This window comes from Streptomyces sp. NPDC020379 (genome assembly GCF_044387105.1).
Taxonomy (GTDB): Bacteria; Actinomycetota; Actinomycetes; order Streptomycetales; family Streptomycetaceae; genus Streptomyces.
This window is the reverse complement of the sequence record NZ_JBIRVR010000017.1, coordinates 57672-161833: the sequence shown is the minus strand read 5'-3', so window position 1 is coordinate 161833 and position 104162 is coordinate 57672. Positions and strand designations below refer to the sequence as shown.

The 104162-nt window shown below is 69.7% G+C and carries 87 protein-coding genes, 3 tRNA genes and 3 pseudogenes (1 of these 93 only partly in view); 57 read left to right on the top strand and 36 right to left on the bottom strand.

Annotated features, from left to right (window positions below; genetic code table 11):
- The first annotated feature begins 504 nt into the window (after positions 1–504).
- Positions 505–1044 (top strand): hypothetical protein, encoded by a 540-nt coding sequence (locus ACH427_RS22505; protein WP_398871765.1) that lies wholly within the window; start codon positions 505–507, stop codon positions 1042–1044.
- A gap of 73 nt (positions 1045–1117) precedes the next feature.
- Here ACH427_RS22505 and ACH427_RS22500 read toward each other — a convergent pair whose 3' ends face one another.
- The gene (locus tag ACH427_RS22500; RefSeq protein WP_398871763.1) at positions 1118–1840 is read right to left on the bottom strand and encodes a DUF4232 domain-containing protein; all 723 of its coding nucleotides are present in this window, start codon (positions 1838–1840) and stop codon (positions 1118–1120) included.
- A 369-nt stretch (positions 1841–2209) separates the two neighbouring features.
- On the opposite strand from ACH427_RS22500, the gene ACH427_RS22495 reads away from it, so the two are divergent.
- Genes ACH427_RS22495 through ACH427_RS22480 form a run of 4 tightly spaced genes read left to right on the top strand, consistent with a single transcriptional unit; the run spans position 2210 to position 7558 of the window.
- On the top strand, positions 2210–2581 hold the full coding sequence (locus ACH427_RS22495; RefSeq protein ID WP_398871761.1) for a hypothetical protein: 372 nt from the start codon (positions 2210–2212) through the stop codon (positions 2579–2581).
- Positions 2578–6846, top strand: a complete 4269-nt coding sequence (locus tag ACH427_RS22490) for a DUF6531 domain-containing protein (RefSeq protein WP_398871759.1) — start codon at positions 2578–2580, stop codon at positions 6844–6846. The genes ACH427_RS22495 and ACH427_RS22490 overlap by 4 nt, the downstream gene beginning before the upstream one ends.
- Complete coding sequence (locus tag ACH427_RS22485) at positions 6843–7109, top strand: hypothetical protein (RefSeq protein WP_398871757.1); 267 nt, start codon at positions 6843–6845, stop codon at positions 7107–7109. Before ACH427_RS22490 ends, ACH427_RS22485 begins: the two co-directional genes overlap by 4 nt.
- A complete protein-coding gene (locus ACH427_RS22480; RefSeq protein WP_398871755.1) occupies positions 7076–7558 on the top strand; it encodes a macro domain-containing protein in 483 nt (160 codons plus the stop codon). The genes ACH427_RS22485 and ACH427_RS22480 overlap by 34 nt, the downstream gene beginning before the upstream one ends.
- Before the next feature lie 99 nt (positions 7559–7657).
- Here ACH427_RS22480 and ACH427_RS22475 read toward each other — a convergent pair whose 3' ends face one another.
- Positions 7658–8056 (bottom strand): hypothetical protein, encoded by a 399-nt coding sequence (locus ACH427_RS22475; protein WP_398871754.1) that lies wholly within the window; start codon positions 8054–8056, stop codon positions 7658–7660.
- A 128-nt stretch (positions 8057–8184) separates the two neighbouring features.
- On the opposite strand from ACH427_RS22475, the gene ACH427_RS22470 reads away from it, so the two are divergent.
- On the top strand, positions 8185–8607 hold the full coding sequence (locus ACH427_RS22470) for a hypothetical protein (protein WP_398871752.1): 423 nt from the start codon (positions 8185–8187) through the stop codon (positions 8605–8607).
- 61 nt (positions 8608–8668) lie between these two features.
- Here ACH427_RS22470 and ACH427_RS22465 read toward each other — a convergent pair whose 3' ends face one another.
- Both ACH427_RS22465 and ACH427_RS22460 read right to left on the bottom strand, forming a co-directional pair.
- Complete coding sequence (locus tag ACH427_RS22465; protein WP_398871750.1) at positions 8669–9094, bottom strand: nuclear transport factor 2 family protein; 426 nt, start codon at positions 9092–9094, stop codon at positions 8669–8671.
- A gap of 407 nt (positions 9095–9501) precedes the next feature.
- On the bottom strand, positions 9502–10632 hold the full coding sequence (locus tag ACH427_RS22460) for a site-2 protease family protein (RefSeq protein WP_398871748.1): 1131 nt from the start codon (positions 10630–10632) through the stop codon (positions 9502–9504).
- A 250-nt stretch (positions 10633–10882) separates the two neighbouring features.
- On the opposite strand from ACH427_RS22460, the gene ACH427_RS22455 reads away from it, so the two are divergent.
- Positions 10883–11215 (top strand): hypothetical protein, encoded by a 333-nt coding sequence (locus tag ACH427_RS22455; protein ID WP_398871746.1) that lies wholly within the window; start codon positions 10883–10885, stop codon positions 11213–11215.
- A 9-nt stretch (positions 11216–11224) separates the two neighbouring features.
- On the opposite strand, the gene ACH427_RS22450 is transcribed toward ACH427_RS22455, so the two are convergent.
- From ACH427_RS22450 to ACH427_RS22440, 3 genes are read right to left on the bottom strand one after another with little or no spacing between them, the layout of a single operon-like run.
- Entirely contained in the window at positions 11225–11500 is a 276-nt protein-coding gene (locus ACH427_RS22450; protein WP_398871744.1) for a hypothetical protein, read from the bottom strand.
- A gap of 26 nt (positions 11501–11526) precedes the next feature.
- Entirely contained in the window at positions 11527–11718 is a 192-nt protein-coding gene (locus ACH427_RS22445) for a DUF397 domain-containing protein (RefSeq protein ID WP_398871742.1), read from the bottom strand.
- 11 nt (positions 11719–11729) lie between these two features.
- Positions 11730–12584: a helix-turn-helix domain-containing protein gene (locus ACH427_RS22440; RefSeq protein WP_398871740.1), complete on the bottom strand. Its 855-nt coding sequence runs from the start codon at positions 12582–12584 to the stop codon at positions 11730–11732.
- Positions 12585–12763: 179 nt separating this feature from the next.
- Between ACH427_RS22440 and ACH427_RS22435 the strand changes: the two genes are divergently transcribed.
- The 3 genes from ACH427_RS22435 to ACH427_RS22425 all read left to right on the top strand — a co-directional run bounded on the left by ACH427_RS22435 (position 12764) and on the right by ACH427_RS22425 (position 14447).
- Positions 12764–13360: an ATP-binding protein gene (locus ACH427_RS22435; RefSeq protein ID WP_398871738.1), complete on the top strand. Its 597-nt coding sequence runs from the start codon at positions 12764–12766 to the stop codon at positions 13358–13360.
- Positions 13354–13584: a DUF6255 family natural product biosynthesis protein gene (locus ACH427_RS22430; RefSeq protein WP_398871736.1), complete on the top strand. Its 231-nt coding sequence runs from the start codon at positions 13354–13356 to the stop codon at positions 13582–13584. The genes ACH427_RS22435 and ACH427_RS22430 overlap by 7 nt, the downstream gene beginning before the upstream one ends.
- A 95-nt stretch (positions 13585–13679) precedes the next feature.
- Complete coding sequence (locus tag ACH427_RS22425) at positions 13680–14447, top strand: response regulator transcription factor (RefSeq protein WP_398871734.1); 768 nt, start codon at positions 13680–13682, stop codon at positions 14445–14447.
- A gap of 129 nt (positions 14448–14576) precedes the next feature.
- Here ACH427_RS22425 and ACH427_RS22420 read toward each other — a convergent pair whose 3' ends face one another.
- Together ACH427_RS22420 and ACH427_RS22415 are read right to left on the bottom strand one after the other, a co-directional pair.
- Positions 14577–16220, bottom strand: coding sequence for an ArnT family glycosyltransferase (locus tag ACH427_RS22420; RefSeq protein WP_398871732.1), 1644 nt, complete (start codon positions 16218–16220; stop codon positions 14577–14579).
- Positions 16217–17473, bottom strand: a complete 1257-nt coding sequence (locus ACH427_RS22415) for a glycosyltransferase (RefSeq protein ID WP_398871730.1) — start codon at positions 17471–17473, stop codon at positions 16217–16219. Before ACH427_RS22415 ends, ACH427_RS22420 begins: the two co-directional genes overlap by 4 nt.
- 1095 nt (positions 17474–18568) lie before the next feature.
- On the opposite strand from ACH427_RS22415, the gene ACH427_RS22410 reads away from it, so the two are divergent.
- The 4 genes from ACH427_RS22410 to ACH427_RS22395 are packed head-to-tail and all read left to right on the top strand — an operon-like array spanning position 18569 to position 22221.
- The gene (locus ACH427_RS22410; protein ID WP_398871728.1) at positions 18569–19807 is read left to right on the top strand and encodes an ATP-binding protein; all 1239 of its coding nucleotides are present in this window, start codon (positions 18569–18571) and stop codon (positions 19805–19807) included.
- Positions 19804–20895 carry a hypothetical protein gene (locus ACH427_RS22405; RefSeq protein WP_398871726.1) on the top strand — a complete coding sequence of 364 codons (1092 nt, stop codon included), beginning with the start codon at positions 19804–19806 and terminating at the stop codon, positions 20893–20895. Before ACH427_RS22410 ends, ACH427_RS22405 begins: the two co-directional genes overlap by 4 nt.
- Positions 20896–20937: 42 nt before the next feature.
- The gene (locus tag ACH427_RS22400) at positions 20938–21297 is read left to right on the top strand and encodes a histidine triad nucleotide-binding protein (protein ID WP_398871724.1); all 360 of its coding nucleotides are present in this window, start codon (positions 20938–20940) and stop codon (positions 21295–21297) included.
- Between the two features lie 15 nt (positions 21298–21312).
- A complete protein-coding gene (locus ACH427_RS22395; protein WP_398871722.1) occupies positions 21313–22221 on the top strand; it encodes a ribonuclease Z in 909 nt (302 codons plus the stop codon).
- A gap of 202 nt (positions 22222–22423) precedes the next feature.
- Here the strand turns inward: ACH427_RS22395 and ACH427_RS22390 are convergent, their stop codons facing one another.
- Positions 22424–23224, bottom strand: coding sequence for an HAD family acid phosphatase (locus ACH427_RS22390; RefSeq protein ID WP_398871720.1), 801 nt, complete (start codon positions 23222–23224; stop codon positions 22424–22426).
- A 146-nt stretch (positions 23225–23370) separates the two neighbouring features.
- Entirely contained in the window at positions 23371–24750 is a 1380-nt protein-coding gene (locus tag ACH427_RS22385; protein WP_398871718.1) for a 6-phospho-beta-glucosidase, read from the bottom strand.
- A gap of 70 nt (positions 24751–24820) precedes the next feature.
- Here ACH427_RS22385 and ACH427_RS22380 point away from each other — a divergent pair, with 70 nt between their 5' ends.
- From ACH427_RS22380 to ACH427_RS22365, 4 genes are all read left to right on the top strand, one after another.
- Positions 24821–25993, top strand: coding sequence for a PfkB family carbohydrate kinase (locus ACH427_RS22380; protein WP_398871716.1), 1173 nt, complete (start codon positions 24821–24823; stop codon positions 25991–25993).
- 100 nt (positions 25994–26093) lie between these two features.
- Positions 26094–27095: a PhoH family protein gene (locus tag ACH427_RS22375; RefSeq protein WP_398871714.1), complete on the top strand. Its 1002-nt coding sequence runs from the start codon at positions 26094–26096 to the stop codon at positions 27093–27095.
- 13 nt (positions 27096–27108) lie between these two features.
- Positions 27109–27606 carry an rRNA maturation RNase YbeY gene (gene ybeY / locus ACH427_RS22370; protein ID WP_398871712.1) on the top strand — a complete coding sequence of 166 codons (498 nt, stop codon included), beginning with the start codon at positions 27109–27111 and terminating at the stop codon, positions 27604–27606.
- Positions 27603–28898 carry a hemolysin family protein gene (locus ACH427_RS22365; RefSeq protein WP_398871710.1) on the top strand — a complete coding sequence of 432 codons (1296 nt, stop codon included), beginning with the start codon at positions 27603–27605 and terminating at the stop codon, positions 28896–28898. The genes ybeY and ACH427_RS22365 overlap by 4 nt, the downstream gene beginning before the upstream one ends.
- A 208-nt stretch (positions 28899–29106) precedes the next feature.
- Here ACH427_RS22365 and ACH427_RS22360 read toward each other — a convergent pair whose 3' ends face one another.
- On the bottom strand, positions 29107–30555 hold the full coding sequence (locus tag ACH427_RS22360) for an MFS transporter (RefSeq protein ID WP_398871708.1): 1449 nt from the start codon (positions 30553–30555) through the stop codon (positions 29107–29109).
- Between the two features lie 119 nt (positions 30556–30674).
- Here ACH427_RS22360 and ACH427_RS22355 point away from each other — a divergent pair, with 119 nt between their 5' ends.
- The 3 genes from ACH427_RS22355 to era all read left to right on the top strand — a co-directional run bounded on the left by ACH427_RS22355 (position 30675) and on the right by era (position 33022).
- Positions 30675–31547, top strand: coding sequence for a helix-turn-helix transcriptional regulator (locus ACH427_RS22355; protein WP_398871706.1), 873 nt, complete (start codon positions 30675–30677; stop codon positions 31545–31547).
- An 81-nt stretch (positions 31548–31628) separates the two neighbouring features.
- Positions 31629–31988, top strand: coding sequence for a cytidine deaminase (locus ACH427_RS22350; RefSeq protein ID WP_398871704.1), 360 nt, complete (start codon positions 31629–31631; stop codon positions 31986–31988).
- A gap of 92 nt (positions 31989–32080) precedes the next feature.
- A complete protein-coding gene (era, locus tag ACH427_RS22345; protein ID WP_361527312.1) occupies positions 32081–33022 on the top strand; it encodes a GTPase Era in 942 nt (313 codons plus the stop codon).
- Positions 33023–33163: 141 nt separating this feature from the next.
- Here the strand turns inward: era and ACH427_RS22340 are convergent, their stop codons facing one another.
- Both ACH427_RS22340 and ACH427_RS22335 read right to left on the bottom strand, forming a co-directional pair.
- Positions 33164–33430 carry a protealysin inhibitor emfourin gene (locus tag ACH427_RS22340; protein WP_398871702.1) on the bottom strand — a complete coding sequence of 89 codons (267 nt, stop codon included), beginning with the start codon at positions 33428–33430 and terminating at the stop codon, positions 33164–33166.
- Positions 33431–33459: 29 nt separating this feature from the next.
- Positions 33460–34503, bottom strand: a complete 1044-nt coding sequence (locus ACH427_RS22335) for a M4 family metallopeptidase (RefSeq protein ID WP_398871700.1) — start codon at positions 34501–34503, stop codon at positions 33460–33462.
- A gap of 370 nt (positions 34504–34873) precedes the next feature.
- Here ACH427_RS22335 and leuA point away from each other — a divergent pair, with 370 nt between their 5' ends.
- Positions 34874–36655: a 2-isopropylmalate synthase gene (leuA, locus tag ACH427_RS22330; protein WP_398871698.1), complete on the top strand. Its 1782-nt coding sequence runs from the start codon at positions 34874–34876 to the stop codon at positions 36653–36655.
- A gap of 356 nt (positions 36656–37011) precedes the next feature.
- Entirely contained in the window at positions 37012–37749 is a 738-nt protein-coding gene (locus tag ACH427_RS22325; RefSeq protein ID WP_398871779.1) for a TerB family tellurite resistance protein, read from the top strand.
- Between the two features lie 7 nt (positions 37750–37756).
- Here the strand turns inward: ACH427_RS22325 and ACH427_RS22320 are convergent, their stop codons facing one another.
- Positions 37757–38509 (bottom strand): hypothetical protein, encoded by a 753-nt coding sequence (locus ACH427_RS22320; protein WP_398871696.1) that lies wholly within the window; start codon positions 38507–38509, stop codon positions 37757–37759.
- A gap of 81 nt (positions 38510–38590) precedes the next feature.
- Here ACH427_RS22320 and recO point away from each other — a divergent pair, with 81 nt between their 5' ends.
- Positions 38591–39337, top strand: a complete 747-nt coding sequence (gene recO / locus ACH427_RS22315) for a DNA repair protein RecO (RefSeq protein ID WP_398871694.1) — start codon at positions 38591–38593, stop codon at positions 39335–39337.
- Between the two features lie 40 nt (positions 39338–39377).
- Entirely contained in the window at positions 39378–40199 is an 822-nt protein-coding gene (locus tag ACH427_RS22310) for an isoprenyl transferase (protein ID WP_398871692.1), read from the top strand.
- A 21-nt stretch (positions 40200–40220) separates the two neighbouring features.
- On the opposite strand, the gene ACH427_RS22305 is transcribed toward ACH427_RS22310, so the two are convergent.
- The 4 genes from ACH427_RS22305 to ACH427_RS22290 form a co-directional block, all read right to left on the bottom strand.
- Positions 40221–40631 (bottom strand): Fur family transcriptional regulator, encoded by a 411-nt coding sequence (locus tag ACH427_RS22305; RefSeq protein WP_398871690.1) that lies wholly within the window; start codon positions 40629–40631, stop codon positions 40221–40223.
- Positions 40632–40833: 202 nt separating this feature from the next.
- Positions 40834–41730, bottom strand: a complete 897-nt coding sequence (locus tag ACH427_RS22300; protein ID WP_398871688.1) for a metal ABC transporter permease — start codon at positions 41728–41730, stop codon at positions 40834–40836.
- A complete protein-coding gene (locus ACH427_RS22295; RefSeq protein ID WP_398871777.1) occupies positions 41730–42500 on the bottom strand; it encodes a metal ABC transporter ATP-binding protein in 771 nt (256 codons plus the stop codon). The genes ACH427_RS22300 and ACH427_RS22295 overlap by 1 nt, the downstream gene beginning before the upstream one ends.
- Positions 42501–42514: 14 nt before the next feature.
- Positions 42515–43492, bottom strand: coding sequence for a metal ABC transporter substrate-binding protein (locus ACH427_RS22290; RefSeq protein WP_398871686.1), 978 nt, complete (start codon positions 43490–43492; stop codon positions 42515–42517).
- A gap of 176 nt (positions 43493–43668) precedes the next feature.
- Between ACH427_RS22290 and ACH427_RS22285 the strand changes: the two genes are divergently transcribed.
- Positions 43669–45051: a glycine--tRNA ligase gene (locus tag ACH427_RS22285; protein WP_398871684.1), complete on the top strand. Its 1383-nt coding sequence runs from the start codon at positions 43669–43671 to the stop codon at positions 45049–45051.
- A gap of 73 nt (positions 45052–45124) precedes the next feature.
- On the opposite strand, the gene ACH427_RS22280 is transcribed toward ACH427_RS22285, so the two are convergent.
- A complete protein-coding gene (locus tag ACH427_RS22280; RefSeq protein ID WP_398871682.1) occupies positions 45125–45727 on the bottom strand; it encodes a Uma2 family endonuclease in 603 nt (200 codons plus the stop codon).
- Between the two features lie 305 nt (positions 45728–46032).
- Here ACH427_RS22280 and ACH427_RS22275 point away from each other — a divergent pair, with 305 nt between their 5' ends.
- The 4 genes from ACH427_RS22275 (at position 46033) to ACH427_RS22260 (ending at position 50069) form a co-directional block, all read left to right on the top strand.
- Positions 46033–47355 carry a M14 family zinc carboxypeptidase gene (locus ACH427_RS22275; protein WP_398871680.1) on the top strand — a complete coding sequence of 441 codons (1323 nt, stop codon included), beginning with the start codon at positions 46033–46035 and terminating at the stop codon, positions 47353–47355.
- 128 nt (positions 47356–47483) lie between these two features.
- Complete coding sequence (locus tag ACH427_RS22270) at positions 47484–48743, top strand: histidine kinase (RefSeq protein ID WP_398871678.1); 1260 nt, start codon at positions 47484–47486, stop codon at positions 48741–48743.
- Positions 48731–49375, top strand: coding sequence for a response regulator (locus ACH427_RS22265; RefSeq protein WP_398871676.1), 645 nt, complete (start codon positions 48731–48733; stop codon positions 49373–49375). Before ACH427_RS22270 ends, ACH427_RS22265 begins: the two co-directional genes overlap by 13 nt.
- Positions 49376–49406: 31 nt before the next feature.
- Entirely contained in the window at positions 49407–50069 is a 663-nt protein-coding gene (locus ACH427_RS22260; RefSeq protein ID WP_398871674.1) for an HAD family hydrolase, read from the top strand.
- Here ACH427_RS22260 and ACH427_RS22255 read toward each other — a convergent pair.
- Positions 50050–51327 (bottom strand): transcriptional regulator, encoded by a 1278-nt coding sequence (locus ACH427_RS22255; RefSeq protein WP_398871672.1) that lies wholly within the window; start codon positions 51325–51327, stop codon positions 50050–50052. The two genes, ACH427_RS22260 and ACH427_RS22255, sit on opposite strands and share 20 nt — an antisense overlap.
- Positions 51328–51514: 187 nt before the next feature.
- Here ACH427_RS22255 and ACH427_RS22250 point away from each other — a divergent pair, with 187 nt between their 5' ends.
- On the top strand, positions 51515–51832 hold the full coding sequence (locus ACH427_RS22250) for a DUF6415 family natural product biosynthesis protein (protein WP_398871670.1): 318 nt from the start codon (positions 51515–51517) through the stop codon (positions 51830–51832).
- 11 nt (positions 51833–51843) lie between these two features.
- Positions 51844–52191, top strand: coding sequence for a hypothetical protein (locus tag ACH427_RS22245; protein WP_398871668.1), 348 nt, complete (start codon positions 51844–51846; stop codon positions 52189–52191).
- A gap of 34 nt (positions 52192–52225) precedes the next feature.
- Here ACH427_RS22245 and ACH427_RS22240 read toward each other — a convergent pair whose 3' ends face one another.
- The 3 genes from ACH427_RS22240 to ACH427_RS22230 all read right to left on the bottom strand — a co-directional run bounded on the left by ACH427_RS22240 (position 52226) and on the right by ACH427_RS22230 (position 55381).
- A complete protein-coding gene (locus ACH427_RS22240; RefSeq protein WP_398871666.1) occupies positions 52226–52810 on the bottom strand; it encodes a TetR family transcriptional regulator in 585 nt (194 codons plus the stop codon).
- A gap of 64 nt (positions 52811–52874) precedes the next feature.
- Positions 52875–53879 (bottom strand): aldo/keto reductase, encoded by a 1005-nt coding sequence (locus ACH427_RS22235; protein WP_398871664.1) that lies wholly within the window; start codon positions 53877–53879, stop codon positions 52875–52877.
- Positions 53880–54055: 176 nt separating this feature from the next.
- Positions 54056–55381, bottom strand: a complete 1326-nt coding sequence (locus ACH427_RS22230; protein WP_398871775.1) for an MFS transporter — start codon at positions 55379–55381, stop codon at positions 54056–54058.
- Positions 55382–55599: 218 nt separating this feature from the next.
- On the opposite strand from ACH427_RS22230, the gene ACH427_RS22225 reads away from it, so the two are divergent.
- Entirely contained in the window at positions 55600–56514 is a 915-nt protein-coding gene (locus tag ACH427_RS22225; protein ID WP_398871662.1) for a helix-turn-helix transcriptional regulator, read from the top strand.
- 579 nt (positions 56515–57093) lie between these two features.
- On the opposite strand, the gene ACH427_RS22220 is transcribed toward ACH427_RS22225, so the two are convergent.
- Both ACH427_RS22220 and ACH427_RS22215 read right to left on the bottom strand, forming a co-directional pair.
- Entirely contained in the window at positions 57094–57525 is a 432-nt protein-coding gene (locus ACH427_RS22220) for a MarR family winged helix-turn-helix transcriptional regulator (protein ID WP_398871660.1), read from the bottom strand.
- Between the two features lie 7 nt (positions 57526–57532).
- On the bottom strand, positions 57533–58966 hold the full coding sequence (locus ACH427_RS22215) for an MFS transporter (RefSeq protein ID WP_398871658.1): 1434 nt from the start codon (positions 58964–58966) through the stop codon (positions 57533–57535).
- Positions 58967–59051: 85 nt separating this feature from the next.
- Here ACH427_RS22215 and dusB point away from each other — a divergent pair, with 85 nt between their 5' ends.
- The 3 genes from dusB (at position 59052) to ACH427_RS22200 (ending at position 65021) form a co-directional block, all read left to right on the top strand.
- On the top strand, positions 59052–60194 hold the full coding sequence (gene dusB / locus ACH427_RS22210) for a tRNA dihydrouridine synthase DusB (protein WP_398871656.1): 1143 nt from the start codon (positions 59052–59054) through the stop codon (positions 60192–60194).
- Between the two features lie 432 nt (positions 60195–60626).
- Positions 60627–63341, top strand: a complete 2715-nt coding sequence (gene ppdK / locus ACH427_RS22205; RefSeq protein ID WP_398871654.1) for a pyruvate, phosphate dikinase — start codon at positions 60627–60629, stop codon at positions 63339–63341.
- A gap of 630 nt (positions 63342–63971) precedes the next feature.
- Positions 63972–65021 carry an ArsR/SmtB family transcription factor gene (locus ACH427_RS22200; protein ID WP_398871652.1) on the top strand — a complete coding sequence of 350 codons (1050 nt, stop codon included), beginning with the start codon at positions 63972–63974 and terminating at the stop codon, positions 65019–65021.
- Between the two features lie 131 nt (positions 65022–65152).
- On the opposite strand, the gene ACH427_RS22195 is transcribed toward ACH427_RS22200, so the two are convergent.
- The 4 genes from ACH427_RS22195 to ACH427_RS22180 form a co-directional block, all read right to left on the bottom strand.
- Positions 65153–65998, bottom strand: coding sequence for a carbohydrate ABC transporter permease (locus tag ACH427_RS22195; protein ID WP_398871650.1), 846 nt, complete (start codon positions 65996–65998; stop codon positions 65153–65155).
- Complete coding sequence (locus tag ACH427_RS22190) at positions 65995–66936, bottom strand: carbohydrate ABC transporter permease (protein WP_398871648.1); 942 nt, start codon at positions 66934–66936, stop codon at positions 65995–65997. The genes ACH427_RS22195 and ACH427_RS22190 overlap by 4 nt, the downstream gene beginning before the upstream one ends.
- Complete coding sequence (locus tag ACH427_RS22185; RefSeq protein ID WP_398871646.1) at positions 66937–68184, bottom strand: ABC transporter substrate-binding protein; 1248 nt, start codon at positions 68182–68184, stop codon at positions 66937–66939.
- A gap of 269 nt (positions 68185–68453) precedes the next feature.
- Positions 68454–70298 (bottom strand): APC family permease, encoded by a 1845-nt coding sequence (locus tag ACH427_RS22180; RefSeq protein ID WP_398871773.1) that lies wholly within the window; start codon positions 70296–70298, stop codon positions 68454–68456.
- A 228-nt stretch (positions 70299–70526) separates the two neighbouring features.
- Here ACH427_RS22180 and ACH427_RS22175 point away from each other — a divergent pair, with 228 nt between their 5' ends.
- Positions 70527–71135 carry a hypothetical protein gene (locus tag ACH427_RS22175; RefSeq protein ID WP_398871644.1) on the top strand — a complete coding sequence of 203 codons (609 nt, stop codon included), beginning with the start codon at positions 70527–70529 and terminating at the stop codon, positions 71133–71135.
- An 11-nt stretch (positions 71136–71146) separates the two neighbouring features.
- Here the strand turns inward: ACH427_RS22175 and ACH427_RS22170 are convergent, their stop codons facing one another.
- Positions 71147–72052 carry an oxidoreductase gene (locus ACH427_RS22170; RefSeq protein WP_398871642.1) on the bottom strand — a complete coding sequence of 302 codons (906 nt, stop codon included), beginning with the start codon at positions 72050–72052 and terminating at the stop codon, positions 71147–71149.
- 228 nt (positions 72053–72280) lie between these two features.
- Here ACH427_RS22170 and ACH427_RS22165 point away from each other — a divergent pair, with 228 nt between their 5' ends.
- Positions 72281–73057 (top strand): TSUP family transporter, encoded by a 777-nt coding sequence (locus tag ACH427_RS22165; protein WP_398871771.1) that lies wholly within the window; start codon positions 72281–72283, stop codon positions 73055–73057.
- A 180-nt stretch (positions 73058–73237) separates the two neighbouring features.
- Positions 73238–74170, top strand: coding sequence for a trypsin-like serine peptidase (locus ACH427_RS22160; RefSeq protein ID WP_398871640.1), 933 nt, complete (start codon positions 73238–73240; stop codon positions 74168–74170).
- A gap of 38 nt (positions 74171–74208) precedes the next feature.
- Here the strand turns inward: ACH427_RS22160 and ACH427_RS22155 are convergent, their stop codons facing one another.
- The gene (locus ACH427_RS22155) at positions 74209–74880 is read right to left on the bottom strand and encodes a vancomycin high temperature exclusion protein (protein ID WP_398871769.1); all 672 of its coding nucleotides are present in this window, start codon (positions 74878–74880) and stop codon (positions 74209–74211) included.
- A gap of 138 nt (positions 74881–75018) precedes the next feature.
- Between ACH427_RS22155 and ACH427_RS22150 the strand changes: the two genes are divergently transcribed.
- From ACH427_RS22150 to ACH427_RS22135, 4 genes are all read left to right on the top strand, one after another.
- Positions 75019–76344, top strand: a complete 1326-nt coding sequence (locus ACH427_RS22150; RefSeq protein WP_398871638.1) for a deoxyguanosinetriphosphate triphosphohydrolase — start codon at positions 75019–75021, stop codon at positions 76342–76344.
- Positions 76345–76507: 163 nt separating this feature from the next.
- Positions 76508–77773 (top strand): NAD(P)/FAD-dependent oxidoreductase, encoded by a 1266-nt coding sequence (locus ACH427_RS22145; protein WP_398871636.1) that lies wholly within the window; start codon positions 76508–76510, stop codon positions 77771–77773.
- A gap of 51 nt (positions 77774–77824) precedes the next feature.
- On the top strand, positions 77825–79723 hold the full coding sequence (dnaG, locus tag ACH427_RS22140) for a DNA primase (RefSeq protein WP_398871634.1): 1899 nt from the start codon (positions 77825–77827) through the stop codon (positions 79721–79723).
- Positions 79724–80074: 351 nt separating this feature from the next.
- Entirely contained in the window at positions 80075–81268 is a 1194-nt protein-coding gene (locus ACH427_RS22135; RefSeq protein ID WP_398871632.1) for an RNA polymerase sigma factor, read from the top strand.
- 32 nt (positions 81269–81300) lie between these two features.
- On the opposite strand, the gene ACH427_RS22130 is transcribed toward ACH427_RS22135, so the two are convergent.
- Positions 81301–82725 carry an FGGY family carbohydrate kinase gene (locus ACH427_RS22130; RefSeq protein WP_398871630.1) on the bottom strand — a complete coding sequence of 475 codons (1425 nt, stop codon included), beginning with the start codon at positions 82723–82725 and terminating at the stop codon, positions 81301–81303.
- Positions 82726–82767: 42 nt separating this feature from the next.
- A complete protein-coding gene (locus ACH427_RS22125) occupies positions 82768–83067 on the bottom strand; it encodes a YtxH domain-containing protein (protein WP_398871628.1) in 300 nt (99 codons plus the stop codon).
- Between the two features lie 209 nt (positions 83068–83276).
- Here ACH427_RS22125 and ACH427_RS22120 point away from each other — a divergent pair.
- The 3 genes from ACH427_RS22120 (at position 83277) to ACH427_RS22110 (ending at position 83680) form a co-directional block, all read left to right on the top strand.
- Positions 83277–83349, top strand: a tRNA-Asn gene (locus ACH427_RS22120).
- Between the two features lie 5 nt (positions 83350–83354).
- A tRNA-Asn gene (locus tag ACH427_RS22115) sits at positions 83355–83430 on the top strand.
- Positions 83431–83606: 176 nt separating this feature from the next.
- Positions 83607–83680: transfer RNA gene (locus ACH427_RS22110), tRNA-Ile, on the top strand.
- Positions 83681–83799: 119 nt separating this feature from the next.
- Here ACH427_RS22110 and ACH427_RS22105 read toward each other — a convergent pair.
- Positions 83800–84078 (bottom strand): annotated as a pseudogene (locus tag ACH427_RS22105) (site-specific integrase); the annotation flags it as partial.
- A gap of 565 nt (positions 84079–84643) precedes the next feature.
- Here ACH427_RS22105 and ACH427_RS22100 point away from each other — a divergent pair.
- The 10 genes and pseudogenes from ACH427_RS22100 to ACH427_RS22055 all read left to right on the top strand — a co-directional run bounded on the left by ACH427_RS22100 (position 84644) and on the right by ACH427_RS22055 (position 103072).
- A complete protein-coding gene (locus tag ACH427_RS22100) occupies positions 84644–85123 on the top strand; it encodes an NUDIX domain-containing protein (RefSeq protein ID WP_398871626.1) in 480 nt (159 codons plus the stop codon).
- Between the two features lie 673 nt (positions 85124–85796).
- A complete protein-coding gene (locus ACH427_RS22095; RefSeq protein ID WP_398871624.1) occupies positions 85797–87665 on the top strand; it encodes a Druantia anti-phage system protein DruA in 1869 nt (622 codons plus the stop codon).
- Between the two features lie 722 nt (positions 87666–88387).
- Positions 88388–89371, top strand: a complete 984-nt coding sequence (locus ACH427_RS22090; protein ID WP_398871622.1) for a hypothetical protein — start codon at positions 88388–88390, stop codon at positions 89369–89371.
- The gene (locus ACH427_RS22085) at positions 89368–90852 is read left to right on the top strand and encodes a hypothetical protein (RefSeq protein ID WP_398871620.1); all 1485 of its coding nucleotides are present in this window, start codon (positions 89368–89370) and stop codon (positions 90850–90852) included. Before ACH427_RS22090 ends, ACH427_RS22085 begins: the two co-directional genes overlap by 4 nt.
- Before the next feature lie 25 nt (positions 90853–90877).
- Entirely contained in the window at positions 90878–95389 is a 4512-nt protein-coding gene (locus tag ACH427_RS22080) for a DNA translocase FtsK (protein ID WP_398871618.1), read from the top strand.
- 426 nt (positions 95390–95815) lie between these two features.
- Positions 95816–96094: pseudogene (locus ACH427_RS22075) on the top strand (transposase); the annotation flags it as partial.
- A 1091-nt stretch (positions 96095–97185) separates the two neighbouring features.
- Positions 97186–99012, top strand: a complete 1827-nt coding sequence (locus tag ACH427_RS22070; RefSeq protein ID WP_398871616.1) for a reverse transcriptase domain-containing protein — start codon at positions 97186–97188, stop codon at positions 99010–99012.
- A 130-nt stretch (positions 99013–99142) separates the two neighbouring features.
- Positions 99143–100573: a group II intron reverse transcriptase/maturase gene (gene ltrA / locus ACH427_RS22065; protein ID WP_398871767.1), complete on the top strand. Its 1431-nt coding sequence runs from the start codon at positions 99143–99145 to the stop codon at positions 100571–100573.
- A 132-nt stretch (positions 100574–100705) separates the two neighbouring features.
- Positions 100706–102093: pseudogene (locus tag ACH427_RS22060) on the top strand (transposase); the annotation flags it as partial.
- Positions 102094–102340: 247 nt separating this feature from the next.
- Positions 102341–103072 (top strand): HNH endonuclease family protein, encoded by a 732-nt coding sequence (locus ACH427_RS22055; RefSeq protein ID WP_398871614.1) that lies wholly within the window; start codon positions 102341–102343, stop codon positions 103070–103072.
- A 19-nt stretch (positions 103073–103091) separates the two neighbouring features.
- Here ACH427_RS22055 and ACH427_RS22050 read toward each other — a convergent pair whose 3' ends face one another.
- Positions 103092–103715, bottom strand: coding sequence for a hypothetical protein (locus ACH427_RS22050; protein ID WP_398871612.1), 624 nt, complete (start codon positions 103713–103715; stop codon positions 103092–103094).
- 216 nt (positions 103716–103931) lie between these two features.
- Here ACH427_RS22050 and ACH427_RS22045 point away from each other — a divergent pair, with 216 nt between their 5' ends.
- Positions 103932–104162, top strand: partial view of a hypothetical protein gene (locus ACH427_RS22045; protein ID WP_398871610.1) — the 5' portion only. Its footprint extends 132 nt past the window's final position; 231 of the gene's 363 nt are visible here — the first part of the coding sequence; it begins with the start codon at positions 103932–103934; its stop codon lies off the right edge, out of view.

The following is a 104162-nucleotide window of genomic DNA, read 5'->3' as shown; positions in this document are numbered from 1 at the left end:
GATGCGGCTGGCCTTGGCGTCGGTGTCGTACGCGCGCATCCACGTTATGCAGACCTGCCGCCCGTGAACTGTCCGGCTTTGCACCGGACCGGACGGTGGCCGGACCTCTCATCAGCGTCTCCGACGGCACCCCTCGGGCCCGGTGACACCACCCCCCAGGTCATACCTTCGACAGGGGGGAACAGTCATGCCGGGCCCGGAGGCCAGCGGCCCTCTTGCAGGACCGCGAAAAACATAACGGGGGGGGGCGGGGGTGACCGGCCGCGCGGCCGTGGAGGACTTCATCGAGTTCGGTGAGGCGTAGGGCACCCCACCCGGCGGACAGGCCGGAATTCGGCTGTCCGCCAAGGGATTTCCACCGCCAGGGCAAGCGGCTCCCATGAGCGGGTAAGAAAAGCCGCTGGTCACCACATGTTCACCTCGCGGCTCTACCCGCATAGATCTCTTGAGTGGTGTCATGCGCACAACAGCCCGGATCGGCCGGGCCTCATTGTGGAGCCCCCCATGCGCTCTTCGTACGGACTCGCCGCCGCCTCGGCCTCCCTGGCGCTCGCCGCCTCCGGCCTGCTCGTCGGCGCCGCCCACGCCACCCCGCACGCCGCGGGCCTCGCCTCCTCGTGCAGCCAGTCGCGGTTGCCGCTGCCCGATCCGACCTGTCAGCCCGGCGCGTACAACCCGGACGTCACGCAGGACACGATCGGCTCGACGATATGCGTGCCGGGCTGGACGAAGACCGTGCGCCCGCCCGTCTCGTACACCACGCCGCTGAAGATCAAGCAGATCGGCGAGTACGGCTACAGCGACACCAGCACCGCGGACTACGAGGAGGACCACCTCGTCCCCCTCGAACTCGGCGGCGCCCCGAGGGACCCCAAGAACCTCTGGCCCGAGCCGCGTTACGGCGATGAGCCCGCCCAGAGCAAGGACACTGTCGAGAACCGGCTCAAGACCGCCGTCTGCGGTGGCGAGGTCACCCTCGACGCGGCGCGTAGCGCGATCGCCCAGGACTGGACCACCGCTCTGTCGAACCTCGGCCTCAACTGACAGCTGTGAGGGCGGGCGGCTGTGGAGGCGGCCGGCGGCGAAGGCAGGGCGGCGCCAGTGGCTGTCCACGCCGTCACCGGGGAACGGCGGCCTGCCGCGAGGTGTGCCAGTTGGTGACGACCGGCCTGTCGACGGTGATGCTGCCGGTCGTCAGGCCGACCGGTCCGGTCGGGTCGCCCTCGCCCACCGAGACCGTGATGTCGGCCAGTTCCTTGCGGCCGCCGGAGTTGGTGGTCTTGGGGTTCATCCCGGCATACGCGGTGATGCCGCCGCTCAGCCTCACCTCTTCGGTGGCGGCCTGTTCGGCCGGCCCCGCCTCGGTGCCGTCGGAGCCCAAGGCCACCACCGGGTGCGCGCCCGGGAGCGTGCAGGTGATGCCCGGCTTGGCCTTCACCGAGATGAGGATGTAGCCGCCGGCCTGTGTCTCGGACCTGGCGCTCCAGGTCAGGTCGTTGGTGCCGCAAGCCTGACCGTAGCCGCTCTTGCCGCCCTTGCCGCCGTCCCCGTCGGCGGACGCCTTGCCGCCCTTGCCGCCGGTCGAACTCCCGCTGTGCGCGCCCGCCGAGTGGCCGGGGGACGCGGAGACCTTGGCGCTGCCTCCCGCGCCTCCGTCCGCCTCCCGTCCGCCCTGGTCCGCGGAGCGCGACGCGCTGGGCGAGGACGGTGCGGCGGCACCGGCCGAGGGGGAAGCGGCGGCATCGGCCTTGCCCCCGCCCCCGCCGCAGGCGCTCAGCGACAGGACGCCGGCCAGCGCCGTGGCGGCCAGGGCGGTCGTGCGGAGGGGGTTCTTGCGCATGGGTGTTCCCGTCGTGGTGATGTGAGTGGTTCGGCCGGACACACGGTGCGAAGCGCACGTCGCTGTCGCCGGGAACGAGCTTCGCGGCCGGGCGGCCGGACCCGCAACGAACTGCGGGAAAGACGGGACGCCGGAATGGTCAAACAGCCTTTGACCTGCGGAAATACCGTCCCCATGGAACGGTCGCCTGGATCGCGCGGACAGGTCGGGAGCGTACGGCGCCACCGATCGGCCCCGTGGCCGTGTCCTCCGCCGGCGGTACGGGCCCGGCCGCGCCCACCGGATCAATACGAATCAACGTGCGATTATGTGACGCTGAGCGAGCGTCATCCCTCGGCCGATGGCGCGTACCGGTGGGGGAGGCAAGCGATGGGTGCGAGCCCGAGCGGCGACGACAAGGTCCTGGACATCAAGACGGCGGACCTGAAGTCGGCGGCACCGGTCTTCCACGAGCAGAGCAAGCACCTGAGCGAGGCGCTCACCACGCTCGTCAAGACGCTCGACGGGCTCGGCAAGCCGTGGGGCGAGGACGACGCGGGCAAGCAGTTCGAGGACTTCTACAGCCCCCAGCAGAAGCTGATCGAGAGCGCCACCGGCACCCTCGTCCTCGGCCTGGTCAGCATCCACGAAGCGCTCACCGACATGTCGGACGGACACGTCGACAACGACGAGCTGATCGCCGGGATGTTCACCAAGAAGGGCGTCGCCGCCGGTGGCGAGCACGGCAAGGGGAGCAAGTGAGCGTCGCCGACGAGGCCAGGCACGTCCTCGAGAAGCTGGGCCTGAAGTGGCCCGATGGCGACCCGGGCAAGCTGCGCGAGGCCGCCGGCGCCTGGCGGGCCTTCGCCGACAGCGTCGACGCGGTCCGTAAGCCCGTCGACAACGCGGCCCGGACGCTCATCCACAACAACAAGGGCGAGTCGATCGACGCCTTCGAGATCTTCTGGTCCCGCTACGCGGGCAAGGGGGACAAGGGCTGGCTGAACGACATCCCCAAGGCCGCCCGCGAGCTGGCCGGGAATCTGGACAAGCTGGCCCACGCCATCGACGACGCCGTCGACAAGCTGTGGACCAAGATCGGCATCGAGGCCGGTGTCATCCTGGCGGGCGTCGGCCTGGCCTGGCTCACCGTTGGCCTCTCGACGGCCGCGTCGGCGGCCGCGGCCACGGCGGTCATCGAGCTCGGCACCGCCGTCGGCGTCACCATCTCCACCGTGGTCGCCGAGGCCGCCGCGACCACCCTCGTCATGGCCGCCTTCGCGGGCGTCGAGTCCGTCACCGTCGACCTGGCCGTCGCCCAGCCCATGAAGATCAGCGCCGGGCTGCAGCAGGGCCTGAGCCTGGACGAGGTCAACGCCGCCGCCAAGGACGGCATGCTCTACGGCGGCCTGTTCGGCGGTTACGGCAGCCTGGCACGCAACAGCGTCGAGGTCGGCGGCATGCGGAACCTGCTGCTCCGGGGTGCCCGCCCCGACCTGGTCGAGCTGCCCGCCGCCGCCCGTCCCACGGAAAACCTCAAGTGCGTCCGGGACCCGATCGACGTCGCGACCGGCGCGATGCTGCTGCCGCAGACGGACGTCACCTTGCCCGGCGCGCTCCCGCTGGTCGTCGAGCGCACCCATCTGTCGACGTACCGCGCGGGCGGCTGGTTCGGCCCGACCTGGGCCTCCACGCTCGACGAGCGGGTCCAGCTCGACGCCGAGGGCGTGGTCTACGCCGCCGCCGACGGCATGCGCCTGGTCTACCCCGTCCCCGTGCCGGGCGAGCCGGTCCTGCCCGTCAAGGGCCCGCGCTGGCCGCTGACCTGGGACGGCATACCCGACGGCGTCATGACCGTCACGGACCCGGCCACCGGTGTCGTACGGACCTTCGGCGGGCTCACCCCCACCGACGTGCCCGGCGCCGTCCAGCTGCCGCTGACCGAGGTGTCCGACCGCAACGGCGCGCGGATCGGCATCGAGCGCACCGCGACCGGCGTCCCGACCGCCCTCCGGCACTCCGGCGGCTACTACCTCGCCGTCGACACCGAGGGCGCGCGCGTCACCGCCCTGCGCCTGCTGGACGAGGCCCCCTCGCCGTACGACCCGGCGGGCGCGCCCGGCCGGGGCACGGATCTGGTCCGCTACGGCTACGACGACGCGGGAAACCTCACAGAGGTCATCAACTCCAGTGGCAAACCGCTGCGGTTCACCTACGACGCCGAGGGCAGGCTCACCTCCTGGACCGACCGCAACGGCATGTCGTACGGCTATCACTACGACGCGCGCAGCCGGGTCGTGCGCACCGAGGGCACCGACGGCTTCCTCTCCGGCAGCCTCGTCTACGACGACGAGCACCGCGTCACGACCGTCACCGACTCGCTCGGCCGGCGGAGCACCTACCGCCACAACGCCGACGCCCGTGTGATCGAGGAGACCGACCCGCTCGGCCACACGACCCGCACGGAGTGGGAGCCGAGGGGCGAGCAGCCCCTCGCCGTCACCGACCCGCTGGGCCGTACGACGCGCTACGCCTACGACGAGGCCGGGAACCTCACCCGTGTCACCCTCCCCGACGGCACCACGGGCACGGCGGCCCACAATGACCGTTGCCTGCCGACCGAGGTCACCGAGCCCGGCGGCGGGGTCTGGCGCCACGCGTACGACGAGCGCGGCAACCTCCTCGCCACGACGGATCCGGGCGGCGCGGAAACCCGTTACGGCTACGACGAGTTGGGCCACCTGGCGTCGGTCACCGACGCCCTCGGCCACACCCGCCGCGTCACCTGCGACGCGGCCGGGCTGCCGGTCGCCGTCACCGACCCCCTCGGCCACACCACCTCCGTCACGCGCGACCGCTTCGGCCGCGTCACCGAGGCGACGGATCCGCTGGGGCACACGACCCGCACGGTCTGGACGCCGGAGGGCAAGCCGAGCCGGCGCGAATACGCGGACGGCACGCACGAGACGTGGGCGTGGGACGGCGAGGGCAACCTCCTCAGCCACACCGACCGGGCGGGCAGCACGACCCGTCACACGGTCGGCCACTTCGACCTCCCGGCCTCCCGCACGGACCCCGACGGCACGGCGTACGCCTTCGCCTACGACACCGAGCTGCGGCTCACGGGCGTGACGAATCCACAGGGCCTGACCTGGTCGTACGCCTACGACGAGGCGGGCCGCCTCACGTCGGAGACGGACTTCAACGGCCGGACGCTGACGTATGAACACGACGCGGCGGGTGGGTTGACGGCCCGCACGAACGGCGCGGGCGAGACGCTCCACTTCGTGCGGGACGCGCTGGGGCGAGTGCTGGAGCAGGGCGCGGCGACGTTCTCCTACGACGCGGCGGGCGGCCTGGTGCGGGCGGTCAACCCCGACGCGGAGGTCGTCCTCGAACGCGACGCGCTCGGCCGCGTGCTGTCCGAGACGGTCAACGGCCGGACGACTTCGTACGCGTACGACGCCGTGGGCCGCCGCATCCGGCGCGTCACCCCGTCCGGCGTCACGTCGACGTGGACGTACGACCCGGCGGGCCGGCCCGTGGAGCTGCGCGGCGACGGTGGCACGCTCACCTTCGCCTACGACGCGGCCGGCCGGGAGACGGAACGGCGCCTGGGCGACGCGGCCGTGCTCACGCAGGAGTGGGACAGGGCCGACCGCCTGACGTCCCAGGTCATCACGGGTCCGGCCGCCCGCATCCTCCAGCACCGCACGTACGCGTACCGCGAGGACGGCTACCTCACGGAGATCCGCGAACTCACCTCGGGCACGCGCCGTTTCGACCTGGACCGCACGGGCCGCGTCACCGCCGTGAACGCCCACGGCTGGAAGGAGACGTACGCCTACGACGCCGCGGGCAATCTCACCTACGCCAAGGCCCCGGCCCACGAGGCGCCGGGCGCCCGCGACGTCGAGGGCACGATCGTCCGCCGCGCGGGCCGCACGACGTACGAACACGACGCGCAGGGCCGCCTGGTCCGCCGTTGCCGCAAGCTTCTCAGTGGCCGGACGCGCACGTGGACCTTCGAGTGGGACGCGGAAGATCGCCTCACGGCGGCGACGACGCCGGAGGGGGAGCGGTGGGAGTACGCGTACGACGCGCTGGGCCGCCGAATATCGAAGCGGTGCGGGGCGGACGAGACGCTGTTCTCGTGGGACGGCACGAGACTGGCGGAGCAGACCGCTCCTGACGATGCGATCACGACGTGGGACCACGCCCCGGGCACGCACCGCCCTCTGACCCAGACGACGGGCGTTCGCCACGCCCCGTCCGGGTCATCGATCGCGCACTTCGCGGAGCCGGCCCCGACGTTCCACGCGATCGTCACGGACGCGGTGGGGACGCCGACGGAACTGGTGACGCCGTCGGGGGAGTTGGCGTGGCAGCGGCGGACGTCTCTTTGGGGGACGGGTTTGCCGGAGCCGCGGGGGGACGGGCCGGAGTGCCCTCTGCGGTTTCCGGGGCAGTACGGGGATGCGGAAACGGGGCTGCATTACAACTACTTCCGGTATTACGACCCGGAGGGGGCGCGGTATGTTACGCCCGATCCCCTTGGGCTTGACCCAGCCCCGAACCATCACACCTACGTCGTCAACCCTCTGGCATGGGCCGACCGACTGGGGCTGGCGCCGTGCAGGGTTCTCTTTCACTACACCACCGAGGAGGGCCGGACGGGGATACTGAACTCCAAGGAGATTTATCATGCATCCGGGCCTGTGCATGCCCGCTTTGGTGACGGTCAGTACTTCACAGATATCGCTCCCGACAGCATAAAGGGGATTAAGAAATCCGACCTGACCCCGCAAGATGTTGAGGCAGGTGGGATATCTGGATATCAGCTGGTGACTCGCCTCTTCGGGCGCCCGACCAGGTGGGGTCTCAATAGAACGACGGACTATGTGGGGGTCGACGTCACGGGCCTCGATATATCCCAAGGCAGGCCCTGGGTGTTCCTTCATCCGAACGACGGACCACTGGATATCACCGACCGGATCGTAACCCACGGAAAGACCTACCAGCCATGACAGACTATTTCACTCTTGCGATCGAAACGGCCGATGGTCGCGACGCTGTCGCATATTACGAATTTGTTGAAACGGTCCCCACGAGGCAAGTTACCAATGTAGGTGATGAGTGGCACACGTCGCGTAGGGATTTCCACCCTGTCATCGGGCCGCTGATCACGGATCAGTTTCTCCAGCCCGGTGAGTTCGATGAGGAGGATAGAATCTCTGCGGAAGAGTTTGAAGCGGTATGGGAGCGAGCCGTAGCTCAGGAGGGAGCATAGTGGCTACCGTCGAACATCGGATCGGAGACTTGTTCGCGGCCTCTGATGTCGATGCCTTGGCTCACGGGTGTAACTGTGCGGGAGCTATGGGGCGTGGTATCGCGCTCGAGTTCAAGCGCCGTTGGCCGTCCATGTACGAGGAATATCGACAGCGTTGCCGAAGTGACCGGTTCAAGGTAGGCGATGTTTTCCCGTGGCGGAGTCCTGAGGGTGTGACGATCTACAATCTCGGTACGCAAAAGCACTGGCGTGCCGGGGCGGAATTGCCTGCGGTCGTGACCGCCGTAGATGCCATGTTGAATCATGCGGCTGCGCATGGTGTGCGAAGGATTGCCATGCCGCGCATCGCTGCGGGCCTTGGCGGATTGGATTGGGTGGATGTCGAAAAAAGCATCACTCCCGTCATTGAGTCCGCCCGGCCCGAAGTGATCATCTACGAATTGGGGTGAACGAGGGGTCGCGCCGGGCAACTCCAGCCACTTGATGGGTGGGGGATTCGGGATGTTGACGGTTGATGCCGGGTCCGGAACCGGAGGTAAGGCGGACTCCTACCGGCACACCCCATGCGCCGTGCCCAGGATCTTCACCGTCTCCTTCGGGGTGATGCCGAGTTCCTTCGTCGTCTTCTTGGCCTGGTCCGCGAGTGCCTGGCCGTGCGCCGCGCAGAACGCGTTGCCGTGCTCGACGAGCAGGTCGTCGCTGATGCCGTCCAGATCCGAGTAATTCGTTCGGATCGTCCGGAGGTAGCTCGCGCGCAGCAAGCCCGTCAGTTGGCGCGCTTCCGCCGGGGTGGCCGCCGGGGCGGCCGCGGAGCTCTGCGCGGGGCTGGGTGACGCGCTCGCGGAAGCCGACGGAGCGGCGGCGGTCGAGCCGGACGCGCCGCACGCCGACGTGCCGAGGGCCGTCGCCGCGACGAAGAGGGCGAGCATGGGCAGGCGCTTGTACATGAATCTCCTGGTGCATAGGGAAGCAAGGGATAGTTTCCCCTATGTCCGAACAGCGTCGTTTCCGGGGGCGAACCGGCTCGTTGAACCGGCGAGTCGTCCCGAATGAGAGGAAACGTTCTGTGCGCCGGATGAGTATCGCCCTCGCCGCGGCCCTTGTGATCGGTGGAGCGGGCGCCGCCCACGCCCAGCCCCGAGCGCGTGCCGATCAGCCGCCCTTCCCGTACGCGGATTGCATCAACGCCGCCAAGCAGAACAAGGAGAGCGCGGCCCACGCCAAGTGGCACTGCGACGAGTTGGTGAAGAAGGGCTGGATCAAGAAGCCCATGGGCAATGAGGGGCAGCTCCAGAAGGCGCAGCCTCAGAAGCCGCAAGCCAAGAAGCCGCAACAGCCACAGAAGCCGCAGCCGCAGGTCAAGAAGGCGCCGCCCAAGAAGGCCGCCGTCCACAGCCCGCACGCCAAGCGCGCGCACCTCAAGAGACTGCACGCCAAGAAGACGCACGCCCAGCACCCGCACACCCAGCACTCTCACATCAGGCATCCCCACACCTGATCCCGGCAGCGGCCCGCTAAGCCCGGCCCCCCGTCCCGGGCTTCGCGGGCCGCGCGCATGCTCAGGCCGGGTCGGCCGCGACCAGCGCGCGCTCCCAGTGCTGGGTGTCGGCGTATTCGCGCATGGTCACGATCTTCCCGTCACGTACGACGAAGACGCCGCTGTTCTTCTGGTCGTACGCCCTGCCGGTCCTGCCCGTCGCCCATGAATCCCACTCGACGAATACCTGCTCGCCCTCACCGAAGACATTGGTGACGCGCACACCGATCTCCCGGTTGGGGTCGAGGTGGGCGAACGCGGTCGCGAGGAATCCGCCGATCACCTGGTCCCGCCCCTGCCAGGTCCCCGAGATCGGCAGATCTCCGGCGTACCAGCAACTCCCGTCCTCTGCCCAGGAATTCAGAATGGTTTCCTGATCGCCGGTTGCCAGCGCCTCGAAGTAGCGCCGGACCACGTCCTTGGGTTCGCTGGTCATGAGGCTGGTCATGAGCTGGTTCCATTCCTTCCATAGAAGCCGGGCGGTCCTTCTGCCCGGCACCAAGTCAATCCGCGCCCGCGGTACCGGCCAAGGCGCAACCCGCGCACGCACTGATCACGAGCGGCGATCAACGCGGGGCAATGGGCCGATGGCGCGATCCGCGAACCCCGACCGGTTCCTTGAGGAACGCGAACGCGAACGCGACCGCGACCGCCAGCCGACTCCGGGGCGGGCGCGACGCGCCTTGTCGCGACGGCGCACGCGCTGCGGCGCCGGCCGATCGGCTCGCTGAGCGTCGAGGAGTTGCGCGTACTCGTCCGGCAGGACATCGGACGCGAAGGCGGCCGAGCTCTCTCCCGCGCTGCGGCCGGAGGCCGGCCGGTTCCTCGGCTGACCACGGGGAGCCGGGGAAGCCCTCAGGTCACCGAGCCGCGTGCCTGTTCACGGCGGCGCGCCGTGCGGGCGATGTCCTCGCCCGTGACGGTTCCGACCAGACGGCCGTCGACCACCACGAGGATCGCCAGCCGTGCCGCCGGGGTCGCCCGCTCCAGCACCCCGACCAGGTCGTCCGGCGGGGCGGCGACCGTGCACTGGCCGAGCGGAACGGCCACGTCCCGGACGCGGACCTCGCCTCGTTGCGACGCCGGCACCATCGAGAGCCGCAGCCGCTCGGCCAGGCCGCTCGCCTGGCCCGCGAAGTCGAACAGCGGGACCGCGCGGCGGTCCGTCCGCGCCATGACCTCCGTGAGGAACCGGTCCACCGTGTGCCAGTCGGGCCCGGCGAGCGGCTCCGGCGTCATCACGTCCGCGACCCGTACGCCCTCCAGCGCGGACACGAGCACGGCCTGCCGGATCTCGGCGACGGCCGAGACGCTCACGAAGCCGCCGATGAGCATCAGCCACAGCCCCTGACCCGTCCCGCGCACGACCTCGAACCAGCCGGCGACGACCAGCAGGAACCCGGCCGCCTGGCCGCAGCGCCCGGCGACGCGCTGTGCCCGCGCCCGGTCGCCGCCCCGCCACCACAGCGCCGCCTGCAGGATCCGCCCGCCGTCCAGGGGCGTGGCCGGGATCAGGTTGAACGCGCCCAGCAGCAGATTGGCCCACCCCGCCCAGACCAGCACGGCCGACACCAGCGGCCAGTGCAGCGCATGCCCGGCGCCGAAGCCGGCGGCCAGGACGATGCCGCCCAGGATCAGGCTGGTCAGCGGGCCGGCCGCGGACACGAGGAACTGGACGCGCGGTGTGGCGGCGCGCCCCAGCCGGGTGACCCCGCCCAGGCCCCAGACGGTGATGTCCTCGACCTTGATCCCGGCCCTGCGGGCGGTCACCGCGTGCGCCGATTCGTGCAGCAGCAAGCTCGCCGTCAGCAGCACGGCACCGGCCAGCCCGGCCGCGTCGTACACGCCGGAGGAGCGCCCCGGGACCCAGGCGGGCAGCGTTCCGCCGGCCAGTCCCGCGCCGAGGAGAACGATCAGTACGGGCGCGCTCCAGTGAATCCGCAGCGGAACGCCGAAGATCTTGCCGAGGGGTAGAGAGCCGCCCATCCGCCTGTCCCGTCACCCGGGCCGGGCCGCCACCGCTGGGGCCCGGCGCTCCCCATTATCCGCCCGCCCCCGGAATGGCGACCTGGCAAGGGGCTCCGCCGGGCGCACGGCGCACGGGAGAGGGCACGCATGTTTCCGGGCTGCCACCGCGGTCGCCCGCCGCTCCCCGTCTTCCGCCCGGCGGCAGGCGACGTTACAGTTGATCTTGGCTCGCCACCGATGGGGTGGGTGCGCGGAAGGGGCTTGCCGCATGCTCGGTTGGACGATATCCGTGTACGGTCTGACGCCGGAGCAAGGGGAACGCGGCACGGGCGGTGACCGCGTGGACGCGGAACTGGCTTACTGGGAAGTCGGTTGCTTCGGGCTGGACTGGCTTACGGAGCTCGTGGCCGCCGGCAAGGCCGAGCAGGTGTCACACGGCGGCTGTCCCAACCGCCACGTCGCCCGCGCGGGCGACGTGCTGCCGCTGCTCGCCGACGGTGTCCCCGATGACAACGCCCGCGAGGTGAAGCTGCACACCGACCGCATGGCCGCGTGCCCCGCGGACCAGGTGCTGACGATCGTCACGTGGGACCAGTCCTGAGGGTTCACCTCAGGGACGGAACAGCAGCATGCTGCCCGCGAGAGCCATGACGGCTCCCACGGGGATCAGGACGGCGCCCAGAAACCGGAGGTAGCCCGCAGTCCCGAAGAAGGGGACGAAGACGGGGTCGAGGCGGCCGCTCGCCTGGTGAATGAGTTCCAGCTTCTTGCGGTTTCGCGCTACTCGGCGGGTCACCGTGCCGCGCACGTTGAAAGCCTGGATGACACCGAAGACCACCGCGCACAGGCCGACGGCTATGAAGATGACGGGGAGAAGAGCGGGCATCCCGCGATCGTAACCCGAGTTCGCGATCAGGGCATGCGCCCAAGGCCCTCCTTTATGCGGGTTATGAGGGGGCGGAGTCTGTCAGGGGTGGTCGTGAGGACGGTGCCGGGGAAGCCGCTCTCGCAGAGTTGGATGTTGCCGATGGGAGTGGTGGCCAGGTGCAGGCAGGTGGAGCCCGACTCGCAGAACGAGGATTTCTGCCAGTGCAGCGGAATCACGGTTCTTCCTTTCAGGATTCTTTCGCGATGCGGTGCATGAGGTCGCGTGACTTGGTGGGATTGAGCGCGACCTCCTCCATACGGTCGAGCATGGCGCGGAACCTCTCCAAGCTGGCGGCAAGGTCGATGAGTTGTCCGCCGTGGGCGGCGTCGATGGTGACCGTGTCGAGTTGGGGAACCGCGCCGTAGAAGTAGTCGACCCCGTGTCCGGAAACGGGGAAGGACTCTGCTGTGAAAGGGATGGCGACGACGGTCACGTTGGGCCGCTCGCTCATGGAAATGAGATGCGCGAGCTGAGCGGTAGCCGTCTCCGGGCCTCCGAACCGCATCCTCAGTGCGGCCTCGTGGATGATGGCCGTGTACTGGGGAGGCTCGTCGCGGAAGAGGATCATTTGCCGCTTGATGCGGTGCGATACGCGGTACTCCACGGCATGCGGTGGCAGTGAGGGCACGAACTCGCGGAAGATCGTGCGGGCGTGTTCCGGAGTCTGCAACAGGCCTGGGACCGTGATGGCCTGGGTGACGCGCAGTGCGGTGGCGTGGTGTTCGATCTCGGACAGCTCCAGCAAATTCTGCGGGAGCTGCTCCCGATACTCCTCCCACCAGCCGCGCTTGCGCTCGCCCGTCATCGCGGCAAGGGCTTCGACCAATGACCGGTCCGAGCAGTCATACGTACGCGCCAGCGCCCGCACCCTGTCCGCGCTCACTCCGTACCGACCGGCTTCGATATTGCTGATGCGCGATTGGGTGACGCCGAATCGAGCCGCCGCTTCCGTCGCGGACAGATCCGCCCGCTCCCGCAGTCTTCGCAGCTCGGCTCCAAGTCGGCGCTTTCGTACGGTCGGTAGAGGTGTGCTCGGCGGCATCGTGCTCCTCTTGGTGCTCGCACACAGTGCGCTGTTGTCACTCGATCGGGTCTCATGGGCTACTGCTCATGGATTACGGGGAATGTAGTCCATGGAGCGCGCTACCGTGTGAGCCACGCCACTCGGCACCGCGAGGCGCGCCGAAGTGATCCAACTCCACCTCCCGCCAGGAGACTTCCATGGCAACCGTAGCCAAACCGCAGCCCTGGACGTACACCCTCGAACTGCCGCGCGACCCCCGCGCCCCGGGAATCGCCCGTGCCACCCTCCGGTCCGTCCTTCACGGGCACGACATGCCAGAACTCGCCGAAACCGCCGAGCTGTTGGCATCCGAGCTGGTCACGAACGCGTACGTCCACACCGAAGGCCCCTCCTCCATGCGCGTGGACGGCGAGGAAGGGGATCACCTGCGGGTGAGCGTGTGGGACACCTGTCCGAGGATTCCTGCGCTCTTCGGAGGGGCCGCCTCCGGTGCGCGCGGCGGGCCGGAGGGCGACGGCGGGCGGGGGCTGTGGCTCGTGCGGGTGTGCGCGAACGCGTGGGGAGGCGACTGGGGCGACGAGGGCGGCAAAGTGCTGTGGTTCGAGCTGCACCCCGAGGGGCGGCGGGTGCGGAAGAGCGCGTCGCCCGTCGGCTGCGGCGAGTGCGCCGGGCTGGAAGCCGTACGGCGCAAGGTGGTCGCGTCCGGCGCCGCGCAGCGGGCCGTCGAGGAAGCGACGATCGCCGTCCGCAGGCACTTCCGGAACGCCCACCTCCTGAACGGGGACACGTGGTGAGGCATTGCGCGCACCGGTCGGGATGGACGCGCGACGGAAGCGCGTCGAGCTGCGACACCTGTGACACCCGCCGCTTCACCGACTACGCGTCCCTGCGCCCGCCGGGCCTCCCGCAATGGATCACCCCGAAACCCCGGCACCGCCACGAAGCGGACCGCGCGGCGGCCTCGCGCTTTTCGAGGAGCTCTCGGACGCGGTCCGCGAGACGGTCCCGTACGGGATGATCTGAGAGCGCCAGTGCCGGTATCGGCCCCGGCCGGATGGCCGAAAAGTACCCCCCGCCTCACCCCCTCCCCGCCATGAACGACATGCTCGGAGGATGTCGCAGCTCCACACTCAGGATTACGAGCGCATGCTCGACCTCGTCGCCGCCGTGCTCGAAAGCGACGACCCCGCGGCGTCAGGGCGGCTGATATCCGAGCATCTCCGCACCGCTTTCGACTGCGGAACGGTGATCTTCGCCGAGGTCCGTACCGCACAGCGCAGCGGGCGGGCGTTGGGGTGGGCGCCGGGGTCGATCGGGGCCGAGGCCGAGCACGTCATCCGGCGGCGGGTGGCGCAGCGGCACCCGATGATCTCGTACCTGGCCGCCGGGCGGCAGAGCCCGGCGATCGTCAGTGACATCTGTGACAAGTGGCGCCACTCGCAGTGGTACTCCGAGGCCCGCCGGGACTACGGCACGACTCAGCAGCTCGGGCTTCCGCTGCCGGGGGAGCCCGGGATCCTGCGCGTCGTCTCGCTCGGCCGCATGGGGGATTTCGGCCGGCGCGAGCTCGAATTCGCCCAGCGGATCCAGCCACTGCTCGTCAGCGCGCACCGCAACATGCGGGAGCAGCAGCGGCTGCGCGACGCGCTGGCCGCGGCCACCGGGGCCGTACGGCAGGTCGAGAGCCACGAGCTGACGCCCCGCGAACTCACCGTCCTCGGGCTGCTCGCCGAGGGCCTCACCGCCGAGGGCATCGGCCGGCGCCTCACCATCTCCCCGCACACGGTCAACCGGCACCTGGAGAAGATCTACCGGAAGCTCGGCACCAACAACCGCGTCTCCACCGTATCGCTGGCCCGCCGCTTCGGTCTCGTCATGTGACTAGGAAGACCTTCCTATGGCGGGGCCAGGCCGTCTTCGTCACGCTCGACAGCAGAGGTGGAGCTGCCGACGCCGACCGCGGGGGATTCGGCGTCGGCGGACTCCCACTCGATCAGCTCTCCCGTCCGGTCAGCGGGACCGCTCCGTCACCCGGTCCACCCGGCGGATCTCGACCCGGGACGGGCCCTTGCCGAAGGCGGCGACGGGGGCGGAGTGCCGGAGGGCGGCGTCGACCGTGGGCAGTGACGGGGCGTCGCGGCGGACCGCCGGCGTCGTGACGACATAGTCGACATCCCGCCAGCCGTGCGGCAGCGACTTCGCCACGGCCGGATCGAGATCCGCCTTGTAGAACCAGATCGCGCCGGTACGGGGCGCGTAGCCGGCGTGCACCAGGTCGAGCCAGACCGCGTCGTCGGTGAGCACGCGCGTACGGCCCGGATCGGGCACCTTGTCCGGATCCCGCAGCCAGGAAACGGCCGCGCGGTAAGGGCGGTTGACGTCGGCGGTGAGCTCCGTGCGCGTGCCCGCGTACCAGCGCGGCCCGGCGTACGCGCCCGCCGCCGCGGCCAGCAGCACGACCGCCGTCCAGCGCGCCGGATACCACCGGCGGCAGAAGCCGGGCCGCGTGCGCAGCAGCGCGCAGGCGACCGCCGCGGCCACCCCGGCGAGGGTCAGCGAGAGGAAAGGCAGCGCCTGGATGACATACATCGCCGGGAGATAGCCGGACGGCCGCAGGGCCACGGCCGCGAGCAGCAGCACGGCCACCGCGGGCCCCGCGAGCGCCCGGCCGGTGACCGAGCGGCGCACGCACACCAGCAGCAGGACCGCGGCGAGCAGCCCGCCCAGCGGCAGGGCCCGGTCGTAGTACAGCCAGGAGTCCAGCACGCGGTGCGCAGCCGAACCGGGGGAGAGCAGGAAGCCCGAACCCGCCCGGCTCATCTGATAGGTGATGCCCTCCATGAGCGACACATGGCCCGGCCCGGGCAGCAGCTCGTGGTTGAGCAGCGCGAACAGCGGATACGACAGCCCGGTCAGCACGCAGGCCAGCACCGCCCCCGTGACCGCGAACTTACGGGTCGCCCGGTGACTGTGGCGCCACAGCGTCAGCAGCAGCGCGGGCAGCACGATCAGGATCGTCTCCTTCGACAGCACGCCGACCGCCGCCGCCAGGCCCGCCCCGAAGTGGTGCCACAGATGCCGCCGCGGCGAGGCCGCCAGGCAGAAGGCCAGCAGCATCCACATCACGGCGATGTTGTCGAGGAAGATCTCCCGCTGGAAGACGACGGACAGCGGCGAAAGGCCGTAGAGCGCCATGGCCAGCCCCGCCGCCCAGTGCTGCAGCCCGAGCCGCCGCCCCAGCGCATAGACCAGCACCGCGCTCGCCGCCGACACCAGCAGCATCGCGCAGCGCATCGGCGCGACCGACATCAGCTCCGGCGCGACGACCGAGGGCACCGCCGTCAGGAACGCGAGCTGAAGCCAGCCCAGGGGCGGATGGTCGTACCAATACGTGTACGGCGTGAGCCCCTTGCCGTGCTGGACGGCCCACGCCTGCGCGAGATACGTCCCCTCGTCGTCGCTCAGTGAGGGATAGCCCATGATGTTCCGGCCCTGCACCAGAGCGATCACGACGAGCAGCAGCCCGCACAGCGCCAGGTCCGGCACGGACCGGCGCAGCCGCAGCACCGGTCTGACGACCACGTGCGGCCGCCGGAGGACGGGTGGCGGCCGGAAGGGGGTGACGGGCGGGGCGGAGGCGGCAAGCGGGGTCAAGAAGTGACGTCCTCTCGGATCAGATGCGCGCCTACGTGCTGGGTCAGCTCCCACTCGTTGCGGCCCCGCTGCTCCCGCCAGACCGCGCGGAGGGCGGCCCCGGCGAGCAGCAACTGGTAACAGGGCCCGCCCGCGATCAGCTTGAAGTAGTGCCGCAGGCGCACGCGCAGCCCGTACTGCACACCGAAGTCGTGCAGTCCGACGACCTCGAAGACGAAGGTGACGAAGGCGGTGACGGCCGGCAGGAACGTCAGCACGGCGATCTGCACGGGGACGTGCAGGAGGAACGTCACCACGACGTTGAGCGGGATGATGACGCCGGTGAACGCCTGCATGAACGGCGTCATCAGGGTGTAGCGGGCCAGCATCCGCTGCCCGAACGTGGGCAGCCGCTGCCAGTCCCGCTTGCGGTAGACCTGGAGGAAGCCCTGGTTCCATCGGGTGCGCTGCTTGAGCAGGCTCAGCAGGGTGTCCGGCGTCTCCTCGCGGGTGACCATCTCGGAGTCGTACGCCACGACCACGCGCCGGCCCCTGCTGGAGAGCCGTACGCCCAGGTCGCAGTCCTCGGCAAGGCAGTTGGGGTCCCAGCCGCCGGCCTCGCGCAGCACGTCGGTGCGGACGAAGACGGTGTTGCCGCCCAGCGGGATGAACCCCTTCTGGGCGTGCAGGTGCAGGCGGCTTCGGAACCAGAAGAAATACTCCAGGCAGTTGCGCAGGCTGTACCAGCTGGAGTGGAAGTTGATCAGCTGCACGCCGCCCTGCACCACGTCCGCCCCCGTCGCGCGGAAGGCGTGGTCGACGTGCGCGAGCAGCGCCGGGTGCACCTGGTCCTCGGCGTCGAAGACCCCGACGACATGGCCGAGGCAGTGGGGGAGCGCCGTGTTCAGCGCCTTGGGCTTGTTCTTCTTCGCGTGGGTGTCGACGATCACGCGTACGTGCCCGGGCGCCGCGGCCGCCACGCGCTCGGCGACCGCCGCGGTCTCCGGGTCGTCGTGCCCGACGATCACCAGGATCTCGAACCGGGTGTGCGTGGACTCCAGCAGCCGTCTGACGGTGGGTTCCAGCACGGCCTGTTCGTGCCGGGCGGGCAGCAGCAACGAGAAGCTGAGGGCGGTGTCACCGCTCGGCTGCTCGAAGCTGGTCGCCGCGAGCGTCTCCGGTGTGCGCCACGCGTGCATCTGCCACCACAGCGTGAACGCGGCCATCCAGAACAACGTCAGGGACACGGCACCGACGACAACGGACGTGAGCAACGAAGTCCCCCCGCGTATGGCTCCCCATTCGCACGAGAGGGTACGGGCGGTGGACGCGGGCGCGACGGTGAACGGATGAAAGCGGACCCCCCGAACTGATGGGCGGTGAAAGGAAATTGACGGTTCGCCAACGTCTGGACGGACGCACTTCCGCCCGGCGGCCGGGAGTGGGAAGCTGCCCTCTATGGGTGCATTGAGGCGCATTCGGGACCGGCGGTTGCTGAGCGCGGCGGGAGCCGTGGCGCTCATGGGCCCGGCACTGCTGGCCCTCACCGGCTGCGAGCCGGCCGGCGACGGCGGCCTCGACGCGATCACCGTCGCCGTCACCACGGGCAAACGGGCCACGGACGAGCTGAAGGCCGAAGGCTATAACGTGCGCTGGCTCTCATGTGCCGGAAAGGCGGAGGACGCCGGCGTCACGGACAAGGGGTCGCCGCGGCCGGTCCCGGCCGTCGGGGTCGACTGCGAGGGGCGGACGGGGGGTGGGGGGAAGATCATCGTTTTCGGGCGGGTCACGGGGATTTCCGGTGATGCGTGCGTCAAGGGGCGGTTGACCGCGAAGGTGGACGGGCGGACGGTTTTTGTGGTTTCGGTGCTGGGGGACTGCTCTCGGGCGTCTTCCGGTGGGTCCGATGGGTCCGGCGGGCCGTCTTCCGGTGGGTCCGGGGGGCCGCCTGCTCCGCCTGCGGATCGCTCGGGGTCGCCGAGTTGTTCGCCTTCGCATGCGCCCTCCGGACGGGGGGTGTCTCCGTCGGGGCCGCCTGTGCCGTCGGTTGTGCCGGGGAAGTAAGGGGTGGGTGCGGGGCCGTTGCGCCTGCGGCGGGCTTTTCCCCTACCCACCCTTTCCCGGCCGCGTCTGATCTGCGGCTCCGCCGCGTGGGGGGCAAGCCCCCGGACCCCCGAGAACGTTGCGCGCCCCGGAACCGGGGCTGCGCCCCCGGCCCCCAGCAACACGCTTCGCGCGTTGTCCTCAAACGCCGGACGGGCTGAGTTCGCACCCGGATCCGGGCTCCGTCTCCAACCCCCAACAGGCTGAAACACATTCCCCCACGGCCTGAAATGAAGCGTGTCACCGCCCCGGCATACCCTGTTGCCATGTCCGAGTCACCGCTCATCATGAGTCTGCGTACGGCTGTCGAAGCCGCCCCCGACGACGTGCCCCTGCGTCTGCATCTCGCCCAGCTTCTGCTCGACGCGGGACTCGGTCAGGACGCCATCGCCCATGTCGCCGCCGCGTTGCAGCGCGATCCCGGCAACACCGAGGCGCAGACGCTGATGGCCCGCGCCGTCGCGCCCCCGGCCGTCGTGTCCGCGCCCGCGCCTGCCCCCACCTCGTACGACTGGAAGCGCGCCGAGAACGAGCTCTCCGACGTCGTACCGCCCGCCTTCGTGCAGCCAGAGGAGCCGCACCCGCCGCTCGCCGCCGACGGCGACGACGCGGACGACGGGTCCCTGTGGGAGGTCGAGACCGGCAGTGTCAAGCTCGCGGACGTCGGCGGGATGCACGAGGTCAAGGACCGCCTGGAGGCGGCGTTCCTCGCGCCCATGCGCAACCCCGAGCTGCGCAAGCTGTACGGCAAGAGCCTGCGCGGCGGCCTGCTGATGTACGGGCCGCCCGGCTGCGGCAAGACGTACATCGCGCGCGCCGTGGCGGGAGAGCTCGGCGCCCGCTTCATGTCGGTGAGCATCAGCGACGTCCTCGACATGTGGATCGGCAACTCCGAGCGCAACCTGCGCCAGCTCTTCGAGACGGCCCGGCGCAACGCCCCGTGCGTGCTCTTCCTCGACGAGATCGACGCCCTGGGCGCCAAGCGCAGCCAGATCCGGCACACGGGCATGCGCAACACCGTCAACCAGCTCCTCACCGAGCTCGACGGCGTCAACGGCAGCGCCAACGAGGGCGTCTTCGTGCTCGCCGCCACCAACCACCCGTGGGACGTCGACACCGCGCTGCGCCGGCCGGGCCGCCTCGACCGGATGCTGCTCGTCCTGCCGCCCGACCAGCCCGCCCGCGAGGGCATCCTCCACCACCACCTCAAGGACCGGCCCGTCGCGGGCATCGACCTGGCCAAGCTGGCCAAGCGGACCGACGGGTTCTCGGGCGCGGACCTCCAGCACCTGTGCGAGTCCGCCGCGGAGCGCGCGCTGCTGGACTCCGTACGGACCGGCCGGGCCCGCATGATCGAGATGTCCGACCTGCTCGGCGCGCTCGACCATGTGCGCCCCTCGACGGGCCCGTGGTTCGCCTCGGCGCGCAACGTCGCGCAGTTCGCGAACGAGGGCGGTGCCTACGACGAGCTGCTCGCGTACCTGAAGCGGAAGAAGATGCTTTGAGCACGACCACCCCCGGCCTGGTGACCCGCGCCATGGCCCTCATGGACATAGGCCGCACCGACCAGGCCCAGGAGCTGCTCGTACAGCACCTGGCGCAGGAGCCCGAGGACTCGCGTGCCTGGGAGCGCTTCGCCGCCTGCCGGATCCGGGCGGAGGACTACCGGGGCGCCATCCAGGCCGCCGACCGGGCCCTGGCCGCGAACCCCGAGGAGGCGGACGCCCATCTGCGCCGCAGCGAGGCCCTCCGCTTCGTCGGCCTGTCGTACGAAGCCGTGGACTCCGCCCGCGAGGGCGTGCGGCTGCTCCCGGAGGAACCGGTCCCGAGGGTCGTGCTGTCGAAGGCGCTGCGGCTGATGCCCGGCGGCGAGGGGCGCGCCGAGGCGTACGACGCGGCGCTGGACGCGATCCGGCTGCGGCCCGAGCTGATCGACGCGCACTTCGCGCTCTATCTCGTGGCGCACGACATGGGGCGCAAGGACATCTGCGAGCAGGCGATGCGCCACGTGCTCACCATCGACCCCGGGAACGGCGACGCCCGCAACAACCTCGCGGCCCTCGTCATCGAGCAGCCCCAGGGCGATCTCTACGACGCCCTGGGCTATCTCTCCGAGGCGCTCGCCGCCGACCCGAACTCCTGGCACGCCCACCACAACCTCCAGCTCATCACCGGCAAGCTGATGCGCCGCGCGTGCTGGCCGGCCCTCGCGTGCTTCGTCATCGCCATCTTCACGATGATCGTCACCGACACCTCCGAGCCCGGCCGCGGGCTGCCCCCGGCCATCCCGCTCGCCGCCCGGCTCGCCGGGATCGCCGCGATGGCCGCGGTCTGGACGGGCAGCCTCCTGTGGGTCCGGCACAAGGTGCCGGCGCGCCTCCGCGGCTTTGTGACGCAACTGCCGCGCCGCAGCGTCTCCCTCCGCGCGATCGCCCTGGGCGCGGCGTGGTGCACCCTGATCTCGACCCTGCTCCTGACGGTCCGCCTGGACCCCCAGTGGCTGTTCGGCGTCTTCAACATCAGCGCCCTGGGCGGCCTGGGGGCGTGCATGGCCTTCGCGGCCAGGACGAAGCACCGGCAGGCGCCCCGGTAATATCCGCTGGGTATCAGCCGTCGAGATCCCAAGGAGCCACCGGTGGCGGGAGAACCGCAGGCCGACTGCCTGTTCTGCAAGATTGCCTCGGGGAAGGTACCGGCGACCGTCGTCCGGGAGACGGACACGACGGTCGCGTTCCAGGACATCAACCCTCAGGCGCCCACCCACGTCCTGGTCATCCCCAAGGTGCACTACCCCGACGCCGCCTCCCTGGCCGCCGCGGAGCCGCGGGTCGCCGCCGACATACTGTGCGCGGCGGAGGAAGTGGCCGCCAAGACCGGCATCAAGGAGACGGGCTTCCGGATCGTCTTCAACACCGGCGCGGGCGCGGGGCAGACCGTCTTCCACGCCCACGCCCATGTGCTCGGCGGCCGTTCCCTCAACTGGCCTCCCGGCTAGAGCGGAGCGACTCCCTTGTCCGTACGCGAACTCGTCGTCCTGGGCACCGCCAGCCAGGTGCCCACGCGGCACCGGAACCACAACGGCTACGTCCTGCGCTGGGACGGCGAGGGACTGCTCTTCGACCCCGGCGAGGGGACGCAGCGGCAGATGCTGCGGGCGGGAGTGGCCGCGCACGACCTCGACCGGATCTGTGTCACCCACTTCCACGGTGATCACTCGCTCGGGCTCGCCGGCGTCGTCCAGCGCATCAACCTCGACCGCGTGCCGCACCCGGTCACGGCGCACTATCCGCGCAGCGGGCAGCGCTTCTTCGACCGGCTGCGGTATGCCACGGCCTACCGCGAGACGGTGAAGCTGCGCGAGGAGCCGGTGTCCGGCGAGGGCGCGGTGCTGGCCGAGACCCCGTCGTACGTCCTTGAGGCGCGCCGCCTCTCGCACCCCGTCGAGTCCTACGGCTATCGCCTCACCGAGCCCGACGGCCGGCGCATGCTGCCCCACCTGCTCGCGGCGCACGGCATCACCGGCCCCGACGTGGGCCGCCTCCAGCGCGACGGCGCGCTCGGCGGCGTCACCCTGGACGAGGTCAGCGAGGTGCGGCGCGGGCAGCGGTTCGCCTTCGTGATGGACACGCGGCTGTGCGACGGGGTGTACGCGCTGGCCGAGGGGTGCGACATGCTCGTCATCGAGTCGACGTTCCTGAACGAGGACGCCTCGCTGGCGGTCGACCACGGGCATCTGACGGCGGGGCAGGCGGGGGCGGTCGCCGCGGCTGCTGGGGTGCGGCATCTTGTGCTGACGCATTTTTCGCAGCGGTATGACGATGCGTCGGCGTTCGAGCGGGAGGCTCGGGGGACGGGGTTCGCGGGGGAGATCACGGTTGCGCGGGATCTGATGCGGGTGCCGGTGCCGCGGCGGGCGTGATTGCCTCAGTCCCGCCCCTTTGCTGCACTGGGGCACGCCCCGGGCGGCGCCTGCGGCGGGCTTTGTTCCCCTGCCCCGCCCCTTCCCGAAGCTGGGGGCAAGCCCCCAGACCCCCGCAACACGCGGCAACGGACCGGCAGCCGGGGGCCTGGGGCACGCGCCCCAGTCGGGAAGGGGCGGGGCTGGGGAACGAGAACCCCCGCTACGGCAGGAAGTACATCGGGTTCGGCAGCTTGTACGTACGCTTCGCGTAACCACCCGACAGATCGCTGTACTGGTCACCGAAGTTGGCCACGATCTCGTAGCCCTCGGACTCGATGTGCTTGCGGGTGCCCGACTTGTACTGCACCGTCGTGCAGGAGGCACCGCACGGCAGGTACGCCGGCGGCGTCTTCTTGTTCTTCAGGAAGAAGTGCGCGGGGTCGGCGGCCGGCTTGTAGCCCGCGTTCTTGAGGTTGCGGACGCTCCAGTCGCGCTGGTGCTCGTCGCGGCCGGTGACGTAGAAGACCGTGATGCCCTTGGACTGCGCCCAGTTGACGAGCTGCGGCATGCCGAAGACGGGGGCCATGTCCGTGGACTTCAGGTAGGCGTCCTGCGAGGCGGGCGTGAAGTTGAAGCCCTGCTGGAGCTCGTAGTTGTAGGTCAGCAGGGTGGTGTCGTCGACGTCCAGCACGATGGCGGGCTTGGCGCCCTTCTTGCCGGACTTGTTCTTGACGACGTGCTCCAGCTGGGCCTTGGCCTTCTTCTGGATGTCCGCGAGCTGCTTGGCGTAGTTGCTGTCGGGCGAGGCGTAGTGCTGGCCCTTCTTGTCCACGGTGTCGCCGTAGTACGCCTTGATCTTGTCGGTGACCTTGGTGAGGTTCGGGATCTCCTTGTCCGTGCGCGGAGCGGAGTGGTCGGCGGTGGCCGCGCCCGCGGCGTAGAGGCCGGTGCCGACGGCGACGGCCGCGGTGACCGCGGCGATGCGGACGCGCTTGCGCTTGGACGTGAGGGAGGGCTGCACGAAGACTCCAGGTGAGCAGGGTGGGTGCAGCGCGAAACTAGAGGTTTGGCGGTCCTCGGTCAAGGGAATGCGACGTGACATTTCTACGCGCGGAGATACCCCACACTCGGACGGCGGGCCCCGGGCGAGGCCCGGCACCCGCCGTCTCAGACCGCAGTGGTCTCCTGCCGCAGGGCCGCCGAGCCCCAGCCGTTCGCCCTCGCGCTCTCCGCCGCGCGGTCCAGGATGCGCGCCGCGGCCGCCGGGGAGTCGACCAGCGGGTGCAGCACCAGAGCGCGGAGAGCGGCCGTACGGTCCTGCCGTACGGCCGCCTGGATGGCCGCCCGTTCGACGGCCTTGAGCTGGAGCATCAGCCCGAGTTGGTCCTCGCTCAGCGGGGCGCACGGCAGCGGTCTCGCGCCGTCGGCGCCCACCTCGCAGACCGTCTCGATGATCGCGTCCGGGTCCAGCGCCGGAACGGTCGTCCCGTTGGGCACGTTGAGGATCAGGCGCGTGCGCTCGTCCCGGGAGACCGCCCGCATCAGGGCGAGCGCCACCTGGTCGTAGCCGCCGCCCTCCAGGTCGCACGAGTCGCGCTGCCAGCCGCCGCTCGCGGCCCGGCTCTCGGCCATGTAGGTCTCCTCGCGGCGCAGCCGGGTGCGCTCCCACAGGCGGTACGCCTGGTCGGGTGACGCGGCCGCCTCGTGGAAGAAACCGCCCTGCTGCTGGTCGAGGAACTCGCCGCGGGTCTCGACCGCCTCCAGGACCGAACGCAAGGTCTCACGACGGTAGTAGTAATAGTGCAGATATTCGTTGGGCAACGCGCCCAGGGCCTGGAGCAGCGGCGCGCCGAAGAGCTTGCCCTCCTCGAAGGAGCCGAGCGCCGTCTCGTTCGCCAGGAGTCCAGGAAGGAGATCCTTGCCGTCCACCTTCAACGAGCGCAGCCAGCCGAGGTGGTTGAGCCCCACGTAGTCGCAGGTCACCAGATCGGGGTCGACCCCCGCGGCGTGCGCCGCGCGGCGCACCAGCCCCACGGGTGAATCGCAGATCCCGATGACCCGTTCGCCCAGGACCTGTGCCATCGCCTGGGTGACCATGCCCGCCGGATTGGTGAAGTTGATGACCCACGCGTCGGGGGCGACCGCCGCCACCCGCTCGGCGATGTGCAGGGCCACGGGGATCGTGCGCAGTCCGTAGAGCACACCGCCCGCGCCCACCGTCTCCTGGCCCAGCACGCCCTCGCCGAGGGCGATCCGCTCGTCCCGTACGCGTCCCGCGGTGCCGCCCACCCGGATCGCGGAGAAGACGAAGTCCGCGCCGCGCAGCGCCTCGTCCAGGCCGCGGGCGATGCGCACGGCCGGGGCGTCCGGCACGTCCTTCGCCTGTGCCGCCAGCACGGACGCGATCACCCGCAGTCTCATGGAGTCGGTGTCGTAGAGCACGAGTTCTGTGCAGCGTCCGGGAGTGCCGCGCCGCGCGTCGTCCAACAGGGCCCGGTGCACCAGGGGCACCCGGAAACCGCCACCGCCGAGAATCGTCAGCCTCATGGAACGGAACGTATCGCAGCATCGGGCAGACTGTCCGGACCCGCACCCGTGAGAGGAGCAGCGAGCAAGCATGACGATCATTTCGCCTCATGCGGCACCGCAGTCGGCTTTCCCCGGCGAGCGCTTGCAGGGGGGTGGGTGCGCGCACGAGTTCGCCGGAACGGCCGTGCCCGTCCTCGACCCGCTCGCGGAGGTGCGGGCCGCGGGCGATCCGGAGACCGACGTCTATCTGACCGGCACGGTCTTCCTCGACATCATCTTCACCGGCCTGGACTCCGCCCCCGTGCGCGGCACCGAGTCCTGGGCGCGCGGGATGGGATCGAGCCCCGGCGGCATCGCCAACATGGCCACCGCCCTCGCCCGGCTGGGCCTGCGCACCTCGCTCGCCGCCGCCTTCGGCGACGACATGTACGGCGAATACTGCTGGGAAGCCCTCTCCCGCGGTGAGGGCATCGACCTCGGCCTCTCCCGCAAGGTCCCCGGCTGGCACTCCCCGGTCACCGTCTCCATGGCCTACGAGGGCGAGCGGACGATGGTCTCCCACGGGCACGAGGCGCCGCCGCCCGAGGAGCCCGCCCCCGAGTGCCCGCCCCCGGCCCGCGCCGCCGTCGCCCTCCTGGTGCCCGGCCGGCAGGAGGAGTGGATCGCGAGCGCCGCCCGCCGGGGCAGCCGGGTCTTCGCCGACGTCGGCTGGGACGAGACCGGCCGCTGGGACCCCGCCGACCTCGCCGACCTGGAGCACTGCGAGGCGTTCCTGCCCAACGCCGAGGAGGCCATGCGCTACACCCGCACGGACTGCCCGCGCGCCGCCGCCCGCGCGCTGGCCGAGAAGGTGCCGGTCGCCGTCGTCACCATGGGGGAGAGGGGCGCGTACGCCGTGGACAGCGCCACGGGCGAGAGCGCCGAGGTGCCCGCCATCGCGGTCGAGGCGCTCGACCCCACCGGCGCGGGCGACGTCTTCGTCGCGGGCTTCGTCACCGGCACCCTCGCGGGCTGGCCACTCGCCGACCGCCTCGCCTTCGCGGGCCTGACCGCCGCCCTGTCCGTACAGGAATTCGGAGGGTCACTGTCCGCGCCCGGCTGGGTGGAGATCGCCGCCTGGTGGAAGCACGCGCGGTCCTTCGACGACCAGCCCCCGGCCGCCCTGCGCCGCTACGCCTTCCTCGACGGTGTCCTGCCCGCGGCGGCCCGGCCCTGGCCGCTGCGCCGGGCGGTGCCCACGCTGGGCTTCCGCCAGCCGTAAATCCCCTCTGACCTGTCGGTCCCCCGACGTACCCTGAAGACACAGCAGTCAGACCCAGACGGACACGGAAAGAGGGATGAGCAGGCCCCAGAGCCGGCCCATGACTCAGACACCCACACAGCCGCAGGCGACCGCCCGGTTCACCGTCCCCGCCAAGCACCCCATGGTGACGGTCCTGGGCTCCGGGGACTCGCTCCTGCGCGTGATCGAGAAGGCGTTCCCCGGCACGGACATACACGTGCGGGGCAACGAGGTAAGCGCCACCGGGGAGCCGCGGGAAGTTGCCCTCGTGCAGCGCTTGTTCGACGAGATGATGCTGGTGCTCCGCACCGGACAGCCGATGACGGAGGACGCGGTGGAACGCTCGATCGCCATGCTGCGCGACGAAGCCGGGGGGACGGGCGCGGAGGAGACCCCCGCCGAGGTCCTCACGCAGAACATCCTCTCCAGCCGGGGCCGCACCATCCGTCCCAAGACGCTCAACCAGAAGCGCTACGTCGACGCCATCGACAAGCACACGGTCGTCTTCGGCATCGGCCCCGCGGGCACCGGAAAGACCTATCTGGCCATGGCCAAGGCGGTCCAGGCCCTGCAGTCCAAGCAGGTCAACCGGATCATCCTGACCCGACCGGCCGTCGAGGCCGGCGAGCGCCTCGGCTTCCTGCCCGGCACGCTCTACGAGAAGATCGACCCGTATCTGCGCCCGCTCTACGACGCGCTGCACGACATGCTCGACCCCGACTCGATCCCCCGTCTGATGGCGGCGGGCACGATCGAGGTGGCGCCGCTCGCATATATGCGTGGAAGGACGTTGAACGACGCCTTCATCATCCTGGACGAGGCCCAGAACACCAGCCCCGAGCAGATGAAGATGTTCCTCACCCGCCTCGGCTTCGACTCGAAGATCGTCATCACCGGTGACATCACCCAGGTCGACCTCCCGGGCGGCACCAAGAGCGGTCTGCGGCAGGTGCAGGAGATCCTCGAAGGCGTGGAGGACGTCCACTTCTCGCGGCTCACCAGCAACGACGTGGTCCGGCACAAGCTGGTCGGCCGTATTGTCGACGCGTACGAGCAGTACGACAGCCGCAACGGAAAGTAAGTCGCGTAGACCCATGGCAATCGACGTCAACAACGAATCCGGCACGGACATCGACGAGCAGGCCGTCCTCGATGTGGCCCGCTACGCCCTCGCCCGGATGCGTATCCACCCGCTCTCCGAACTCTCGGTCATCGTCGTCGACGCCGAAGCCATGGAGCAGCTCCACATCCAGTGGATGGACCTCCCCGGCCCGACCGATGTGATGTCCTTCCCGATGGACGAGCTGCGCCCGCCCGCCAAGGACGACGACGAGCCCCCGCAGGGCCTGCTCGGCGACATCGTGCTCTGCCCGGAGGTGGCGCGGAAGCAGGGGCAGGAGGCGCCGACCGGCCACTCCATGGACGAGGAGCTCCAGCTCCTCACCGTCCATGGTGTGCTCCACCTCCTCGGCTACGACCACGAGGAGCCCGACGAGAAGGCCGAGATGTTCGGCCTCCAGGCCGCCATCATCGACGGCTGGCGCGCCGAGCGCGGGATCGAGGGGCCCTCCCCGGCTCCGACGTTCACGTGACCGGCCGGCTGATCGCGGTCGCGGTCCTGCTGCTCGTCGTCGCCTGGCTCGCCGCCTGTGCCGAGGCCGGCCTCGCCCGGACCACCCGGTTCCGGGCCGAGGAGGCCGTGCGGTCGGGGCGGCGCGGCAGCGCCCGGCTGATGGCCGTCGCCGCCGACCCCACCCGCTATCTCAACGTGGCGCTGCTGGTGCGCGTCGCCTGCGAGATGGCGGCGGGCGTCGTCGTCACCTACGCCTGCCTGCGGGAGTTCGAGGCCACCTGGCAGGCGCTGACCGTCGCCATCGCGGTGATGGTCCTCGTCAGCTATGTGGCCGTCGGCGTCTCCCCGCGCACGATCGGTGCCCAGCACCCGCTGGGCACCGCGACCGCCGCCGCGTACGTCCTGCTGCCGCTCGCCCGGATCATGGGCCCGGTGCCGCAGCTGCTGATCCTCCTCGGCAATGCCTTCACCCCGGGCAAGGGCTTCCGCAAGGGTCCCTTCGCCTCCGAGGCGGAGCTGCGGGCGATGGTCGACCTCGCGGAGAAGGAGTCGCTCATCGAGGACGACGAGCGCCGCATGGTGCACTCCGTCTTCGAGCTCGGCGACACCCTCGTCCGCGAGGTGATGGTGCCCCGCACCGACCTGGTCGTCATCGAGCGCGGCAAGACGATCCGTCAGGCACTCACGCTGGCGCTGCGCTCCGGCTTCTCCCGGATACCGGTGACCGGCGAGAGCGAGGACGACATCGTCGGTGTCGTCTATCTCAAGGACCTCGCCCGCAAGACGCACATCAGCCGTGACGCGGAGTCCGAGCTGGTCTCGACCGCGATGCGGCCCGCGGTCTTCGTCCCCGACACCAAGAACGCGGGCGACCTGCTGCGCGAGATGCAGCAGCAGCGCAACCACTGCGCGGTCGTCATCGACGAGTACGGCGGCACGGCCGGCATCGTCACCATCGAGGACATCCTCGAGGAGATCGTCGGTGAGATCACCGACGAGTACGACCGCGAACTGCCGCCCGTCGAGGAACTCGGCGACGGCCGCTACCGCGTCACCGCCCGCCTCGACATCGGCGACCTCGGCGAGCTCTACGGCTTGGCGCTGGACGACGAGGACGTGGAGACGGTGGGCGGGCTGCTGGCCAAGGCGCTGGGGCGCGTGCCCATCGCCGGTGCGGTGGCGGAGGTGGGGCTGGCGGATTACGGCCTCGCCGATGTGGGGGGGATGCGGGCCCTGCGGCTTACGGCTGAGGCGGCGGCGGGGAGGCGGAACCGGATTGTGACGGTGCTGGTGGAGCCGGTGCGGTCGTAGGGGGGGCCTGGGCTGGGCGCCGTTGCCGGGTGCGGGTTGCTTGCGCTTGCGGCGGGAGCGGCCCTGGGGGTCCCCAACGGGCTGGATATCCAGCCCGTACGGCGTTCGAGGACAACGCGGCGAAGCCGTGTTGCTGGGGGTCCGGGGGCTTGCCCCCGGTTTCGGGAAGGGGCGGGCAGGGGAAAAAGCCGCGCCGCGGGCGCAGCGGTCAGACCGCCGCGCGGCGTCGCAAGCCCACCGCCACCACCACGGCGAGCACCGCGACCACCACCGCATCCGCCCCCAGCCCCAGCCGGATACCCCCCAGCGTCGAGGACGCGAAGGACGAGCCCCCGTCCCGCAGCGAAGCGATGCGCGCCGAGGACAGAGCGCTGAGCAGCGGGATGCCGAGGGTCAGGCCCACCTGCTGGGAGCTGGTGACCAGGCCCGTCGCCAGGCCCTGTTCGGCGTCCGGCAGGCCCGACGTCGCGGTGACGCCGTAGGACACGATCGCCCACAGATGGCCGACGCAGGCGATCGTCACCCCGGCCAGCGCCAGCCACGCGCCGGACCGGCCGAGGCCCAGGCCGAGCAGGGTGGCGGTGAAGACGGCCTGGATGACCAGGCCCGTCACCAGCGTCTTGTGGGCCCCGAGGCGGGCGATGACCTTCGGAGCGGTCACCCCGGCGAGGGCCGCGAAGGCGCCCTGCACGCCGAAGACCAGACCCGTGCGGAAGGGCGAGAGCTCCAGGACCTCCTGGAGGTAGAGGGTGAGCAGGAAGATGACCGCGCTCATCATCGAGAAGGTGGTCAGCCCGGCGAGGTTCCCCCAGGCGACCGTCCGCCGCCGCAGCATCGGCAGCGAGACCAGCGGCTCCGCGGCCCGCGACTCCACGGCCACGAAGAGGGCGAGCAGGGCGATCCCGGCGACCAGGGCGACGATCACGTCGGCGCCGCCGAAGCCGCGCTGGGCGGCGGTCGACAGGGCGTAGATCAGGGCCAGCAGGCCGCCGGTCACGGTCACCGCGCCCGGGACGTCGACGCGCGGCCGCCGCGGGTGCCGGGACTCGGTCAGCAGACCGGGGGCGACGGCCAGGATGCCGATGCCGGCCACGGCCAGCAGGCCCATCGTGGAGCGCCAGCCCAGGGCGTCCGTCATCACGCCGCCGAGCACCATGCCGACGGTGTAGCCGAGGGAGAGCAGGGTGCCGCTGATGCCGAGCGCCTTCTCGCGCTGCGGGCCCTCGGCGAAGGTGGTGGTCAGCAGGGACATGCCGGTCGGCACGATGACCGCCGAGCCCAGACCCTGGAAGGCGCGGCCGAGGAGGAAGACCGCCGGGTTCCAGGCGAGCGTGGCGAGCACGGAGGCCAGGGTGAAGAGGGCGAGGCCGGTCAGGAAGAGCTTGCGCCGCCCGTAGCGGTCGGCGATCCGGCCGAAGAGCAGCAGGAAGCCGCCCGCGGGGAGCGCGCACGCGGTGACCGCCCACTGGAGATCGGCTTGTCCCATGCCCAGGTCGTCACCGAGGACGGGCAGCGCCACGTTCAGGATGGAGAAGTCGAGCGCGATGATGAACTGCGCGGCGCAGAGCACCAGCAGGATCATCTTCGCGCGGGTGGTCATGCCGTCGGCCGCCGCCGGCGGGGAGGTGGTCAGGGGAGGGGAACTGTCGATCGCCATGGGCAGCACCCTCCGGCGTACGGAATAGCCGTGGGGAGACAGTGCTTATGGTGGTGCCCGTACCACCAGGCGAGGGGGAGCCGTTGTCAGCCAGTTCGATCGAAGCGCGGACCACACCAATGGGGGCACAGGGCCCCAAATCGCGTCGGCGTCAGGAGCTGCGTGAGTTCCTGATGAGCCGTCGGGCCCGGGTGAGCCCGGCGGAGGCCGGCCTGCCGGACGGCGGCGCCCGGCGCCGCACCCCCGGGCTGCGCCGCGAGGAGGTGGCCGTGCTCGCCGGGGTCGGCGCTTCCTGGTACCAGTGGCTGGAGCAGGGGCGGGAGATCACCGTCTCGCCGCAGGTGCTCGACGCCGTCGCGCGCGTGCTGAAGCTGGCGGGAGCGGAGCGGCGCCACCTCTACGCCCTGGCCGGGCTGAACCCGCCGCTGCCGGAGTCGGAGTACGACGCGGAGTATCTGTGCGCGGGGCTGCACCGGCTCATCGACGCCTGGATGCCCTACCCGGCGCACATGATGGACCCGTACTGGAACATCGTCGCCTACAACGAGGCGGCCGGGGCGGTCATGGGCTTCCGCCAGGAGACCGTGCAGAACTGCCTGATGACGTTCTTCACCGACCCCGTCTACCGCGCGCGGGCCGCGAACTGGGACGACAACGCCCACCGCGTCGTCGCGCAGTTCCGTTCCACCTGGTCGGAGCGCCCCGACGACGAGGGCTTCCAGGTGATCGTCGATGAACTCTCCGAGCAGAGCGAGGAGTTCGCCGAGCTGTGGGCGCGCGGTGACGTGCACGAGGGCGGCCAGCTGGTCAAGGAGCTGGAGCACCCGCTGGTCGGCGCGCTGTATTTCGAGAGCACCCAGCTGCGCGTCCCGGCCCGCCCGGACCTGACGATCGTGCTGCACAACCCGGTGCCGGAGTCGGGCACGGCGGCCAAGGTCGAGTGGCTCACCTCGCCGGAGGGCCGCCGCGGGATGTACTCGGTCGCGGGCTGAGCCCTTCGACGGGCTGAGCCCTTCATGCGTACGGTCCGGCCTGTGCACGGTCCGGCTGCCGCTCCCCGCGGGGCGCTGCATATGCTCGCGCGTATGACGGAGACGCTGGACCCCGAAGACCGCAAGATCATCACGCTGGCCCGCTCCGCGCGCGCCCGCAACGCCGTCCCCGAGGGGGCCGCCGTGCGCGACGAGACCGGCCGGACCTATGTCGCCGGGACCGTCGCGCTCGACTCGCTCAGGCTCAGCGCCCTCCAGACCGCCGTCGCGATGGCCGTGGCCAGCGGCGCGAAGTCGCTGGAGGCCGCGGCCGTCGTCTCCGAGCTCGACGCCGTCCCCGACGCGGACCGCGCGGCCGTACGGGACCTGGGCGGCCCGGGGACGCCCGTGCTGCTGGCGGGCCCGGACGGCGCGCTGCGCGCGAGGCTCCTGGCGGGCTGACCCGGCGGCCCGGCCCCCGGCAGCCCGGGGCCGCCGGCCGGCGTGGCCACCGCTGGTCGGCGGTCGCCGGGGGATCGGGGAGAATATCGAGTATGGATAGAGCCTCCTCCCCGTCCCAGGCCCCTCACCGCGCGGGCTTCGCGTGCTTCGTCGGCCGCCCCAACGCGGGCAAGTCGACCCTGACCAACGCACTGGTGGGGACGAAGGTCGCGATCACCTCCAACCGGCCGCAGACCACCCGCCACACCGTGCGCGGCATCGTGCACCGCCCCGACGCCCAGCTCGTGCTGGTGGACACGCCCGGTCTGCACAAGCCCCGGACGCTGCTCGGCGAGCGGCTGAACGACGTGGTGCGCACCACGTGGGCCGAGGTCGACGTGATCGGCTTCTGCCTGCCCGCCGACCAGAAGCTCGGCCCCGGTGACCGCTACATCGCCTCCGAGCTGGCCGGCATCAAGAAGACCCCCAAGGTCGCCATCGTCACCAAGACGGACCTGGTGGACTCCAAGGCGCTCGCGGAGCAGCTGATCGCGATCCATCAGCTGGGCGAGGAGCTCGGCATCGAGTGGGCCGAGATCATCCCGGTCTCGGCCGTGGGCGACAAGCAGGTGTCGCTGCTCGCCGACCTGCTGGTGCCGATGCTGCCGGAGAGCCCGCCGCTCTACCCCGAGGGCGATCTCACCGACGAGCCCGAGCAGATCATGGTCGCCGAGCTGATCCGCGAGGCGGCGCTGGAGGGCGTGCGGGACGAGCTGCCGCACTCGATCGCCGTCGTGGTCGAGGAGATGCTGCCGCGCGAGGACCGCCCGGCGAACAAGCCGCTGCTGGACATCCACGCGAATGTCTACATCGAGCGCCCCAGCCAGAAGGGGATCATCATCGGCCCCAAGGGCTCCCGGCTGAAGGAGGTCGGCATGAAGTCCCGCAAGCACATCGAGGCGCTCCTCGGTACCCCGGTCTACCTCGACCTGCATGTGAAGGTCGCGAAGGACTGGCAGCGCGACCCCAAGCAGCTGCGCAAGCTGGGGTTCTAGCGGCACCACGGCCGGAGGCCGGCGCGGCTGCCCGAAGCGCGGAAGGCCCCGCCGGGGGCCGGCCGCCGCGAGGGCGGCGGACAGGAGAGGCCCCCGGGCAGCCGCGCACGTGGGAGTTCCGAGGCCGGTGACCGGGCGCCCTCACGCGCCTTCCTTGAGCACCGTCTGGATCAGTTCGCGCTGCTCGTGTGTGAGGTGGGGGTCGTCGAGGCGGACCGAGCGGCCGTCCACGGTGATCTCGTAGTGGAAGCCGTCCGGGACGCCGCGCCCGGGGGAGTCGGGGCCGGGGGCCAGTGCCCGGTGGGCCAGGGCCTCCAGATGGGTCGCGTCGGGCCGGCAGCTGGTGTCCAGCTCGGCCCGACGCTCGATTCCGGTGAAACCGCCGGTTCGGGTGATGGCAATCCGCATATCGCCATCCTTACCCCGTAAGGCCGTCCTTACGAGGTGGGAACCCCCACCTGCGACCACGCCTTGAGAACGGCCGAAATCGCGTCCCCCTCGCCGTAGAGGCTCCGGGCCGTCGCCGCCGTCAGCCGCGCGAACTCCGCGAAATCGGCGTCGGAGGCCAGCTGCCCGCCGGTCAGCGTGGCGTACCAGATCTTCCCGGCCCGCTCCCAGGCGTGGCCCCCGAGCGCGCTCGCCACGAGGTAGAAGGCGTGGTTGGGGATGCCGGAATTGATGTGCACGCCGCCGTTGTCCCGCGAGGTCCTGACGAAGTCGTCCATCGTGGCCGGCTGCGGGTCCTTGCCCAGGTGCGGGTCGTCGTAGGCGGTGCCCGGCGCCTTCATGGAGCGCAGCGCCGTGCCGTGGACGCGCGGCGCGAGCAGCCCCGAGCCGATCAGCCAGTCGGCCTGGTCGGTGGTCTGGCCGAGCGCGTACTGCTTGATCAGCGAGCCGAAGACGTCCGAGAGGGACTCGTTGAGCGCGCCCGACTGGCCGTAATACTCCAGGTTGGCCGTGTGCTGGGTGACGCCATGGGTGAGCTCGTGGCCGATGACGTCCACCGGAATGGTGAAGTCGACGAAGAGATCGCCGTCGCCGTCGCCGAACACCATCTGGTTGCCGTCCCAGAAGGCGTTGTCGTAATTCGTGCCGTAATGGACGGTGGCATTCAGCGGCAGTCCCGCGTCGTCGATGGAGTGCCGTCCGTACGCCTTCAGATAGAAGTCGAAGGTGGCGCCGAGCCCGGTGTTGGCGCGGTTGACGGTCGCGTCCTTGGACGGGGCGTCGCCCTCGGCGTGCACCCGGGTGCCCGGCTCGGTCTCCAGGTGCCCGGCGTCGAAGATCGTGCGCCGGGGTTGGTCGGACGGGGTGCCCGTGGGGCCGGCGGCACCGCTGAGCGCGGCGATCCGGCGGCGGGTGCGGTGGGCCGAGTCGTGTTCGAGCGTGCGCCGGGCGGGTTCATGGACGGTGGGGTCGTCGGACTGGGCGAGCCTGTCGAGAATGTGGGGAGGCACGATCGTGCAGAACACCGGTTTCATGGCGGCAATGTGGCACCGGGCCTCCGGTTTGTCACTGCCTTGCGTCACGATTAATGAAATCGAGTGGTTGGTTATCATTTAGGGGACAGCAATTCCGCATTCCCTTATCGGCCCCGCGCCGCCCGGGATATCCGGCCGCCGGGCCGCCCGCCCCGGTGATCGCGTCCCGCATGCTGATACGGGGGGTCCATGGCACGCCGGGCTCGGTTATCGTGCTGAGCATCATGCGTTTCGGGCTGCTTCTCCTTAGCTGCCGCGGCGAGGGTCTGCAGTAGGCCGACTCCCTCCCCGCGGAGTCCGGTGTTGCGGTCACTTGCCGGTGACCCGCCCCGTCGGCCGCCCAGCGGACCATACGAGGAGCCCCACGCAGATGCCCGAGCCCCGCACACCCCAGGTCATGGCCGTACGCCCTCCCACGCCCGTCACCGCGGCGACCGTGACCCAGCGCCCCTCGGGGATGCCGGTCCACAAATACGGGCCGTACGAAGCGGTCGACCTCCCCGGCCGCACCTGGCCCGACCGGCGCATCACCGCCGCCCCCCGCTGGCTCTCCACCGACCTGCGCGACGGCAACCAGGCCCTGATCGACCCGATGTCCCCGGCCCGCAAGCGCGAGATGTTCGACCTGCTGGTGCGCATGGGCTACAAGGAGATCGAGGTCGGCTTCCCCTCCTCCGGCGCCACCGACTTCGACTTCGTGCGGTCGATCATCGAGGACGGCGCGATCCCCGAGGACGTGACGATCTCCGTCCTCACCCAGGCCCGCGAGGAGCTGATCGAGCGGACCGTTCAGTCGCTGCGCGGCGCCCACCGCGCGACCGTCCACCTCTACAACGCCACCGCGCCCGTCTTCCGCCGGGTGGTCTTCCGCGGCTCCCGCGAGCAGGTCAAGCAGATCGCGGTGGACGGCACCCGGCTGGTCGTGGAGTACGCCGAGAAGATCCTCGGTGACGACACAGTCTTCGGCTACCAGTACAGCCCCGAGATCTTCACCGACACCGAGCTGGACTTCGCCCTGGAGGTCTGCGAGGGCGTCATGGACGTCTGGCAGCCCGAGGCCGGGCGGGAGATCATCCTCAATCTGCCCGCCACGGTGGAGCGGTCCACCCCCAGCACCCACGCCGACCGCTTCGAATGGATGTCGCGGCACCTGTCCCGGCGCGAGCACATCTGCCTCTCCGCCCACCCCCACAACGACCGCGGCACGGCCGTCGCCGCCGCCGAACTGGCGGTCATGGCGGGCGCCGACCGCGTCGAGGGCTGCCTCTTCGGCCAGGGCGAGCGCACCGGCAACGTCGACCTGGTCACCCTGGGCATGAACCTCTTCTCCCAGGGCGTCGACCCGCAGATCGACTTCTCGCAGATCGACGAGATCCGCCGCACCGCCGAATACTGCAACCAGATGGAGGTCCACCCGCGCCACCCCTACGCGGGCGACCTGGTCTACACCGCCTTCTCCGGCTCCCACCAGGACGCCATCAAGAAGGGCTTCGAGGCGATGGGGGCCACCGCTGCCGCCGCCGGGAAGACCGTGGACGACATCGAGTGGGCCGTCCCCTATCTGCCCATCGACCCGAAGGACGTCGGACGCTCGTACGAGGCGGTCATCCGCGTCAACTCGCAGTCCGGCAAGGGCGGTATCGCCTACGTCCTGAAGAACGACCACAAGCTGGACCTGCCGCGCCGGATGCAGATCGAGTTCTCCCGGATCATCCAGGCGAAGACCGACGCCGAGGGCGGCGAGGTCACCCCGCAGGAGATCTGGTCGGTCTTCCAGGACGAGTACCTGCCCACCGACGACAACCCCTGGGGCCGGATCGCGCTGCGCTCCCACCAGACCTCGACCACCAGCGAGGGCACCGACGCGCTCACCGTCGAGGCGGTCGTGGACGGCGTGGACACCGTGCTGACCGGCACCGGCAACGGCCCGATCTCCGCCTTCTTCGACGCGCTCGCCGCGATCGGGGTCGACGCCCGCCTGCTGGACTACTCCGAGCACACCATGAGCGAGGGCGCGAGCGCCCGCGCCGCCTCGTACATCGAGTGCGTGATCGACGGCAAGGTGCTGTGGGGCATCGGCACCGACCCCAACACCACGCGCGCCTCGATCAAGGCGGTCGTCTCGGCGGTCAACCGGGCGTCGCGCCGCTGACGCGGCGAGAACCGGGTCCTCGCCCTGTGCGCCGGCCGCGGGCCGGTCGCCACGGCAGGTAGCGCCCTCCGGGCGCGTCCTCGATCGCCGGACGGGCTCCAGATGCCGCATGTGAACGTCCGCCCGCGGCATTTCAGCCCGTCCGGCGATCGAGGACACCGGCCGGGAAGCGGTGGCACGGAGAAGCCGCCCGTCAAAAACATGCCACCGAAACCACCGTATCCGGTGGCTCGGTGGCGTGTTCGCCCCACTGCCGCCCGAAGTCTGCGCACGGGGTACTGACGCCACATCAACGATGTGGCTAACATCACGTCAACGCGGCGACGAGGCCGCAGCGTTATGGAGGTGCCGCCGTGATGCACGCGCGAGGCCGATCCGGCCCGGACCGGTGTGTGGTGGGCGTACGCACCGTATGGCGCACCGTCGGCGACGGCGAGTTCTACTGCCCCGGATGCGGCGGCGACCGCAACTACCGCCGCCGTACGGGCCGCCGCCGGCTCGTCGCCTTCGGCGTGCCGCTGCTGCCGCGCGGGCCGGTCGGCCCGATCGTCGAGTGCACCGCCTGCCGCGCCCGTTACAGCACGGACATCCTCGACCACCCCACCACCACGCGCTTCTCCGCGATGCTCCGCGACGCCGTGCACACCGTCGCCCTCGCCGTCCTCGCCGCGGGCGGCACCGAGGCGCGTACGGTCCGCAGGGCCGCGGTCGGCGCGGTGCGCGCCGCGGGCTTCGTCGACTGCAGCGAGGAACAGCTGATCACCCTGATCGAGGCGCTCGCGGCGGACACCGGCCGGCTCCCCGGGATGTATCCGAGCGGCGGCGGCCTCGGCGACGGCGGGTGCGGCCGCGACGGCTTCGACCCCCGCGGCACGGCCCTGGCCATCGAGCTCCACGAGGCGCTGGAGCCGCTCGCCCCGCACCTCGCCCCGGCCGGCCGGGAATCGATCCTCCTCCAGGGCGCCCGCATCGCGCTGGCCGACGGCCCCTACCGCCCCGCCGAGCGCGAGGTCCTGGTGACGGTGGGCCGGGCCCTGCTCCTGCGCCCGGAGGACACGGACCGCCTGCTCGCCTCGGCCCGCACCCCGTCGTAGGACGTCCTCACGCGCGGGACGGGTTCGGCCGCCCCGTCCGCCGCCGGCGGCCCGTGGGGCGCCGCCGCTGCTGCCGGATCAGCCACAGGCCGGCGATGACCACGGGGAACGCCGCCACGGCGCTGAGCAGCAGGGCCGTGGAGACCGTGTCCGTGGCGAGAGGCGCGAAGAAGGCGATGAGCGCCAGGCAGATGCCCGACGCGATCGCGACGCTGATCTGCCACAGGGTGCGCGCGGGGGCGCCTGCGGCCCGGCGGGCGAGTCCCCGGGCGAACCAGAGGAACATCGCGCTCAGCGGCAGCAGCGCCAGACCGGTGCCCAGCGGGAGGCGGTACGCCTCCTTGGGGCGGTCGGTGGCGTCCTGCCGCATGCCGCGGAAGTCGACGTAGCGGACCTTGCCGCGCCACGACGTCATCGCCACCCGGTCACCGCGCCTGACCGCGCCGAAGACCGACGCCGACCGGCTCATGTCCACGCGGTGGGAGCCCCGGTCGGGCCCGGTCAGCGTGAGCCAGTGGTGCTCCGTCCCGCCGTCGGTCGTCGTCTCGGTCTTCTCCACGGTGGCCGGGACGGTCTTCCGGCACTCCGTGGAGGGCTCGTCCGGCAGGCAGGCGGGGGCCGTCGCGAAGGCCCAGGCGTCGGCCCGCTTGCCGGGCACGGTGACGCCCAGCAGAAAGGCCGCGACGACGGCCAGTCCGAGGCCGGCCACGCCCATGGCGAGCGTCGGCAAGGGGTTCCGGAGCGACGGGAAGATCAACATGCCGACATTCTCCAACGCCCCGGACCCCCCTCGTCCCGCCCGGCGCCCGGGGCACCCCCGGCCGTACGGGAGAATGGCCCCATGAGTCTGTTCCGCGACGACGGCATCGTCCTTCGCACCCAGAAACTGGGCGAGGCGGACCGGATCATCACGCTGCTGACCCGGGGGCACGGGCGCGTGCGGGCCGTGGCCCGCGGCGTGCGGCGGACGAAGTCGAAGTTCGGGGCGCGGCTGGAGCCGTTCTCGCACGTCGACGTGCAGTTCTTCGCGCGCGGCGGCGAGCTCGTCGGCCGCGGCCTGCCGCTGTGCACCCAGAGCGAGACCATCGCGGCGTACGGCGGCGGCATCGTCACCGACTACGCCCGCTACACCGCGGGCACCGCCATGCTGGAGACCGCCGAGCGCTTCACCGACCACGAGGGCGAGCCCGCCGTGCAGCAGTATCTGCTGCTCGTCGGCGGCCTGCGGACGCTCGCCGCGGGGGAGCACGCCCCGCACCTGATCCTCGACGCGTTCCTGCTGCGCTCCCTCGCCGTCAACGGCTACGCGCCCAGCTTCCACGCCTGCGCCAAGTGCGGAATGCCCGGACCGAACCGATTCTTCTCGGTGGCCGCGGGCGGTGTGGTGTGCGGTGACTGCCGGGTGCCCGGAAGCGTCGTACCCTCCTCGGAGTCGATCGGGCTCCTCGGCGCGCTGCTGACCGGGGACTGGGCGACGGCGGACGCGTGCGAGGCGCGGCACGTCCGGGAGGGCAGCGGCCTGGTGGCGGCGTATCTGCACTGGCACCTGGAGCGGGGGCTCCGCTCCCTCCGTTACGTAGAGAAGTAACCCAGAGAAGCAACCCTGGCATCGAGGAGAAGTGGCACGCATGGCACGACGCGGGATTCTGGGCCGTTCCCGACGCGAGTACCGCACGCCGGACCCGCATCCGTCCGGGGCGCGGCCGCCGAAGATCCCCGGCGAACTGATCCCCAACCACGTGGCCATCGTCATGGACGGCAACGGCCGCTGGGCGAAGGAGCGCGGGCTGCCGCGCACCGAGGGCCACAAGGTCGGCGAGGGCGTCGTCATGGACGTCCTCAAGGGCTGCCTGGAGATGGGCGTCAAGAACCTCTCCCTGTACGCCTTCTCGACCGAGAACTGGAAGCGTTCGCCCGAAGAGGTGCGCTTCCTGATGAACTTCAACCGTGATGTCATCCGCCGCCGCCGCGACGAGATGGACGAGCTGGGCATCCGGGTCCGCTGGACCGGGCGGATGCCGAAGCTGTGGAAGTCGGTGGTCGAGGAGCTCCAGGTCGCGCAGGAGCAGACCAAGGACAACGACGCGATGACGATGTACTTCTGCGTCAACTACGGCGGCCGCGCGGAGATCGCCGACGCGGCGGCGGCCATAGGGCGCGACATCGCCGCGGGCCGGCTCGACCCGGCGAAGGTCTCGGAGAAGACCTTCGCGAAGTACCTCTACTACCCGGACATGCCGGACGTCGACCTCTTCGTCCGCCCGTCCGGCGAGCAGCGCACGTCCAACTACCTGATCTGGCAGAGCGCTTACGCCGAGATGGTCTTCCAGGACGTGCTCTGGCCCGACTTCGACCGCCGCGACCTGTGGCGCGCCTGCCTGGAGTTCGCCCAGCGGGACCGCCGCTTCGGCGGCGCGGTCCCGAACGAGGACGAGCTCTCCAAGGGCTGACGGCCACGGCCGCCTGCGGGGTCAGCGCCGCTGGGCGCAGTCCCCGCAGGTGCCGAAGATCTCGATGGTGTGGGCGACGTCCTCGAAGCCGTGCTCGGCGGCGATGGAGTCCGCCCACTTCTCCACGGCGGGGCCCTCGACCTCGACCGCCTTGCCGCAGACCCGGCACACCAGGTGGTGGTGGTGCCCGCTGGAGCAGCGGCGGTAGACCGACTCGCCCTCGCTGGTGCGCAGCACGTCGACCTCGCCCGCGTCGGCGAGGGACTGCAGCGTGCGGTAGACGGTGGTCAGACCCACCGAGGCACCGCGGTGCTTGAGCATGTCGTGGAGCTCTTGAGCGCTACGGAACTCGTCCACCTCGTCGAGCGCGGCCGAGACCGCGGCCCGCTGCTTGGTGGACCGGCCGCGTACGGGGGGACCCGCGGTCGCCACAGTTGCCTCCAAAAGCTCGCCTGAACACCCATCCGCACGTGTCGCACGGCCAATTGTGCCAGCCCGCGGGACCGGGTGTGTAAGCCCCGAGACGCGTCTCGGGCCCTGTACGCCGGGCGCCGCGTGCCGTACGCGGGTGCGGGACCGGCGCGCGGGGCGTGTACGCCGGAGGGCGCGGGCCGGTCCCGGGGCGGGGCGTCCGTCAGACCCGCACGTCGTCGGCGGGCCGGCGGGCGTCGGGCACCGTGAGCGTGCAGCCGTCCTCGGCGGCCGCCGAGGCCTGCCGGGCGCGTTTCCTCGCGAGCGGGGTCGCGAGGACGGTCAGGGTGACGAAGACGCCGATGGCGAGCAGCACGATGGAGGCGCCCGAGGGCACGTTCACGTAGTACGACAGCGTGGTGCCGGAGACGGTCACCAGCACGCCGATGGCGATGGCCAGCGCGAAGGTCATCGCGAAGCTGCGGGCGATCTGCTGCGAGGCGGCGACGGGGATCACCATCAGGGCGCTGACGAGCAGCAGCCCGACGACGCGCATGGCGACGGTGACGGTGACCGCGGCGGTGACCGCGATCAGCAGGTTCAGCAGCCGCACGGGGAGGCCGGTGACGCGGGCGAACTCCTCGTCCTGGCAGATGGCGAAGAGCTGTCGGCGCAGGCCCAGCGTGGTGAGGATCACGAAGGCCGCCAGGACGCAGATCGCGACGATGTCCTGCTGCGAGACGGTGGTGATCGAGCCGAAGAGGTACGTCGTGAGGTTGGCGTTGGAGCCGCTGGAGGACAGGCTCATCAGCATCACGCCGCCGGCCATGCCGCCGTAGAAGAGCATGGCGAGCGCGATGTCGCCGCGGGCCTTGCCGGAGGAGCGGATCAGCTCCATCACCACGGCGCCGGCGACGCAGACGGCGGTGGCCGTCCACACCGGGCTGGTGTTGAGCAGGAAGCCGAGGCCGACGCCGGTGAGCGCCACGTGGCCGATGCCGTCGCCCATCAGCGCCTGGCGGCGCTGGACGAGGAAGGTGCCGATCGCGGGCGCGGTGAGGCCGACCACGAGGGCGGCGAGCAGGGCCCGCTGCATGAAGGCGAAGTCGAGGATGTCCATCAGGTCAGCAGCCCTGTCCGTATCGGTTCCGCTGCCGGGCCGGCGTGCGGGTGTACATGGTCGTGGCCGGGCAGCGCGTGCTGGCCCACGGCCTCCGGCGGCGGGCCGTCGTGGACGACGCAGCCGTCGCGGAGCACGACCGCGCGGTCGATGAGCGGCTCCAGGGGGCCGAGCTCGTGCAGGACGAGGAGGACCGTGGCGCCGCGCTCGACCTGGGCGCGCAGGGCGGCCGCGAGGACCTCCTGGCTGGCCAGGTCGACGCCCGCCATCGGCTCGTCCATGATCAGCAGCTCGGGCTCCACGGCCAGCGCGCGGGCGATCAGCACGCGCTGGTGCTGGCCGCCGGAGAGCGCGTCCACGGAGTCCTTGAGGCGGTCGGCCATGCCGACGAGCTCCAGGGCCCGCACGACGGCCTCGCGGTCCGCCTTGCGCATGATGCCGAGCCGGGTGCGGGCCAGCCGGCCCGCGGCGACGACCTCGCCGACGGTCGCGGGCACGCCGCCCGCGGCGGTGGTGCGCTGCGGTACGTAGCCGAGCCGGGCCCAGTCGCGGAAGTGGCGCCGCGGGGTGCCGAAGAGGTCGAGCTCGCCGCCGGTCAGCGGCACCTGGCCGACGATCACGCGGACGGCCGTGGACTTGCCGGAGCCGTTGGCGCCCAGCAGCGCCACGACCTCGCCGCGCTTCACGGTCAGGTCCACGCCGCGCAGCACCGGGCGCGAGCCCAGCGTGGCGGTCGCCCCGCGCAGGGATATGACGGGCTGCCCGTCCATGTCGCCTACCTCCGTCACTTGGTTCCCAGCGCCTTCTGCAGGGCTGCGAGGTTGGACTCCATGACGGCGAAGTAGTCGTCGCCCCTGGACTTGTCGGTGATGCCTTCGAGCGGGTCGAGGACGTCCGTCCTGACCCCGAGGTCCTTCGCCAGCGTCCGGGCCGTGGCCGGGTTGGCGATCGTCTCGAAGAAGACCGTGCTGACGTGGTGGTCCTTGGCCAGCTGGTGGAGGTCCTTCATCCGGGCGGCGCTGGGCTCGGACTCCGGGTCCAGGCCGCTGATGGCCTCCTCGGTGAGCCCGTAGCGCTCGGCGAGGTAGCCGAAGGCGGCGTGGGTGGTGATGAAGGTGTCGGAGGCGCGGTTCTTCAGGCCGTCGGCGAACTTCGTGTTCAGCCCGTCGAGCCTCTTGACCAGCGCGTCCGTGTTCTTCTGGAAGTCGGCCCGGTGCTCGGGGTCGGCCTCGGCGAGGGTCTTGTTCACGCCCTTGGCGACCTCGGCGTACTTCACCGGGTCCAGCCAGATGTGGGGGTCCTTGCCGGCCTCGGACTCCGAGTGGGAGTGGTTGTCGCCGGTGGAGTGGTGGTGGCCGTCGACCTCGGTGCCGTGTTCCTCCAGGGCGGTGAGGGAGGCCGCGTCGGCGACGTGCTTGTTCCCGGACTGCTTGATCGCGTCGTCCACGGCGGGCTGGAGGCCCTTGAGGTAGACGATGGCGCCCGCGTCGGAGAGGGAGCCGGTCTGCTTGGGCGTGAGCTCCAGGTCGTGCGGCTCGACGCCGGGCTTCGTCAGGTTCGTCACGCTGACGTGGTCGCCGCCTATCTCCTTGGCCAGGAACTCCAGGGGGTAGAAGGAGGCGATCACCTTCGTCCTGCCGTCCGCCGCCTTGCCCGCCGCGTCGGAGGAGGAGCACGCGGAGAGCGTGAGCAGCCCCAGGGCTGCGGTCGTGGCGACGGCGGCGGTGGTTATTCGGGGGGAGCGGAGGCGGCTTACGTTCATGACAGTCATTTTCAACAAAAGTGGAAACGATTGTCAACAACATGTTCGCAAAGGGGTCGCAACCGGGCCGCCCGGCCGATCGGGTCAAGCCAAGGCCAGAACCGATTTGATTAGGGGGGTGGCGGCGCCGGTAACCTGAAGCATTCGCTGTTCGTCGTCGCAATGAAGAGAGCACCGTGGCCGCCGACAAGATCGACACCATCGTCAGCCTGAGCAAGCGCCGTGGCTTTGTCTATCCGTGCAGTGAGATCTACGGCGGACAGCGTGCCGCCTGGGACTACGGACCGCTCGGCGTGGAGCTCAAGGAGAACATCAAGCGTCAGTGGTGGCGCTCCATGGTCACCTCGCGCGACGACGTGGTCGGTCTCGACTCGTCGGTGATCCTCGCCCGTGAGGTCTGGGAGGCGTCCGGCCACGTCGCCACCTTCTCCGACCCGCTGACCGAGTGCACCTCCTGCCACAAGCGCTACCGCGCGGACCACCTGGAGGAGGCGTACGAGGCCAAGCACGGCAAGCTGCCCGCGAACGGCCTCGCCGACATCAACTGCCCGAACTGCGGCAACAAGGGCCAGTTCACCGAGCCCAAGCAGTTCTCCGGCCTGCTCGCCACGCACCTCGGCCCGACGCAGGACACCGGCTCGGTGACCTACCTGCGCCCCGAGACCGCCCAGGGCATCTTCACCAACTTCGCCCAGGTGCAGACGACCTCGCGCAAGAAGCCCCCGTTCGGCATCGCCCAGACGGGCAAGTCCTTCCGCAACGAGATCACGCCGGGCAACTTCATCTTCCGCACGCGTGAGTTCGAGCAGATGGAGATGGAGTTCTTCGTCAAGCCGGGCGAGGACGAGCAGTGGCACGAGTACTGGATGCAGCAGCGCTGGGACTGGTACACCGGCCTCGGCATGCGCGAGGAGAACATGCGGTGGTACGAGCACGCCGCTGAGAAGCTCTCCCACTACTCCAAGCGCACCGTCGACATCGAGTACCGCTTCAACTTCGGCGGCTCGGAGTTCTCGGAGCTCGAGGGTGTGGCCAACCGCACCGACTTCGACCTCAAGGCCCACTCCGCGGGCTCCGGCCAGGACCTGTCGTACTTCGACCAGGAGGCCGGCGAGCGCTACTTCCCGTACGTCATCGAGCCGGCGGCCGGCCTCAACCGCGCCATGCTCGCCTTCATGCTCGACGCGTACAACGAGGACGAGGCGCCGAACGCGAAGGGCGTCATGGAGAAGCGCGTCGTGATGCGCCTCGACCCGCGCCTCGCGCCGGTCAAGGTCGCGGTCCTGCCGCTCTCCCGCAACCCGCAGCTCTCCCCGAAGGCCAAGGGCCTCGCGGCGGACCTGCGCAAGAACTGGAACATCGAGTTCGACGACGCGGGCGCGATCGGCCGCCGCTACCGCCGCCAGGACGAGATCGGCACGCCGTTCTGCGTCACCGTCGACTTCGACACGCTCGACGACAACGCCGTGACCGTGCGCGAGCGCGACACGATGAAGCAGGAGCGCGTCTCCCTCGACCAGATCGAGGGCTACCTGGGCTCGCGCCTGCTGGGCTGCTGACCCCTTTAGCCGAAACCCGAAGGCCCCGGTTCCCGCTTCGGCGGGGGCCGGGGCCTTCGGGTTTCAGGAGCGTTCAGTTCGCCCAGCCGGAGGTGTCCAGCTTGCAGTCGAACGGGGCGGGGACGTGGACCGCCCCTCCGAATTCGATCTGTGTGCGGGTGCGGTAGCCGTGGTCCGACGGCTCGGAGTACACGGTAACGGTGCCTGTCAGCATGTCGACGAGCACGTATACGGGCACACCGGCTTTGCCGTAGACCTCGACCTTTTCCACGCGGTCGGCGTCGGCTGTCGAGCCGGACGTCAGCTCGCCCACGAGGGACAGTGCGTCGCCAGGCCTGTAGATGCTGTCGGTCCGCAGGGCGCTGGAGTCTGCGACGTGGAAGTCAGGGCCGTAGGCGCGCGATTGTTCGGCGAACTTGTAGAGGCTGGGGTATGCCCGCGCCCGGTGGCCCTTGGGTACATGCGGACTCAGCTGGTCGACGAGTTCGTCGAGGATGAGGTCATAGAAAGCCCTGGACCACGGTGACACGACGATCTTCCCCCCGATGATCTCCGTGTAGTACCCGTCCGGAAGATCGGCGTCGATCTTCTCGAGAATCCTGCACAGCTCTTCGAAATCTGCTTCCGGGCCTTGGATCGTCAGCATGGGTGGTGGTGTCTCAACCATGACTGCCATGATGCGCCTCCTTCTCTGTGCAGGCGAACATGTGCTCAACGTAGCGATGTCTGTCGGTGACTGGGCTCGCCTCTTCGCGCATTCGTCCGATAGTGGTATCGACACCCCCTGGTCGAGCGCGAGTTCGACATTAATGGGCGTTCGGGAGGTGACGCTCCCTTCCGTTTGTGACATGGACACGGCATCATGCGCCTGCGGCCGCATGTCGGCCCCGCATCGGCAGCGGTCCCGTTCCGTCCCCACACGGAAAGGCCCACCCCATGTCCCGAAAACGCCTGGCAGGGTTAGCGGTCGGAGTGACGGTCATGGCCGCGGCGGCCATGCTCCCGCAGGCCACGACGGCCCTCGCCGGAGCCGCGCAGCGCGGATCCCACCACGACACCGACGTCGTCTATGAGGTCCCGGCGCACCACAAGCAGGACGCGCAGACCCTGATCGCCGCCGGGTACGACCTCCTGGAGCGCCGGCAGGGCGACCACCTCTTCGTCCTCGGCGACCGGAAGACCGGCGACGGGCTGCGCCGCCTCGGCTTCGCACCGACCGTCGTCCAGACCGTCAAAAGACCGGCATCCGGCAAGACGGCGGCCGGTGACACGTACGACGGCGGCTACCACACCGTCGGCGCGCACTACGCGCACCTGGACCAGCTCGCCGCCCAGCACCCGGACCTGGCGACGGTCGTCACGTACGGCAAGTCCTGGCTGAAGCAGACCGGTTCGGGCGGCAATGGCCTCAAGGCCGTCTGCGTCACCAAGATGAAACCCGGCGACTGCTCGCTCAGCCCGAACTCGGCCAAACCCCGCTTCTTCCTGATGAGCCAGATCCACGCCCGCGAGCTCACCACCGGTGAGATGTCCTGGCGCTGGACCGACGAGCTCACCGGGCAGTACGGCAAGGACCCGGACATCACCAAGCTCATGGACACCACCGAGATGTGGGTCGTGCCGATCGCCAACCCCGACGGTGTCGACATCGTCGCGAGTGGCGGCGACAACCCCGTATGGCAGCGCAAGAACGCCGACGACTCCCACGGCTCCTCCTGCGGCTGGAGCGGTCAGACAGGCGTCGACCTCAACCGCAACGCGGGCACCCACTGGGGCGGCCTCGGCACCTCCACCCAGCCCTGCAACGAGGTCTATCTCGGTCCCGCCGCCGACTCCGAGCCGGAGAACGCCGCGCTGGAGGGCCTCTTCCGGCAGCTCTACCCGGCCGTCCGCACCGGCACCGGCGACAGCGACCCCGCGCCCGCCGATGCCCGGGGCATGATGATCAGCCTCCACAGCGACGCCAGCATGGTCCTCTTCCCCTGGGAGTCCGACCACCGCGTGCACAGCGGCAACGACGCCGCGCTGCGCGCCCTCGCCGGTCGCATGGGCTCGATCACCGGCTATCAGTCCGGACAGGCGGGCGAGATCCTCTACGACGCCTCCGGCGGCACCGACGACTGGACGTACGACAAACTCGGGCTGGCCAGCTTCACCATCGAGATCGGTGACAGCGACGGCCGCGGCTGCGACGGGTTCACCCCGGCGTACTCCTGCCAGGACAGCTACTTCTGGCCGAAGATCGAGCCCGCCCTGAGGTACGCGGCGCAGCACGCGGCGGCGCCGTACCGCTCCGCGGACTGAGGTTCTCCGGGTCCGGACCTCTCGGCGGCGGGGCCCGGACCCGGGCGCGGCGGTGGCACTGGCTACACCCCCAAGTCGGGCGGCAGTGCCATAGTCCGGCCCTGACCTGCGGCCTTACCGTTTGGAGCATGCGAATTCCCCTCGTGCTCCGGACCCTGCTCAAGCCGTTCGACGGCGCGGGACGGGCTGCCGCCTTCCTGGCCGTCGGCACTCTCGTGCAGGTCGCCGCCCTGTTCGTCGTGGCGGTGCCGTGGCTGCCCGGGGGGCCGACGGAGATCTTCGCCGTGCTGGCCGCCGTGTTCGCCCCGCTGGCCGTGCTCGCCCTCGCCTCACCCGTGCTGACCGCGATCCAGGGCGCGCGCTTCCGCGGCCGGCTCGGCGTGGACATCCCCCGGCCGGTCGGGGTCCGGGGCGCCACCCGGGCGGAGCGTGCCAAGCGGTGGCTGCGCTCGCCGGCCGCCTGGCGCCAGGTGCGGTACCACCTGTTCGCCGGCCCGCTGATCGCGCTCGGCGGCACGCTCACCCTGCTCGCGTGGGCCGCCGCCGCGGCCGCCGCCACCGTCTACGCCTGGATGTGGGTCCTGCCGGTGGAGGTGCGCGTCGAGCACTTCGGCCTCACCACGCGGGCGGCGTATGTCACGGCCGCCGGGATCGCCGGGCTCTACGGCGCGGCCTGGCTCACCCGCGCCCTCGCCCGGCTCGACACCCGCGCCGCGCTGACCCGGCTCGGCCCCAGCCGCGAGGAACTCCTGCGGATCCGCGTCGCCGAGGTCACCGAGAGCCGCGCGGGCGTCGTCGACGCCGCGGACGCGGAACGCCGCCGCATCGAGCGCGACCTGCACGACGGCGCCCAGCAGCGCCTCGTCTCCCTCGCCGTCAACCTCGGCCTCGCCAAGGCCACGATGAAGGACCTGCCCGAGGACGCCCGCAAGGTCATCGAGGAGGCGCACCGCGAGGCCAAGGAGGCCATCACCGAACTGTCCGACCTCGTACGCGGTCTGCACCCCGCCGTCCTGGAGGACCGTGGCCTCGACGCCGCCCTCTCCGGCATCGCCGAGCGCGCGCCGCTGCCCGTACGCCTGCACGTCGACCTCGCCTCGCGGCCCGCGCCGACGATCGAGGCCGTCGCCTACTTCGTGGTCTCCGAGGCGCTCGCCAACGTCGTCAAGCACGCGCAGGCGTCCCGGGCGGATGTCACCGTCGAGCGGTTCGGGGGGATACTGCTCGTGGTCGTCTCCGACGACGGCGTGGGCGGAGCGGACTCTTCCGGTGGTACGGGGCTGGCCGGTCTGGCCAAGCGCGTCGCGTCGGTCGACGGCACGTTCTCGATCAGCAGCCCCACGGGGGGCCCGACCGTAGTGACTGTGGAGCTGCCGTGCGCGCCGTGATCGCCGAGGATTCCGTCCTGCTCAGGATCGGCCTGGTGCGGGTCCTGGAGACGGCCGGATTCGACGTGGTCGCGGAAGTGGGCGACGCGGAAGCGGTGTTGGCGGCGGTGGAGGAGCACCGCCCCGGCCTGGTCGTCCTCGACGTCCGCATGCCGCCCGGCTTCACGGACGAGGGCGTGCGCGCCGCCCTCGTCATCCGCCGGCAGTGGCCGGACACGGCGGTGCTGCTGCTCTCGCAGTACGTGGAGGAGCGGTACGCCGCCGATCTGCTCTCCGGCGACACGCGGGGCGTCGGCTACCTCCTGAAGGAACGCGTCGCCGACGTCGAGGAGTTCATCGACGCCCTGCGCCGCGTGGCCTCCGGCGGCACGGCGCTCGACCCCCAGGTGGTCTCCCAGCTCCTGCTCCGCCGCCACAGCGACCCCCTGGACCGCCTGACCCCGCGCGAACGCGAGGTCCTGGAGTCGATGGCCTCCGGCCGCTCGAACGCGGGCATCGCGGAGGCGCTCTGCGTGAGCGAGTCCGCTGTGGCGAAGCACATCAATTCGATCCTGTCGAAGCTGGATCTGCCGAAGGCGGACGCGGATCATCGGCGGGTGCTGGCGGTTCTGCGGTTCTTGGGGGTGGGGTAGGGGAGGGGCCGGGTTGCTCTAGTCTGCCGTCATGATTCGCGCAGTGGTGTTCGATGTCGGCGAGTGCCTCGTGGACGAGACCCGCGAGTACGGGACTTGGGCCGATTGGCTGGGAGTGCCGCGGCACACCTTCGCCGCGATGTTCGGTGCGGTGATCGCGCAGGGTCGCGACTACCGCGAGACCTTCCAGGAGTTCCGGCCGGGTTTCGACCTCGGCGAGCAGCGCGCGGCGCGCGCGGCGGCCGGGCAGCCGGAATGGTTCGGCGAGGAGGACCTGTACCCGGACGTGCGGCCCGCTCTGCGGGAGCTCCGGGAGGCGGGACTGTGGCTGGGCATCGCCGGAAACCAGACCGTCCGGGCCGGTGGTCTGCTCCGCGAGCTGTTCACCGGCGACGTGGACCTCATCGGGATCAGCGACGACTGGGGTGCGTCCAAGCCGGACCCGGAGTTCTTCGTGCGGGTCGCCGAGGCCGTGCCGTTCCGGCCGGAAGAGATCCTCTACGTCGGCGACCGCGTCGACAACGACATCAGGCCCGCGGCCTCCGCGCGCATGCGTACGGCCCTCGTCCGGCGCGGCCCGTGGGCGACGATCCAGTGGCGGACGCCGGATGCGCTGAGCGTTCCCACGTTCCGGGTCGAGAGGCTCACGGAACTCGTGGAACGCGTGGCGAAGTTCAACGCCGAAGCGCGCTGACGGTCGTACCCCAGGAGTACAGCCGGTCGTCGAGGCCCCGCACGCACGGCTCGTGCTGCCAGGCCGCGAGCGACCGGCGTACGTCCCGTACCCGGTCCATGCCCGTCGCGTACCAGGTTGCTCCGAGCTGTTCGAGGGCTTGGCAGGCGTAGGCGCACGCCTTCTCCGGGTCGCCTGCGGCTGCCTCGACTGCCGCGAGGTCGCCGAGGATCACCGTGCGCTGCTTGGCGGATTCGGCAGGCAGCTGATCGAGCGCCGATCGCAGGGTCTCTCGGGCCTGCGGAAGATGCCCTGCCTTCAGCTGGGTATTGCCCTTGAACGCGGCGAGTCGTGTCACGTCGAACCAGTCCATCCATGGCGGTGACGCGCCCTCGGATCCGTCCGCCAGCACATCCTCGCCGTGCCTGATCAAGTGGAGCGCTGTGCGCAGGTTGCCGCACCGCGTTTCGCATTCCGCCTCGACGGCGTCCAGCCATGCCCAGAACTCAGCCGACGCCGGGCCGCGACGGGCGTAAGTGCGAGCGGCTACGAGGCGCTCGATCGCGTCGTCTCTACGCCCGGCCCAGCCGGGAATGAACGCGGTGTGCGCGAGGATGGCGCTGCCCAGGAGGGAATCGTCCGCCTCGCCCGCGGCTTGCAGCGCACGCAGCAGCGTCTCGCCTGCCTGATCCGCTTGCCTCAGGTCGAAGAACTCGATACGCCCTGCGAGTAGGTAGCTCTCCGCGAGGGATGCCGCGACAACGGCTCGGCATCCGCCGACTGTCTCCGGGAGAAGCGCGCACCCCAGACGGGCGTGGCCGAGCACCGCCGGGTGCAGGGTGGCCGGGGCCACCGACCAGTACAGGCGTCGGTGTGCCCGGGTGACATCGGCGAAGTCCTGGCCGACGCTGGCCGGGTGGAGGCAGTTCGTCGCTCTGGAGGGTATGGGTGTCAAGGCCGCCGCAGCCGTACCGCCGTTGACGGGGTCGAGGAACATGGGGTCCGGCGGCCGGGTTTCGGACTGCCCCCACGGCGGGGTGAAGCCCAGCTCCTCCAGAGGCTGACGGAGCAGATGCGCGAGGACGCGGCCGACGTCCGGGTGAGGCCAGGGCGGGGCGGCTGATTCCCAGCGCCGCACCTGACGCACACCTGCCGTCACACCTCGCATCCCCAGCTTGGGCGCGGCCCGGCCGATGGCATCCGCCAGCGCCTGCTGCGACGCGAAACCGGCAGCCACTCGCGCTGATTTCAACCGGACGTTCCCAGGTGCTCGTGACACGGACCCTCCAGACGTAGCCGTCGTCCCCAAGTTACGTCTCGGCAGGGCCTGATGAGGTCACCCACTCGGGTCTATCGACGTCCCCTGGGGGTCCCCTCGGCGTCCTCCAAGAGTCCTCGAATCGGACCGGCTCGAACGAGAGGCTCTCACCAAGGCTGACTACCCACCATCAACGGCGAGGACCCCCATGCCCGACCTCATCGACGCCGCCCAAATCAACCGCACCATCGACCGGGCCCTCACAACTCCCGTGCTGCCGACGCACACAGAGCTCAAGGAGCTGGAGCAGGCGCTGCGCCGTCATATCCACGCCCTGCTGCCCGTCATCGACGCGCAGACCACCCGCATGAACCCCGGGAGCAAGGAGTGGGCCATGCGAAGGTTCACGCTCGCCCGCGCCCGCGCCGTGCTCCTCGACGGGCCCGGCGCCGGGCTGCGGTCCGCCGCCGAGCACGTGGACAGCCTCGCCCACGTCTGCCGGGCCCTGCTCGGCCAGAGCCTGTGAGCACCCGGCCCATGGAACCGCCTGCCGGTGACCTGTTCCCGAGGCCCGCCCCCACCTGCCCCGCGCTGCGGGCCGCTCCCGCCCGCGTCGTGCCCGACCGCCTTCCCGGATTCCGGGCGGACCGCGACACAGCGTTCACCAGGGCCACGGAAACCGGCGCGTCCGGCCCGGTCAAGGACTTCCAGCTGAAGTGGGCGACGGTCATCGAGATCGAGCGTCGCCCCCCGCTCGTACACCGCATGCGCGAGGCGCGGCGACGCCTTCACACGCTCGACCGCGTCGACCCCGGCCGGCGTGCCGCGATGGGCGAGTTCCTGGCCGTTCACGATGAAGCCCGGGCGGCGTCGGGCGGCCGCTGACCGGCGGCATCCGCCGCCCGCGCGGCGGGCCCGCTCAAGCCGGGCGCAACCCCCGCAGCACCAGGTCGCATACCGCCTCGAACGCCGCGTCGATCTCCGGGCGGGACCACTCCTGCGCGTACGCCGGGTCGTGGAAGCGGTTCGTCGCGTCCCAGACCGCCCGGGCGGTGGGGGCCGGGTCGACGGTGGCGAACGCGCCGGTCGCCGTGCCGTCGGCGATGATGCGGGCGAGCTGCTCGATCATCGTCTCGATGTGGCGGTCGACGACGGCGCTGTTCTCACCGACGAGGACCATGTACGTGGCGAAGAGCTCGGGGTCGTCGCCCGCCTTGTGGCGCTTGGCGGTGAAGAGGGCGGCGAGCCACTGGCGCAGGCGCGGCTCGGCGGGGCCCTCCGCGTCGGCGAAGGCGGAGAGCGCGGTGTGCGACTGGTCGAGCCAGCGCTGGGTGACCGCCTCGCGGAGGGCGGCCTTGCTGCCGAAGTGGCGGTAGACGCTGCCGTGACTGACGCCCAGGGCCCGCGCCACGTCGACCACGGTGGCCTTGGCCGGGCCGTAGCGGCGCAGCACGTCCTCGGTGGTCTCGAGGATGCGGGCGGGGGTCAGGGTCTCGGGCGGCATCGGGGCGTACGGCCTTTCCGTGAGGAGCGGGGGCGCGGGGAGCCCCCGTAGTGACCGTACCCGCTCACTTCTCGCTGTCGAGATGGGCCATCTGGTCCGTGGGGTAGCGGTCGCCCGCGGCCGCGCCGGCCGGGACGGCCCGCTCGATGGCGGCGAGGTCGGCCTCCTCCAGCTTGACGTCGAGCGCGCCCAGCGCCTCCGTGAGGCGGTCGCGGCGGCGGGCGCCGACGAGGGGGACGATGTCCTCGCCGCGCGAGAGGACCCAGGCGATGGCGGTCTGGGCGACGGTGGCGCCCTTGGCCTCGGCGACCTCGCGGAGCGCGTCGACGAGGTCCAGGTTGTGCTGGAGGTTCTCGCCCTGGAAGCGCGGGCTCATGCCGCGGAAGTCGTTCGGGGCGAGCTGCCGGTCGCGGGTGAAGTGGCCGCTGATCAGGCCGCGCGAGAGCACGCCGTACGCGGTGACGCCGATGCCCAGCTCGCGGAGGGTGGGCAGGATGTCGTCCTCGATGCCGCGCGAGATCAGGGAGTACTCGATCTGGAGGTCGGAGATCGGGGCGACGGCGGCGGCCCGGCGGATGGTCTCGGAGTTCACCTCGGAGAGGCCGATGTGCCGGACGTGCCCGGCCTCGACGAGCTCCGCGATGGCGCCGACCGTCTCCTCGATGGGGACGTTCGGGTCGAGGCGGGCGAGGCGGTAGATGTCGATGTGGTCGGTGCCGAGGCGCTGGAGCGAGTAGGCGGCGAAGTTCTTCACGGCGTTCGGGCTGCCGTCGACCCCGGTGAAGCCGCCCTCGACGGTGCGCAGGGCGCCGAACTTGACGCTGGTGAGGGCGCGTTCGCGGGTGCCCGCGGGGGCGGTGCGCAGCGCTTCGTTGATGAGCAGTTCGTTGTGGCCCATGCCGTAGAAGTCGCCGGTGTCGATCAGTGTGACGCCCGCGTCGAGGGCGGCGTGGATCGTGGCGATCGACTCGGCGCGGTCGGCCTCGCCGTAGAGGGCGGACATGCCCATCGCGCCGAGACCGAGAGCGGATACCTGGGGGCCGGTGGTGCCGAGGGTGCGGTGCTGCACGGGGACTCCTTCGTGGGGGCTGGGGAGTGCCTCCTCGCGGCCGGCTCCCGGGAGGGGCCGCCCGGCGAGGGGCACACCAGAAGAGTGACACATGGACTGACAGATTTCAATATCTGTCAGTCCATCCATCCTCTTCGCCCCTCGACTCCGGGCCCGAAGGCGCCCCAGGGGCGATTTCAGGCCATCGTGCGCGGGAGCCGCAGACTCAGCGCGACCGACACGGCCACTGCCACCAGTTGCACCGCCAAGGTCACCGCCAGCGCCTCCCGCATCCCCGCCGACGGGGCCAGCGAGAGGAAGAGCGACCCCAGCGTGGCCACGCCCAGCGCCATGAACGACTGCTGCGTGGTCACCATGACCCCGCCGCCGACGCCCGCCTGTGCCACCGGCACCTCGCTCAGCACGACCCGCAGCGTCAGCGGAAGGAGCAGCCCCTGCCCCAGCCCCTGCACGGCCAGCGCGGGTGCCAGGCCCCACGCGCCCAGACCGTCCCAGCCCCAGTAGAAGGTCGCGGCTACCGCCAGCACGCCGACGGCCTGGATCAGCGTCCCGGCGGCGATCACCCGGCCGCCGTACCGCGCCGCCAGCCGCGGCCCGAGCAGCGAACCGGCGAAGAACGTCACGCACAGCGGCAGCAGTGCCAGCCCCGCGGCCAGCGGCCCCAGCCGCAGTCCCTCCTGCAGGGCCACCGCGATGACGAACATGTAGCCGCCCCAGCCGAGCGAGAAGGGCACCAGCAGGGCCAGCCCGCCGCGCACCGAACGGATCCGCAGCAGCGACGGCGGCACCAGCGGCGTCCGCCCGGCCGCCTCCTCGCGCCGCTCCACCAGCACGAACGCCACCGCGGCCACCGGGAAGACGGCCAGCAGCACCCACGACCACACCGGCCAGCCCGCCGCCCGGCCCTCCGTCAGCGGCAGCAGCAGCGACACCAGCGTCAGCGACAGCAGCACCGTGCCGCGCCCGTCCACCCGCGTCGGGTGCTCCGAACGCGTCTCCGGCACCGTACGCACCGCCAGCAGCAGCGCGGCCACCGCGACCGGCGCGTTCACCAGGAAGATCGACCGCCAGCCGGTGCCCGCGACATCGAAGGACACCAGCACGCCGCCGAGCACCTGGCCGACCGCGCTGGCGACCCCGGCCGTACCGCCGTACAGGCTCAGGGCCCGCGCGCGGTGCTTGCCGTGCGTCGTGGCCTGGATCGTCGCGAGCACCTGAGGCAGCATCAGCGCGGACGCGGCGCCCTGCGCGACCCGGGCCGCGACCAGCGTCCAGGCGTCCGGGGCCAGCCCACAGGCCACGGACGTCACCCCGAAGGCGGCCGTACCCCACAGGAACAGCCGCCGCCGGCCGACCATGTCGCCCAGCCGGCCGCCGAGCACGAGCAGGACGGCGTACGCGACGCCGTAGCCGCCCACGACCATCTCCAGCAGCGCCGGGCCCGCGTGCAGATCGCGGTCGATGGTGGGGAGGGCGACATTGACGATGAAGAAGTCGACCATCGGCAGGGCCGCGCCGACGAGCACGGTGAAGAGCCCCAAGGGGCTGAGGGCAGGGGTCGGTTCAGTGGTGACGGCCGTGGCCGCCGGGGCGATCGGGGATATTCGGGTTTGGCTCACACAGGAGACGATGCCGACTCACTCAGGCGGGTACCAGAGTCTCCCTATCCTGGTACCAGGACTACCTGCCAACCGGCTCGCGGGTCCGGCATCCTGGAGCCATGACCACGATGGTGCACGAGCGACGGCCTGCCGGCCCGACAGTTCCGGCGGTCCCTGCCGCCGCCCCCGCCCCCGCCCCCGCCCCGGCCTCGGCCGATGACGTACGACGCGGCGAGCTCGCCGCCTTCCTGCGCAGCCGCCGCGAGCGCATCACCCCCGAACAGGCGGGCCTCCCGCGCGGGCCCCGCCGCCGCACCCCCGGCCTGCGCCGCGAGGAGGTCGCCCACCTCGCCGCCGTCGGCGTCACCTGGTACACATGGCTGGAGCAGGCCCGCGACATCAAGGTCTCCGCGCAGGTGCTCGACGCCATCGCCGACGCGCTCATGCTCGACCGCGGCGAGCGCGGCCACCTCTTCGCCCTCGCCAACTCCGTCGATCCGCGGCCGGACACGGAGTGCGCCGGGGTCCCGGCCGCGCTGCGCCTGATGCTCGATCAGCTGGAGCCGTTCCCCGCCTGCGTCCAGAACGCGCGCTACGACATCCTCGCCTACAACCGCCCCTACGGCCGGCTGATGTGCGACCTCGACGCCCTCCCCCGGGAGGAGCGCAACTGCATGTGGCTCGCCTTCATGAACCCCGACTGGTGCGCCAGCCTCGTCGACCGCGAGGAGGCGGTCCGCATCATGGCCGCCAAGTTCCGCGCGTCGATGGCCGAACACCTCGCGGATCCCGCCTGGAAGTGCCTCCTCCGGCGGCTCCAGGAAGGCTCGGCGGAGTTCCGCGAGATCTGGGAACGGCATGAGGTGGTCCGCTTCGCGTCCCGCACGAAGGCGTTCCGGCAGTCCCGGGTGGGGTTGCTGCGGCTGGACTACACGGCGCTTTGGCTGGGGCCCAATGCGGGGTCGAAGCTTCTTACTTATACGCCGGCGGATGAGGAGTCTCGGGAGAGGTTGGAGCTTTTGCGTTCGCTGTAGGGGGTTGTCGGGTGCGGGTTGTTTGTGGTGGGGGTTCGGGTGGCCTCAAGCGCCGGCCGGGCTTGGGGTTGGTGGGGTTCGCCATTGTCTGGTGCGGGTCTGTTGCCGCCTGCGGCGGGAGCGCCCTGCGGGCGCGGCCTCAAGCGCCGGCCGGGCTTGGTTTGTGGTGGGTGCCGGGTGTGGGTCTTCCGGGCTGGGGACCTGGAACGCGGTGCGGGTGCCCTTTTGCGTTCTGAGTGCCGTGACGTCGCACCGCGTTCCAGAACCCCACCCTCCAGCCCCACCCCCTCCCGCCGGAGGGTACGTAAGGGCCGGTGGGGGCGCCGGTCTTTTCGTTTCAGCCCGCCTCGGGTGCTCGTGCCGCCCCGGGTACGCCTGTCGTTTCTTTCAGCCCGTCCGGCGTTTGAGGACAACGCGCGAAGCGTGTTGCGGGGTCTGGGGCGCGGCCCCAGTTCCGGGGCGCGCAGCGTTGTGGAGGGCTGGGGGCTCGCCCCCAGGTTTCGGGAAGGGGCGGGTAGGGGAAAAGCGCCGCGGGGCCCGGGGTACGCGCCCCAGTTCGGGAAGCGGCGGGGCAGGCCGTCAGCTCCCCGCCGCCAAGCGGGACGCGATCCGGTCCAGGACAGCAAGATCCTCCGGCGGCAGCGCGAGCAGTGCCGCCGGCGGCGAACCCAGAATGCGATTCGCCCGCTCCGCGGCCTCGCCGCCGGCTGCCGTCACGGAGACGATCTTCGACCGCCGGTCCGCGGGATTCGGCGTCCGTTCGACCAGACCCCGCCGCTCCAGATCGTCCACGACCAGCGTCGTGTAGGGCCGGTCGGTGAGCAGTTGGTCGGCGAGCTCCCGGAGGGTCATCGGGCCCTGGGCGATCCGGCGCAGCGCCTTGACGCGGAAGAAGCTCATGCCGAGCGCCTCGACGACCTCCTTGCGCCGCTCGTTGCCGCCCAGGACGACCTCCCGGAGGTTCCCCCAGGCGCGCTCCGCGGTCCGCGTGGTGTGCTCGTGCGTGGTCATGGTGTCGTCACCGGGATCCTGATCTCGTGGGGAGCGAGTCGGCGGCCGGGTGCGTGCCGCCCGCGCCGAGGCGGGTGGCGGCGCGCTCGGCGGTGCGGCGGGCCCGGCGGCCGGTGGTGATCGTACCCAGCAGCAGGACGGCGAGGCCGCACCCGGCGATGATCCACCAGCCCGTGAGCTGGAGCCCGGCGGCGACGGCCGCGCCGATCACGGCGACGCCGAGCGACTGGCCGACCTGCCGGCTGGTCGAGACGATCGCGGCGGCGACCCCGGCGCGCGAGCGCGGCATGCCGGAGACCGCGGTGTTGGTGATGGGGGCGTTGACCAGGCCGAAGCCGATGCCGAAGAGGACGTACGCGGTGAACAGCGCCGCGTCCGTCGAGCGCGCGTCGAAGGCGGCGAACATCAGGCCGCTGGCCGTCATCGCCGTACCGCCCAGGACGAGCGGCAGCCGGGGCCCGCGCACGCCGACCAGGCGGCCCGAGAGCGGGGCGCAGACCAGGGTCATGGCGGCCATCGGCAGCATGAAGAGCCCGGCGTGCAGGGCGGAGAGCCCGCGCTCGTTCTGGAGGTAGAGGGTGTTGAGGAAGAGGAAGCCGCCGAGCGCGGCGAAGGCGCTCACGCCGATCGCGGTGGCCCCGCTGAAGGGGACGCTGCGGAAGAACCCCAGCTCGACGAGCGGTTCGTGGCGCCGCCTCTCGTAGGTCAGCAGTCCGGCGAGCGAGCCGAGGGCGAGCGCGAAGCAGCCCAGGATCAGCGGCGAGGTCCAGCCCGCGGCGGCGCCCTCGATGATGCCGTAGGTCACGGAGCCGAGCAGCGCGATCACCAGCAGCTGGCCGACCGGGTCGGGCCTGCGCGGTTTCGGGGCGCGGGACTCGGGGACGAAGCGGGCGGTCATCACCAGGGCGAGCAGCCCGACCGGCAGGTTGATCCAGAAGATCGAGCGCCAGCCGACGGTCTGGACGAGCGCGCCGCCGACGATGGGACCGGCGGCCATGCTGATGCCGACGACACCGCCCCAGACGCCGATCGCGCGGGCCCGCTCCTTGGGGTCGGTGAAGGTGTTGGTGATGATCGACATCGCGACCGGGTTGAGCATCGAGCCGCCGACGGCCTGGAGCATCCGGAAGGCGATCAGCCAGCCGAGCCCGGGCGCGAGGCTGCAGAGCACGGATCCGGCGGTGAAGAGCGTCAGACCGGTCTGGAATATCCGTCTGCGCCCGATCCGGTCGGCGGTCGAGCCGCCCAGCATCAGCAGCGAGGCCAGCACGAGCGTGTAGGCGTCGATCGTCCACTGGAGGCCGGAGACCGAGGCGTGCAGCTCCTTCTGCATCGACGGCAGCGCCACGTTGAGGATCGTGTTGTCGAGGCTGACGATCAGCAGGCTCGTACAGCAGATCGCCAGGACGAGCAGCCGTCGGCGGCGGGACAACTCAGGCATGCGGAGCACCTCTGACAGTTGTATTCGTCTAATTATTTAAAGACTACAACTAAACCGGGTGGATGGGTACGCGACAATGGACGACATGACGAACGACGCCGCCACGCCCCTCCAGATCGGCCCGCACACCGTGTGGCCGCCGGTGGTGCTCGCCCCCATGGCGGGAATCACCAACGCGCCCTTCCGCACGCTGTGCCGTGAGTTCTCCGGCGGCAAGGGGCTCTTCGTCAGCGAGATGATCACCACCCGGGCCCTGGTCGAGCGGGACGCCAAGACCATGCGCCTGATCCACTTCGACGGCACCGAGAAGCCGCGCTCCATCCAGCTCTACGGCGTGGACCCGGACACCGTCGGCAAGGCCGTCCGCATGATCGTGGACGAGGACCTCGCCGACCACGTCGACCTCAACTTCGGCTGCCCGGTCCCCAAGATCACCCGCAAGGGCGGCGGCTCCGCGCTCCCGTACAAGCGCAATCTGCTGCGCTCGATCCTGCGGGAGGCCGTCGGCAACGCCGGCTCCCTGCCGGTCACGATGAAGATGCGCAAGGGCATCGACGACGACCACATGACCTACCTCGACGCCGGGCGGATCGCCGTCGAGGAGGGCGTCACGGCCATCGCGCTGCACGGCCGCACCGCGGCCCAGCACTACGGCGGCACGGCCGACTGGGACGCCATCGCGCGGCTGAAGGAGTCCGTCCCCGAGATCCCGGTGCTCGGCAACGGCGACATCTGGTCGGCGGACGACGCCGTGCGGATGATGCGCGAGACCGGCTGTGACGGCGTCGTGGTCGGCCGCGGCTGCCTCGGCCGGCCCTGGCTCTTCGGCGACCTGGTGGCCGCCTTCGAGGGCGGCGGCGCGCCCGCGGCGCCGGTCTTCAAGGAGGTCGCCCGCGTCATGGTGCGCCACGCGGAGCTGCTGGGGGAGTGGCTGGAGAGCGAGGAGCGCGGTGTCATCGACTTCCGCAAGCACGTCGCCTGGTACACCAAGGGCTTCTCGGTCGGCTCCGACCTGCGCAAGAAGCTGGCCGTCTCCTCCTCCCTGGATGAGCTGGCCGCTCTTCTGAGCGAGGTCGACGGCGACCAGACCTGGCCCCTGGGCGCGGACGGCCCGCGCGGCCGTACGTCCGGGCGCAACCGGGTCGTGCTGCCCGACGGGTGGCTGGACGACCCGTACGACTGCGCCGTCGTGGGCGCCGAGGCGGAGCTGGACACCTCCGGAGGCTGAGCCGACCACACCTCGCGGGCGCGAGAGGAGGGGCCGGGATTCAGTCAGGTCGGGGCGTGATTCTCGCCACCACTGATCGGGGTTGCGCTCAGATGAGCGGCTGAAAAGGATCCGTACTCTTCTGAAGGGTGGCACTGGGTGCCACCCTTCTTGCGTTCATTGGTTGATGACTCACCCCTTGATCCGTCGACGCTGCGTGACCTGGCGGATTCGCCTTGTCATCCTTGCTTCAAGTGTTGAACGAGCGGGTTTCGGCCCCTTTTCCGGGCCTTGACTTTCGATCTGCTGGCAGACGGGTGGTTGCGGCCTCATGACCGTGGAGTGGACCTCCCGGGAAGCCTTCGATCTGGGTACGCTCCCCGCCGTCAGCATCGTTTGAGCAGCCTTCCCCTCACCTGTGTACGGGGGGACCCCAGTGAGGAGTCGAGTCCCGTGCCGGAAACCCAAGATCGCCAGAAGTTCGTCTACGACTTCACCGAGGGCAACAAGGACCTCAAGGACCTGCTCGGCGGGAAGGGCGCCAACCTCGCCGAGATGACGAACCTGGGCCTGCCCGTACCGCCCGGCTTCACCATCACCACCGAGGCGTGCAAGGTCTACCTCGCCAGCGGCAGCGAGCCCACGGCACTGCGTGACGAGGTCTCCGCCCACCTGGACGCCCTTGAGGCGAAGATGGGCAAGAAGCTCGGCCAGTCCGACGACCCGCTGCTGGTGTCCGTCCGCTCGGGCGCCAAGTTCTCGATGCCCGGCATGATGGACACCGTCCTCAACATCGGCCTCTCCGACGCCTCGGTCACCGGGCTCGCCGCCCAGGCCGGCGACGAGCGGTTCGCCTGGGACTCCTACCGCCGCCTCATCCAGATGTTCGGCAAGACCGTGCTCGGCGTCGACGGCGACCTCTTCGAGGAGGCGCTGGAGGAGGCCAAGCGGGCCAAGGGCGTCACCACCGACGTCGACCTCGACGCCGGCGACCTCCAGCGGCTCGTGGCGGAGTTCAAGGGCATCGTCTCCAAGGAGACCGGCCGCGACTTCCCGCAGGAGCCGCGCGAGCAGATGGACCTCGCCATAAGGGCGGTCTTCGACTCGTGGAACGGCGACCGCGCCAAGCTCTACCGCCGCCAGGAGCGCATCCCCGGCGACCTGGGCACCGCCGTCAACATCTGCTCCATGGTCTTCGGCAACCTCGGCCCCGACTCCGGCACCGGCGTCGCCTTCACCCGTGACCCCGCCAGCGGCCACCAGGGCGTCTACGGCGACTACCTCCAGAACGCGCAGGGCGAGGACGTCGTCGCGGGCATCCGCAACACCGTGCCGCTCGCCGACCTGGAGCGCATCGACAAGTCCTCGTACGACGAGCTGATGCAGATCATGCAGACGCTCGAGACGCACTACAAGGACCTGTGCGACATCGAGTTCACCATCGAGCGCGGCAAGCTCTGGATGCTCCAGACCCGCATCGGCAAGCGCACCGCGGGCGCCGCCTTCCGCATCGCGACCCAGCTGGTGGACCAGGGCCTGATCGACGAGGCCGAGGCGCTCCAGCGTGTGACGGGCGCCCAGCTGGCGCAGCTGATGTTCCCCCGCTTCGACGAGAAGGCGAAGGTGGACCTCCTGGGCCGCGGCATCGCCGCCTCCCCGGGCGCCGCGGTCGGCAAGGCCGTCTTCGACTCCTACACCGCGGTGAAGTGGTCCCGGTCCGGCGAGAAGGTCATCCTGATCCGCCGTGAGACCAACCCCGACGACCTCAACGGCATGATCGCCGCCGAGGGCATCCTCACCTCGCGCGGCGGCAAGACCTCGCACGCCGCCGTCGTCGCCCGTGGCATGGGCAAGACCTGTGTCTGCGGCGCCGAGGAGCTGGAGGTCGACACCAAGCGGCGCCGGATGACCGCCCCGGGCGGGGTCGTCATCGAGGAGGGCGACATCGTCTCCATCGACGGCTCCACCGGCAAGGTCTACCTCGGCGAGGTGCCCGTCGTGCCCTCCCCGGTCGTCGAGTACTTCGAGGGCCGGATGCACGCGGGCGCCGACGACGCCGACGAGCTGGTCCAGGCCGTCCACCGGATCATGGCCTACGCCGACCGCATGCGCCGGCTGCGCGTACGGGCCAACGCCGACAACGCCGAGGACGCCTCCCGCGCCCGCCGCTTCGGCGCCCAGGGCATCGGCCTGTGCCGCACCGAGCACATGTTCCTCGGCGAGCGGCGCGAGATGGTCGAGCGGCTGATCCTGGCGGACCACGAGGACGAGCGGGACGAGGCCCTCGGCGCCCTGCTGCCGCTGCAGAAGGCCGACTTCGTCGAGCTCTTCGAGGCCATGGACGGGCTGCCGGTCACGGTCCGCCTGCTCGACCCGCCGCTGCACGAGTTCCTGCCCGACATCACCGACCTGTCGGTGCGGGTCGCCCTCGCCGAGGCCCGCCACGAGCCGCACGAGAACGACCTGCGCCTGCTCCAGGCCGTGCACAAGCTCCACGAGCAGAACCCGATGCTCGGCCTGCGCGGCGTCCGGCTCGGCCTGGTCATCCCCGGCCTGTTCGCCATGCAGGTACGGGCCATCGCCGAGGCCGCGGCCGAGCGCAGGAACGCCAACGGCGACCCGCGCGCCGAGATCATGATCCCGCTGGTGGGCACGGTCCAGGAGCTGGAGATCGTCCGCGAGGAGGCCGACCGCGTCATCGCCGAGGTCGAGGCCGCCACCGGCACCGAACTCCGGCTGGCCATCGGCACGATGATCGAGCTGCCGCGCGCCGCGCTGACGGCCGATCAGATCGCCGAGGCCGCCGAGTTCTTCTCCTTCGGCACGAACGACCTCACCCAGACGGTGTGGGGCTTCTCCCGTGACGACGTGGAGGCGAGCTTCTTCACCGCCTACCTGGAGAAGGGCATCTTCGGCGTCAGCCCCTTCGAGACCATCGACAAGGACGGCGTCGGCTCGCTCGTCCGCGCGGCCGTCGAGGCGGGCCGGGCCACCCGCCCCGACCTCAAGCTGGGCGTCTGCGGCGAGCACGGCGGCGACCCGGAGTCGGTGCACTTCTTCCACGAGGTGGGCCTGGACTACGTCTCCTGCTCCCCGTTCCGCATCCCGGTGGCCCGCTTGGAGGCGGGCCGGGCGGCGGCGATCAGTACGGGTAGTGACAGCCGCTGACGCGGGAGCGGCCTGCGGCCGCGTCCTCGAACGCCGGACGGGCTGGACTTGGTGCAGGCGATCGTCAGCCTGCGGGCCGTCCAGCCCGTCCGGCGTTCAGGGTTCGGGGTGCCTGGCGCCCCGTCAGGGGCGCGGGGAACCGCGCGACCAGCCCCCACCGGCCCGCGGACGGACAAGGGGTCCGGGGCGAGGTCCCGGGGCGAGGTGCGCGTGAGGCGGGCCTCACCGCGGCGGACCGTGGCCCGCGCCGGACGGCGATCCGGCGAGGTCCCGGGGTAACCCGCACGTAACGCGTACCGCACCACAGCGCACCCGGGCCCGCGCCGGACGGCGACATGGCGGAGGGGCGGCGCCCGTGCGGGAGCGCCGCCCCTCTTTACTCCCCCACCGGGAGTTGTTGCCGCCCGCATCGGCTCGGGCGGCAACTCGCATACTCAGCGGCCGCTTTTTCGCTCGCCACCCCCCACGGGAACGAGCGGGGGCGGCCCCGAGTGCGTGAATAGCATTTCGCTTCCGCGACGTTCCCCGCGAGTCCTTTCAACTGTGGCCAAAAGGACGTGGTAACAGCTCGTATCGGTGTGCATACTCAGTGAGCGGGGGGTGGTTGCGGATGTCTCATGTGGGGGTTTGGTGCTACGCGTCCATTTCACTGGACTCGATCTGGCCCGGTTGCGCCTGGCCGGAGACCCGGACGCACTCTGGGAAACCGTTTTGAGTCTGCACCGTCTCCGGGACAAACAAGGCGAGTCGATCTTCGGCGATTGGCGATCGGAAACCCGGGCCCGGTTGAATGGTGAAACTCGGCTTCTCGCCCCGCTGGTTCCCTCCCGCGGCTATTTTCCGGACTTCCTGACGCCCCCCGAAGGCGTACTCGGTCTGGACTCGGGCATGCAGGCACTGCGCGAGACGCCGCCCGACCGGGTGCACCGGGAGCTGGGCCGGCTCTCCACCGTCCGCACGCTCCCCGCTTGGATACGATCCATGGCGGAGGGCGACTCGCGGGCCTTCGCCAAGCTGACGGGCGCGCTGCACGCCTACCACGAGGCGGCCGTCGCGCCCTACTGGAGCCACATACAGGCCCAGATAGAGGGGGACCGCGCGGTTCGCGGCCGGGCCCTGCTCGACGGCGGCGCGGACGCGCTGCTCTCCTCGCTGCCGCCGATGATGCGCTGGCGGGCCCCCGTGCTGGAGGCCGACTATCCCGTCGACCGCGATGTCCATCTCAACGGGCGGGGCCTGCTGCTGGTTCCCTCCTTCTTCTGCCGCCGGACGCCGGTCACTTATCAGAACCCCGACCTCACGCCCGTGCTCGTCTATCCCGTCCGGCACATGGCGGAGTCCTCGCCGCCCGTGGACGCACCGCCGCGCTCGCTGGGCAAGCTCGTCGGGCACACCCGCTCGGCCGTGCTCGGCTCGATCGGCGGCGGCTGCACCACGAGCGAACTCGCCCGCCGCGTCGGGGTGTCGGCGGCCTCCGCCAGCCAGCACGCCGGTGTGCTGCGGGAGGCGGGCCTCGTGCTGACGCTGCGCAACGGCAGCGCCGTGATGCACACCCTCACGCCACTGGGCGCGGCCCTGCTGCGCGGCGGCCACCGCGCCCCGCAGCCGTCCCGCCGCCCTCGGCCGTCGATCCCCGAGCGCTCCGCCCCGGCGACGATGTTGCAGTCTCCCGGGGGATGACCCCCGGGCCCCCGGCCGGGCCGGGCGCGTGGTCCTCAGCCGTCGATCCCCGAGCGCTCCACCCCCGCCACGATGCTGCAGTCTCCCGGGGGATGACCCCCGGGCCCCCGGCCGGGCCGGGCGCGTGGTCCTCAGCCGTCGATCCCCGAGCGCTCCACCCCCGCCACGATGTAGCGCTGAAGCACCAGGAAGACCACCAGCAGCGGCACGATCGACACGGCCGCCGCGACGAACAGTTCGTGGATGTTGACGGTCTGCGCCGTCGTGAAGGTCGACAGCGCGACCTGCACCGTCCACGCGTCGCGGTCCTGGCCGATGACCAGCGGCCACAGGAACGCGTTCCAGGCGCCGATGAAGACGATCGTGCCCACCGCCGCGAACACCGGGCGCGAGTTGGGCACGACGACCCGCCAGTACGTACGCCACGGGCCCAGGCCGTCCACCTGCGCCGCGTCCTCCAGCTCCCGGGGGAAGCCCAGGAAGAACTGGCGGAAGACGAAGCAGGCGAAGGCGCTGAAGAGCGTCGGCACGATCAGCCCGCGCAGCGTGGAGATCCACCCGAGCGAGGAGACGAGCACGAAGGACGGTACGAAGGTGACCGCCGCCGGGACCATGAGCGTGCCCAGGACCGCGTAGAAGACGGCGTTCGCGTGCCGGTAGGGGATCCGGGCGAGGCCGTAGCCGGCCAGGGAGGCGAGCAGGAGGGTGCCCGCCGTGGTGGCCACCGCGATCAGCGTGGAGTTGAGCAGCGCGTGCGCCATCGGCACGCTCGGGTCGTCGAACAGCTCCCGCAGGTTGGACCAGCGCAGCTCGCGCGGGAAGAACGTCCAGCCGGGCGCGGTGATGTCGGCCTCGGTGGCCAGCCCGTTCCGCAGCAGGAGGTAGAAGGGGATCAGGAACAGCGCGGCCAGCGCGATCAGCAGCACCAGCCGCAGCGCCCGCCCCGCCCGTACGAGGCCGTCGTCCGTACGCCTCATCCGTCCGCCTCCCGCCTGCCCAGGCCGAACCAGCGGGCCTGTGCCACCGTCACGACCGCGATGATCAGCGCCAGGACCACGGCGCCCGCGCTGCCCAGGCCGAGATTCTGCCCCTGCCCGAGCGCCGTGTAGTAGAGGTAGACCAGGGGCGGCCGGGCGTAGGGGGGATAACCGCGGGCGTCCGACAGGAGGTTGTAGAACTCGTCGAACGCCTGGAAGGCGTTGATGACGAGCAGCAGCACCACCGCGACCGACGTGGCGCGCAGCGCCGGGAAGGTGATGTGGCGGAAGGTCTGCCAGCCGGGCCGGGCGCCGTCGACGGCCGCGGCCTCGTACAGCTGCGGCGGGATGCGCTGGAGTCCGGCGAGGAAGAGCACCATGTAGAAGCCCGTCTGGAGCCAGAGCCGCACGGTGACCAGCACCAGCCAGTACCAGGGCGGGTCGGTGGTCGACAGCCAGGCGACCTGGTCGGTGCCGAACCAGCCGAGGACGGTGTTGGCCAGCCCGAACCGCACCCCGTTGAAGATCGACAGCTTCCAGACCAGGGCCGCGACGACATAGGAGCACGCGGTCGGCAGAAAGAAAACCGACCGGAAGAATGCGCGCGCGAAGCGCAGCCGGCCCACCGCGAGGGCCAGGCCGAGCGAGAGGGCATAGGTGGCCGGGACGATGAAGGCGGTGAAGACGGTGAAGGTCACCAGGGAGGAGCGGAAAGCCGGTTCACCCAGCACCGCCGTGTAGTTGCCGAGGCCGATGAAGTGCGTCGGGGAGACGGTGTTGTGGGCGTCGAAGAAGCTCAGCCAGACGCTCCAGGCGAGCGGCACATAGGTGAAGAGCGCGAGACCCAGCGCGAACGGGCCGACGAAAATCCAGAACCAGATGGTCTGATTCCGTTCGCGTGGGGTGAAACGCCGTCGGGTCGTGCCCGGGGCGGCCATTCAGGACTTCTTCCGTACGCGCCGGAGTTCGTCCTCCGTCGTGCTCAGTGCCCCTCGCACTTCGCGCTCGGGATCGGCGCCGTCCTTGATGATGCGGCTGAGGGCGTCCTGATAGGCGGTCGCGCTCGCCACCGTCCACAACAGCGGCTGCGCATAGCCGTGATCGGCCGTGAAGCGCACCACTTCGGCCGCCGGGCCTTCTTTCAGCCGGTCCGCCTTCGCGGCGAGCGACAGACGGGCCGGTATGTGAAATCCGTAGGACAGCGCGAAGTCCTCCTGGAAATCGGTGCGGTCGACCCACAGCCACTTCACATACGCCTTGGCGGCGTCCCGCCGCCTGCTCCGGGTGCTCACCGCCGAGCCGTACGCGCCGACCGGCACGGCCGGCTTGCCCGCCGGGCCGTCCGCCGGGAACGGCAGCACCCCGAAGTCGTTCCCCAGCGCCTTGCGCACCGCGGGCAGCGCCCACAGCCCGGACCACTGCATCGCGGTGAGCCCCTGCGCCAGCGCGGACGGGTCGGACCAGTCCGCGGGCGCGCCCAGCAGCAACGACTTGTCGGCGTAGAGCCGGTGGAGCTTGCCGAGGGCGCGGGCGGCGGCCGGGTCGTCGAAGCCGGGCCTGCCGTCTTCGGTGACCAGGGACAGGCCCGCGGCGTAGAGGGGCGTGCCGCCCAGGGCGCCCGCGCCGCCGTCGTTGCCGAGGAAGAGGCCCTTGGTGCGGGAGTCCGTGAGCCGCTTCGCCGCGTCGACCAGCTCGTCCAGGGTCCCCGGCGGCCGCACGCCCGCCTTCTCCAGCAGGCTCTTGCGGTAGTAGAGCACCTGCGTGTCGACGACCTGCGGGACGGCCCACACCCGGCCGTCGTGGACCTTGGGCGCGAGGGCCGCCGGGTGGAAGTCCGCGCGGACGTCCTTGACGAGGTCGGTGAGGTCGACGACCTGGCCGCCGCGGATCTGGTCCAGCGTCGGCCCGTTGACCTCGAACACGTCGGGCCCCGCGGTGGTCAGCAGCGCGGCCGCGAGCTGCTGGTCGTAGGCGCCGGGGCGCCACTGGACGCGTACGCGGGCGTCCTTGTACGCGGCCGCGTAGCGCCGCACGGCCTGCTCCGTGCCGGCCTCGCCGTACTGGTGGTACCACTGCTCCACGGTGGCGCCGCCGCCGCGGCCGGTGTTGTCGCCGCACGCGGCGAGCGCGCTCGCCAGCGTGAGCGCTCCGCTGCCTGTCAGGAGTCGTCTGCGGCTGATCGCCATCTCGTCCCCTCGCTCTCGGCTTGGCCGTACGGCTCAACGATCAGCGATGGCGGGGGATTACGACAGGGCGCGTGGGGGAGACCGAAGGACCCCAGCGGCCTGCGGCCGCGTCCTCAAGCGCCGGACGGGCTGAACATCAGCCCGTCCGGCGTTTGAGGACAACGCGGCGAAGCCGTGTTGCGGGGGTCTGGGGGCTTGCCCCCCAGTTTCGGGAAGGGGCGGGGTAGGGGGAGAAGCCCGCCGCAGGCGTACCCCTTACCCCCTGCCCCCTACTCCCCGACGCGGAAGCGCAACCGGCAGATCACCGCATCCGTATCGCGCCGCACCGCGTGAGCGACCACCGCCCCCCGCTGGTTCTGCAATAGCCGCTGCCACACATGCGCCGGCTCGACCTCGGGGATCAGAACGGTGACGCGGTTGTCGGGGTGCCGGTCGGTGAGGTCGCGGACGTAGGAGACGATCGGACCGCCCAGCGCCCGCGTGGGCGCGGGGAGTTCGACGAGGTCGACGCCCGGGTTCCACAGTTCCCAGTCGCGGCGCAGCGACTCCGCGGCCCGCCGCCCCTCGGCGTCGGGCTGGGCGACGGTCACGGCCACCACCTCGTCGCCGAGCGACACGGCGGCCGTCAGCGCCTTGCTGGTCAGCCGGGAGAGCGAGGAGACCGGCACGACGACCAGGGAGTGGCAGCGGCGCGGCGGCTCCGGCACCCGGCCAAGACCGAGCCGGTCGCCGATCCGCCCGTACGCGCGGTGGACGGCCTCGAAGACCGCCACCATCAGCGGCAGCGCGAGGACGATCAGCCAGGCGCCCTCGGCGAACTTCGTCGCGGTGACGACGACGGCCGAGACGCCGGTGAGCACGGCGCCGAAGCCGTTGATCAGCGCCTTGCCGCGCCACTTGGGGGAACGTTCCTGCCGCCAGTGCCGGACCATGCCGACCTGGCAGATGGTGAAGCCGACGAAGACGCCGATGGCGAAGAGCGGCACCAGGGTGTTGACGTCGCCGCCGGAGAAGACCAGCAGCAGGGCGGAGACGGCGGCCAGCGCCAGCACGCCGTGCCGGTGCACCTGGCGGTCGGCCTTGAGGCCGAAGACGTGCGGCAGGTAGTTGTCCCGGGCCAGCAGGCCCATCAGCACGGGCAGCCCGCCGAAGGAGGTGTTCGCGGCCAGCGCCAGCAGCACCACGGTCGCGAACTGCACGACGTAGAAGGCCCAGTTGTGGCCGAGTGAGGCGTCCGCGAGCTGGGCGAGGACGGTGACGCCCTCGACCGGCTGGAGGTGGAAGCGGCCGATGAGCACCGACAGGCCGATCAGCATGGCGCCCAGCAGCGCGCCGAGCGCGACCTCCGTGCGCTGCGCCCGCCGGGGGGCCGGGGCGCGGAAGGACGGCACGGCGTTGGCCACGGCCTCGACGCCGGTCAGCGCGGAACAGCCCGCGGCGAACGCCTTCAGCAGGAGCAGGGCGCCGACGGCGGTGGCGTTGCCCGCGAGCGCGGAGGCGTGCCCGGCGGCGGCCTCGGTGCTCGCGGGGGCGTCCCGCAGCAGCCCCGCCACGATCATCGTCAGGATCGAGCCGATGAAGACGGCGGTCGGCACCATGAACCACTTGGCCGACTCCACGATGCCGCGCAGGTTCACGCCCGTGACCAGGGCCAGCACGGCCAGGCAGATCCACAGCCGGTCGGCGTAGAGGGAGGGGAAGGCGGAGGTGAGGGCCGCGACACCGGCGGTCACGGAGACCGCCACGTTCAGGACGTAGTCCAGCACCAGGGAGGCGGCGGTCACCAGGCTGGTGCGCCGCCCGAGGTGCCGCTTGGCGACCGCGTAGGAGCCGCCGCCGTCCGGGAAGGCCGCGATGACCTGCCGGTAGGAGGCCACGAGCACGGCCAGCAGCGCCGCGATCGCGACTGTGACCGGGAGCGTGAAGCCGAGTCCGTACGCCCCCGCCGCCGCCAGCACCAGCACGATCGACTCGGGTCCGTACGCGACGGACGCCATGGCGTCGAGCGACAGGGCGGCCAGGCCCTGGGTGGCGGTCAGCCGGTGCCGGTCCTCGGCGCCGGTATCGGGCGGTTCCTCGCCGGCCCCGGCGCGCTCGTCCGTATTGGCCACCATGGACATCTTTTGTCGTACCTCCGTGACGTGGGACGGCCAGCGTGCGCCCGCCTTCAGCCGCCCGCGCGCGGTCTTGGCGGTCTTTTGGCGCCGCCCGGCCGGATCCTCACGCCTTCTTGATACGCGGGGCCGGGCGGTGTCAGCGATGCGTCAGGGTCCGGCCGCCGGCCGTCAGCGTGGCATCAACATCCGACGACCCGTCGCCCCGGCGGTTCTAGCGTCACCACCATGGGACGGCGACAGCCCTTGCGGGTACGAAGCGGTGGACACGCCTCGCGGCAGCGTGGCTCCGGACGGGAGCGGCACCGGCCCCGGACGACGGCCCCGCCGGGCGGCGCGGTCCTCGCCCACGACCGCAACTGGCGGCGCGAGGCGCGGGCGGCGTGGTGCTCGGGCGTGGCGCTCACCGGCGCCCTCACCGGCATCGACCTCGTCCGCGGCGCGCTCGACGGGCTCCGCGGCTGCTGCTGGGTGGCGCTCGGCGCCCTCCTCCTCGCGGTGCTCATGCCACAGCGGGTCACCGCGGGGGACGGCTGGCTGGCCACGCGCGGGCTGCTGCGTGAGCGGCGCGTACGCACCGACCTGCTCACCCGGGTGCGGCGCTCGGACGGCATCACCCCGCGGCTGGTCCTGCGCGACGTGGGCGGCGGCCGGGTCGAGCTCGACCCCGAGGTTCTCGTCACCAACCCCCTTCTGTGGCACCACCTGGAAGCGGGCGTCCGCCGCGCCCGCGCCGAAGGGCTGCTCCGCGAGGGGGTGACTCCTCTGGCGTGCGTGGGGCGGCGCGTGGACGAGGAGGTGGCACGGGTGCTGCTGAAGGAGGCGGGGCTGGAGTGAGGCCCGGGCGGTCAGCGCCAGGCGTAGGTGACGCCCGTCAGCCGCTCCGAGGCCGCCCACAGCCCCGCGCTCGCCCGGGAGTCCCGCGTCCAAGGTGCCCGCGGGGCACGCCTCGGGATGCCCGGCCCGAAGAAGTCGTCCGGCCCGGCCTCCGGTGCCGTCGCCGCGTAGAGCGTGGGCAGCGCGCCCGCCTCCGGGCTCTGTGCCACCGTGCGGTTGAGCACCTCGAACAGCCGCTCCAGCCAGGCCCGCTCCTCCATCCGGGCCCCCTTCGTCTGGAGGGCCGTCGCCGCGTAGCCGGGGTGCGCGGCCGCGGCCACCACGGGCGAGCCCTCCGCCGCCAGCCGCCGGGACAGCTCGTGCACGAAGAGCAGGTTGGCGCTCTTGGAGCGGGCGTAGGCGGTCCAACGGCGGTAGCGGTGCTCCATGTTCGGGTCGCGCGGGTCGACCGTCCCCAGGAAGTGCAGGAGGCTGGACACGGTGACGACCCGCGCCCCTCGTCCGGCCGCCCGCAGCCGGGGCAGCAGCAGGCCGGTCAGCGCGAAGTGGCCGAGGTGGTTCGTGCCGAACTGCATCTCGAAGCCGTCGACCGTCTTGCGCTCCGGGAGCGCCATCACCCCGGCGTTGTTGACCAGCAGGTCGAGCCGCTCGTCCGGGAACCGCTCGGCGAAGCCCCGTACCGACGCCAGGTCCGCGAGGTCCAGCGGGGCGGACAGCACGTCCGCCCCTGGTGCCTCGGCCCGGATCCGCTCCTCGGCCGCCTCGGCGCGCGTCGCGTCCCGGCAGGCCAGCACCACCCTCGCCCCCCGGCGGGCGAGCTCCCGCGCGGTGACGTAGCCCAGGCCGCTGTTGGCGCCGGTCACCACGGCCGTGCGGCCGCTCTGGTCGGGGATGTCGCTCGCGCTCCAGCCGTTCACGTCCACCGTTCCTGCGCGTGAGTGCTCCGGGGAGCCACCAGCGTAGGGGACGGCGGCCCGCGCGGCCGTGCCATTCGCCCGGGCGGCGTACGGGCGGCCCGCTCCGGGAAAGGGCGGGGCGGGGGAACAGGCCCCGCCGCGGGCGCCGACGCGCGGCCGCCGGGCCGTCACCGACCCGGCGCCGCCGGTCAGTTGACCGACTCGTAGCATCCGCACGTGAGCCCTGACATGCCGCTGACGACGCTGATACTCCTCTGCCTCGCCGCGGCCGCGGCCGGCTGGGTCGACGCGGTGGTCGGCGGCGGCGGTCTCATCCAGCTCCCCGCCCTGCTCGTCGGGCTGCCCACCGTCGCCCCCGCCCACGTCCTCGGCACCAACAAGGCCGTCGCCATCTGCGGTACGGCCGCGGCGGCCGTCGCCTACACCCGACGGGCCGCCCTGGACCTGCGCACCGCCTTACGGATCGGCCTCGCCGCCCTCGGCGGCTCCCTCGCGGGCGCCTTCTTCGCCTCCGGCATCAACAGCGCCGTGCTGCGCCCCCTGATCATGGCCATCCTCCTGGCGGTGCTCGCCTTCGTGCTGCTGCGCCCCACCTTCGGCGTGACGGAGCTCGCGACGGGAGCCTCGGTGACGCGCCGCCGGATGCTGACCGCGATCCTCGTGGCGGGCCTGGGCATCGGCTTCTACGACGGGCTGATAGGCCCCGGCACCGGCACCTTCCTGGTCCTCACGCTGGTCGCGACCCTCCACATGGACCTGGTGACCGCCTCCGGCACGGCCAAGATCGTCAATGTCTGCACCAATGTGGGGGCCCTGGTGACGTTCTCGCTCCAGGGGTCCGTGATCTGGCAACTGGCCGCCCCCATGGCCCTCTTCAACCTCGCCGGTGGCGCGGTGGGCGCCCGGATGGCACTGAAGCGGGGGAGCGGGTTCGTGCGGGTGGTGCTGGTCGTCGTCGTGGTGTCCCTGCTCTGCAAGCTGGGCTACGACCAGTGGGGCGGGTGACGGCAGGCGTCGCGCGGCGCGCCGGGGGACGCCTCCGAGGAGGTCTCACAGCCCATTCGTACGCTGGCCTTATGCCCGATCGTGTGTCATCCGGCTGTACGAAAATAGATCCGGCGTGGGCCACATCCGGGCAGTTGCGGTTAGCCTGGCGACGACCTTCCTGACGCGGTGGGGGTGTACGTGCGTTTCTCCCGGTGGCGCCGGGCCCGGTGGGGCCGGGCCGTGCTCGCGGGGCTCTATGTCGTCACGCTGGCGGCGGCGGTGCCCAAGGGCGCCGGCGGCCACGCGCGGGACGGCAGCTGGTCCAGCGAGGAGGCCCGGCGGTTCTGGGGGCCCGCGCGGATGTCCGCGTCGTCGGGGAGCGGTTCCGACGGCTCCTCCGGCAAGGACGCCGACGCCGAGGCCCAGCAGATCAGCGGCAGCGCCCGGCACTTCGACGGGGTGCCGTCGGTGGGCGTGCTGTTCTACGTCGGCGAGGACATGAAGGACCACCACTGCACGGCGAGTGTGGTGCACAGCCCCAAGGGCAACCTCATCATCACCGCGGGCCACTGCTCCTTCGGCGACCAGGCGGCCTTCGTGCCGGACTACCGCACGGGCGCGGACAAGCAGCCGTACGGCGTCTGGGCGGTCGACCGCACCTTCACCGACCCGCGGCGCACCGACAGCGGTGACGGCTCCGACCTGGACTTCGCCTTCGCCACCGTCAAACCGGACGCGCTGGGCCGCCGGCTCGAACGCGTCACCGGCGCCAACCGGCTCGTCCGCACGCCCGGTTACACCGGCCGCGTCACCGTCATCGGCTACCCCGACGCCGACGACGACCCCGCCGACCAGGCGATCCGCTGCACGGCCATGACGAGCCGCCTGGAGAACTACCGGCAGCTGAAGATGCGCTGCGACGGCTTCTACTCCGGCACCTCGGGCAGCCCGTGGCTGATGCACTTCGACGAGAAGAGCAAGACGGGCGACCTGGTCGGCGTGCTCGGCGGCCTCAACGGAGGCGGCCCCGACGGGGACACGAGCTCGCAGATCTCGTACAGCCCGATCAACGACGACGAGATCTTCAAGCTCTACCTCGACGCCATAAACAACCGCGACCCCAGTCGCTAGGCGCGGTGGCCAGCGGCTCCGGTGGCCCGGCCGTACGGTCAGCGCTCCTCCCGCGGCGCCCTGGACAGGCCCGGCTCCCGTGGGCCCAGGAAGCGGGGGCCCGGGCGGACCGGGGCCGCCACGGCCGCCTTGCCCGCGGCGAGGACCTCCCGGGCCCCGCCCGCGTACCAGCTCAGGTCGTGCGCGTCGGCGGCCGCGCCCACGCCGTACGCCTCGATGCCCGCCGCCCCGCACAGCGCCGGCGCCCGCCGGATGGGGAAGCCCTGACCGATCAGCACCGCCTCGCGCACCCTGCGGACCCGCACCGCGCGCGTGCACGAGTCCCAGGTGTCGAAGCCCGCGAAGTCGCTGACGACACGGCTGTCCGGCATGCCGCGCGCCGTCGGACAGGCGCGCATCGCGTCCGGCTCGTCGTAAGCCGCGCCGCTGTTGTCACCCGTCACCAGCACCGCCTTGACCTTGCCCGCGCGGTACAGCTCGACCGCGGCGTCGAGGCGGTGCGCCAGATACGGGGACGGCTCGCCGTCCCGCGGTCCCGCGCCGAAGACCATGGCCACCGGGGCGTCCGGCACATCGGCGAGGCTCCGTACCCGAGGGGTCGCCGAGGCGTACCCCCACGTGACCGGGGCCGGCGCGAGCAGGCAGCCCGCCATGGCCGCCCACAGCGCGCGCCGCCGCCCCACTGTCGTACGCGGCAGCGGCCGGCCCATCGGCTTCATCTCGAACACCTTTCCGTCGGCATGGATCGGCGCCACCGCGGCCCGGCCGGTTCCACGCGGCGGCCGGAACCCCTCCCGCGGGACGGCCCTCCATCGCCGCTGTCACACCCGGCGGTTACCGTCGGGGGTATGAACGGCACAGCACGGACGGCCAAGGAACAGCCCGGCATCGCCGGATACGAGGCATCGGACCTGGAGCGCTGGGCGCCCGAGCCCGACAAGCGCCCGGGGCGCACCGCCTTCCAGCGCGACCGGGCGCGCGTCCTGCACTCCGCCGCGCTGCGCCGCCTCGCCGGGAAGACCCAGGTCGTCACCCCCGGCGTCAGCGGCCAGGCGTGGGACGCCAGCCCGCGCACGCGCCTGACCCACTCCCTGGAGTGCGCGCAGGTGGGCCGCGAGCTGGGCGCGGCCCTCGGCTGCGACCCCGACCTGGTGGAGGTCGCCTGCCTGGCCCACGACCTCGGCCACCCGCCCTTCGGGCACAACGGTGAGCAGGCGCTCAACGAATTCGCCGCGCCCTGCGGCGGATTCGAGGGCAACGCCCAGTCGCTGCGCCTGCTCACCCGCCTCGAACCCAAGCGCTTCGTCCCCCGCGACGGCGAGCTGTGCAGCGTCGGCCTCAACCTCACCCGGGCCGCCCTCGACGCGGCGACCAAATACCCCTGGCCGCGCGGCGGGCACCCCACGGACCCGGACTCCCGCAAGTTCGGGGTGTATCCGGACGACATGCCCGTCTTCACCTGGCTGCGGCAGGGCGCCCCGGAGCACAGACAGAGCTTCGAGGCCCAGATCATGGACTGGTCCGACGACGTGGCCTATTCCGTCCACGATGTGGAGGACGGCCTGCACGCCGGCCACCTCGACCCGAACGTGCTCCTCGCCGGCCCCGAGCGCGGCGAGGTCTTCGCCGTCGCCGCGGGCCGCTACGCCCCGGGCGCCGCGCCCGAGGAGCTCGCCGAGGCCCTCGACCGGCTGCTCGAACAGGAGTGGTGGCCGCACGGCTACGACGGCTCGGCCGTCGCCCAGGCCCGGCTCAAGGACGCCACCAGCCAGCTCATCGGCCGGTTCTGTCTCGCGGCCGAGACCGCCACCCGCGCCGCCTGGGGGCACCGCCCCGGCGCGCTCACCCGCTATCGCGCCGAGCTCGTCGTGCCCCGCGCCACCCGCCTGGAGTGCGCCGTCCTCAAGGCCGTCGCCGACCGCTTCGTGATGCAGCGCCCCGACCAGGAGAAGCTCCGCGCCGACCAGCGCGTCGTCATCGCCGGGCTCGCCGAGGCGCTCGTCGCCCGCGCGCCCGACGGGCTCGACCCGCAGTTCCGCTCCCTCTTCGCCGCCGCGCACGACGACGCCGGACGGCTGCGCGCCGTCGTCGACCAGATCGCCGCCCTCACCGACGTCTCCGCGCGCACGCTCCTCGCCCGGCTCACCGGGGCGGGGACTGTGGCAAAAGGGTGACCGAATGTCCACACAATCCGAGCACTTCCCCCGCACCATGCGGGTACTGACCCGTCCGGGGTAGTCCCTCTTCCGGCGGCACACTCCGTGCGGGACCCTCTGCACGGGCTTTCGACCGGGGGCGGTAGCGCAGACGCACTGCGTGGCAGCGAGGAGGCAGCAAGTGGTCGACGCACACCAGACGTTCGTCATCGTCGGAGGGGGCCTGGCCGGCGCGAAGGCCGCCGAGACCCTCCGCTCGGAGGGCTTCACCGGGCGTGTGATCCTCATCTGCGACGAACGTGACCACCCCTACGAGCGGCCGCCGCTCTCGAAGGGGTATCTCACGGGCCAGGACGACCGCGACAGCGTCTTCGTCCACGAGCCCGCCTGGTACGCCCAGGCCGACATCGAGCTGCACCTCGGCCAGCCGGCCGTCCACCTCGACCGCGAGGAGCGGTCCGTGCGCCTCGGCGACGGCACCCGCATCCACTACGACCGGCTGCTGCTGGCCACCGGTGCCGAGCCCCGCCGCCTGGAGATCCCCGGCACCGGCCTCGCCGGCGTCCACCACCTGCGCCGCCTCTCCCACGCCGAGCGGCTGCGCGGCGTCCTCGCCTCCCTCGGCCGCGACAACGGCCACCTCGTCATCGCCGGAGCGGGCTGGATCGGCCTGGAGGTCGCCGCCGCCGCCCGGGGCTACGGCGCCGAGGTGACCGTCGTCGAGCCCGAGCCCACGCCGCTGCACACCGTGCTCGGGCCCGAGCTCGGCCAGCTCTTCACCGACCTGCACAGCGAGCACGGCGTCCGCTTCCACTTCGGCGCCCGCCTCACCGAGATCGCCGGGCACGACGGCATGGTCCTCGCGGCCCGCACCGACGACGGCGAGGAGCACCCCGCCCACGACGTCCTCGCCGCCATCGGCGCCGCCCCGCGCACCGCGCTCGCCGAAGCCGCGGGGCTCGCCCTCGTCGACCGCGCCGACGGCGGCGGCATCGCCGTCGACGCCTCCCTGCGCACCTCCGACCCCGACATCTACGCCGCCGGTGACGTCGCCGCCGCCGAGCACCCCTGGCTGCGCACCCGGCTGCGCGTCGAGCACTGGGCCAACGCTCTCAACAGCGGGCCCGCCGCGGCCCGCGCCATGCTCGGGCAGGAGGTCGTCTACGACCGGGTGCCCTATTTCTTCTCCGACCAGTACGACGTGGGCCTCGAATACTCCGGCTACGCCCCGCCCGGCTCGTACGACCAGGTCGTCTGCCGGGGGGACGTCGGCAAGCGCGAGTTCATCGCCTTCTGGCTGTCCGAGGGGCGCCTCCTCGCGGGCATGAACGTCAATGTGTGGGATGTCACCGAGACGATCCAGGCCCTCATCCGTTCCGGCACCCGCCTGGACGCGGACGCCCTGGCCGACCCGTCCGTCCCGCTGGAGTCGCTGCTCGCCCCGTGAGCGCCGGAGGTCCGGGCCCGAGCGGCGGAGTCCCGGCCGTAGAATTCCCGTGTGGCAGGACGGATCAACGATGACGACGTGAAGGCGGTCCGGGACGCGGTCCCGATCGACTCCGTCGTGTCCGAATACCTCCAGCTCCGCAACGCCGGCGGCGGCAATCTCAAGGGCCTGTGCCCGTTCCACGACGAGAAGTCCCCGTCCTTCCAGGTCAGCCCCGCCAAGGGGCTCTTCTACTGCTTCGGCTGCCAGGAGGGCGGGGACACCGTCGACTTCGTCATGAAGATCGACCATCTCTCCTTCGCCGAGACCATCGAGCGGCTCGCCGGCCTGGCGGGCATCACCCTGCGCTACGAGGAGGGCGGCTACACCCCGGGCCGCCAGCAGGGCGAGCGCATCCGCCTGGTCGAGGCGCACAAGCACGCCGCGAAGTTCTACGCCGACCAGCTCGACGGCCCCGAGGCGGAGATCGGCCGGGCCTTCCTCGCCGGGCGCGGCTTCGACCAGGCCGCCGCCCAGCACTTCGGCGTCGGCTACAGCCCGGCCGGCTGGGACCACCTCACCCGCTTCCTGCGCGGCAAGGGCTTCAGCGACAAGGAGCTGATCCTCTCCGGCCTCGCCCAGGACAGCCGCAACGGCCGGCCCATCGACCGCTTCCGCGGCCGCCTGATGTGGCCCATCCGCGACATCACCGGCGAGGTCATCGGCTTCGGCGCCCGCAAGCTCCGCGACGACGACAACGGCCCGAAGTACCTCAACACCCCCGAGACCCCCCTCTACCGCAAGTCGCATGTCCTCTACGGCATCGACCTCGCCAAGAAGGACATCGCCAAGACCAGCCGCGCCGTCGTCGTCGAGGGCTACACCGACGTCATGGCCTGCCACCTCGCCGGGGTCACCACCGCCATCGCCACCTGCGGCACCGCCTTCGCGGCCGACCACGTCAAGATCCTCCGCAGGCTGCTGATGGACAACTCCCGCTCGAAGGTCATCTTCACCTTCGACGGCGACGCCGCCGGCCAGCGCGCCGCCCTGCGCGCCTTCGAGGACGACCAGAAGTTCGCCGCGGGCACCAATATCGCCGTCAGCCCCGGCGGCATGGACCCCTGCGAGCTCCGTCTCGACCAGGGCGACGAGGCCGTGCGCCGGCTCGTCGAGGACAGCACCCCCCTCTTCGAGTTCGCGATCCGCTCCGTGGTCAAGCGGCACGAGGTCGACACCCCCGAGGGGCAGGCCGCCGCCCTGGAGGAGGCCGCGCCGATCGTCGCGGGCATCAAGGACAGCTCGATCCGCCACCAGTACGCGGTGCGCCTCGCCGGGCTGCTCGGCATCCTCGACACACAGTTCGTCGTCATGCGCGTCGGCCAGCTCGCCCGCTGGGCCCGCGAGCGCGGCAACCGCCCCGACCAGGGCCGTACGCACCGCGCCGCCGCCGCGGCGCCCCAGCCGGCGGCCCCCCGCGGCCCGCGCGGCCCCGCCCTCAACCTCCGCAGCCCGGCCCAGCTCACCGAGCGTGAGCTGCTGAAGCTCGCCCTCCAGCGCCCCGATCTCGTCGCCCCCGCCTTCGACGCCTACGGCGAGGACGAGTTCACCGCCGAGCCGTATGTGGCGGTCCGCCGCGCCATCGAGCAGGCCGGCGGCGTCACCGACGCCCCCGCCGACTACCTCACGCGCGTGCGGGACGCGGCCCCCGACGACACCGTCCGCGCGCTGGTCACGGAGCTGGCCGTCGAGGCGATCCGGCACAAGAGCGTCGACGACATCTACGCCGGGATGCAGCTGGTCCAGGTCCGCCTGCGGGCCGTGGAGCGGCGCGTCAGGGAGGTCCAGGGCAGCCTGGTCCGGCTGGGCGCGGACGCCGCGCCGGAGCATCTGGCCGCCGTGCAGAACGAGTTGTGGGTGCTGGAGCAGTACGGTCGGGCGCTCAAGGACCGCGGCGCGGCCGCGCTGTAGCGCGGGCCCCTTCCGGGTGCCGGTTCGTCTTCGCCCGCGGGTTTGCCGTCCGCGGGTTCGTCGCGCCCGCGGCGGAGCGCCCTTCGGGCGCGTCCTCGGCTGCCGCACGGGCTTGATGTGGCGGATGTGGTTCCCCGGGCCGGCCCTCGGCCCGTAAGGCACCCTCCCCTCGTAACCCCAGGTCACGAAGCGGACTCAGAAAGTGCCCGCACGCCCCTCGTGGCGGACCTGTGTCGTACCCCACACTGGTGGGCGGTACCTGGTCCGGTCGCAGGGACCCGGAAACCTCCGCGAAGTCGCCCTTGAACCACGGGACGGACGGCGGCCCGGCCGCTGCCGCCCCTTCGTCGCATGCCACCCCCCGAACCGGCAGCGATCACCTTGGAGGTCGCCCCCGTGCAGACCCGGACCCCGACCCGGCCCCAGACGCCGACCCGCTCTCCGGCCGATACGGCCCCCGCCGTGCCGCAGCAGGCCGAGCCGCCCGGCTGTGAGAGCCTCTCCGGCGAGGCGTCACCGGCCCCCGGCCCCGAGCCGGGACCGCCACCGGCCGCCCGAGCCGCCACCGAGTCCGGCGGTGCGGAGGCCGCCGACGAAGCCTCCCACGCCGAGGCGGCCCGCGCCGACACCGGCGGCCCGTCCTCCGACCTCTTCCGCCAGTACCTCCGCGAGATCGGCCGGATCCCGCTGCTCTCCGCGGCCGAGGAGGTGGACCTGGCCCGCTGCGTCGAGGCCGGTCTCTTCGCCGAGGAGAAGCTGGGCAACACCCCCGACCTCGACACCCAACTCGCCCTGGATCTCGACCGCCTGGTGGTCCTCGGCCGGATGGCCAAGCGCCGGCTGATCGAGGCGAACCTGCGCCTGGTCGTCTCCGTCGCCAAGCGCTACATCGGTCGCGGCCTCACCATGCTCGACCTGGTGCAGGAGGGAAACCTCGGCCTGATCAGGGCAGTTGAGAAATTCGACTACGCCCGGGGCTACAAGTTCTCCACATACGCGACCTGGTGGATCCGCCAGGCCATGTCCCGCGCGCTCGCCGACCAGGCGCGGACGATCCGCGTCCCCGTCCATGTCGTCGAGCTGATCAACCGCGTCGTCCGCGTCCAGCGCCGCATGCTCCAGGAGCAGGGCTACGAGCCCACCGCCGAGGAGGTCGCCGCCCAGCTCGACCTCACCCAGGAGCGGGTCAGCGAGGTGCTGCGCCTCGCCCAGGAGCCGGTGTCCCTGCACGCGCCCGTCGGCGAGGAGGACGACGTCGCCCTCGGCGACCTCATAGAGGACGGCGACGCGACCTCACCCGTGGAGTCGGCCGCGTTCCTGCTGCTCCGCGAGCACCTGGAAGCCGTCCTCTCGACGCTCGGCGAGCGCGAGCGCAAGGTCGTGCAACTGCGGTACGGGCTGGCGGACGGCCGCCCCCGCACCCTGGAGGAGATCGGCCGGATCTTCGGCGTCACACGCGAACGCATCCGCCAGATCGAGTCCAAGACCCTCAACAAGCTCCGCGACCACGCCTTCGCGGACCAGCTCCGCGGCTATCTGGACTGAGCCGCGCGCCGTCCGCCGGCGTACGGGATCGCCTACTGGAACGCCCCGGGGTGGGTCTGCTCGCGCACGGTCACGTACTGCTGCCGCACCGCCTGCCCCACCGGCATCTCCTCGCCCGTGGCCTCGAAGACCTGGCCGGCCGCCGCGGGCCACAGCGGGGGCTGCCGCGGCGACAGCGTGCCGTGCTGGACGCCGAGCGCCCAGGCCGCCTGCCGCGCCGCGCCCAGCGCCGCGTAGTCCGCGGGCTGCGGGACGACGACCTGCGCGCCGAAGAGCGACGGCGCGATCGCCTGCACGGCGGGCAGCTCGGCCGCGGCGCCCAGCAGGAACACCCGCCGCACCCGCACCCCGCGTGTGCGCAGCACGTCGAGGGCGTCCGTGAGCCCGCAGAGCATCCCCTCGAACGCGGCCCGCGCCAGGTGCTCGGCCTTCATGCTCTCCCGGCGCAGCCCGGTCAGGGAGCCCGCGGTGTGCGGCAGGTGCGGGGTGCGCTCGCCCTCCAGATAGGGGAGCAGCACCATGCCGTACGACCCGGGCGAGGAGCGCAGCGCCAGCTCGGACAGGCCCGCGAGGTCCGTGCCCAGCAGCTCGGCGGTGCCGCGCAGCACCCGGACCGCGTTGAGGGTGTGCACCACGGGCAGGTGCATGCCGGTCGCGTCCGCGAAGGAGGTGATGATGCCGGTGGGGTCGACGAGCGCCTCGTGGTGCACGGCGAAGACCGAGCCGGAGGCGCCCAGGGAGATCACCGCGTCGCCGGCGCCGACGCCGAGCCCGAAGGCGGCGGCCATCGTCTCGCCCGTGCCCGCGGAGATCAGCAGTCCCTCGGGGGTGTGCCCGGCGGGCTCCGCGGGGGCGAGCACATCGGGCAGCGTCACCGGATGGCCCAGGGCCAGCTCCACGAGATCCGGCCGCCAGGAGCCGGTCGCCGCCGACCAGCAGCCGGTGCCGGAGGCGTCGCCGCGGTCCGTCGTGCGCCGCACCGGCCGGCCCAGCAGCTGCCAGACCAGCCAGTCGTGCGGCTGGAGCACCGCGGCCGTCCGCGTCGCCGACTCCGGCTCGTTGCGCGCCAGCCAGCGCAGCCTCGCCGGCACCTGACCGGGCTGGGGCACGGACCCGACGGCCTGCGCCCAGGCCGCGCGGCCGCCGAGCGTGTCCGTGAGATCGGCCGCCGCGGGCTGCATCCGCTTGTCGTTGCCGAGCATCGCGGGCCGTACGAGCACGCCGCCCGCGTCCAGCGCGATGAGTCCCTGCTGAGCGGAGACGCCGATGGCCTGCACGCCTTCCAGCAGCCCGCCCGCGGCGGCGTCGCCGAGCGACATCAGCCACGCCTGTGGATCACCTTCGGGGGTCGAGGGGTGCGGTGCGTACCCCTGACGGAGCACGGCCCCCGTGTCCGCGTCGCAGACGACGATCCGTGTGCTCTCGGTGGAACTGTCCAGCCCGGCGACTATGCCCATGCGGTGATGATGCCAAACGGATGTGCTCCGGCCCTCATCCGGTCAGGTGTTGCTGGTGCCCCAGTCGTCGTCGTTGCCCTGGCCGCGCTCGCGCAGGGAGCGGACCCGGTCGCCGATCGCGCCCGGCATCTTGTCGCCCATCTTGTCGCCGACCTTGTCGAAGGCCCGGGCGGCCATGGCCCGGCCGTTCTGCGCGGCGGACTCCGCCGTATTACGGACGGCGGGGTTCTGGGCGACCCGCTGCGCTCCCTTCCGAAGCTGTTCGTACCGCTCGCGGCCGGCCCGTGCGCCGAGCACGTACCCGACGGCTGCTCCGACGATGAACGTCAGCCGGTAGCGCATCCCGCTCCACCCTTCCCTCGGATCCCTCGCGCCCCACGCGTTTCACGGGGGCCGCCGGGCTGTGCTCCGCGCCTACCCCCCGGGTGCGAAGGTCACTCCCGAGGTACCGATTGGCGGAGCACCCCCCTGCTTGCGCTAATGTATGTGTCGCAGCGAGCGCACGCCGCCCGGAAGACCGGACGGCAGAGCATTCGAGGCACACGCAGCAATCCCCTGTAGCTCAATTGGCAGAGCAGCCGGCTGTTAACCGGCAGGTTACTGGTTCGAGTCCAGTCGGGGGAGCGCGATCCCCTGTAGCTCAATTGGCAGAGCAGCCGACTGTTAATCGGCAGGTTACTGGTTCGAGTCCAGTCGGGGGAGCCAGCGGATCAGGACCCCTCAGGGGTCCTTTTTTGCGTCCGGGCGGGAACCAACCCGGCGTGATCGAAGTCCTCATGGTCAGGTAGGTCACGCAAAAAGGCCCCACCAGGGCAGCAGATCGTATGAGCGGCTATGCTGCGGCAGACGGCGCGCACAGATGTGCGCGACGCGCCGTGAACGGGGCGGTAGCTCAGCCGGTTAGAGCAGCGGACTCATAATCCGTCGGCCGTGGGTTCGAGTCCCACCCGCCCCACCGCAGGGTTGGTCAGCAGAAACGTTCTGACCTGCCAGCTTGGTGCCCTGCCCGGTCTTGCCGGGTCGGGGCATCTTGTCGTTTACCCCCTCGTGCGTGAGCGATGCGTGAGCGGCGGTTTCTGAGCCCACTGCCTGCCGAGCCCGGGGTACGACCCGGGCAGCACCCTCGGCTGCAGCCCTGTCCACCTCGGGCAGCAGGCTCGTGTATGTGTCCGAAGTGAGCGTGATCGTGGAGTGCCGCAAGGTCTCCTTGATCGTGTGGAGGTCGCCGCCGCCGGCGTGCGTCAGGGTCGCTGCCACGTGCCGCAGGTCCCGGAGGCTGATCGGAGGGAGATCGGTCGTCGCCAGGATCCGCCGGAAGGCCTCGGATACCGTCTCCGGATGCAGCCAGGAGCCGCGGTCCAACTGGTGAACGACGCGGCAGCCGTCATGCAGCCCGAGCTCAGCAACGCCAACGACGATTACCTCTCGGTGTACGGCACGTTGTTCCTCGCAGGCGCGATGGCCGCCGCACGGGCAGAAGACCGGGCGACCACGCAGACCTTCCTCCGCGAGGCGAACGAGACCGCGCAACGGCTTGGCGCTGACGCCAATCACATGTGGACGGCCTTCGGCCCGACCAACGTGGCGATCCACTGTGTGGCCACCGCCGGCGAACTCGGCGACATCCAGATTGCCGCGGACCTGGGCTCACGAATCGATACGACCGGCCTGCCCGTGGAGCGGCGCGTACGGCACAGCCTCGAAGTCGCCAGGGCGCTGAGTTCCTGGAATCGCACTGACGAAGCCCTGGCCGTCTTGCTGGAAGCAGAACAGGCTGCCCCCGAGCAGGTGCGCCACCACTACCTGAGCCGGGAACTGGTGATCGGCTGGATACGCGGCACCAGGGGCCGGCCTGCCCATCCCGTCGCAGACCTGGCCCGCAGACTGGGCATCGTCGCGGGCAGCTAGAGTCCGATCCGTGAGCGAGAACGAGCACGAAGCGAAGATGGCCCGCCCCCGCATGGCAGCCGGCGCTCTCTTCTTCGACGAAGCCGACCGAGTCCTCCTCGTCGAGCCGTCCTACAAGGACTACCGCGACATCCCCGGGGGCTACGTCGAGGAGGGGGAGTCCCCCCGGCAAGCTTGCGTGCGTGAGGTCCAGGAGGAACTCGGCATCGCACCGCACATCGGTCGCCTCCTCGTCGTGGACTGGGCACCGCACCCGGGCGAGGGAGACAAGGTCCTTTACCTCTTCGACGGCGGTCGGCTGAGCGCAGATGACTGCCGCCAGATCGCACTGCAAGCCGACGAGCTCCGCGGCTACGACTTCCACAACGCTGATCAGGTAGCGGATCTCACTATCCCTCGCCTGGCGCGCCGAATCGTCGCCGCCATCCAGGCACGGGCGGCCGATCAGACAATCTATCTGGAGCACGGGGGATTGCCAGCGATGGGCTGACAAATCAGCAGCGGCTGAAACGTGATCGCCGATGGGAGATTCGCCTGAGCAAGCGTGTTGTTTTTGCTTAATATCACAAGGGCCATCACCGAAGAATGGTTGGACAAGGACGGATTGATTACCAAGTAACTGTCAGGCGACCATCCGCGCGGCAGGGTGGGCACACACAGCGGCGAGGTCGCGGACAGCGGATAGCTTGCCCTGCAGAGGTGGTGCCTGACTCAGTACGTTATCCACCCTGTCGTTCGAGCGGAGTCTTCGCGGGAAGCGACACGTTGACGCCTGCTCGCGGGCCGGCTCGCCCGCCTGGAAGTAGGATGCGGTCGCAGACTGTCCGGACAGCGACGCGGTCCACATGGCTAGCGGCCTCGACTCCCCGCCTAGTCGTCGAGACCTAGCCATCGAGCTTCCATGCCTGCTGGCAGGGGCAGCAGCGATTACTGCGGCCGAAGTTTTCGCAGGTAGGCAGCACTGTGGTCCACGATGTCCCGACCTCCCGGTACGCTTCACGCTGCGGCGGAGAGTCGCAGCGCATGATCGGAGGAGACCACTGAACGCCCAGGCTAAGGGGACGCGACTCGCGGCGGGCGCCGTGCGAGGTGAGGAAGCGAATGGCCACACGCCTCGCTCGATAACGCTCCCAAGCGAAGCTCTGAGCAGCTACCCTGGTTGCATGGGTGACAGCAAGGAACTGAAGATTCCAGTCAACAAGCTTGTTGAATTTGAACCCGAAGCCCTAGGGCTGCTTGAGCCTCACTTCCAAAAGGTCGCCAAATCACTCACGGGGCTTCCCCAGAGTCGGATCCGAGAGCGCCTGAACGAGGCCGTGAGTGAATTCAATGGCGATACGGTCACGGACAAGGCGTTTCGCGCTTCACTCCTGATCCTTCGCGACTACGTCGATTCTGGATATTTTCCTCTTAAGCAGGATGAGCGAGTTGTTTTGGCGCCCCTTCTCGAGGCTGGGAATCTCACAGAAGAGGGGCGCAGGCAATCTCTTCAGAAATTCTATCGACAGGCACGCACCAATGCACTTCGGGAGCCCGGGCAGCGAAAGGCGCTTACTCGGTCCCTGGCTGCTGTAGTCAAGTCTGATTACTATGCCGACGGCTGCCTTGCTGAACTCTCCCAGGGGCCACCGGAGTTGGAGTTGAACGTGGCGCAGCAAGGGGAGCGCCGCATGCTATGGAGAGCTGTCCGCTCGACGTGGTCCATGACACCGGACGCGAGTGCTCCTGGGCGGGAAGTATCAGTTCTCCTCACGGACCGACGGTTCCCGGATACTCCGCTTGGGGTCGCGCAGTTCCGGAACGTGGTGCCGGAGATCCGTTGCAGGGATTCGTGGCTTGGCCTCACTTCCAGGAGTGCGGATGGAGGGCCTGGCGGATTCGTCGACCGACTTGGTACCGGGCCCGACGCGCAAGAGCGTTTGCTTTCCACATCTAACACTCTCGTCAAGCTTCTCAGCGCCGTGAACCCGCTCGGATTGCCTGAAGATCTCGACCTCAAGGGCGGGAAAGCCCAAGCGGAGGCACTTCAGAAGGAAGCAGCTAAATCTCGGGCGGCATACAACGACGCGCGAAAGAACAAGCAAGGGGAAAACGCCAAGCTTCTCCTGGCTCAGACGAAGCGTGCAGAGACCGCAGCAGAGCTCAGTTTGGGCTTGGCTGGCATTGATGAATGCTTGAAGGCCGCCGATCCAGTTGCCTTGTTGCGAGCTAGCCTGCCCACTCGTCGACTTGTTGACGCTGGACTCCGGAAAATTTGGCATTACCACATGGGTTTCGTCGCCCTGGAAATGAGTGTTTGTGGTGCCGCGCCTCCATTTGGCCCTATCCGGGCTGGAAAATTGGCTGCTGCGGTCGCCGGTAGTGAAGTGGTGCTCTCCGCGTGGGGCAGAGACAGGCCGTTGGGTCAGATCGCCGCAACGGTCTACAAGCCAGAAGTGAGGGACCTGATTCCCAACCCTGGACCGCTTGTTGTCTTCACGAGCGGTCTCTACCCGGGACACAGTTCGCAATACAACAGGGCAAGCAGTGGCGATCGGCGCTGGGTTCGTATCGGTGAGACCCGAGGCTTTGGTTCATTCCATGTCGCCGCCGATACGATCGACGCCATCGATTCGTATAACACCGCGTCTGACGGCTATTCACACATCACTCGCACCTTTGGCGAGGGTGCGAGTGCCCGCTTCAGAGCGATCGGAAAGGCCTTGTCTGCATTGGGGCTACCAGACCTCAGGCGTCACGACACTAGGCGCCCCTTGTACGCCCTGCCTCTCGTAGCGGACCCAGGCGCCGTGCTGCTGGGCTGGGAGGCCGGCGGCAACGTGACCGGAGCCACCGAGTACGAGTTGGCCCACCAGTGGTGGGACCGATGGGTTCGCACTCGGAGTGGGGACCTGGCCGGGGTCGCTCGTCGCACGCCCGACCTCGTAGACGAACTCGCCGGTCTCCTGCGCGAACTGGGGCCTGACGACACCGTTCTGGAGGACGAGCCCACAGACGAGCCAACACATGAGCAACTGGCACTGGCTCTGTGACGGGCTTGACCAAACGAAGCACGACTGTCAGTGATCTTCTGTAGCGTGTCCGGGTAGAGATACCGCGTCTGACACCTATGGAGAGCGCCATTACCGGAACGACAGCGACGAGTACTCTCACCGCCCTGTTCAAGCGGGGGGAGGTCTACGCCGACTCATGGCCGAGAGAGGTCCGGCGGCTCCTCAACGTGGCCGATCCGCTCGTGGATGTCGTTGCCGCGGCACTTGACTCTGGTGATCACGTCGTGATCACTGGAAACGCTGGTGACGGCAAGAGCCACTTGCTCGCCACAGCTCTGGACCTGTGTAGGCCCCGCCGAGAGGCCGAAGCAGGCTCAACATCACCTGCGTTGTTGGCGCCTGACCATCGGGTGTTCGTTCGTGATGCGGCCTCTGTCGACGACGCTGACATCTTGCGATGGACTGATGCGGCGACGAAGCAGGGGGCCCAACTGGTCATCACTCTGAACGAGGGCCCCCTCACGTCGCTGGCAGAACGCCAGGGGCCAGGGTTGTTCGAGGATGTCCGACGAGTGGCCCACGCTCGAGCCAGAGGTGAGGAAGCGCAGGATCCTGAGGGCGTCTTGCTTCTCAATCTAGCCGGTCGGCAACTCGTCGATGCCGGCTTCGTAACGCAGGCCCTTGAACGGCTCCTGCCTGCCGTCACTGCGTGCTCGACATGTGCTTCGACGGCTACGTGCCCTCGTACTGTCGGTCGTGACTTGCTTGCAGCATCGCCACATGCGGCTGAAAGGATCACGACACTCCTGAGTCTGCTGGGCCACTCGGGGATGCGCCTAACTGCCCGTCAGCTCTGGGTATTTCTTGTTGACCTCTTCTTCGGCTGGGAATGCCCACCCCGAGCAAAAGCAGTTGATCAACTTTCCGGGTGGTGGTGGTCGCGAATTTTCGACGTGCGGACGCCCCTGGGGCGGGCCATGGCGCGCGAGTTCGATCCAGTTCATTGGGCACACGCCTCAGTGGATAACCATCTTTGGCTTGGTGACAATGAGGGGGCACGAGTACCAAGCGAAGCCCCACTACTCAACCCGAATGGTATTCATCGTCGCGAGCCCGGTAGCACCGCTTCACTCCGAGCTTTCGAGTCCGCTAAGAGGGCTTGGTTCTTCCTCGCGCCTGACCTCGACGTTAAATCCATGGTTGACCGACAGTCGAGGATTCCCGACTATGTAGAACTGCTCACTCAGGCGAGGTCGGAGCCTCAGCGTGTTGTGCAGAAAATCGTTACTGAGATAAATCGCTATCGCCTGCGGGTAACTGAAGGAAAGCGCCTTTACTTGAGTCGCCACCATCGTCTCACGGCTGTTAAGCGGGCGGCGCTCCTAGCTGCGAGCGAGTCGATTAGCACAACGTCGCTAGACGTGCACCTTCCCTATCGGCACGAAGGCCGCGACTTGGAAGGATCAGGGTTTTCTCCCACGAAGCTTGAACTGTCCTGGAGTAAGGGGAAGGGGGCAGTGTTTGGAATCGACTACCAAACTTGGATCCAATTGCGCCAACCCCGAACCGTCCATTCAGATCGGACGCAGGAAGCTTTGGATCTAGCTCTAGATCTGTTTCTCGGGCAGGCTCCTGTTAAGCCAGAAACCGATCCTGAGATCGTGGCCGTCGATCATGACTCAGGGGCCATGGTGAAGATTATCGTTCGTGGTGGTATTCGTCCAACATTCGAGGTGGCCGAGTGACGTTCGTAGGCGGGCTGGACCTCACAAAGTGGTTCGAGGAGAACGTCACTTCGACACTTATGTTCAGTACTGCTACCACGAGTGCTGACCCGGTGCACGTGCTGAACGGCTTTCTAGCGCAGTGCCTGACGGGGCCGAGGGCTCCCAAGATCGCGAACGAATTGGTTGCGAAACGCTCTGGAACCTGGGCCGTTGGCTCCGAGAAACTCAAGGCTTCTGTAAAAAGAGCCGCGATTCCACTGCAACTACCTGCTGACGCGGAGCGGTTGGAAACGGTAAGAAACGTCCTCCGAGAACTGCTGGCGACCGACGGTGCTGTTTTCCCGTCTCAGCAGTCGTATCAAGTGGCGCACCCGGGATTCATTACGAATGACCCAACCGGAGCCGGCATGGGGAGACTGTGTGCATCCTTGCTGCTTGAACATGCAGATGGACAGGAAGATGTCCTTGGGCTCGCGAGGCGCCTCTGTGAGCCGCAGCCCAATCCGTATTGGGCTGTCCAATCTGCCCTCCTTGGGGAGGTGGACGGTGAGAGCTTTTCAGTAGCTGAACGGTCTCCGGTCCCGTGGGTGTCCGATTCACAGACCGAGAACCTGGCCAGAGATCTAGGTCTATTGCTCAAACGCGCCGTGCGCCTTGGGTCAGTCGCGGCAGACAGCCTTGATGCCCTCAAGGTGCTTGCAAATGCGGCGGAGTTTGCGTGCATATTGACGTATGCGCAGGTACCCAGTCTCCAGTTTTCTGGAGAGCTGACTCCTATGCTCGCGTCAGTCTCGTCAGATGCTGATACGGTGCGTGACGCTTCTGCACGTGGTTCAGTGCCCGTTCTTCATTCGGTTATGGACCGCTGGATTGCCTCCAAACTACAGGTCACCGTATCCGACGTTCTTGGCCCGGCGGTAACGGATAGAAAAGTCGTAGAGGACTTCCTCACATCGACAATCCCTTATACCCGCGGGGCGAAGGAGAAGCGTCAGGAGCGGAGCAGGAAACTCGTAGCCAAGACACCGGACGTGCTGGGTAGGTTCGTAGCCGAGGAATCTCGGGTTGGTGAGGACCTGAGCGGGCCGGCGGCCCTAGTACTTTTGGACCTGTTGCGGGCCACCATGGCCCAGAGCTACTCCCAATGGTTTGAGCACAATGCCCGGCGCTGCGGGTTCCTGGCTCCACGAGCAGGAACCACTGTAAAACGGTTCTGTATCGAAGCTCCTCTGGTTACGACTCTCGTATTGGCTGCAACTGAAGAAGACGAGACCCATGTGTCATACGATGTGTGGCTCGATCGTCTCCACAGGAAATTTGGGATTCTGGTGGGACCTGGTCCGCAGACGCGTTCCATGGTTCCCCGGGCGACCGAGGCAGACCTTGAAGAAAACCGAGAAGCCTTGGCTGCGCTCCTGAACAGAGTCGGCCTAGCTCGCGCATACAGTGACAATACAGTTGAGGTCCTCAATCCTCTCCGGATTTGGAAAACTCGGTGACAGCGTGATGGCGAAAGGTGCGGCTGTGAATTCAGAAGAACTTCTCACCCAGGCAATGTGTGAGGTTGTGGGGAAGAAGTTCCGCTCTGAGGTCGGCTATCTAAGACTTCCGCAACTTGTTGCCGCGATGCCGCTGCGCAGTGTCGTCGATACTCTCATCCAGGAATTCCCTCAACTTCGAGTGGCAGACCTGACCAGCACTCTTGACGAGAGTGAAGGTGTGACGTGCCGCGTGACGCAAGCTATTCAGTGGAGGAACGACGGTAAGACACCGATTCTGATCGTCGGCGATCTCCATCGAAACAGGGCCCACGGGCTTGCGAACATTTCTATCGTGTCGGCAGACGACGTCAGAAATTCTCTGTTCGACTCTCTGGCGGCTACCGAGGCACGGGACGTTAGTGATCACGTAGTGGATCTCCTGAACGCTCTCCGCGGACGCAACATCCCATTGGAGTTCGTTGCTGACTATTGCCTTGCGCTCACTCCGCTTCAGCCAGGTAGCGGGGACTATTCGAGGGCCCAGCTTTGGAAGCTCGGCCTTCTCCCCGACCAACGAACGGCGCAGAAGATCACCGCTGCGCGCCTGCAGCTCAATGAACAGACTGTGGATGAAATTCGCGCGGCAGATCCGGTGACGCTGCAGCGGTTCATCGCTAATTCCACCCCGGAATACGTCAAGCTACGCGAGTTTGGTCGCTCCGGTAGGCGTGAACTGTTGCAGGGTCTGATTCTGGACGACGTCATTGCCGCTATGCGGGCAGCTCAGGTACGGCCGGCTGCACAGGGCGATGATGGCGAACCTATCGAAGAGCAGCAACCGGACATCCTCGATCTTATTGCGGATCAACAAGTCGCAGAGGAGGATCTGCTTGAAGCGTTGCGTGATCATAGTGGCAACGGGCCGCTAGAGGTAAATGGCGAGGCGATCGAGTGGGATGTTCCCAGCACTGAGCAGATCCTGAACGACCCCACCCTCGGCGGTGCCGAGCCCTCGAATGATACCGGCCTTGAAGGCACACTTTTCGAGCCTCATGGCTATACGGATCCGGACACCGACTGGCACACGGATTTCTACCGCTCTAAGGCTGGCGGCAGTACAGCCAGTTTTGGAACGGCCACGGAGTGGCGCTCCCTCGCTGACATTCGCCAACAACTGGCGGATCTTGCCGATGATGCGCCGGCTGCCGGGCGGCGTGCACTCGACGCATTCGACCGCCTCGTGGATGGGCGTGGCGAACTTGCGCCTTACGCCAAGGGCTTTACAGCTCAGGGTGTTCGTCTATTCCTCGCCTCGGACACACTCCGCTCGCAGGCAGATGAACTGATCCGAGCTTGGGAACACCTGTGGGATGCGCTCAAGGATATGCGCTCCGAGTTGCCGAGGGAACTTACCACTTACGTAAAGCGCATGGCCGATAGTCTTACCCTTGTCGACGTAGTTGTGGAGAAGGACTCGGCAGGGATTCGGGCGCGGCTTCTGCCGACGCATCCAGTTGTCCTCGAGCCACGAGTCAGGGCAGCAAAGATGTTCCGGGAAATGCAGTCGGATGAGCAACTCGATCGAGAGTTCATTGACACAGTTTCTGCGAACCTGGACCCTGCAGCTCCTTCACTGGGCATCGTAGTCGGCAAGAACCCCGAGGCTTTGGCCTTCTCGGGCGTTTCGACCTCTGGGGAGCCGGTTTATGGTGAGCGCCGGTTGGCTTCTGGCACGCCCGAGACAACGCAGATTCTGCGGCAGGTGATCGATCGTTTTCTCGTGGCGCATCCCTATGCTCAGTTGAGCTTGAGTGTCATTTTGGTGGAACCAACACCAGCCGTCGCTCGTCGCCTACTTGATCAGCTCCAAGACCCGCGGTCTTGTTCAGCAGAGCGAATTGTGCTGCGTGTGTTCAGTGCGCGTGGAGTGAGTGAAATGCGCACACAACTTGCCTCTGTCGCCGGCTCTCATGACGAGCGCAGCCGGGTCGTGGTGGAAGTACACGATGGAAGCCCAGACGAAGAGGCCCTTCGAGTCGGCGGCGCTCCTCATCTAGCCTTTCTATTTGATGTTTCTGATGGCGGAACTCCAGGATTTGGCAGCTTGCTCGAGTCTGAGCAACAGGGAAGCGTGGTCACAGAGTGGCTGTTTGTTTCCTATAACCGAACGACAGTTATTAAGCCCTCTGCCTCGGGCCGCCTGGCCGCTCTGCTGAACCGGCAGGGGGAACTGGCTAGCGCGGAGCCAGCCGAACTGGACCGGAGTCCCCTTCTTTCCGGTGACGAGAGTGCGCGGCTCTGGGCGCTCGGGCAAACGGCTAGTTGGTTGGTTCTAGTGGAATCCACCAGTGCGCTGGCAGCCCCCGAGTACATCGATGCCCCAAACATGGAACCTAATGGCCAAGTGGATGGTGAACCGGAAGATACTGCTCGCCTCCATTTGGTGGGGCGTATCGGCTCTGGGGCGCACACGGCTTACGTGTATTGTCGAGAACTGCAATTGCTCGTCGAGCCTCCGCTTAGGACGATGCAGGGCAACAGTTGGCTGGATCCAGAGCCAGAGAGCCTCCTAACGTTCTTGGCCAATACTGTCCGGCGCGCTCTTCCAGAGGGTCTTCTGAGCTTCTTTGGTGCAAAGAAGCCCCTAGGTGACGACGCGATCCTCGGGAAGATCGGAGTAGCTGCAGTCCTGGCAGAGCTGCAGAAGGATGAAGACAGTCTGGTTATGAGTCTTGACACCGATGCTGCGAGGAAATGGCTTCAGCGCCGGAAGAGCAATAGGCGTGCCGACCTGCTGCAACTGCGGTGGACCGATGAAGGTCCGTGCGTCAAGGTGATTGAGGTCAAATCGACGCGTGATCCCCTGGAGGATGGCAACATCCCGTCGCACGTGTACGAGGCATCTGAGCAGGTGCTTGACATGATGGAAGTGCTGTCGAGCGTATTCCAAGGGGAAGGCAAGGATCGATTCGCTGCGAGTCGCAGGGAGATCCTTAAGCGGCAAGTGTTCCTGGAAGCCTTGCAGCAGTGGGAGGAAACGCGGGTTACGAACTGGGCGGAGTACAAGAAACGTCTGGATCGCCTCAACAGGCTCTTCCGGCTCGACGGTGATTCGCCATCAGTCATCGTTGAGGGTGAGGTGGTACTCGTCGGGATCGATGCCCCACAGACTGATTACCCGGAGCAGATCGGTCCCGCTGGGCTGCCGCTCAAGGTCCTCGGGGGTGATTGGTTGCGCAGTGCTCTACGCCACGGCCGTGATCACGCAATCGTTCCGGCTAGTCTCGGGGATCTGCTGCCGGCGCTAGCGGAGGAATTCTCGTCCAAGCGCCAATCTGCTGAGCAGGATGTGCCTTCTCCGATGGCAGACGGCTGCGACGAATCTGTCAGTGCTGCTGACGATGGCCTCCAAACTGCTGATGAGAGTCCTCAGCGCGCTGATCGAGACTTCGTTGGGGGCCAGGCGCAGATTGAACTGGCTAGGCAAGTAGTTGGTGCGCTCCGTGCCAGAAGCGTCCCACTTCGCCGGCTGGAGGAATCTGACATCACTGCGGGGCCGTCGGTCCTTCGTGTTCCGTTTGAGTTGGAGCCGGGGGCTCGCCTCTCGGTTCTCGCAAATCAGGAGATGGACCTGGCCCGCGACTTGGGGGTACCCAGTATTCGGGTGGATAACCTCCCCGGCCGTGCTCGATATGCGGTTCTGGAGATTCCGCGGAGCCAGCGCGTGATTGCAGACGTTTCCGAGCTCGAGTTGCCGCAGGGGTTTTCTGTATCAATCGCTTTGGGGACAGACTATGAATTCCAACCATTTTGGGTGCCGCTCCAAGAGCTGCCTCACCTGCTAATCGGTGGGACGACGGGCAGTGGTAAGAGCACTATGCTGCGGTCGGTGCTGTGGCAGGTGACGCGACTGTATCCTGCAGATGCATTGGACCTTATCCTGATTGACGCGAAGGGGATGGGTGATTTTCGGGACCTTGCTCGAGCCCCTCAAATCAGGGAGAGTTCCGATTACCATCTCGGCGCTGATGGCGCGCTGGACCTACTGGGGGATGTGGTCGAGCGGCGTCTTCCGGAGCGGGTCGAGACGTTCAATCTCTACGCCGATGCTGCTCTGTCCCGAACTGAGCCCAAGAACATCACGGACGTTGTGGCCCTTGCCGAGGACGCGGCGCAACGTGGGGAGCCGTCACCTCTCAGGCCGCTGATCATCGTCATTGACGAATTTTCAGAGATCGCGCTCTCGACCTCTGATCGCCGCCGGTTCGAGACGCTTGTCACGCGGTTTGTGCAGCGTGCGCGCGCCGTGGGTGGTCACTTGATCGCGGCAACTCAGCGCCCAAGCGTCGATGTTGTACCAGGCGTCATGAAGGCAAACTTTGCTCGGTTGTCGCTCATGGTCCGAAGTGCGATGGACAGTCGTGTGGTCCTGGACGCCGCCGGCGCTGAGCGGCTCTTGCCCAAGGGAGACATGCTCTACGCGTCCTCGGACCAGGGGCTGGTGAGGCTGCAAGGCTTTGCGGCCCAGGGACCGTATCCCCCTGTGAATCTATAGAGAGCCATGTTCCTGCTGGCGTGTGGTCAGGTACATAGCTGTGAACGCCATATTGAGATGACCCTCTGCTGCCCCGTCGATGCGTGAGCAATGCGTGAGCGGATGGGCTCGGACGAACGCTATCCGAGCCCATCGAGGCTCACTCAGTTGGACTGCGGGAAGTCGCTGACCAGGCGCTTAAGGACAGGCGGGGGCAGAGTTGATCGTCCTGGACGATCTCTTCGGGACTCATAATCCGTCGGCCGTGGGTTCGAGTCCCACCCGCCCCACTTTGCGGCTCAGGTGCAGAAACGTTGAGACCTGGTCTTACGAGGCCCCGCCCGGTTTTCCCGACGCTGTTGGGGAACTCGGGGGTGCGCGTGACGTCGGCCTTCAAGACCCGGTTGTGGTCTTGAAGGCCGACGTTGTCGTTTGGGGTGGGTGCGGGTGTCGATGCAGCCGAACGGGCCGGGCGAGATCCCGACGGAGACAGTGCGGGTGGCGCGGGCCGCGTTCCCGAAAGGGAGCCTGGCGATCCGGGTCCGGGACGAGTTGGGGGTGCTGTTCACCGACGCGCAGTTCGCGGATCTGTTCCCGACGCGGGGAAAACCTGCCTGGTCGCCGGGCCGGCTGGCACTCGTGCTGGTATTGCAGTTCGTGGAGGGGCTGACCGACCGGCAGGCTGCGGAGGCGGTGCGGGCGAGGATCGACTTCAAGTACGCGCTCGTGCGCCACGAGGCGCCGCTATTTCCGGGTGGGGGTGAAAGACCCCTGCCGCTGGTCTGTCGCAGCAGGCTGGCGAAGCTGAGGGCAGCCTGACCGCGGAGACGCGCGGGAGGGCGGTAAGCAGCCCTGACAACGACGGGACGTACTGGTACTGCCAGACAGTACGGGCCCGGCAAGCGAGACGAGAAGCCGTACGAGAGGAACCAGTGCCCGAAGCCTCGTAACACTTGAACCGGCTCGAATCTGGTGGATCTGGGCCGGGTGCAGTGTGCGCGACTGCCTAATGGCGGTGGTCGCGACTCCGTCACTGGTGAAGTGCGCTGGTGCGGAGACCATGTTGAAGGTCTGCGGCGTAGGCATGGCGATGCTGCCGGGGTACAACTGGGCGGCTCACTCGACAACCGGATAGCGGTGAACGTGGGAGGCGGTCCGATGCCGCCCAAGTCCCGGCATCCAACTGGGTGGAGGGCAGGCCCGTCGTCGGCTGACGGCAGCGGATCGTGGCGGAGTCCTCGTAGTAGTCCGAGCGCGCGAGAGGCGCGTACATGGCGAAGTTGCGCCGTCTAACTCGGCGTTGGATCACTCTCTCAGAGAGTAGAGGTTCGGAAGGAGAAGCCTCTGGACTACCCGCCTTACCTGGACGCGAAAGCGCGAGGGGACAACAGCATGGCGGGAAAGCGTGGAGCGTTGTGAAGGCGTTTATAGCGCTGCCGCGCAAAGTCCGTGTGATATGGCGAAGACCAGACTGTTTGAAGCCAAGTTCCCAGGGATGGAAATGTGCATCCTCCGACATACAACGCCCGGAGCGGAGCCATCAGCATCAGGCGAATCCCCTTTGCTTCGCCCCAACCCTTCCGGCTGGTGGACGGTGGGCAACGAGCTCACTTAAGGGAACGGACAGGCCGCCTACGTCACGCTCGATACGTCCAATGCAAGAGGAATTCGGGATCACCTAAGGGGCGCGAGCCCTACGGTGACGGAGTGCCAGTAGTAGTCGTGGGAGTTACGCCCCACCAGGGAGAGCGGGAGAGCCGCTTACAGGGCCAAGTGGCACAGGTGTCCACGATATCCGGAGAGGCAAGGTACGCGTAATGCAGAGAGCCGAAGCCCTGATGGAGATCATCCATGAACGCAGCAAGAGAGGATTGCCACTGGAGAGGCTGTATCGGCATTTGTTCAACCCGGAGCTGTACTTGCGGGCCTACGGGGAGATCTACCGCAATGACGGCTCTATGACACCCGGCTCCACCCAGGAGACCGTGGATGGCATGAGTCTGAAGAAGATTCAGGCGATCATCGATGCGCTGCGGTATGAGCGATACCGATGGACCCCGGTGCGACGCGTATACATCGACAAGAAGGGATCTCCCACGAAGCGTCGGCCTCTAGGTCTGCCTTCGTGGTCGGACAAGCTGCTGCAAGAAGTGATTCGCTCCCTGCTGGAAGCGTATTACGAGCCGCAGTTCTCCGACCGCTCTCACGGCTTCAGGCCAGGAAAGGGGTGCCACACTGCGCTCACGGAAGTATCTGAGACGTGGCGTAGTGTCACCTGGTTCGTCGAGGGAGACATCTCCCAGTGTTTCGACCGGCTGGATCACGGAGTCTTGCACTCCATCCTGGCCGAGGGCATTCATGACAGTCGCTTCCTGCGGCTGATCGACGGACTTCTCCAGGCCGGATATCTGGAGGAATGGCATTACCACGAAACACTGAGTGGTGCGCCGCAAGGGGGTGTTCTGAGCCCCTTGCTCTCCAATATCTACCTGGATCGGTTGGACAAGTACGTCGAGACAACACTCTTACCCGTCTTCAACCAGGGGGCCCGCCGCAAGCCGTATCTGCCGTATATGCGGATACACAAGGCCGCCTGGAAACTGGAGAAGCGCGGACAGCGGGAGGAAGCACGGCAGTTGCGCCGTCAACTGCAACGGCTCCCCTCCCACGACCCCAATGATCCGGGCTTCCGGCGGCTGCACTACGTCCGTTACGCGGACGATTGGCTGCTGGGGTTCTCCGGGACGCGACGGGAAGCCGAGTACATCAAGGAGAAGATCGGAAAGTTCCTGCGGAACCGGTTGAAGCTGGAACTCTCCGAGCCGAAGACCTTGATTACCCACGGGCGGACACAGGCCGCTCGCTTCCTCGGCTACGAAATCGTGGTCCTGCACGACGGTGCCAAGCGCGATCGGAACGGTCATCGCTCTATCAACGGGCAGATCGGCCTGAAAGTGCCAATGGACGTCGTGCGCGGAAAATGCAGACCTTACATGCGCCGCGGTAAACCGGCCGCCCTGCTGGAGCGCGTGCACGACTCGGACTTCCGGATCGTCACGCGGTTCCAGTCAGAGTTCCGGGGCCTCGCGGAGTATTACCAACTGGCCTACAACCGGCACCGCCTCGGCCTGCTGAGGTGGATCACGGAACGCTCCCTGACCAAGACGCTGGGACATAAGAACAAGATCAGCGTCAACAAGGTCTGGAATCGCTACCGCGCCACCTGGCAGACACCTGCTGGCCCCCGAAAGGGCCTCCAGGTCAAAGTCGAACGCGGTAAAGGAAAGAAGCCGCTGGTCGCCCGTTGGGGCGGAGTCTCGCTGGCACGAAGGACCACGAGGGTAACTCTCAAAGACGAGCTTCCGGTGGTATGGAGGAAGCGTCCCGCAGAACTCATCGACCGGCTCATGTCCGGCCGTTGTGAACTCTGCAAGGCGCAAACAGAAGTCGAAGTGCACCACATTCGGCGTCTGAGTGACCTCCGCCCCGGGAGCCAGGCTCAACAGCCTGACTGGGCAAAGCAGATGGCATCACGCCGCCGCAAGACCCTGATCGTCTGCCGTGACTGTCACAGCGGAATCCATAGCGGACTTTCCGTTCGGCAGGACTCGATGGGATCGACGCTGGAGAGCCGGGTGCGGTGATAAGTCGCATGCCCGGTTCGGTGGGGGGCCGTCGGAAAAGGGTCCGCATCAGCGGACACCTCGCCGGCGGCCTACCCTGCGGGGACAGCAAGTCAGCAGCCGAAGGACCGGAAGACCAGGAGGGTCGTTGGTGAATACCGACGAGTTGGAGTACGCCCTGACCAGGGCGGAACGCCGGGTACTGGAGATCCAGACGAAGCTGCACCGATGGGCCCGCGAGGACCCTCATCGCAGATTCAGTGATCTGTTCAACCTCGTTGCCGACCCCGCGTTCCTGTTGGTCGCGTGGGCTCGGGTGCGGGGCAACAAGGGAGCCCGCACGGCCGGAGTGGACGGCGAGACCGCCTACTACGTGGAGACCGTGCGGGGCGTCGAGAACTTCCTCGGCGGACTGCGGAGCTCGATCAAGGACCGCAGTTTCTGCCCACTCCCGGTCCGGGAACGGCTGATCCCCAAACCAGGCGGCAAGAAGCGCCGTCTGGGGATCGCGACCGTGACCGACCGGGTGGTGCAGGCGTCCCTGAAGCTGGTGCTGGAGCCGGTGTTCGAAGCGGACTTTTTCCCGTGTTCCTACGGGTTCCGCCCGAACCACCGGGCCCATGACGCGGTGGCCGAGGTCCGCCACTTCACCTCCCACTCCTACGAGTGGATCGTGGAGGGCGACATCAAAGCCTGCTTCGACGAGATCTCGCACGCCGCCCTGATGGACCGGGTGCGCGCTCGCGTCGGGGACAAACGCGTCCTGGCCCTGGTGAAGGCATTCTTGAAGTCCGGAATCCTCGGCGAGGACCGGGCCTTCAGGGAGACCAGCGCCGGAACCCCGCAAGGGTCAATCCTCTCCCCGTTGCTCAGCAACGTGGCCCTCTCCGTCCTGGACGAGCACATCGCCCGGGGCCCGGGAGGTCCGGCGAGCACCTTCAACGACCGCCAGAAACGCCGCCGTCGCGGACTGCCGAACTACCGGCTGATCCGTTACGCCGACGACTGGTGTCTGGTCGTGTCGGGCACCAAGGCCGACGCAGAGGCGCTCAAGGAAGAGGCTGCCCACGTCCTCTTCACGATGGGTTTGCGCCTGTCGCCGGAGAAGACGCTGGTCACCCACATCGACGAGGGCCTTGATTTCCTCGGCTGGCGCATCCAGCGCCACCGAAAGCGAGGCGCCAACAAGCACTACGTCTATACCTACCCGGCCCGCAAGGCCCTTGCGGCCGTGATGGCCAAGGTCAAGACGCAGTGCCGCAGAACAGGCACGGACGTGCCCTTCGACACCCTGCTCATCTGTCTCAATCGGATGCTGCGGGGCTGGTGCGCCTACTTCCGGCCGGGAGTGTCCAGCGCCGTCTTCCAATACCTGAGCTCGTATGTCTGGGGCCGGGTCATCTGGTGGCTGCGACGCAAACACCCTCGGATGAACTGGAGGCAGTTGCGCCGCCGGTACTGCGGCGGAGGCTGGTGGCCGGCCAGCGAGGAACGGGAACTGTTCAGCCCGGCGAGAGTGCACACCACGCGCTATCGCTATCGCGGATCAGTCATCCCCTCCCCATGGCCGATCACCGGATGAGGGCAGCACTCAACAGTCTCACGGGACTTGTGGAGCGCCCGTTGCGTTGGAGAGGCGCACGGCGGGTGCGGGAAGCGGCCCGGAGAAACGGCCCGGCCGAAAGGCCGGGACCGCGCTCCGGGCCGACTTCACGGGCTCGAACTGGGTGATCCGGGCTTCGATTTCTCGGTCCTGTCGGAGTTCCGGGACCGTCTGATCGAGGCTGAGGCCGGGCGGCGGGTTCTGGATGGCATCCTGAGCGCGGCTCGGGAGAAACGGCTGCTCAAGAGCGCGGGCCGGGCCCGCACCGACTCCACGCACGTGCTGTCCGCGGTCCGTGAGCTGTGCTGGCTGGAGAAGGTCGCAGAGACACTGCGGTCAGCATTGAACGCGCTGGCCAAGGCGGCCCCCGACTGGCTGGCTGACATCGCTGAGCCGGACTGGTTCAAGCACTACTCGACGAGGGCCGAGGACTCCCGGTTTCCCCAGGCCCGCACGAAGCGGAACGAGGTGGGCCTGCGAATCGGCAGGGACGGGACGCGGCTGCTTGAGGCCGTTCTCTCATCGGCGCCCAGAGATCTGCGGGATCTGCCTGAGGTCGAGATCCTGCGGGGGATGTGGGTTCAGGACTTCCACCTGGTCGACGGCGAGGTGATGCGCCGGGGCCCAAAAGACCGGCCGCCAGGCGCGATGCGCCTGGTCACTCCCTATGACATCGAAGCGCGTGGCAGCGTCAAACGCGACACCCTCTGGCACGGTTACAAGGTCCATGTCACCGAGACTTGCGAGCCCGACGTCCCGAACCTGATCACGAACGTGGTCACCACCGCCGCCACCGTCTCCGATGACCGCATGGCGGCAGTCGTCCACGGAGGTTTGGCCGAGCGGGGCCTGCTTCCGCGCGAGCACTGGGTCGACACCGGATACGCCAACGCCGCAGCCATGACGGACGCCCGTGATCACGGCGTCGCACTGCACGGACCGCTCAAGTCGGTGACCAGTTCGCAGGCCCGAACAAGAGCCGCCTACGAGCAGGACGCCTTCACCGTCGACTGGGACAACCAGCGTGTGACCTGCCCCAACGGGCGCACCAGCACCATCTGGCGGGAAGACCGTTCCCAGCACGGTCTCGCGGTGGTCCGGGCCCAGTTCCGCGTGCGTGACTGCCGGCTGTGTCCCGTCGTGCACGACTGCGTCCCGGCCCTGAAGGCCAAGGGCCGGGCCATCACCCTGCGGCCTCAACAGGCCCACCAGGAACTCCAGCAGGCCCGCGCCCTGCAGCAGACCGAAGAGTGGAAGGAGCGCTACAAGATCCGTGCCGGGGTCGAAGGCACCTTCTCCCAAGGCGTGAACCGCTGCGGACTTCGCAGATCCCGCTACCGGGGTCTGCCCAAGCCAGTCTCCAGCACCAGCTCATTAGCGCCGCGATCAATCTCGCCCGCATCGACGCTCACCTCACCGACACACCACGAGCCTCCACGCGCACCAGCCACTTCGCAGCACTCGACCCCGCCGAGCCGATGCCCAGCGGGGCCGAGTAGCGCCAACCCCGAATTAACCAACAGCGTCGGAAGGATCCGGGCGGGGCCTCGTGCTGTTTTCCCCGGTGGACCGCGAGCATTCCTGTGAGCCGGATCACGGGAACGGGTGTCCAGGGGCGGATGTGTGCGGGTGTGACCCGGTACGGGGATCTGACGGTCCCTGAGTGATCATTTACGGGGGCCGGGCCGGGAGTGCTCCCGGCCCGGCCCCCGTATGTGCTCCGAACCGAAACGAGGCCGGTCCCCCGTGAACCCCCGCACCACCCGTACAGCGCTCGCCGCCGTCCTGCTGACCGCCGCCCTGGCCGGCTGCTCCTCGTCCGGGGACGAGGCCCACGACAGCAAGAGCGGCGGGGGTGAGCCGGGCAGCGCGCAGGCGGCCCTCGCGGAGCTGCCGGTGAAGAAGGCGGCGTCCACGTCGGGATACGACCGGGAGGCCAAGTTCGGCCCCGCCTGGTCGGACAGGACCTCCGCCCCCGGCGCGGGGAACTCCTGTGACACCCGCAACGACATACTCGCCCGCGATCTGACGGACAAGAAGTTCAAGGACGGCTCGAAGTGCGTCATAGACGCCGGCACGCTGGCGGACCCGTACACCGGCGGGAAGATCCGCTTCGAGCGCGGCCGGAAGACGTCGTCGGCGGTGCAGATCGACCACATCGTCGCCCTGTCGAACGCGTGGCGGACGGGGGCGCAGAAGCTCCCGCAGGCGAAGCGTGAGGCGCTCGCGAACGACCCCCTCAACCTGGTGTCCGCCGACGGCCCGGCGAACATGGGCAAGGGCGACAAGGACGCGGCCGCCTGGCTGCCCGCCAACAAGAAGTTCCAGTGCGCGTACGTGGCACGGCAGGTGGCGGTGAAGAAGGCGTACGGGCTGTGGGTGACCTCCGAGGAAGGGGACGCGATGCGGAAGGTGCTCAGCGGGTGCCCGGGGGAGGCGCTGCCGGGCGAGGGGGCGAAGGGCGTCGCCCTGCGGTAGGCGGCCGGATCCCGGTGGGTCACGGCGAATGGTGGGATTCCTGGAGCTCCGAGTGGAGGAAGGGCAGCACGCCGCGCTCCAACAGGGCCTGCTGCCAGGCCGCACGGGAGCGCGTGACCTCCGTCTCCGCCTCGGGGGCGTCCTCCTCCTCCGGGGCGGGCCGCTGCCGTGCCGCCGTGACGAGCAGCGCCGTCACCGCGAGGGCCGCGGCCGCCGCCGCGACCAGGGCGGTCGTCCAGCCCGAGGTCACCAGGCCGTCCGCCAGGTGCTCCTGGGTGCCGGTCAGCCGCAGGCCGTAGCCGAGCAGCAGGAAGGCCGCGGCGGCCACCCCCGCCAGCGTCGGCACGAGCACGCCCAGCGCCCCGGCCACCCCGCCGCCGAACCCCTGCGGCGAGCGCCTGTCCGGCGCGGGCGGCTCCTGGGGCGTGGAGCTGGTGCGCGTGCGGAGATAGGCGCGGTACTCGTCGGCCGCCGTGGCCGCGATCTCCGCGCGGGCCCGGAGCGCCCTCGTGCGCAGCTGCTCGGCGCTGACCGGCGCGCTGCCGCGCACGGCCTCCCTGATCTCGGGGAAGTGCAGCGCCTGTTGGACAACGCGTTCGAAGTCGGGTGTGTCCTCCGCCCTCAGGTGGGCCAGACTGTCCATGGGCGTCCCCCGGTTGCCTCGACGTGACGGACTCCATGAAACTTCCCCAGTTGCGCAACCTCTAAAGTGTGTTGCGGGCGCGAGGATCGGGCCACGCTCGCCTTGATCCTCGGCCGGGGCGTGGGTACTCTCCTCCGGCCTGTGCCGCGGCGGATGTCGTGGCCATGGAAACGCGCAGGTCGAGACCGTCTACGGACCGTAAGGACAGAAACGAAGATGATGCACCGGATCGCACGCTCGATAGTCGGCGCCTTGGTCGTCGCGATGGCCGTCATGGGCCTGACGGCCACGGCGGCGCTCCCGGCCGCGGCGGCCACCGCGATCCGGCCGGCCGCGGCCGCGGCGCCCACCGACGCGTCCGCGGTGCCTCAGGACGGCGCGTCCCGGACGACCGCCGCCGCCCCGGTGACCGTCGAGCTCGCCTCGAAGCACGAGAAGAAGAAAAAG

What these genes read in the sequence shown, in the direction of transcription:
- ACH427_RS22505 (WP_398871765.1), top strand. Translation starts at nt 505, where the DNA reads ATGCGCTCTTCGTACGGACTCGCCGCCGCCTCGGCCTCCCTGGCGCTC.
- ACH427_RS22500 (WP_398871763.1), bottom strand. Translation starts at nt 1,840, where the DNA reads ATGCGCAAGAACCCCCTCCGCACGACCGCCCTGGCCGCCACGGCGCTG.
- ACH427_RS22495 (WP_398871761.1), top strand. Translation starts at nt 2,210, where the DNA reads ATGGGTGCGAGCCCGAGCGGCGACGACAAGGTCCTGGACATCAAGACG.
- ACH427_RS22485 (WP_398871757.1), top strand. Translation starts at nt 6,843, where the DNA reads ATGACAGACTATTTCACTCTTGCGATCGAAACGGCCGATGGTCGCGAC.
- ACH427_RS22480 (WP_398871755.1), top strand. Translation starts at nt 7,076, where the DNA reads ATGGGAGCGAGCCGTAGCTCAGGAGGGAGCATAGTGGCTACCGTCGAA.
- ACH427_RS22475 (WP_398871754.1), bottom strand. Translation starts at nt 8,056, where the DNA reads ATGTACAAGCGCCTGCCCATGCTCGCCCTCTTCGTCGCGGCGACGGCC.
- ACH427_RS22470 (WP_398871752.1), top strand. Translation starts at nt 8,185, where the DNA reads ATGAGTATCGCCCTCGCCGCGGCCCTTGTGATCGGTGGAGCGGGCGCC.
- ACH427_RS22465 (WP_398871750.1), bottom strand. Translation starts at nt 9,094, where the DNA reads ATGACCAGCCTCATGACCAGCGAACCCAAGGACGTGGTCCGGCGCTAC.
- ACH427_RS22460 (WP_398871748.1), bottom strand. Translation starts at nt 10,632, where the DNA reads ATGGGCGGCTCTCTACCCCTCGGCAAGATCTTCGGCGTTCCGCTGCGG.
- ACH427_RS22455 (WP_398871746.1), top strand. Translation starts at nt 10,883, where the DNA reads ATGCTCGGTTGGACGATATCCGTGTACGGTCTGACGCCGGAGCAAGGG.
- ACH427_RS22450 (WP_398871744.1), bottom strand. Translation starts at nt 11,500, where the DNA reads ATGCCCGCTCTTCTCCCCGTCATCTTCATAGCCGTCGGCCTGTGCGCG.
- ACH427_RS22440 (WP_398871740.1), bottom strand. Translation starts at nt 12,584, where the DNA reads ATGCCGCCGAGCACACCTCTACCGACCGTACGAAAGCGCCGACTTGGA.
- ACH427_RS22435 (WP_398871738.1), top strand. Translation starts at nt 12,764, where the DNA reads ATGGCAACCGTAGCCAAACCGCAGCCCTGGACGTACACCCTCGAACTG.
- ACH427_RS22425 (WP_398871734.1), top strand. Translation starts at nt 13,680, where the DNA reads ATGTCGCAGCTCCACACTCAGGATTACGAGCGCATGCTCGACCTCGTC.
- ACH427_RS22410 (WP_398871728.1), top strand. Translation starts at nt 18,569, where the DNA reads ATGTCCGAGTCACCGCTCATCATGAGTCTGCGTACGGCTGTCGAAGCC.
- ACH427_RS22385 (WP_398871718.1), bottom strand. Translation starts at nt 24,750, where the DNA reads ATGAGGCTGACGATTCTCGGCGGTGGCGGTTTCCGGGTGCCCCTGGTG.
- ACH427_RS22380 (WP_398871716.1), top strand. Translation starts at nt 24,821, where the DNA reads ATGACGATCATTTCGCCTCATGCGGCACCGCAGTCGGCTTTCCCCGGC.
- ACH427_RS22375 (WP_398871714.1), top strand. Translation starts at nt 26,094, where the DNA reads ATGACTCAGACACCCACACAGCCGCAGGCGACCGCCCGGTTCACCGTC.
- ybeY (WP_398871712.1), top strand. Translation starts at nt 27,109, where the DNA reads ATGGCAATCGACGTCAACAACGAATCCGGCACGGACATCGACGAGCAG.
- ACH427_RS22360 (WP_398871708.1), bottom strand. Translation starts at nt 30,555, where the DNA reads ATGGCGATCGACAGTTCCCCTCCCCTGACCACCTCCCCGCCGGCGGCG.
- ACH427_RS22355 (WP_398871706.1), top strand. Translation starts at nt 30,675, where the DNA reads ATGGGGGCACAGGGCCCCAAATCGCGTCGGCGTCAGGAGCTGCGTGAG.
- ACH427_RS22350 (WP_398871704.1), top strand. Translation starts at nt 31,629, where the DNA reads ATGCTCGCGCGTATGACGGAGACGCTGGACCCCGAAGACCGCAAGATC.
- era (WP_361527312.1), top strand. Translation starts at nt 32,081, where the DNA reads ATGGATAGAGCCTCCTCCCCGTCCCAGGCCCCTCACCGCGCGGGCTTC.
- ACH427_RS22340 (WP_398871702.1), bottom strand. Translation starts at nt 33,430, where the DNA reads ATGCGGATTGCCATCACCCGAACCGGCGGTTTCACCGGAATCGAGCGT.
- ACH427_RS22335 (WP_398871700.1), bottom strand. Translation starts at nt 34,503, where the DNA reads ATGAAACCGGTGTTCTGCACGATCGTGCCTCCCCACATTCTCGACAGG.
- leuA (WP_398871698.1), top strand. Translation starts at nt 34,874, where the DNA reads ATGCCCGAGCCCCGCACACCCCAGGTCATGGCCGTACGCCCTCCCACG.
- ACH427_RS22325 (WP_398871779.1), top strand. Translation starts at nt 37,012, where the DNA reads ATGCACGCGCGAGGCCGATCCGGCCCGGACCGGTGTGTGGTGGGCGTA.
- ACH427_RS22320 (WP_398871696.1), bottom strand. Translation starts at nt 38,509, where the DNA reads ATGTTGATCTTCCCGTCGCTCCGGAACCCCTTGCCGACGCTCGCCATG.
- recO (WP_398871694.1), top strand. Translation starts at nt 38,591, where the DNA reads ATGAGTCTGTTCCGCGACGACGGCATCGTCCTTCGCACCCAGAAACTG.
- ACH427_RS22310 (WP_398871692.1), top strand. Translation starts at nt 39,378, where the DNA reads ATGGCACGACGCGGGATTCTGGGCCGTTCCCGACGCGAGTACCGCACG.
- ACH427_RS22300 (WP_398871688.1), bottom strand. Translation starts at nt 41,730, where the DNA reads ATGGACATCCTCGACTTCGCCTTCATGCAGCGGGCCCTGCTCGCCGCC.
- ACH427_RS22295 (WP_398871777.1), bottom strand. Translation starts at nt 42,500, where the DNA reads ATGGACGGGCAGCCCGTCATATCCCTGCGCGGGGCGACCGCCACGCTG.
- ACH427_RS22290 (WP_398871686.1), bottom strand. Translation starts at nt 43,492, where the DNA reads ATGAACGTAAGCCGCCTCCGCTCCCCCCGAATAACCACCGCCGCCGTC.
- ACH427_RS22280 (WP_398871682.1), bottom strand. Translation starts at nt 45,727, where the DNA reads ATGGCAGTCATGGTTGAGACACCACCACCCATGCTGACGATCCAAGGC.
- ACH427_RS22275 (WP_398871680.1), top strand. Translation starts at nt 46,033, where the DNA reads ATGGCCGCGGCGGCCATGCTCCCGCAGGCCACGACGGCCCTCGCCGGA.
- ACH427_RS22270 (WP_398871678.1), top strand. Translation starts at nt 47,484, where the DNA reads ATGCGAATTCCCCTCGTGCTCCGGACCCTGCTCAAGCCGTTCGACGGC.
- ACH427_RS22260 (WP_398871674.1), top strand. Translation starts at nt 49,407, where the DNA reads ATGATTCGCGCAGTGGTGTTCGATGTCGGCGAGTGCCTCGTGGACGAG.
- ACH427_RS22250 (WP_398871670.1), top strand. Translation starts at nt 51,515, where the DNA reads ATGCCCGACCTCATCGACGCCGCCCAAATCAACCGCACCATCGACCGG.
- ACH427_RS22245 (WP_398871668.1), top strand. Translation starts at nt 51,844, where the DNA reads ATGGAACCGCCTGCCGGTGACCTGTTCCCGAGGCCCGCCCCCACCTGC.
- ACH427_RS22240 (WP_398871666.1), bottom strand. Translation starts at nt 52,810, where the DNA reads ATGCCGCCCGAGACCCTGACCCCCGCCCGCATCCTCGAGACCACCGAG.
- ACH427_RS22230 (WP_398871775.1), bottom strand. Translation starts at nt 55,381, where the DNA reads ATGGTCGACTTCTTCATCGTCAATGTCGCCCTCCCCACCATCGACCGC.
- ACH427_RS22225 (WP_398871662.1), top strand. Translation starts at nt 55,600, where the DNA reads ATGACCACGATGGTGCACGAGCGACGGCCTGCCGGCCCGACAGTTCCG.
- ACH427_RS22220 (WP_398871660.1), bottom strand. Translation starts at nt 57,525, where the DNA reads ATGACCACGCACGAGCACACCACGCGGACCGCGGAGCGCGCCTGGGGG.
- ACH427_RS22215 (WP_398871658.1), bottom strand. Translation starts at nt 58,966, where the DNA reads ATGCCTGAGTTGTCCCGCCGCCGACGGCTGCTCGTCCTGGCGATCTGC.
- dusB (WP_398871656.1), top strand. Translation starts at nt 59,052, where the DNA reads ATGACGAACGACGCCGCCACGCCCCTCCAGATCGGCCCGCACACCGTG.
- ACH427_RS22195 (WP_398871650.1), bottom strand. Translation starts at nt 65,998, where the DNA reads ATGAGGCGTACGGACGACGGCCTCGTACGGGCGGGGCGGGCGCTGCGG.
- ACH427_RS22190 (WP_398871648.1), bottom strand. Translation starts at nt 66,936, where the DNA reads ATGGCCGCCCCGGGCACGACCCGACGGCGTTTCACCCCACGCGAACGG.
- ACH427_RS22185 (WP_398871646.1), bottom strand. Translation starts at nt 68,184, where the DNA reads ATGGCGATCAGCCGCAGACGACTCCTGACAGGCAGCGGAGCGCTCACG.
- ACH427_RS22180 (WP_398871773.1), bottom strand. Translation starts at nt 70,298, where the DNA reads ATGGTGGCCAATACGGACGAGCGCGCCGGGGCCGGCGAGGAACCGCCC.
- ACH427_RS22175 (WP_398871644.1), top strand. Translation starts at nt 70,527, where the DNA reads ATGGGACGGCGACAGCCCTTGCGGGTACGAAGCGGTGGACACGCCTCG.
- ACH427_RS22165 (WP_398871771.1), top strand. Translation starts at nt 72,281, where the DNA reads ATGCCGCTGACGACGCTGATACTCCTCTGCCTCGCCGCGGCCGCGGCC.
- ACH427_RS22155 (WP_398871769.1), bottom strand. Translation starts at nt 74,880, where the DNA reads ATGGGCCGGCCGCTGCCGCGTACGACAGTGGGGCGGCGGCGCGCGCTG.
- ACH427_RS22150 (WP_398871638.1), top strand. Translation starts at nt 75,019, where the DNA reads ATGAACGGCACAGCACGGACGGCCAAGGAACAGCCCGGCATCGCCGGA.
- ACH427_RS22135 (WP_398871632.1), top strand. Translation starts at nt 80,075, where the DNA reads ATGCCACCCCCCGAACCGGCAGCGATCACCTTGGAGGTCGCCCCCGTG.
- ACH427_RS22130 (WP_398871630.1), bottom strand. Translation starts at nt 82,725, where the DNA reads ATGGGCATAGTCGCCGGGCTGGACAGTTCCACCGAGAGCACACGGATC.
- ACH427_RS22125 (WP_398871628.1), bottom strand. Translation starts at nt 83,067, where the DNA reads ATGCGCTACCGGCTGACGTTCATCGTCGGAGCAGCCGTCGGGTACGTG.
- ACH427_RS22095 (WP_398871624.1), top strand. Translation starts at nt 85,797, where the DNA reads ATGGGTGACAGCAAGGAACTGAAGATTCCAGTCAACAAGCTTGTTGAA.
- ACH427_RS22070 (WP_398871616.1), top strand. Translation starts at nt 97,186, where the DNA reads ATGCAGAGAGCCGAAGCCCTGATGGAGATCATCCATGAACGCAGCAAG.
- ACH427_RS22050 (WP_398871612.1), bottom strand. Translation starts at nt 103,715, where the DNA reads ATGGACAGTCTGGCCCACCTGAGGGCGGAGGACACACCCGACTTCGAA.